Raw genomic sequence first — 115,343 nt, 5'->3', positions numbered from 1 at the left:
GAACGTGCAGAGGAAGTTGCCCAAGATGCATTTATTAAGGCGTTTAAGAATTTAAAGTCGTACAAAGGAGATGCGAAGTTTTCGACATGGTTGTATAAAATAACCTATCGCTGTTGTTTGGATGTGTTAAGTGCTTCGAAAGAGCGCTATCGATCAGAACCGATAGAAGAGTCTGGAGCGCATTCTTTACAGGGTACCGAACAGATATTGACAACCATTGAAAGAAAAGAACGCGCGGCCTTGTTAAATCGTTGTTTGCTATCTTTGCCTGAAGAGGAACGCGCTGTAATTTGGATGTTCTATTACGAAGAATTAAGTTTGAAGGAGATAGTTGCCACAACGGAACTCTCCGAAGCAAATGTGAAAGTTAAATTGCACCGTGCCAGAAAACGCTTATTGGCAATCGTGCAATCGCAAGTTGAACCAGAAGTAATTAATCATTATGGACAGAAAAGAAAACGATAGGGAAATCGACGCTTTTATAGCGAACTATATTCGTGAAATTGAACAGTCTGAGCCTTCTGTTGATTTTACGGCTAATGTCATGAGAGAAATTGAAGAAACGGTAGCACCTGTGCAACCGCTGAGTATTTCAGAACCTCTAATTAGTACTAAAGGATGGTTCGCCTTGTCGGGCTTTGCTGCTGCTATGGTTTTGACATTGATCATGTACTCAAGTCCAGAAATTTCAGAAGTATTCGGAGCCTATGTCGGAAAGTACCTCAATGTTTCTTGGCAAATACCGAGACTATCTCACAAAACCGTATATATTGCCTTTTTTACAGCCCTACTTATTTGGGTTCAGTTTTATTATTTGAAACACTTTTTTACCGATCGTTTAAACCGAGAGTAATACATGTCTCTGTATCAATTATTCCTCAATTAGTGAGGTGACCACTGCAATTTTCTTTCCTGAAGGGCTGCAAGCGAGTCTTGACACCCGGGTATTCGGATTTGTAAACGTATAAAAATTTCGAGCTTGATGACTTTTAGGATCGATTTGAATGATGTTGTTATTCTGACTGCAAAGGAAAAGCCCATTGGGAAGCCAACATCCGTCTTGGCTCGTGCCTAAATCAAAGAGTTTTTTTGACTGAGCATTACTCGGGTCCCAAGCCCATAATTCCCAATTAGTCCCAGCTTGTTTGGTGTAGCTAATGCGATCACTGTTTGGGATTCGCTGAATAAAACGACCACTTTGTTCCGCGATTAGCCGTTTGGTTTTTTTTACAAGATCAAACAAGTATAAGTGGAGTTGGTCATTTTCAATAACGGAAGCCATGAGCATGGTAGGACCTATCCAATAGGGATAGGCAATTACTTCACCTGGAAGTATTGCTTTTGAATCGCCGTTTTTAGGGTTGTAGGCATACAGGCCTTGTTTGCCATCGGTGTCCAATCGAACTGCGGATAACATAGCCGAATTAGGAATGTTTTGAGGAGAGTATTCACTTCCTGAAACTGTATAGCTGAGTCGTTTCTTTTGCTCAGTGTTCAGTTGGTAGCTATAAATTTCTGTCTGATTTTTTAGTGTGCCCGCATAAACTATAAGGCTATCGCTGCAAAAATAAGGCTGATTATCATAGCCTTTGTTGCGACTGATATTATTTGCTTCACTCAAGGGAGTTGCTGAGAGAAGATCACAGGAAAAAACGTAGATTTCGGTATCGTTTTGTGCTGAAGCAATCAGACTTAAAACGCATACTATATAAGTAAATAAATAGCGCATACTTTTTTGTTTGGTTGCTCTAAGATAAAAAAAACCGCTAAACGCGAGGCTTAACGGTTTTATGAGTTTCTTGGATTTAGGCTTTTTTTGAAGCGATCCAACGGTTGATCTTAGCTTCGAGTAAGGCGAGTGGAATACACCCAGTTTCCAGTATCTGATCGTGGAATTCTCGAATATCAAATTGTTCTCCTAAAGCAGCGGTCGCTTTTTTGCGCAGTTCACGAATTTTTAATTGACCAATTTTGTAGGATAAGGCTTGCCCTGGATTTGCCATATAGCGTTCAATTTCAGAAATGATACTCGCTTCTGATTCTGCTTCATTGTCCAAAGAGTATTGAATCGCTTTTTCACGTGACCATCCTTTGGCGTGCATCCCCGTATCAACTACCAATCGAATAGCGCGGTGCATTTCCATACCTAACATACCAAAATACTGGTAAGGGTCCGTGTACAAACCGAGTTCAGTTCCTAAATTCTCGGTATACAAAGCCCATCCTTCACCATAGGCGCTATACCAAAGCGTCTTTCTGAAGTCAGGGAGGTCTTGGTTTTCTTGGGTGAGTGATATTTGGTAATGGTGACCGGGAATAGCTTCGTGTAAAAACAGGGCTTCGTCAGAAAAAACATTGTATTTCGTAGCGTCAGGAATTGGGGTGTAGAAAACTCCTGGGCGGCTACCGTCCAAGGCCCCGGGGTTGTACTCTGCACTTGCAGAAGCCTCCCTAAACTTTTCCGTTTGCTTTACGATAAAAGGAGTTTTGGGTTTGTTTCCAAAAAGCTTTTCTAGCTGCGGTTTCATTTTGAGGTGGATAGCGTTGAAATTAGCAATAATCTCTTCAGGAGTCTTATACGGCATTAAGTCTTTATTACTGCGAACAAAATTAAAGAAGTCCTTTAAACTGCCTTTAAAGCCTACCTCTGTTTTTATTTTTTCCATTGCTGCCAAAATTCTCGCAACTTCACGAAGTCCTAACTCGTGAATTTCTTCGGCAGTCATTTCCGTAGTTGTGTAGTTCTTTATTGCGTGTTGGTAATAAGCTTTTCCGTTAGGAATGCCATCAATACCACTACTAGTTCGCCCAGCAGCTAGGTACTCCGTGTTGAAAAAGTTATAGAGCTCCGTAAAAGAAGGCACCAATTGTCCTTCGATGAAAGCGGTGTAGGCTTTCGTTAGTTGTTCCTTTTCTTCTTGAGTAAAGCTCTCAGGGAAATTGCGGATCGGGCTAAAAAACAAATGTGTGTTTAACAGCTCTTCTGAAGTGGTCGTTTCTGTGGCACTTAGGACCTTAAATTGAGGAATCACCTTTTTTATCAGAGCGGTAGGCAATACGTACCCTTCTTTTATTCCCTGTTTCATACGCTCCTTGGCAGTGCGTAACCAATCGTTGTATTGTTCTAAACGCCTCAACCAGTTTTGGTATTCTTTGACGGTGGTAAATGGTTGTGAGGCACTACCACTGGCGAGCTGCCCCATGTTTAAATTAATCGTCCACATCTGATTAATAGGGAGGTAGAGGTCATTTTTGAAACTCGCTTGCGCAAGCTGCATATCACAGTCCCATAGCAATACCTCCTTGCTCATTTTTTCACTTTCTGTCAGGGTGCTATCAGCAATTTTATGAACCTGATTTTTAAAGCTCGTATAAAAATCACGGAACTTTTTTTGATATGCATCCGTCAAGGTGTTTGGAAATTGGTCATCGTAGCGATGGTCTCCCGCCGCTGTCGCATCCAACGGTTTTAATTGACGTTTTCCCTCACTGTAGTCTTTTAAGAGTTGAGAAAATTTAGGAGGAGTAACTTCAGTAGTTGTTTCCTTTGATGTACTGTTTTTAAAAGCAGAAAACAATAGAGCTGCCGAAACGATACTCAGTAGCGTTTTTTTCATGATGTTATTATTTGATAGCTCAAATATATCAAAAATGCTCAGTTTTACTCCACGGCGCTGGGACTAAAGGCATAGGTTGTTAAGAGTTCATTTTGGTAGCTAATGTGCAGTTCAAAAGAAGTATTTACAGGAGGAGTTACTTCGAAACTAAGGATGTTTTTACGCTTGCTAATGCGTTCGGGATTCAGGGTTTTTGAAACTCCTTGGCTGTCTATGGTTATTTTAAGGTCAGCTGTGTTTAGATGATTTGTAGCGCTGATTTTAAATAAAATTCGTTTACCGGGACGATAGCGATTGTAGAGTTTGTTTGGAGTGATAGGGTGGATGCCTAGTTTAAAGGCAGGGTCGTAAACAAAGGGTAATGCAGTAAAATCGCGAGAGAGTGGCTCAGCTAAAAGAAGCCATTTTTTATGGATAGGATCGTGATTTTGTGCAAATTTTTTGGGGTCCGTTAAAAAGTAGCCCGGATTGTAATCCGCTATGAATTGGTCATTACCTACAAAATATCCGCTTGACCAGGTAGGGTCGCACAAGTACCATTTTCCTGCGAGTTTTACAGCGTTCCAACTGTGGTTTGGTCGGTTGAGCTGTGTACTGTTTGCATCGACACTGCGTGCATAACCGTGAACAATAACACAAGGGATACCGATACTATTCGCCATTTTTTTTAAAAGATAGGCATAGCCTGTGCAGATGGTCTTTTTTTCGCTAACTAACTTTTTGAAGACAATCTTATTGAATTCCCTGTTTTTTTGTTGGAGGAGCACTGGGGTCCGTTGGTATTTCTGACGATAGCTTTGGATCGTTGAGTGAAGCGTTAAATCACTCGCGATATTATGACAAATCCAACGGTAGATAGCGTTAAATTTTGTGACTTCTGAAGGAAGTCCATGGGTGAGTTGATGCACCAAATGCGGAAGGTTGTTGAGTTTTGCCCCATGAGCGCGATCAGCATTCCGATTGGATGCATCAAAGTTTACGGTATCAAAGTCGGTGATCTGACCGTAGCAAACCGAATAAAATAAGATGAATATCAAAGAAATTCGATGCATGAATTACCTGTTTTTTAGCGGTGAGAATTTTTGCTTGACTGCTACTTTCCCTAGTAGCATAACTTCATCGTTTTTGAGTGTAACTTTCAAAAATAGCGTTGAGGTTTTTCCTTTCTTGATAACCACTTGTTTGGTTTTAAGCCCGATAAGGCTAAACTCTAGGATGTCACCTTCATGAAGGGCCTTTGGAAATGTAAAGTTTCCATCAAAATCCGTTTCAGTACCCAGTGTACTGCCCTTTAAAAGTACGGTTACTCCGGGCATTGGGTCATTGTCGAGTACAACAGTACCGTTTACCTGAAGTTCTGATTGTTGTTCAAGTTCATTGATAGTGTTATTAGGGAGTGTTTTTGACTCTTGTGCAGTTCCTTTTAGCGGAAGTAAAGTAGCTCCTAATACCAACCCAACACCAGCGATGAGACTTTGGTATGACCTTGGGGTATCTGTTTGAAATCTCTGTAATTGCGTTTGTTTAAATCGCCCACAGAGTTGATCCGTATTGTTCCGTTCAAAGTAGCTGTCGAGTTCTTCGTTTGTAAAGGCGCTAAAGTCAATAACTTCTTGTGAGCAGGAGGTACAGTAGCCTCCTTGTTTCGTGGGGGTAAATGAGTCGAAATCTTCTCGGCAAGGGTTGCTAATCTCTAGGTGTTTTTTCATCATACTATTGGTGTTTTGATGGTAAAACTATCCAGTTTCTTTTCAGCAAAAAAGTTCTCTTGAGTAAACGGTAGGTTTGATCAAGGCAACGCAGCGCTAGCATGAGGCAAAAAAAAACACCCAGAGGTGTTTTTATGGTATGTTTAAGTATTTGTGTGTTTGTAATGAGATGCGCCATTTAGGATGTTCCATGACATAATCAATGATCAAGGGAGTCATTTTTTCTTTTTTACTCCACTCGGGTTGCAAAAATAGCTGACAGTTATCTCCAACTTGGGCAGCTTGTTCTTCAGCGAACTTAAAATCGTTTTTATTGTGAATGATCATTTTGAGTTCATCTGCTGCTCGGTACGAAGAGGGGGTAGGGAGCTTGGTCTTTTTCGGAGACAGGCAAAACCAATCCCATGAACCTGATAATTCATACGCTCCAGAAGTTTCAATATGAGTTTTTATCCCTTTGTCATTTAAGGAAGTCGTAATGTAATCTAAACTCCACATTAAAGGCTCTCCTCCTGTGATCACTACGGTTTTTCCGTATTTTTCAGCATTGGCAACAATTAAATCGGTGGCCGTGGGTGGGTGCAAATTGGCATCCCAACTCTCTTTGACATCGCACCAGTGACACCCCACATCGCAACCGCCTATTCTAATAAAATAGGCCGCTGTACCGGTATGGGCTCCTTCTCCTTGTATGGTATAAAACTCCTCCATAAGCGGAAGCATTTCACCTTTATCAATCAACTCTTGTATCTCTTTTTTCAACATAAGGCTGCAAAGATAGGTAACATTCAAAATTAATTAATCATTTTTGCTATTTTTACGTGTTTTTTATTATTGAATCTTCTAATTTATGAGTAAGACAGCGGCTTTTTTTAACCACATTACGGAAGGATATGCGTGTAAGGGAGAATATATAACGCTCGGAGCAGGGATGCTCGGTGAGGAAACCATTACCGACGCACTGGTAAATATTCCGTTAAAAACGATGAATCGTCACGGGTTAATTGCAGGGGCTACCGGAACCGGTAAGACCAAAACCCTGCAGGTACTGGCAGAAAATATGTCGGAAAAAGGAATTCCCGTGCTGCTCATGGATGTTAAAGGAGATTTAAGTGGCTTGGCTCAGCCGAGTCCGGGGCATCCAAAAATTGATGAACGTCACGAAAAAATAGGAATTCCCTTTGCTGCGAAGAAATTTCCTGTGGAGGTATTGACCTTGTCCGAACAAGACGGTGTTCGTTTGAGAGCAACGGTAACAGAGTTCGGTCCGGTATTGCTATCTAGAATTTTGGAACTCTCTGAAACGCAGTCGGGAATTGTGGCTATTATTTTTAAGTACTGTGATGACCATCAAATGCCTTTATTGGATCTGAAAGACTTTAAAAAGATGCTTCAGTTCATCACCAATGAAGGGAAAGAAGAAATTACCGCTGAGTACGGACGCATTTCAACGGCAAGTACTGGAGCCATTCTTCGTAAAATTATACAAATAGAACAGCAAGGTGGAGGCGTATTTTTTGGAGAGAAGTCTTTTGAAGTAGACGACTTAACTCGTATTGACGAGCAGGGACGCGGTGTGATTTCGGTATTGCGTTTAACCGATATTCAAGACAAACCTAAATTGTTTTCGACTTTTATGCTGCAATTACTGGCTGAGGTCTACGATACATTTCCGGAACAAGGAGATTCAGGACGACCTGAACTCGTCATTTTTATAGACGAAGCCCACTTGGTATTTGACGAAGCGTCGAAAGCATTGTTGAGCCAAATAGAAAGTATAGTGAAGTTAATTCGTTCTAAGGGAGTGGGATTGTATTTTGTAACTCAAAACCCGAAAGACATTCCAGAAGACGTACTAGCTCAACTGGGAATGAAAATACAGCACGCACTCCGCGCTTTTACGGCGAAGGATCGTAAGGCATTGAAATTGGCAGCTCAAAATTATCCTGATTCTGTTTATTACGATACGGAAAAGGTATTAACCTCCCTAGGTATTGGAGAAGCCGTCGTGTCTATTTTAAATGAAAAAGGTATCCCAACCCCGTTGGTAAGAACACTGTTACGCGCTCCGATGAGTAGGATGGATATTTTAACAAAAAATGAACTTGCTACTTTAATTGAGAATTCTACTTTAGCAAAAAAATATAACGAAGTAGTTGATCGAGAGAGCGCTTACGAATTGCTCAATGAGAAAATTGCGCGTATCGAAAAAGAAAAAACAGCAGAAGAAGCTGAAAGAGAAAGAGCAAAAACAAAACGACGTTCAACAACGCGAAGAACGACGAGTACGCGCATGAACCCGATTGTTAAGGTATTGACAAGTGCGACCTTTATACGCAGCGTTTTTGGAATTTTGAAAAAAGTAATTTAATATATAATTTTTATAAACTAACAACCGTTTTAATCAAAACAGCATACATGATAAAACTATACAAACCTTTAGCAGTAGTATTGATTTCTTTGGCTTTTATCCAATGTAGTGATAATAAATTCTCCATCGCGAAAGGAAAAGTAGGGCCGTTAACCGTAAAAACTCAAATTCAGGAATTGGAGAAAATTTTCTCGAATGATTCTATAGTAAAAGTATTGAGCGAGGGAGCTAAAGGGGACAATCTTTTTCAGGATGATGATCAATATTTGATCTACGAAAAAGGAGGAAATCATTTATTGACGATTACGCCTAAAGAACAACTTGATTCTACCTCTACTATTAAGAGTATTGAGGTTTTTGACAACCGCTACAATACAAAGTCAGGACTGACTATTAAATCAAATTTTCAAGATATCAATATCAATAATAAAATAAGCAAGGTAGAGTCGACCTTTTCATCAGCTACGTTGTTTATTGACGATCTAAATGCTACGATTACGATTGATAACGAAGAATTAGGATTGAAGGATTTTAGCACACAAAAAGTGACCATCGATCAAATTCCTGATTTGGCAAAAATAAAGTCATTAACTGTGTGGTTTAACTAATAAACTAGCATAAGCCCTGAGCGTGCTTTGCGTAACAAAATTATAAAAACAAAAAGTCGAAACTCAGTTTCGACTTTTATTTTAACTATGGATTCTAAAAAATATACCATTCAAAAAACTCCTTTTGTAGTGCCAACTACGGACGGGAAACTCATAGAAGAACATTTCGGAAACGCATCCCACGCAGGTGCTTTGAGCATTGCTCATATGATAGCGCCAGCAGGGTGGAGCGAGCCTTTTCAGACGCCAGAGTTTGACGAATATACCTATATCATTAAAGGGAAAAAGCAATTTACGATTGCTGGTGATGTCGTAGTGTTAGAAGCGGGGCAATCGATAAAGATTGAAAAAGATACCCGTGTGCAATACGCAAACCCTTTTGAGGAGCCCTGTGAGTACCTCGCGATTTGTTTGCCGGCCTTTTCGATGGATTTAGTACATCGAGAGGAAGAAACTGAGTAAAGAATAAGACCAAAAAAAAGCGAGGAAGTACTTCCTCGCTTTTTTTTGGTGTTTTTGGACGCTATATGCTCTAAAACTTAGCTTTCCTGCTGTAAATGACAAAACAAGTACAAACTAATGAACTTGTTGCAGCCAGTTTACATAGTGAAAATGGTTAAAATAATTCCCAATAAAATAGCGGCAAATTTTTTAATATTAAACTTGTGGTTTTCGGTACTTTCAAACAAAATAATGGTTGAAATGTGTAAGAAGATTCCGATGGTAAGCGCACTAACTTCTTCGTGAATTTCATGTAAAAGCTCAATGCGTTCAGAGAGGTAAATTCCCAATGGACTCATTAAAGAAAAGAGGCCCAAAAATAAAATAATCATTTTTTTAGGGTAATCTGCCTTCAGTAAAAATGAGGTCAATACTATGGTAATTGGAATTTTATGGATAAAAATGGCCCAAAGTAAGTTGTGCTGATGATCACTGTGTTCGTGTATTGGTAATCCTTCTGTAAAGGCGTGTAAACACAGACTAACAAATAGTAACCACGGAAACTTATGCTTGTCAGAATCGAGGTGTACATGACCGTGTTCTGCCCCTTTAGAAAAAGATTCTAGCACAGACTGTATTAGTATTCCGATTAAAATGAGGGTTCCTATGGTATTCGGGTTGCTACTTTCGGTATAAACTTCAGGTAGCAAATGCAATACTGTTACCGACAGTAAATAAGCACCACTAAAGGCAAGCAATAATCGAACGATGTGATTATTGGGTTTGCCAAACACGACGATTAGGGCTCCTAATAAAACGGATATGATTAAGATAAATGAACTCATTCGGCTACGATAATTAAACGATCGGAGGTAGTTGGGTCAAAGCTGTCTAAGGCGTAATTTCCAAATATTTTGGTGATGGTTAAACCGGCTTGCTCAAAGTAAAACTTCATTTTTTCGAGATCTAAAAATTTGACGCGCTCTTCGTAGGCATGCTGTTTTCCCTCGGCTTCAAAAGCAATTGTTTTGACGATAAACCCTTCTTTTATACTACGTGTAATACGAAATTGAATTCCGTCGATTTCTTTGACTTCTGAACTAACCAATTCATTTTTTACCTTGACAACATTGAGAAAATCAACGACGAGAACTCCGTTGCTTTTGAGCCCATTTTTAAAGTTTTCAAGTACGCGAATGTCGTCGGTATCATCTTCGAAATAGCCAAAACTGGTAAAGAGGTTAAAAATGGCATCATAGCGGTGTTCTATGGTTTTTCGCATATCCCAAACTTCAAAATGCAAATGGTCATTTTCAAATTGCTTGGCATGTGCAATGCTGTTAGGACTCAAATCACCTCCACTTACCGTATAGCCCAGTGAGTTTAAATATACCGAATGACGCCCTTTTCCACAAGGTACGTCTGCGATATGACTCGTTGGCGCTAATGCTAGGTACGAGGTAATATTACGCATAAAAAACTGCGCATCTTCATCATTGCGATGTTTGTAAAGTATGTGATAATACGGTGTGTTAAACCAAGAGGTAAACCAATTTTCTGTTGTTTCCATAAGTATAGAGTCTGCAAAAATACGTAAATCTTACGGTAAAATTAGATAAAGAATAAAAATTCCTTACTCCATAAATTAACAGTATTTTTGTAGCGTAATTTTCAGATATGGAGAAAGATTTTAAAATGACCGCCATTACGATGGCTGGATTAGAAGGAGTATTGGCCGATGAACTCAGAAACCTAGGAGCGAAAGAGGTGAAAGAAGGAGTTCGCAGTGTCGGTTTCCGTGGAGATAAAGGATTTATGTACAAGGCAAATATCGCCTTGCGCACCGCAATTAGAATATTGAAACCAATTAAAAGGAGTAAAGTTTTTGATGAGGAAGATCTCTACGAAGCCATTCAACGCGTAAAATGGGAGCGTTTTTTAGATGTGGATGGAACTTTTGCAATCGGATCGGTAGTAAATTCTAAGAATTTTACATCAAACTCTCATTATATCAGTTTGAAATCTAAAGATGCCATTGCTGATTATTTTGTACATAAATTTAAAAAACGTCCTAACGTCGATTTAAAATATCCCGATGTGAAAATTCACATTCATATCCACAAAGAGTGGTTGACGATATCCTTAGATTCGTCTGGTGATTCTCTGCATAAACGAGGATATCGTAGCGCGACAAATATCGCACCTATTAACGAGGTGTTAGCTGCGGGATTGTTGATGTTGTCCGGCTATAAGGGAGAGGAGAACTTTATTGATCCGATGTGTGGTTCAGGGACGATATTGATCGAGGCGGCCATGATTGCCAATCAAATCCCAGCGAATATTAACAGAAAACACTTCGGTTTTGAAAATTGGAACGATTATGATGAGGACTTGTATTTTGTTATTCAAGATTCACTGTTAAAGAAAATTCGCAGTTCTCATTTTAAAATCATGGGATTTGACAAAGCACCTTCGGCAGTACGTAAGGCGCAACAAAATATTATCAATGCCAATTTGGAGGAATTTATTGGGGTACACCACGTAAATTTCTTTAATTCTAAAAAAGAGGTTTTCGGTAAAACTACCATTCTATTTAATCCACCGTATGGAGAGCGTTTGAATATTGATGTGAACGAGTTTTACGAAAAAATTGGAACTACATTAAAACACAATTATTCCAATTCTACGGCCTGGTTAATCACCTCGGATATGCAGGCGCTAAAACACGTAGGATTGAGAACGTCCAAACGTATCCCTCTGAAAAATGGAGACCTCGATTGTCGATTTGTGAAGTACGAGTTGTACGAGGGAAGTAAAAAGAAAACGAAGAATGAATTTGATGTATAAAATAAAAAGTCCGATAACACATCGGACTTTTTTTTTAGGGTAAATTTTCTAGGAGCACTTGCGCTATTTGCGCATTGATTTGATGAGGACGTAGCTGCCAATTTTTAGCACCATTCGTCAAAATTATTACGGTGATTTCTTGCTTTAGCCCCTTTCCCCAATAGTGTTTAATCGAAGCGATACCAGCGCCGCCATGTCCGTTGATACGTATGGACTCATCAATGATCTTCGCTTCCCATCCCAGTCCAAAGTTACCGGCATTCCCGTCGTTGAGCAGTACGGGATTCCAAAGGTTGTTTAATGTTGACCTGGCGACGTATTTTTCTGCGAGTAGTTGTTCAAACCAAGAACACAAGTCAGGAAGGTTGATATTGAGCCCAGCACCTGCGTACATTACGGGAGAGTAGTTTAATGGAAACATTTCTAAATGATCCGCTACCGTTTGGTAGCAAGTAACTCGGTCAGGCAAGACTTTTTTAAATCCTCCGTAGACCGCTGATGACAGGCCTGAGGGCTTTAAGTATTGCGAGTTCATAAAATTTTCGAACGATTGTCCGGATAAGCGCTCAATAAGTAACCGAACGAGTAAAAAACCAGTGGCATTGTACTTAGATTTTGTTCTTGGAGGATTGTCAAAGGCTTTTTCTTTTAACGCCTGGAGTACGTACTCGTCAGAGGGTGGAGCCAAGTAGATCTGGTAATCTATTTGGTCAGGAATTCCAGAGGTATGTGAAAGTAACGAGGCGATACGGATTGATTTCCATTTCTCTGGAAGTATTTGATTGCCTTGTAAAACGTTACCGATAGGGGTTTGAATTGATATTTTATGGGTATCGAGTAAATGGATGAGCGCAATGCTGCTAAAGAGTTTGGAAATGGAAGCTACTGGAAACCTATGCGTGATTTTCAAGGGGACAGCCAACGGAATTTGAGCGAGACCGTAGCTTTTTTGATGTACAGTTTTTCCGTTGATCAAAATTGCGTAATTGACGCCAATGATGCCGTTTTTCTCGATGGCAGACTCCAGTGTTTGGTCGCTTAGTTTAAATGCTTGTACCAAGGAGTTTTGTGCCGTAGATGAACAAAAAATCATGGTCATAAGGACCATGATTAGTACTGTGATTCGATGCATATTGTTTGTGGGTTAATAGTCTTTTGATTGGTTGAATTTATCTCCATTGATACGTGCGTATTTGGTATTCATACCAAAACCTACTTTCATATTAGCATCGTCAAAATCTCCTGATATTTTGGTGTACTTGAAATTGAGGTCTTCTTTGAAGTCTGTACTGTTAAACGATACACCATTGTGGAACTCGGCGTACTTAAAGGTGGCTGTTTCTTTAAAAATTGCGCCTTTAAAATTAGCAAACTCCTGGAAATTACTGTATTTAAAAGTAGATGACTCCTCGAAAATAGTATTGTTGAAGTTTACATCTGACTCGAAATCGCTGTATTTAAAGGTCGTGTCAGAGAGAAACTGAGAATTGCTAAAGTTGGCCTCCGAATCGAAGTCTGAATACTTAAACATAGCCTTTCCTTTAAAAGAACAATTACTGAATTCTACTGGATTTCTAAAATTTGCCACAAAAGTATAAGAGCTAGGTTCATGTGGAATATAAGCGAGCACATCGTCTTGGAAAATACAATTCTTAAAGCGGATGGTGCTAGAAATTTGTTTTTCTACAGTATTGGTCTTGTTTTTCTTCCACCAAGATTTCCCGCTTGGAAGTTTTTTAAGTGCTTCTTCCATAAATGTAAAATCAAGCACGCCCTCAATGGTAACATTTTGATAGGTAACGCTCGATCCATCTTTTACTTTTTGAAGTATTTCATCGGCAGTTACCGTATTTTGTGAGAGTACAGTAATGCTGCAAAATGCAACTAAAACTAAGCTAAAAAGTGATTTCATATTCATGAGTGTTATGGTTATTTATACTAAAGACCCTGGAAGTTATTATCTGTGACACTTTCTATAAAAGAAAAACAGCACTCAGAATTCTGAGTGCTGTTTTTATATGAATTGTGTATATTCTTAGTTTACAGTATCGCTTAATCCAGCTCCAGCTTTAAACTTTACAACTTTTTTAGCAGCGATTTGAATTTCTTTTCCAGTTTGTGGATTTCTTCCAGTTCTAGCAGCTCTTTCTGATACAGACCAAGTTCCCCATCCAACTAAAGCAACTTTACCACCATCTTTTAATGTATTAGTAACGTTGTTAGTGAATGATTCTAATGCAGCTTTTGCAGAAGCTTTTGAAATTCCTGCGTCAGCAGCCATAGCATCGATTAAATCTGATTTGTTCATAATTTTAATGGATTTTAAAAATTAATTAATATTTATTGCTAAATAGCTCAACAAATATAGACGGAATGCGGGATTGTGCAACATTTGAGCCAAAAAAAATGAATTTTTGTTAATAAAATACTATCAATTGTTAATAACCTAGCTTGTTTATTTGTTAAAAACCCTAATTCCTTATAAACAAAGGGCTAGAAGGCCATTGCATCGGCTGAAAATTGAAATCCATTGAGTAAACTTTTGGCATCCATTAATTTTTTTCCAGAAAGTTTGAGTTCGTGAATAACTAAAAATCCTTGATTAACAGCGATTTTGATTGACGATTTATCGGTGACAAGCGTACCTACCTCCAGCGAGTGCTCTTGGTATTCCTTGGCCACCTTATACAGTTTAGCACTAATTTCTTCTTCTCCGTTCTTTATAGTTGTCCAGGCAGCCGGGTAGGGATTGAGCCCGCGAATGTGATTGTAAATGGCGTCTAATGATTTTGACCAATCAATTTTACAGTTGTGCGGATATAGTTTGTAAGCCGATTTTTCTTCGCGTTCGGGTTGTTTTTGTGTAGTTACTGGACCTTGAGCAATTAAATCAACCGTTTCTTTTACCAGTCCTGCTCCTAGGTGCATGAGTCGATCGTGCAGTGCACCTACCGTCTCATCTGGGTGGATTTCAGTTTCTTTTTGTAATATAATTTCACCCGTATCAATTTTTTCATCAATAAAGAAGGTGGTAACTCCCGTTCGAGTTTCTCCATTCATAATAGCCCAGTTAATAGGCGCTGCACCGCGATACTCCGGAAGTAATGAAGCGTGTAGGTTAAAGGTACCGTATTCAGGCAATTGCCAAACACTTGCTGGCAACATACGGAAGGCAACGACTATTTGTAGGTTCCCATTCCAAGCCTTGAGCTCGTTTTGGAATTCCTCATTTTTGAGATTCGTAGGTTGTAATAAAGGTAGGTTTTTGCTTACTGCGTACTTTTTTACTGCCGACTGATTCAGCTTTCTTCCGCGTCCAGCTGGTCGGTCAGGTGCCGTGATCACCCCCACTACATTATAGTTGTTTTCTACTAAGTGTTCTAAAATGCAAACTGCAAAGTCTGGAGTACCCATAAAAACGATACGCAAATCTCTCATCATATACTGTAAAATTTAGTGTCGATTAGGCTAATTTGTTCACTAGCCAATAATTTTCGCAAATGTATTAAAATGTCCGCTTCTTCTGCTGATATTAGCTGACAGATTTCACGTGCACTGATTCCGTTGTGCTGCTTGATAATATGTAAAATTTGCGGTCCGAGTGCTGGAGTATTTTTCTTTCGTTGTAAGCAAATATCACAGATGCCACATGCCGTTTCTGGCGATTCATCGAAGTATTCCAAAAGTAATTGAGCTCGGCAGCGCTCTTTGTTTTGTGCATAGCGCAGTACTTCTTGTAATTTCTTTTTCTTTTGTTTGAGAAAGCTCTTAATGTGCTTCGAAATTCTATTAATGCTTAAATCGTCCTCTCGAGGAACTAAAAAATGAAGTCGGGCATGCTGTGAACTCGGTTGGTACTGTATGAGCTCATGGCTGGCTAAACGGGTAAGTCCCTGCTTTACTTGTGTGGAGGTCAGTCCGCTTTTCTTGGCAATAAAAAACTCATCAATCGTCGTTTCTTGCTCAAATACACCGCCGTAAATTCTCAATACTGTTTGAATAAAAGCCTGGTCGTTAGGGTGGTTTCTTGAATAGGCAACGATGCGTTTGCTGGATACTGAGAATTGAAGTGTTGATTTCCTGGCAAAGTAATTGCCAAGTTCTATCAAACCGTTAGAGGCCAATAAAAGAATAGCGCTGTAGGCTTTGGCCTTTGGAAATTTGTATTTGCTACAAAAACCGGCAAAATCAAATTCAACGGGAGTTTCTAAGAGTTCTCCCTTCGCAATGCGAAAGTGTTGATACAATTTTTGGTGTACCAGTTTAATTTCGTCGATGTTTGGCGTTTGGTGTTCGTGAAAATCTCGTAATTGCTGCAAGTCTTTTTCATTGCTGAGCAATACCGCAAAGGCTTTATGACCATCTCTACCAGCACGTCCAGCCTCTTGAATGTAATTTTCAAGGGAAGAGGGGAGGTTTAAATGTACAACCACCCGAACATTGGGTTTGTCGATTCCCATGCCAAAAGCATTGGTCGCAACCATAATCGGATGCGTTTCTTCCATCCAGGCAGTAAAGGCAGTATTTTTTTCTTCGCTGCGCATTCCACCGTGATAATACGTACTCGCAAAGCCTTGCGCGTTTAAAAAACTAGAGATTTCTTTAGTTCTTTGACGCGAACTCACGTACACGATACACGGTTCCTTAATTTTTTTGAAAATCTGTACGAGTTTGTCCAGTTTGTCTTCGGTAGGAAACAGTTGGTAGGCGAGATTTTCTCTGCGAAAAGACTTTTTAAATACAGCGGGTTCTTCTAACTGCAAATAGTGCTCAATATCTTTGAGTACTAGTGGCGTTGCTGTGGCCGTTAAGGCAATGACGGGAGTTTTCGGAAGCAGTTCTCTCAGGATGGCTGTTTGTAAATAGGACGGTCTAAAATCATGTCCCCATTCCGAAATACAATGGGCTTCGTCAATGGCAATGAGATTTACAGGAAGTTGTTTAATTTTTTCCTGGATAAAACGCGATTGTAGGCGCTCTGGTGCCATGTAGAGAAATTTGTAATTTCCAAAGCGGATATTGTCAAAAAATCGGATGAGCTCATCTTGAGTGCTCCCTGCTTCAATAGTGGCAGCTTTGATTCCGCGATTTGTCAGGTTTTGAACCTGATCTTGCATCAGGGCAATCAATGGAGAAATGACTAAGCAAACTCCGGGTAACTGCAGAGCTGGAACTTGAAAACAAAGCGATTTACCTCCACCCGTAGGAAGCAAAGCTAAGGTGTCTTTCCTAGCCAGCACACTATCAATGATAGCTTGTTGGGGGGTACGAAAAGAGGGGTACCCCCAATAGTGTTTTAATATATGTAAACTTTCATTAGACATTTTGAGCTAACGATGCTAAAATAAAATCGCAACGCTCGTCAACAGTCCCGAAAGGAACATCGATAATATCATAGCCTATTTCGCTGTAGGCTTCGTGTAAAAATGACGAAATTTTAACGGCTTGTTCGAAAGTTTCATAACGTTCGTTATCCGATTGGTAAATCTCTTCCCAAGGAGCGAGCATAAATACTTTATCGTATTTACAAGCTTTACTCTTCTGTAAAAAATCTTCTGGGTAGTCGGTTCCCAAGTAGTTCATGTACGCGTGCACATCTGGGACACCACGGTCAAAAAAGATGTATTTATTGTCAGATTTGAGCGAGTTTTGATACTGTAACTCTCTTCCTTCCAGTAGTAATTGACTAAACAATAAGGGTTTCTCTAAGAATAGTTGATCGATACCTTCTTCTTGTGCTTTTAGGGTAACTTCTCTCGAAATTTCCGGCATACACTCATAACCTCTTCGAATAAATTCATTCAAAATCGAAGATTTTCCCGTTCCAGGGCCTCCTATAAGAACTATTTTCTGTTGCATCGTGCAAAAATAACAGATTCAATTTATAAATTTAATAAATAGTGTAATTTTGTGCTCTTAACATTCGCGAGAATTTATAAATTGAAGTTTAAGAATTAATTATGTCAGATAGAAAAGCATTTTATACGAAGTTAAAAGCACAATTAGAAGATACCTCTACATTTCCTACAAAATATTTGTATAAATTTATAGTTCCAACTAATGGAGACCAAGAATCAGAAGTAAAAGCTTTGTTTGATCAAGGAGGTCCTGTAATTGAAACAAAAAAATCGAGAACTGGTAAGTATATCAGTGTCTCTATACATATAACCGTTGCGAGTGCCGATGAAGTGATTGCTTATTACCAAAAGGCAGAGGCTATCGAAGGCATTATATCGTTGTAAAAAATTTATAAATGAAAAAACAAGTTGTATTTATCGCTATTGCGCTCAGTTCAATAGTATCAGGTGTTGCTCAAAGTAACAAGGAGTTATTTAAAATTAATGATAAGCCCGTAAGTGTCGAAGAGTTTAAGCGGGTGTATGAAAAAAATTTAGACCTGGTAGTTGATGAAGATGCAAAGAATATCGATAAGTATCTGGACTTGTATATCAATTATAAGCTCAAGGTCAATCAGGCCTATGCGTTGCAATTGGATACTTTACCCTCGTACAAACGGGAATTGGAAGGGTATAAGCAGCAGTTAATGACGCCGTATTTACAAGATCAAGCTACGGTTGATGCACTCATTAAAGAGGCGTATGAGCGCACGATTAACGAAATTAGAGCCAGTCATATTTTAGTGCGTATGAAAAAAGGGGATACCCTTGCAGCCTACGCGAAAATTATGGAGGCACGCAAAAGAATTGAAGCAGGTGAAGATTTTGTAAAGGTGGCAAAAGAAGTGTCACAAGACCCATCGGTAAAATTCAACGGAGGAGATTTGGGATACTTTTCCGCCTTTAAAATGGTATATGCTTTTGAAGACAATGCCTACAAAACGAAGCTTGGAGCCTTATCACAACCTTTTAAAACTCGTTTTGGATATCACATAGTAAAAGTAACGGGCAAGAGAAAGTCAAAAGGACAATTCGAAGCAGCTCATATTTTGGTTCGAGACCTAGAAGCTGCTGGTAAAGCCAAGATTGATAAAGCAGCAAAGGAATTGGCTGCAGGTGCTGATTTCGCTGCTGTAGCCTTGAAGTATTCAGAAGATACTGGAACTGCTGGGCAAGGAGGGAAGTTGCCTAAGTTCGGAACGGGAAGTATGGTGGAGCCTTTTGAACAGGCTGTGTTAGGTTTAAGCCCTTCGAATCCGATAAGTAAACCCTTTAAAACTAAATACGGTTGGCATATTGTGCAACTGATCAAGGAACACCCCGTAGCGAGTTTTCAAGAAGAAAAGCGCGCTTTGGAGAAAAAGGTAAAACGCTCTGATCGCCTAAACGTATCCTATACGGCCGTGGTGGACCGTTTGAAAAAAGATTACAAGCTTAAGGTGCATAAAGCCGGACTCAAACCTTTTTTAACCAAGTCTATAGGAGAATTGTCACAAGCACCATTAAACGATTGGATCATCGCAATTGAAGGAAAAAAAATAGGACAAGCGAAATTCTTTGATCAAATAAAGTATCGCAAAGGTGTTGATGTGAAAGAGGCATTTGAACAATTTAAAAATAGTGAACTCGTTCGTTATTTTAAGGATGATCTCATTAATAAAGAACCTGATTTTCGAAATACTTTAACCGAATACAAAGAAGGATTGTTGCTTTTTGAATTAATGCAACAGAAAATTTGGAAGAAATCGTCAAACGACACACTCGGACTTCAAAAGTATTTCACGGCCAACAAAGAGAAGTATGCTCAGAAGAAGTTGGACGAGGTGAAGGGAACGGTAATCAGTGATTATCAAAAGCAGCTAGAGGAAGATTGGATCAAAGACTTGCGAGCGAGCAACAGTATCAAAATAAAAGGAAGAGAATTAAAGAAACTTAAAAAAATATACAATCAATAAGGGACATAAACAAGGGGGAAAGTGAAACGAAGTATTTGGACAATATCACTGCTGCTACTAACTGTGCTAGGGGCATGTGATTTAATTACATTAAAGAAACAACGAACACAAGAAGAAAAACCGATCGCTTCTGTATACAATAAACATTTGTACAAAAGGGATATCGCTAATTTAGTACCTAAAAATATATCCAAGCAAGACAGTCTAGTCTTTGTCAAAGGACTCATTAACAATTGGGCAAAAAAACAATTGTTTTTAATCAAGGCTGAGGAAAATATTACAGAGGTCAATAGTTTGGAAATCGAGAAATTGGTCAATGACTACAAGGCCAGTTTATACATCAACGGATACAAAGAAAAGCTGATCAAGCAAAAATTAGATACGGTAGTTAGCGAATCGGAATTACAAACTTACTACCTATCACACAAAGACAATTTTAAGTTAAGTGAAGGCCTGTTGCAATACGATTATCTGTATTTTGATAAGGATCACTTAGAACGTGAAGAGATTGTAAAGTTGTTTAAATCAGACGACGTTGAAGACCGAGAGAGCTTGGAAAAATTTTTGTTGAGCCTAAAGTCATATCGTTTGCACGACAGTACTTGGGTGTCGGTTCGCAGTTTAAAAAGCAAAATTTTACCTTTTGCTAACGAATCCAAAGAAAATCTGTTAAAAATATCAAAATTCATACAGAAAGAAGATAGTTTAGGAGTATATTTGGTCGCTGTAAATAATATTTTACAGAAGAATCAAGTGGCACCGCTGAGTGAGGTGGAAGGTCAGATTCGACAGATTATTTTACACAAGAGGAAATTAGAATTAATAAGAGAGATTGAAAAAACGCTGATAAATGATGCTATTCAAAACAAAAACTTTAAGGAATACTAGTCTTATTTTAACCTTGATGGGGGCTACATTAACAGGGCATGCACAGGCGACGAAAGTCGATGGAGTTGCTGTGGTAGTAGGGAAAAACATAGTATTAGATTCTGACATTGCAAAGTTTAAACAAGAGTTGGAATTGCGTTCGGAAGGTAAGGTTACTATTTCGGACTGCGAGATGTTGGAAGAGTTAATGCAACAAAAATTATTAGCGCATCACGCTGTTGTCGATAGTATTACCGTAAGCCAAGGTGAAATTGATGGACGTGTGAATCGAAGTCTGTCTTTTTTCGAAAATGAATACGGATCTCCTGAAAAGGCCGCAGCGGCATACGGGTTTGCGAATACTCAAGAATTGAGACGAGAATTGGAGCGCGTACAGAAAGAAAATGTACTGATCGAAAAAGAACAGCAAAAAGTAACAGAGAAATTAGACGTGACTCCTGAAGAAGTACGTGTGTATTTTAACGGGTTGCGAGATAAAGACGAGTTACCAGAAATTCCTGCAGAAGTGGAATTGGCTCAGATAGTATTGTATGCTGAAGCAACGAAAGAAGAAAATGACCGCGTTGTAAATAAGCTAAACGATATCAAACAGCAAATTTTAAATGGAGCGAGTTTTGATTTAAAGGCAATTATCCACTCGGAAGATCCATCTTCTGCTCAGAACAAAGGAAATTTAGGAATAATCACTAAAGAAACACCTTTTATCAAAGAGTTTAAGGAAGCCGTTTTTAATTTAGAGGAAGGACAGATGTCTGAACCTATCAAAACTATTTTTGGATACCACCTTATTAAATTGCACAAGATTAGAGGTAAAGGACGTGAAGTGTCGCACATTTTAATGCAACCTGAAATTTCTGATGAAAAATTAAAGAAAACCAAAGAAGAAATTGAAAAAATAGTAGCGGAAGTGAAAGAAGGTAAAATAACCTTCGAAGAGGCTGCTAAAAAATACTCAGAAGACAAAGATACCCGTTTGAATGGAGGATTGTTAATGAACCCATATACCGGAGAACCTACCTTTGAATTAACTCGTATGCCGCCAGATTTATTTGGTCGTATCAGTGAATTGAAAGAAGGACAGCTATCTGACGTATTTTATGACGAAACTCGAGGAGGAGAAAAAATGTACAAAGTGATCTTTATGAAGAAGCGTACCGATACACATAAGGCAGATATCATCGATGATTATGTACGTATGCAAAAGTTCGCTTTGGAAAAAAAGAAAGAGGAAGAGTTGGAAAAATGGACCAAAGACAAAATTGGTGAAACGTACATAAAGATGGCTAATGCTTATAAGAGCTGTACGTTTAAAAAGAACTGGAAGAAAGAAAATAAATAATTATTTATTGCTAAATAAATCCGTTTTTATTGTAGTTTTAGACTGCAAAAAAACGGATTTTTTATTTTAATACATTAGTATATGTCAGATGTTGCAGCAGTCGATGGACTGGTTACGAAATACGCGCAATTACAAAAAGAAATAGGTAAGGTGATTATCGGTCAGCAAGAAGCCGTTAATTTTACGTTGTTATCTGTATTTTGTGGTGGGCATTCCTTGCTTATCGGAGTTCCTGGATTGGCGAAAACCTTATTGGTAAATACCATTTCAAAAGCATTGGGGTTAGATTTTAAACGCATACAGTTTACACCTGACTTGATGCCTTCTGATATTTTAGGAAGTGAAATACTAGACGAAAAGCGTCAGTTTAAGTTTATAAAAGGACCTATTTTTTCAAACATAATTCTGGCTGATGAGATTAATAGAACACCGCCAAAAACGCAAGCAGCCTTGCTCGAAGCAATGCAAGAACGCTCGGTAACAGTGGCTGGAACACATTATCCGTTGGCACTGCCTTTTTATGTTTTGGCAACGCAAAATCCTATTGAGCAAGAAGGAACGTATCCGCTTCCGGAAGCACAGTTAGACCGATTTATGTTTTCTATTAACCTTGGCTATCCTAGTTTTGAAGAGGAAGTAGCCGTGGTGAAAAACACGACTTCCATAGCTAAGCAAGAGGTTAACTCTATATTTTCAGCAAAAGAAATCATGGCTATTCAGCAGCTAATTCGTAAAATACCCGTGGCCGATAACGTGGTAGAATACGCCGTGGGACTTGTTGGTAAAACGCGTCCAAACTCGGAACGAGCTACTGAAATGGTTACGAAATACTTAGATTGGGGAGCTGGGCCTAGAGCCTCTCAAAATCTAATTTTGGCCGCAAAAGCACATGCAGCGGTGAACGGGAAGTACTCTCCAGATATGGAAGACGTACAAGCAGTGGCCATCCCGATTTTATCGCATAGAATTGTAAAAAATTACAAAGCAGAAGCCGAAGGTATTAGCTTAGAAAAAATAATCAAATCTTTATTTTAATATAAAAAAAGCTCAGTTTTACTGAGCTTTTTCATTTTCTAAAATCCCAAACGGATTTTCAATACTGTACATCGGTTCTGTAAACCATTTCGGTCCTGTTTCCGTCATGTATATGTGATCTTCGTGTCGTATACCAAATTCATTCGGGACGCATATCATAGGCTCATTGCTAAAACACATGCCTGCCGCGAGAGGGGTTTGGTCGTTTCTAACGATATAAGGCCATTCGTGAATGTCGAGGCCTATTCCGTGTCCTGTTCGATGGGGGAGTCCTGGGAGCTGGTATTCTGGTCCCAATTGGTGTGCCTCCAAGACGCTTCTGGCAGCTTTGTCAATATTCGAACAGGGAGCCCCGAGCTGAGCGGCATCAAAAGCAGCTTGTTGTGTTTGCTTTTCTATTTGCCAAATGCGCCTTTGTGCTTCATTGGGAGTCCCAAATACGTAGGTTCGTGTAATGTCAGAAATGTAGTCATGGAGTTGACAGCCGGTGTCGATAAGTACGACTTCATTTTCTTCTAGGGTTTTTGGAGATTTTACTCCGTGTGGAAAAGAACTGTCTTTTCCGAACAATACTATGCAAAAATACGAACCGCTTGGAATGCCGTATTTTTTGTGAGCAGCATCGATAAATGCAACGACCTCAGCGGTACTGATACCGATTCTTAAGATTCGAGCCGCCGCTTGTTGGACTGCCAAGGTAATATCCATGGCGCGCTGTATGATAGCCAGTTCATTGTCTGATTTGTACATACGACAGCCTGCGGTCACTGGTTTGGCATCCTTAAAGGTGTATGCCGCTCCTTCGAGTTGCAATCCATTACTGACAAAAAAAGGAGTTGTCTCGTCGAGCAACACAGTACCAGAAACGGAGTTGTGTTGACCTAATAGTTGAATAAATAGCTGGTATGGACTTTCGTGTTCTTCCCAACAGTGAACCGTACCTTCGAGTACCATAAAGTCGAGTAAGGTTCCTTTTTCGAAGGATGGAGCAATGTATTCCAGTTGGCCATCTGCGAATAATAGGGCACCTACCATCCGCTCGCTGGGATGCCAATGCATACCTGTAAAGTAGTATAAGTTGGTACCAGCATGCAAGTACATGGCCGCTGCTCCTGATTGTTTTAGTAAGGCCGTCGCCTTCTTGAGTCGTTCCGCAAATTCCTCTTTTTGAATCGGGGTAATACCCGTTGTCCATGGACTAATTTTGGCAAGCTCTTCCGCTGCCGTTGATCCGCCAATTCCTATCATTTCTATCGTGTTTGTTTTTTGTAGAGTGGGTGTATTTTGATGTCTTTGCCCAGCCAAGATTGTAAAGTAGCATAAATACTGTCTTGTGCTTCTGGGCTAAAATCTTTGATTCTTGTTTTATGGGTTCCTGTCGGCAGTACCATTTTTAAGGCGTTGAGTTGCGCATTGGGAACTGGGGCACAAGCTCCCCATGGGTCTAAGCCCCCGTAAATATAGAGGATGTGATTTCCGCGTTGTTCTACGTAGTCACGAACCTTTTTAATATAGTTTGGATTGTAATTGAGTGCTGCGTTTTTTGGAGCAAACCTGCTGTTTGAACTACTCGTGACTTCAGTTAACAAATCAGCAACAGGAGTGAGGTCAAAACCGTAGTACCCTAATTCTCTCAGATGCTGATAAAAAGAGGGTAAATAACGCTCATAACCAGCATCGCTGTAAAATCCAATACCTACCACTTCGTGTACGAAGTTAACTAAAGTTTCGGTCGTAGCACCTTTTTGGGGTAAGGCAGTGCAATTGCCATTCCATTGCCAAAAGGAGAACGGAAATTCTAGTACAGCATATTCTAAGGCCTCTGCTGGCCTCACTTCCGTGAAGGACAACTTTTCTGTTGTCGCAATTTTATGGAAGCTTAGTAACGCTTGTTTTTTGTCGCGTAAAATAGCTCTTTGAATGTCTCGAATTCGCTGACGACAGCTCGCCTCACCAACGCTGTTAATATGCGTATTGGGGCGTGGATCTTCTACGCCGTTGATTAGAGGGGCGACATAAGGAACGGCAACGTCTACGTCATTAGGGTACTTGCTTTTGTAAATCATCGTAGTTTCTCCTCCTTTGCTAATTCCGGTACTCAGCCATTTGCCACGGTATATCTTTTTTAGTTTTTCTACGATAAAATGATAATCTTCTACAGCGTTGTCATTTGTTAAATAGGTCCAAGGTATTGGGTTTGGACGTGAACTTCCGTACATGCGGTACTCTACGATTACTTGATTTGACTCTAGTAAGGTACTTAACTCCGTTTTTCTCGGATACGATGCATATCCGTCAGTAACCAATACGGTAGGCGCATTCACATCGACATGAGAAAGGTATAGTGTGTGTTTAAAACTTCCGGACTCGGGATGCTTAGGATCTAAAGGGCTATCGTATTGAATTCGGAAGGAGTTTTTAAAATGACCTTTGCTCGGGATGCTGTCAATTTGAGCATTCGGAAATAGGTTTTGAATTTCGTCTTTAATAGTGATTGGTTTGGAGTTGTCGGTGTTTTTCTTGCAAGAAACACCGAAACTGATACATAGCAATAAGAGTAGCGCACGCGACAGTAATTTCATAAATCAGTGAATTTTAGAGTCTAAAAATACAGGCTCTGCTAGAGAACGAATAGGATTAAATTATCCATAGCTAATAGTATATTATTCGTTATCGGGTAGTATTGAATTAGTTTAGGGATTATTGGTTAATTTTATCGTATGAATGAAATAGTTCAAATTCCCGAAGAATTTATAGAAAAAACAACCGACTTTAAGTCCTTGATTCAGTGTTTGAAAGAAGCGTTTAGAAAGAATGTGACAACCGTTCCAATGCGTCATCATCACGATTTTCCAAATCCAGAAGTAGGAGAAGATTCAACATTATTGTTAATGCCAGCATGGAATCCGAGTGAAGATGCTGGGGTGAAAATTGTAACCGTGAGTCCGGCCAATGGTCAATTTGATTTACCAGCTATTCAAGGTACTTATATCTACCTAGATGCAACTACTGGAAGTATTAAAGCCCTATTAGAGGCTAAGAGTTTGACGGCCAAAAGAACCGCCGCAGCTTCTGCGTTAGCCTCGAGTTTTTTGTCGAGAAAAGATGCCGATTCCTTATTGATGTTAGGTACGGGCGCACTGAGTGCTAATTTGATTACGGCGCACTGTGCCGTACGTCCAATTACGAAAGTTTATGTTTGGGGTAGATCATTAGCAAAGGCACAAAAGGTAGTTGACACCCTTTGCTTACCTAAACATATCAGGGTGGAAGCGGTAACAGAATACCGCTCATTAGTTTCAGAAGTGGCCATTATTTCCTGTGCAACCTTATCAAAACTTCCCTTGGTATTTGGTTGTGATTTGGTATCTGGACAGCATATTGATTTGGTAGGGGCCTATAAAAAGGACATGAGAGAAGCGGACGATGAGGCGGTGCAAAAAGCCCGTGTTTTTGTCGATACTTTTCAAGGAGGACTCAAAGAAAGCGGAGATATCGTGCTGCCGTTGTCAACTGGAGTTTTGCAAAGAGAAGAGGTGCTAGCGGATCTTTTTGAACTTTGCGGCAAAGGACATCAGGGACGAGAAACAACTGCGGAAATAACCTTATTTAAATCTGTCGGTCACGCGCTTGAAGACGTGTCGGCAGCAGCTTATTATTATGGAAAGTACACAAATGAAAAATAAAACCTATCAGAGAATTAGGAATGCTAAGTCGACAACCTTTCCCGACAGTTGGCTACAGATAGAAACGATAGATATGCATACTGGCGGGGAGCCATTGCGAGTAATTTTAAATGGATTTCCAGAACTGAAAGGAAATTCGGTATTGGAATACAGAAACTACTGTAAGGAAAACTGGGATCACTTGAGAACGGCTTTGATGTTCGAACCGAGAGGACACGCTGACATGTACGGTTGTATTTTGGTGCCAGCCAATGATGACGAAGGGGATTTCGGAATTTTGTTTTTGCATAACGAAGGCTACTCTACCATGTGTGGGCATGCCATCATTGCCATTTCTACGCTGGCTGTTCAGCAGGAGTGGATTGATGTAAAAGAAGGAGAAAATACCTTAAAAATTGATGCGCCATGCGGGAGAATACTATCGTATGTCGACGTGGAAAAAGGAGAGGTACAAGGAGTGCGATTTCACTGTGTACCGAGTTTTGTTGTGGGGCTTGACAGGCAGGTTACCGTACCTGGCCTAGGTACCGTGCGTTATGATTTAGCTTATGGAGGTGCATTTTATGCCTATGTAGATTTGGCGAAGCACAATTTTAATTTCGATCTAACAGAAGCCTCTTATAGAACTTTGATACAAACAGGGATGGATATTAAACAGGCCGTAATGTCGCAAGACGAGGATGTGGTGCATCCGTTTGAAGGAGATTTAAGTTTCTTATACGGGACAATTTTTATCGACAATACGAAACAAGCATCGGGTGCTGATAGCAGAAATGTATGCATTTTCGCGGAAGGAGAGGTAGATCGTTGTCCTACTGGTTCAGGAGTTTCAGGTCGAATGGCTATTCATCATCAAAGAAAAGAACTTCGTATCGGAGACTCGATGCGCATCGAAAGTATTACTGGATCAGTATTTAAAGGAGCTGTAGTTCGAGAAGAAGATTACGGTCCGTTTACAGCGGTGATTCCAGAGGTTACGGGTACCGCACACATTACGGGGAAACACTGTTTTGTGATAGACCCTGCAGACCCGATGAAAAACGGGTTCATTTTGCGTTAGTGCTTGGGGGCAAAGTACTACGAAAGAAAGGAAAAGGAGGATACCATAAGGCATCCTCCTTTTTTAACTAACAAATTTAAATACCCTCTTACGTTAGTTAATGTTATTGTTGTTGTTGATTTCAGATAGCGGAACAGGTAAGTACGCGTGTTCTGATGCTTTGAAATTAGTTCTTCCTGCGGCTTGCATAGCCTGATCTAGCATGCCCCAACGTCTTAAATCAAAGAAACGAACAGATTCCAAGGTGAGTTCCATAGTTCGTTCGTGAATCAGTTGCTTTTTAACATCTGTTTGCGAACTCACTGTAATAGCAGGCATTAATCCATGAGTAGCTCTCACTTGATTGATGATCGGAATGGCCTGCGCTGTCGCTCCAGTTTCATTTAATGCTTCGGCATACATAAGCAATACGTCAGCATAGCGCATCAAAGTTACATTGAGACCGATGTAAGAATTATTCCATACGTAATTCGGTAGCCATTTTCTGTAGTACACCTTGTTTGCGTTGGTATTTCCATATTGCCAGTTCATTAATTGATCCCAGGTATATCCTTGCATGCGTGGGGTGGCGCTGTCGTTGAAATAGGGATCTCTAAAGTAAATACTTCCATAAAGGCGGTTGTCGTACAATCCGTTCGTGGCAATCATACCTTCAGACTTCATAGTGGTTTCTAGAGCTTTTGTCGCTTCAATACCTCCCCATCCACCAATAGACCAGTCTCCTATAAAAGCGTGTAATCGGGTAGCATTCCAAGAGGTTGCATCTCCAGTTTTGAACTGTAATTCGAAAATTGACTCCGGGTTGTTTTCGTTCTCGCCGTTGAACAGACTTGAATAGTTACTAACGAGGTTGTAAGCTCCAGTAGTACCGTTGATTACAGGTTTAAAGGCGTCGATGGCATTTTGATAATCGCTTGCGTCCGATGCACTAGGATCTCCAGCTTTGTATAGATAGGCTTTACCGAGGTAGGCTTGTGCCGCCCCAATCGTGGCGCGTCCAGCTTCCGTGTTGCCTTTTGTTTTCAACATGCCACTGGCCGTTTTAAAATCATCGATGACAGCCTGCCAAGCTTCTCTTCGTGAAGCCAGTGCTTTGTCGAGCGTTTGGTCAGAAATGATTTCCTTTCTTACAATGATATTCTTGTAAAGGGTAAGGAGTTTAAAATGGTAATAGCCACGTAAAAAAGTAGCCTCTCCTATAATTTGACGTTTGTCAGCATCCGAAATTTGATCGGCAGTCATGGCACCCACTTTGGTGATTACCTGGTTCGCAAAATTGATTCCTTTGTAATTTGTGGTCCACAAAACATTCACAAAGGTATGACCGTTGTTGTAATTAAAATTGAAAATAGACATCCAGTGTGCGTAGTTAGAAGCGTCTGGTCCTGGTAAGGAATAGTCTGAACGAAAGTATTCAACCACGGGTCTTCCTTCTTGCCAACCATTCCAGAAATTACTTCTCGATTCTAATTCTGCATAGGTAGCTGTCAATCCTGCTTGTGCGTCTTCAACGTTCCTCCAATACGATTCAGAGGTTAGCTGATCTGGTGATTGTTGTTCTAAAAACTCGTTGTCATTACAAGCAATCAAACCGAGTCCTAAAACGAGTATACTGATAATTTTTTTCATGATAGTAGATGTTTTGGTTAAAATTGAAGTTGAACACCGAGGATGACAGATTTGTATTGTGGATACAAGGTTCGGTCGATACCTCTCGATAAGATAGATCCCGCAACTTCTGGATCTAAACCACTGTAATTAGTAAACGTAAACAAGTTTTGTCCGGTAACGAAAAAGCGGAGCTTGTGCATGTTGAGCTTTTCAATTACGTTTTTAGGAAGTGTATATCCTAGTTGGATGGTCTTGATTCGCAAATAGCTTCCGTCTTCTAAAAAACGGGTAGAAGCACGGTTATTCCCATTGGGGTCTCCTAAAACGGCTCTTGGTATGTCGGTTTGCGTATTGCTTGGGGTCCAAGCGTTCAACGTACTCGTTTCAAAGTTCCTTCCGGTATCCATTCCTATAGATTGGAAGCGATTTCCGTTGTAGATTTTGTTTCCTCCAACCCCTTGAAAGAAGATGTTGAAATCAATCCCTCTATAGTCAGCAGATAAGTTTAAACTGTATTCGTAGGCAGGTAAAGCACTCCCTTGATAGATAGCATCTTCATTATCGAGTACACCATCACCGTTTTGGTCTATAAAGCGAATATCTCCCGGTTTAGCATTGGGTTGTAGGGTTCCTGCAGGATCGTGTGCGTCAATTTCAGCTTGTGATTGGAAAATGCCGTCTGCTACTGGTAAAAAGTAGGCTCCAGGTTCGTAACCTACCTGAGTTTGGTTAACAAAGTGATCTGCTCCAAACAATAATCCAGCTCCTTTGAGAACTTGGTCAGTTCTTCCGAGCTTTGTAACTTCACTGTTCAGGGTAGTGAAGGTTGCAAAAGACGAAAAGTTTAACTCGCCAAAACTATGGGTATACCCCAATTCAAATTCGATTCCTTTGTTCACAAATTCACCGACGTTAACAACGGGGTTGCGAACCCCACTCGAAGGGGCAACTTCTTTGACAATGAGTAAGTCTTTCGTTCTCGTGTGGTAGTAGTTAATAGATCCCTTCAGTTTATTATTTAACATAGCGTAGTCCAATCCAATATTTGATGAAATACTCGTTTCCCATTTTAAATCTGGATTTTCTAAATCACGTGCAATTCCCCCAGTATAAGCTGTTTGAGGATTTCCAAAAATATATCCTCCGTTGTTCTGGTTAGATCCTTGAGTAATTAAGGCTTGGTAAGAGTAATAACCGAGTGCACTGTCGTTTCCTGCTTGCCCCCAGCTATAGCGCAGTTTTAAGAAATCAAACCACTGTTGATCGCGCATAAATTGTTCTTCGGTAATTTTCCATCCTAAAGCGAATGAAGGGAATACTCCGTATTGGTTGTTTTTTCCAAATTTTGAACTTCCGTCTCTACGAATACTTGCTTGTACCAAGTATTTATCTGCGTAGGCGTAGTTAAGACGTCCAAATTGCGATACGAGGCTATAGGCAGCACGAGTTCCACTTCCTGAAAAAGTCGCTTTGGCATCGCGAAATGCATTCAAGGTGTTGAAATTTTCATCCAACAGCGCTACTGGCTCTTTGTCGTCTAAATCACCATTGCCGTCTAAATCCGTTTCAGAAAGTTTCCAACCTTCTGCTTGGACGTAATTTTCTTGAAATGGTTCACTGATTCGTTGGTATCCCGCAAGTAATTCAACATTGTGCTGGCCAATATCGAACTTGTAGTTGAGGGTGTATTCTTGATTGAGTCTCCTAAAATCGCTGTTGTACTCCGAAATAAAGTGATATTTGTTTTGTTCGTTGTCATCGTTGTCTCTCACTCGAAATGGTTTGTGGTATCGATAGGTGAAATTCGCAAGGTTTGAGATACTGTAATTAGCACCAACTTTTAAGTTCGGTAGAAGCTCGTATTTGAGGCCGACATTTCCTATAAAGTATTTTAATTTCGTATGTCCTTGGCGGAAAAAATCATCACCTACTGGATTTCTGTGATCAGGTAAGTCACCATTTCTATAACCAAATCCCGAAGGTTTACTGGCATCTCTTACAGGGATGAGTGGTGATATTTGAAAAGTTTCACGCAGTGAAAACTGGTAGTTTTCTCTGTAGGTTTCCGCGTAGTTTAAAGCTCCTGTGATCTGAAGCTTGTCAGCGGTGAAGTTGGCGTTGGCAAAAATACCGCGTTTTTGAAATCCAGAACCAATTAACAATCCTGTTTCGTTTGCGTAATTACCTCCTAGAGTGAAATTCAAGTTGTCAGATGCGCCACTGATGCGAGCATTTAACAAGTGCAATTCCCCGTCTCTATGAGTTTCATTGATCCAGTTGGTATTGACGGCCGGAGGATTCGTGATGTAGTTTTTAAGAGTCGCTCCTGCATTTTCGTACATTTGCCTGTGCACGTTTACGTAGCCATTGGCATCGAGTAACTCAAGTTTTTTTCGTTGGGTGTTAAAACTGTACGATTGTTCAATGTCTACGCGGATGCGTCCTTTTTTCCCTTTTTTAGTAGTGATGATCACAACTCCATTGGCAGCGCGCGTTCCGTAGATAGCAGCTGAAGCGGCATCTTTTAAAACTTCGATAGATTCGATATTGTTCGAATCGATAAAATAGGGGTCAGCTTGAACGCCATCGACGATAAATAGTGGGCGGTTGCTACCAAAACTTCCTACCCCTCTAATAAGAATATCAGCAACACCCCCTGGAGTTCCTGATGACGAAGTAACGGTAACTCCAGCTACACGCCCTTGCAGGGCATCGGTGGGGTTGGTCGTTACTACCTTCGTTAATTCTTTGGCTTTGACTTGTCCTACGGCTCCTGTAACATCACTCTTTTTCTGGCTACCATATCCGATAAGGACAACCTCTTCCAATACTTGTGCATCCTCTATAAGTGTTACGTTTAAACTCGCTTGGCCAACATAAGTGATTTCTTTTGGTTTAAAACCAATATATTCAAATAAGAGTATTTGGTTTTCAGTAATTTGAATGGTGAAATTTCCATCCAAATCAGCCTCAGTTCCTTTGGTCGTTCCTTTGATAATTACGGTAGCACCTGGTAGTGGTTCTCCGTCATTTGCGCGAATCGTTCCTTTCAACGTCCGTCCTTGTCCGAATGTGAATTGAGTTAAAAACGCTAAAAAACAGACCAGTAGGGTGGATTTTGCCTTTTTTGCGATTTTTTGATTTGTTCTGTGTTGTTTTTGTTTCATGTCGTTAATCGTGGATTAAATGGTGAATTTTTGTAATACCCCCTTGTAAATGGTGAGTTTTTCTCTTTCTTTTTCAGCTTTTTAATAGTGGACCCCCGGGCTAATATAAATGAACTATAAACAAAAAAGCAACTAGTACCTACCAGTTTGTTTTTTAAAAAGAAATCCTATATTTGTGATATGAGTATCATTGAAGTAAGGAAAGAAATAGGCGTACCTAAGTACAAGCAAATCATTAGTTCTATTGAGAAAGCCATCACTTTTAAACAACTAAAATTGGGAGATAAACTACCTTCCATAAATAGTATTCGAAATAAGTTTGGGTTGTCGAGAGATACGGTTTTGCTCGCCTATAACGATTTAAAGGTTCGCGGAATTATCCAGTCGATTCCAGGGAAAGGATATTACGTAAACAGTGAGAGTGTCCACATCACTCAAAAGGTGTTTCTGTTATTTGATGAATTGAATGCCTTTAAGGAAGATTTATACAATGCCTTTTTGGAGAGTCTCGGTGAAAATATAGAGGTGGATATATATTTCCATCATTTCAATTATGAGGTGTTTAAGAAATTGATTTACGACAATATAGGAAAGTATAATTTTTATGTGATCATGCCAGCGAAGTTGCGCGGTATTGCGCACGTATTGGAGAAAATTCCTGGAGATAAGGTTTTTTTACTTGACCAAGTGAGTGAAGAGTTGAAAAATTACCCAGCGGTATTTCAGCCATTTGAGAAAGATATGTTTCAAGGGCTCATGGCTGGGTTGGAATTGATTAAGAAGTACGATCGCCTCGTTTTTTTGTTTGAGGATGATAAACAGCCTGATGGATTTTTGAGAGGCTTTGAAAAATTCTGCAGTATGAATCGGGTGTCGGGTATAGAGGTAGCGGATATTGAAGATTTCGATTTAAGTCAAGGGGATGCCATTATTATTCCGGACGATCGAAACCTCATCCGAATCATTAAAAAGATCAAAGAACGAAAAATGAAAATAGGAAGAGACGTCGGGATTATTTGTTATAACGATACCTTGCTTAAGGAGATTGTAGAAGATGGAATAACGACAATTTCAACTGATTTTAGAGAAATGGGGCGTCAGTTAGCCAAAATGTTATTAACCGGTTCACGAGAACAGATAGAGAATCCGAACAGCTTAATTATTAGAAATTCATTATAATACGAACACTTTGGACAAAACCACAAAAATGAAGGATGAAGTAGTGTTTTCTTTCGAGAATGCTACTGCGCGAGTTTCCGTTGTAAAGGGGGGCGCTTTAACATCTTTGCACCTCGCAGGACGCGAGGTGATAGGAGATTTTTCTGAGGAAATTCCCTACGAGTTATCCTATGCATCTGCGGTATTGTTTCCGTTTGCCAACAGGATTGTCGATGGGAGGTATACCTTTGACAATCGAGAACTGTATTTGAAGAAAAATTCGGTAAACCAATCCGATGCTATACACGGATTGTTGTACGATAAGACCTTTTACGTGGAGTCATTAGTGACGGGCACAGCAAACACTCGTTTGGTGCTGCGTTATGAGCAGCACACTAAATTATCGGGGTTTCCATTCGTGTTTGAGGTACGTTTAACATATACCTTGTTTTCAGATCGTTTAGCACTAGCCGTAGAAGTAGTGAATACCGATGAGGTGAGCTTCCCGTTTTCTATCGGATGGCACCCTTATTTTACTTCTGACAACAGGGCGTTGAGTATTTTGGAAATTGATGCCGACAAAGAAGTAGTACACGATGATAATATGGTTCCTATAGCCATAGCGGAGAACAGCTTGCCAAAGCGTATTTTAATAAGTGAGCAGCGCTTTGATCATTGTTTTGTGATGAATGCGCCAGAAGTTAAGTATACAACACCATCGCATACTTTAGAAGTATCATCGTCATATCCTAATTCCTATTTTCAGGTATACACTCCAGAAAAGAGTAATAACATCGCCATAGAGCCAGTGACGGCCCCAGCAAATAGTTTTAATAATCATATTGGATTGCAAACCTTAGCCCCCGATGAAGTGTTTCATATCCAGTGGCAAATTCGTGTAAAAGATGAATAAAATTGTAGTGTATAGTGCACTCTTCCTAATATTAGGAATGGGGTGTGCACCGAAACCAACCGAAGAACGCTCGCAAAAAACACCGACATTGGAAAATGTGTTGGATTATCGGGTTACTCCCAAGGATAAATTTGATAAATCTGGATTGATGTTTTCAGATCAGGGAGCATGGTTTGCAAGTAGCTTTCACAAAGAGGCCGGCGAATCTTTTGGTTTTTCAGGCCCGTTTTTAATGACCCAAGAAAATGGCGTTTGGTTGGCAACATCCTTTGTGAGTTTTTCATTTCCTAACACAGAAACAGTACAAGGGCCGTATAACATACGTCAAAAATCGTATGCGAGCCACTTGGAACAAGATTTTTTGCTGGCCTCAGGTATTCGAGCAAGTTTAAAACTCCTATATGCCAATTCGGGAAGTTCTCTCATTTGTTTGACTTTAGAGAACACTTCTGAGAAGGATTTTTCGGAAGAGTTGGTAGTAGGGAATAGTCCAATAGTAGCAGCCGGAATCCATTTGGAAACAGCGGATAATGAACTCCATGTGTTTTCGAAACATTCAAAAGCAGTAGGGAAACTTCGCTTTCCTTCAGCGTTTGAGCTGTCAGCTGACAGTACGAGTTACAAGGCAGTTGTCTCAGTAAATTTACCCGTTGGGCAGCGATTGCAATACGTGATTGCGCAGCAGTTTGAGTTTGGGAATAGCCCTGAGTTACCCCTTGACTTAAGTCCTTTGAATTTTAACAGACTTCTCACCGAAAGAGTGGAAGAAAAGGCGGCGATTCAACGTACATTGGTCAACAACCTCCGCACTGAATTTACCGATACTATTTATCAATCTTTGGTACAAAAAGCAGTACTCACCTTGCAAAATAATTGGCGTGTTCCTGCCGGAGAAATAAAACATGAAGGCCTGTTTCCAAGTTATCATTACAAATGGTTTCACGGTTTTTGGGCTTGGGATTCGTGGAAGCACGCGGTTGGATTGGCCTATTACGATACCCGATTGGCCAAAGAACAAATAGCGTTGATGTTCGATTTTCAGGAAGAAAATGGATTTATTCCAGATTGTTTATTCCGTGATACCACTATAGAAAAACACAATTATCGCGATACCAAGCCTCCACTGGCAGCTTGGGCCGTGTACGAAGTCTACAAACGGGATGGAGATAAGAGCTTTTTGGAACAAATGTATCCTAAATTGTTGAAGTACCATCAATGGTGGTATGCGGATAGAGACCACGATGCTGATGGACTTTGTGAATACGGATCAACAGATGGAAGTTTGGTCGCGGCAAAATGGGAAAGCGGTATGGACAATGCCATACGATTTGATGGGACAGAAATGTTGAGAAATTCGGAAAAGGCCTATTCGATGAATCAGGAATCAGTGGATTTAAACGCTTTTTTATACGCGGAGAAAATGTACTTACTTGAACTGGCAGAAGCCTTAGGAAAAGAGTCAGAGGTTTCTAGGTTGTTTGCCGAAGCACAAGTATTAAAAAATCAAATTAGAACTCAATTTTTCGATGCAGAGGAAGGCTGGTTTTACGATACGACACTCGATGGAAAGAAGTTTATCAAAGGAGAAGGAAGTGAAGGCTGGTTACCGCTTTGGGCAAAGGTTGCAACGGAGGATCAAGCGGCAAAGGTCAAGTTGAAAATGTTGAATCCAGATAAATTTTATACGCGTGTGCCGTTTCAAACCATGAGCGCTGATCACAAAAAATTCAACCCCTTAAAGGGATATTGGAGAGGACCCAATTGGTTAGATCAAGCTTTTTTTGCCATACGCGGATTGCGCAATTACGGTTTTGAACAAGAAGCCGATGCCGCGCTCGTTAAACTGTTAAACGGGGCAAACGGAATGCTGGAAAAAGGTCCTTCTATCAGAGAAAACTACCACCCGATTACCGGAGCGGGATTAAATGCAAAGAACTTTAGTTGGAGTGCAGCACACGTACTCATGATGCTACAAAAAGAAGAATAATGGATTACGCAGCAATTAAAATAACCACGGCGCAAGCAGAGGAAATCTTGGCGTCAAATTACGGAATTACAGGAATTGCAAAAGAGCTTCCTGGAGAATTGGACTTCAATTTTAGAATTGATGTATCGGGTAGCCCCTCCTACATAGTAAAAGTATCTCGCCCAGATGCAGATGTGGCGTATATCGAGTACCAACAAGCCTTACTTCGACATGTTGGAACACAGCTAGAAACGAGCCCGAGAATTTTGAGAGATAAAAAAGGGAATTCCCTGGTTCGTATTAAGGATGAACAGGGCGAAGAACGACTCGTTCGAGTTTTGACCTGGGTTGCAGGGAGAATGTGGAGTGAGGTAAATCCTGTTAGTAATGGTTTGTTGGGAAGCCTTGGAACCGAGGCAGCGCGGGTAATGATGGCATTGAAAGGATTTGATCATCCACAGGCCCATCGCGCTTTTGAATGGGATGTCGCCCAAGGCTTGTGGACGCAAGAACATTTGGAGCTGTTTAGCCAAGAAGATTGGGAAGTAATCGCCTATTTTCAAGGAGGATTTCAAAGCAATTGGGAGCACTATAACAAGTTGCCAAAATCGGTAGTCCACAACGATGCTAATGATAATAACGTGGTCGTTGAAGCGCGTATTCCGAGTGAAAAGGTAACGGCCATTATCGATTTTGGAGATGCTATATATACGCAGGTAATCAACGACGTTGCTATTGCAATTGCCTATGCAGTTATGGGCTTTGAGAATCCGTTACAGGCGTCGGCTCCCATAGTAAAGGCCTATCACGATGAGTATGGTTTTTCAGAAGAGGAGTTGAAGCATTTGTATTGGGCTGTGGCTATGCGCTTGGTAATTTCGGTGACTAAATCGGCAATGAACAAATTGAAAGAGCCTGACAATACGTACCTGTTAATCTCGGAAAAGCCCGCGTGGGAAGTACTGCGAAAATGGAAAGCGTTTGCTCCGGAGTTTGCAGAGTATTTCTTTAGAGCTACCTGTGAATACCCGGCCCATCCGAATGCGAATGAGTTTCGAGCTTGGGCAAAAACACAAACTATTAGTATCAGGGAACTCTTTCCTTCGCTTACTAGTGATAGTGTTTTTGAACTAGATTTAAGTGTTGAGAGCTTGTGGTTAGGAAATTATACTGAAAGTGATGATTTGAGTTTATTCGATTTTAAGTTGGCACAATTGCAAAAGGAGATGCCTCAAAAAGTATTGGCAGGAGGATATTTGGAGGCGAGAAATTTATACACTTCAACAGCCTTTGACAGAATCGGTAATGAAGGAAGAGAATCGAGAAGTATCCATCTAGGCGTCGACTTTTGGCTTCCTGCAGAGACTCCGGTTCACACATTGTTCGATGCAGAAGTAGTTACGGTAGCTGATAATAATAGTTTCAAGGAATACGGAGGTCTCGTTATTTTAAAACACCGCGTTGATTCGTGGGAGTTCTATACCTTGTACGGACATTTATCGCGCTCTAGTTTGACCCGTATTGCAGTAGGACAGCAATTGGCAAAAGGAGATCTTATTGGTTGGCTTGGGAACTCTGATGAAAACGGATCTTGGTCTCCACACTTGCACTTTCAGGTACTGCTGAGCACACTCGGGTATGTCGATGATTTCCCCGGAGTTGCCTTTTATTCCGAACTTCCAGTATGGAGCTCAATTTGCCCAGACCCGAATTTACTATTTAAAAATCCAGGATTAGCACCTCCTGTTAGGGCAACGAATACAGACTTGTTAACCTATCGAAAAAATCACTTAGGAAAAGGCCTGAGCCTACAGTATAAGGTGCCTATTAAAATGGTGCGAGGACAAGGAGTTTATTTGATAGATCAATTTGCAAATAAATATATAGATACGGTAAATAATGTAGCCCATGTCGGGCACGAACACCCTAACGTAGTGAAGGCAGGGCAGGAGCAAATGGCTGTTTTAAATACAAACTCAAGGTATTTGCATCCGAATATTAATGAATTGGCTAAAGAACTCCTCGCTACCTTACCTCCTGAACTCAATGTACTGCATTTTGTCAATTCAGGGTCAGAGGCGAACGAACTCGCCATCAGAATGGTGAAAACGCATACAGGGCAACGAGATATTATTGCTTCAGAAGTAGGATATCACGGAAATGCCAATACTTGTATCGATATTTCTTCGTACAAGTTTGATGGGAAAGGGGGAGCAGGAGCCCCTGAACATACGCATATCATTCCTTTGCCAGATACGTTTAGAGGGGTGTATACCGGGGCGGATGCCGCCGAAAAGTACGCGGAAGAAGTAGCCAATCAAGTAAAAAATATAGCAGCCAAAGGACGCGGTGTCGGTGCCTTTATTATTGAACCAATTATTTCGTGCGGAGGACAAATAGAATTGCCAGAAGGTTTTTTAGGCCAAGCATATCAACATGTCAGAAAAGCGGGTGGTTTGTGTATTTCCGATGAGGTTCAAACCGGTTGTGGACGTATGGGAACTACTTATTGGGGCTTTCAGTTACACGGGGTGACTCCTGATATTGTGACCATAGGAAAGCCATTAGGAAATGGACATCCCTTAGCCGCCGTTGCCTGTACTCAAGAAGTCGCAGAAAGTTTTGCCAATGGCATGGAGTACTTTAATACCTTCGGAGGAAACCCTGTATCCTGTGCCATAGGAACTGCTGTATTAAAAGCAGTACGAACTGAAGGTTTAAAAGATAACGCTGCTGAAGTAGGTGGGTATTTGAAAAGAGCTCTGACAGCGTTAAGCTCAGAGTTTCCAATTATCGGAGAGGTTAGAGGACAAGGTCTCTTTTTAGGAATCGAGCTGGTCAATAAACAAAAGCATCCTTTGGCAGAAGAAGCCGCCTATCTAGCCAATCGCATGAAAGAGCACAAAATTTTAATGAGTACGGATGGACCAGATTACAATGTGCTTAAAATTAAACCTCCGTTAGTGTTTTCACAATCCAATGCGGATGAGTTATTGTATTATTTGAGAAAAATATTGCGAGAAGATGTTATGAATCGCTAAAAAACAGCATAGCTTATGAAAATTACAAACATTGTTTTAGCTGCTGCTTGCGGGCTTCTTTTTTCAAGGTGTCAATCACCGATGCCGGAAGTCCCTGAGCAACGCAATCATTTTAATCATGAAATTTTTGAAGAACACAAACTTCCGCCAAGAGCGAGTTTTTTTGCTTTTGAAGCGCAAAACCTAGACAAAAAAGAACAGTCTGAGCGGTTTATGAGTTTGAATGGCAATTGGAAGTTTCATTGGGTAAAGAGTCCCAAAAAACGACCAAAAAATTTTCATAATGTCGCCTTTGATGACAGTGATTGGAAAACCATACCGGTTCCCAGCAATTGGGAGGTTGAAGGATATGGGCATCCTATTTATCTCGACGAGCGATTTCCATTTACCACAAAGTGGCCGGAAGCACCAAAGGAATACAATCCAGTAGGGACCTACAGAAAAACCATCGACCTGAAAGAAGACTTTAGACAGGGGCGTGTAATACTTCATTTTGCAGGAGCCAAGTCGGCGATGTACGTCTATGTAAACGGACAATACGCGGGGTATTCCCAAGGATCTAAAACTCCCGCTGAGTTTGATATTACTGACTTAGTCCAAACAGGAAAAAACACCTTGGCCTTACAACTGTTTCGCTGGTCTGATGCCAGCTATCTCGAAAGTCAAGATATGTTGAGAATGAGTGGTATTGAGCGCGAAGTGTATTTGTATACGAGACCCAAAGTATTTGTAGAGGATGTCGGACTTACCTCGAGTTTGACGAATTCGTATGTGGATGGGGTTTTTAACGCAAGGGTAACTTTAAAAAACACGACCGCTGAACCCGTAAATAGAAACCTGACACTTACTCTAAAAGATGGGAATACTACGCTGTTTGAACACGGGGTTCAAGTTACCATTCCCGGAAATGCAGAGAAAAGTATTTCTGTTGATGACTTGGTTAACAAGGTACAACCGTGGTCAGCAGAGATTCCGAAATTATACGAGCTGGAGATTAAAAATGAAGCCTTAAAATCAGACAGCAAAACACCCGAGTATTTGAGGTTTACCGTAGGTTTTAAAAGTGTAGAGATCAAAAATAGTCAACTACTAATTAACGGAAAAGCAGTTTATTTTAGAGGGGTTGATAGGCATGAGACAGACCCGTATACAGGGCATGTAGTTTCTCGTGCATCTATGGAACGAGATATTACCTTGATGAAAAGAAACAATATCAATGCAGTGCGTTCATCGCATTATCCGAATGATCCGTATTGGTTGTCGCTCTGTGATCGCTACGGATTATACGTAATCGATGAGGCAAATATAGAAAGTCATCCCTTAGCCATAGATAAAACCACGCAAATAGGAAATGAATTGTCGTGGTTACCAGCTCATTTGATGCGCACGCAACGCATGTACTTCCGAGATCGAAATCATCCGAGTATTTATGCTTGGTCACTGGGAAATGAGGCAGGTGAAGGAGCAATTTTTAAAAAGACCTACAGCTGGTTAAAAGAACAAGACCATCATCGCATAGTTCAATACGAACCGGCAGGACATGAAGCGTACACGGATGTCTATTGTCCTATGTATCCGAAACCGGAAACGCTCGAAGAGCATGGGAAATCGGGAGCAAAGAAGCCAGCGATCATGATTGAGTATGCCCACGCCATGGGGAATTCCGTTGGGAATTTACAAGATTATTGGACAATCATTGAGCGATATCCAAACTTGCAAGGTGGTTATATTTGGGACTGGGTAGATCAAAGTTTAGAATACAAGGATGACCGTGGAAATCCCTATTTGGCCTATGGACACGATTATCATCCGGATTTACCAACGGACGGGAATTTTTTAAACAATGGATTGGTTGACCCGTATCGCAATCCGCATCCGCACCTCTCAGAAGTTAAAAAAGTATACCAACCAGTTCAATTTAAGTACAAAGGAAAAGGAAAATTAGAAATTGAGAATAAGCATTTCTTTAAAGCGTTGCATCGAGTAAAATTGAATTATAAAGTTCTTAAAAATGGAGAAGTTATGCTCTCTGAAGAATTTGAAATGCCTGAACTAGCACCACAGCAATCGACAGTGGTGTTGTTGAAATCGATACCACAGTCCTTTGATAATGGAGAATACCTACTCAGGGTAGGAATGCATCAAACGCAAGCCACTGCACTAATTCCAGAGAATCACGAATGGGCTTGGGAGGAATTTTTGATTCACAAAGGGAAGAAGGTTGTTCAGCCTAAACTCACTGATGGAGAAACATTGAAACTTGACCATAAGGCAACAATCTATACGATGCATAACGAGGCGGTTACACTCAGTATCGACGATACAACTGGTGAAATTGAGGACTGGTCTTTTCAAGGAGTACAAATTACTGCTGCGGCCATCAAACCTAATTTCTGGAGACCTCCAACTGATAATGATTTAGGGAATGGTATGGATAAATGGGCAAGGATATGGCAAGAAGCCAGTTATCAATATACAGCACTACTGAAAGGAACTCCCAGCATAACAAAATCGGGGGTAGAATTTCAGGTACAATACCGCATACCGAGCTCTTCAGCTCAATTAGTGGGGGTGTTTACCCTTAACAATTCAGGTGCACTGACTGTTCGATGGGATTATTCACCCTTAAAAGCTAAGCTTCCTGCTATCCCTAGGTTGGGGATGTATTTGACTCTTTCCGACAAGTTCAAGAAACTAGCTTGGTACGGTAAAGGACCTGATGAATCGTATTGGGATAGAAAGTTAGGACAGAAAACAGGAACCTATGAAATGACTATAGTCGATGATTTTCATCGCTATGCACGACCGCAAGAAACAGGAAATAAAACGAATGTTCGTTGGGCTGCTGTAAAGTCGGATGAATTAACCATACTTGTTTCAAAAAACGAAGGGTACTTTAATACGAGTGCATGGCCGTTTTTGATGAAGGCATTGGATTTTAGCACAGAAGAAGCTGCGAGCTCGGCATCTGGCTTGGTACCTGTTACAAAAAAGCACGGAGCAGATATTCGCATTGACAATTGCGTGCAATGGAATATTGATTACGGACAAATGGGAGTAGGAGGTGATACTTCTTGGGGACGACGTGTTCATCCCGAATATACCCTGCCAGCGAATCGTAAGTACCGCTATACATTTACAATTGAACCTAAAAAACATTAAACTATGCAGTTCATAACTTTTATTGCGTTTACCGCACTTGTGGCTCTTGTTTCTTATATAAAAAGCAAGGGAACTAACGAAAAAACCTCCGACGGATACTTCTTAGGAGGAAGAAGTTTAACAGCTTGGGTGATTGCAGGTTCTCTGCTCTTGACCAATCTATCAACAGAACAGATCGTTGGTCTTAACGGAGCGGCATTTAAAGAAGGGATTCTCGTGATGGCCTGGGAGACTTTGGCAGCCATAGCAATGGTGGTAACGGCTATAGTGTTATTGCCGAGGTATTTAAAGCAAGGAATAACTACCGTGCCTCAATTTTTAGCATCTCGTTATGATAAAACCACCAAAACATTGGCATCAGCCTTGTTTTTATCAGGATACATGATTGTATTGCTCCCCATAGTGCTCTACACTGGGGCGCTGGCATTAAATTCGATGTTCGATGTGCCGGGAATTTTGGGGGTATCTAAAACTGTAGGACTCTGGATAACGGTATGGGCAATAGGAATCATTGGTAGTATTTACGCCATTTTTGGCGGATTACGTGCCGTGGCAATTTCTGATACAATTAACGCTATTGGGTTGCTTGTCGGAGGCTTGCTGATTCCGGTTTTTGGTCTATTACTCATAGGAAACAACAGTATTATTACCGGAATGGAAGTATTGTTAACAGAGGTTCCTGAAAAATTTAACAGTATCGGTGACCACAAAGCATCGGTCCCTTTTTCAACGATTTTTACTGGAATGATGCTGGTGCAGCTTTTTTATTGGGGTACCAACCAGGCCATCATCCAGCGAGCGCTCGGAGCTAAGAATTTGAAGGAAGGACAAAAGGGATTGATGTATGCCGCAGCGATTAAAATTATAGGTCCCTTAATTGTGGTGCTTCCTGGTATCATAGCGTTTTACCTATTTGGTGATTCCTTGACCAATGGAGATGAGGCGTACCCGGAGTTGGTAAAAAAAGTACTTCCTCCGGGGTGGGTAGGGTTTTTCGCCGCTACCTTATTCGGAGCTATATTATCGTCCTTTAATTCTGCTTTGAATTCTTCAGTGACCTTGTTTGGCGTAGATATTTACAAATCTCATATCCGCAAGGATGCCAGTGAAGCACAAATGGTAAAAGCCGGGAAGAAGTTTGGGGTAGTGTTGGCAATTGTTGCCATGTGTGTTGCACCGTTGCTGTTGTATGCAGGTTCAATTTTTTCCTATTTGCAGGAAGCAAACGGAATTTACTCAATTCCCATACTAACAGTGATAGTGGTGGGGTATTTTACGAAAAGAGTTCCTGCAATCGCTGCCAAAATAGGGATCGTTTCAGGGTCTTTATTGTACATTTTAAGTCAATTTATTCTTAAACCTTATGTAGTAGGAGAGGATAATTACCCTCATTTTTTACACGTAATGGCTATACTTTTTGTTTTGAATGCACTGATAATGCTGTTGATAGGAAAGTGGTATCCTAGGAAGGAAGCCTTCGAATTAAAGGATGTTAAAAAGGTAGATTCCAAACCTTGGAACATGGCCTATACCTTTGGAGCAGTAATTTGTGTAATCGTAGTGTGTATCTATATCTATTTCTCATAGTTATGAATGAAACCTTAAAAAATATTGTAAAGCAACAATTTAAACAGCGTTTTAAATCGAGTCCTATGCTCGTATTTTCGCCGGGCAGAATTAATTTACTGGGAGAACATACAGATTACAATCAAGGTTTTGTATTTCCTGCTGCTATTGATAAAGGTATTGTAATGGCTTTGGGGAAAACCGACGAAGCGACTAGCGCTTTGGTGGCATTGGACAAGAATGAAACCTATCGCTTTTCGGTTGACCAGGTAGAACCTAGTGAATTAGGAGGTTGGGAAAACTACTTGTTGGGCGTAGTTGCTGAAGTTCAAAAACAACGTCGAATTAACAGTAATTTTAAAGTGGTGTTTGCAGGGACCATACCTTTTGGAGCTGGATTATCATCGTCAGCGGCATTAGAAAATGCTTTGGCACTAGGGCTTAATCTCTTATTCGACTTAGGGATCCCTAAACGAGAACTCATTCGAATTTCACAAAGAGCCGAGCATAATTTTGTAGGTGTAAAATGTGGAATCATGGATCAATATGCTTCGATGTTCGGAAAGAGAAATCAGGCCATGTTATTGGATTGTAAATCCTTGCAAGCGCAGTATTTTTCATTGAATTTACCAACCTACACTTTTGTACTCTTGAATACGCATGTGAAACACAGCTTGGGTGATAGTGCTTACAATCAACGAAGAGAGGCCTGTGAGTCGGTAGCGGCTGCATTGGGAACCGCTTCGCTGCGCGATGTATCACTTGATATGTTGGAAAGGGTGCAAGGAGAATTACCGTCGAATTTTGTGCAAAAAGCCGAATATGTGGTTGAAGAAAATGCTCGGACAGCACAAGCGGCTCAAGCCTTATTGGCCAAAGACTACGAAGGCTTTGGTCAACTCATGTTTGCCACCCACAAAGGACTGTCTGAAAAGTACGAAGTGAGTTGTGACGAATTGGATTTTCTCGTTGAGGAGGCGGAGAAATTTAATGGTGTACTCGGAGCTCGAATGATGGGGGCTGGTTTTGGAGGTTGTACGCTTAACCTAGTACATAAGGAAGTAAAGGAAGATTTTATCGTTGCATTGTCTCAAGCGTATCAAAAACGTTTTCAGGTAGCACTTTCAGCTTACACCGTGCAACTCTGTGAAGGGACTCGCTTACTCGATAATAAATAAATTGCAAAATTAGAATATGTTGTTACCAGAAAAATCACACAAAAGGCGAAACATCCTTACGGATGAATGGGTGTTAGTTTCACCACATCGCGCCAAACGACCATGGCAAGGGCAAAAAGAAACTCCGGCGATCCCCGAAGCTACTTATTACGATCCTAGTTGTTATTTATGTGCCGGAAATAAGCGAGCAAATGGGACAAAAAACCCATTGTATAAGGGAACTTATGTTTTTACGAACGATTTTGCTGCATTGAATATGGATTGTGAAACCGAAGGAGTTCGGGAAGGATTGTTTCAAACTCAAGTAGAAAAAGGGATCTGTAGAGTTGTTTGTTTTAGTGAAGATCATTCAAAAACATTGGCAACGATGCAAGTAGCGGAAATTTCAGCAGTGGTCGCTTTATGGCAAACTGAATACGAAACTTTAGGAGCGCATTCCGATATTAATTACATCCAAATTTTTGAGAATAAAGGAGCCGTTATGGGCTGTAGTAACCCACACCCTCATGGTCAAATATGGGCACAATCAAGTTTGCCAAATGAGGTGGTTAAAAAAGAAAAAACTCAAAAAGACTATTATGGAGCTCGGAAGGAAAGCTTATTGCAAGCCTATTTAGAAAGTGAAATGACCCTGCAAGAACGCATCTTATACGAGAATGATTTTTGTGTTGTTTTAATACCCTTCTGGGCAGTATGGCCTTACGAAACGATGATTGTACCGAAAAAACAGCAGGAAGCGATTACAGAAATGTCTGAGGAAGACCGCTGGTATTTTGCAGAGGCAATTCAGGTAATTACCAAGGCCTACGATCGTTTGTTTAACTGTTCATTTCCTTATTCTAGTGGTATACATCAAGCACCTACTAATGGAGAAACTCATGATTACTGGCATTGGCATATGAGTTTTTACCCTCCATTATTACGCAGTGCTACTGTGAAAAAATTTATGGTAGGCTATGAAATGTTTGGGATGCCACAACGCGATATCACAGCCGAAATGGCCGCCGAGAAGTTAAGATCGTGTATTAAAGTTGAAAAGGAATCCTGTAGTAAGTAGCGTAGCTACTATTTTATTAGTATTTTAGAGTGTCAGAAACGCAATTGTCATATATGATGAAAAGAATTATTGGAGTAGTGCTCCTCAGCATTTTTTTGCTTGGTTGCCAAACGACAGAAACCCCTGTCGTAGATTATGAAAAGGATAAAAGTGAAATTTTAGCCGTGATGAAAGCTCAAGAAAAAGCTTGGTCTAATCATGATTTAGAAGGCTTTATGCAAGGGTATTGGAAAAGTGATTCCTTGAAGTTTTTTGGTAGTAATGGAGTGACTACCGGTTGGGAAAAAACCTTGAGTAATTATAAAAAAGGATATCCGACTAAGGAGTATTCCGGAACTTTGAAATTTACCATCCACGATGTTTCTGAAATAACCCCAGGAGCCTATTCGGTAATGGGGGAATATCATTTGACGAGAACCATGGGAGCTGCCAACGGAGTTTTTATGATTATCTTCAAAAAAATTGACGGACAATGGAGAATAATAGCAGATACTTCATGTTAGAAGTCTGTTTTGAATAAGTAACAAAAATTAAGAGATCTGCTGATCTCTTTTTTTATTCTATGAACATACAAGAAGTTTATCAAAAAGCCATCGCTTTTGCGGGAACACAACATAAAAATCAACTCGTACCCGGCAGCTCATCCAACTACGTAGTGCATTTGTCAAATGTAGCTATGGAAGTGTTAGTAGCCCATAAAGCCAATCCAGATTTTAACCTAGTTTATGCGGTTCAAGTAGCCCTGCTGCACGATGTGTTAGAAGATACGGATACCAGTTATGAATGCTTGCAAAAGACTTTTGGAAATGCTGTAGCTTCTGGCGTACTGGCATTGACGAAAAATGAAGAGCTAATTTCGAAACCCCTACAAATGCGTGATAGTTTGCAGAGAATCCGCCAGCAACGCAAAGAGGTAAGCATCGTAAAATTGGCCGATAGAATTACCAACCTTCAAGAACCGCCACCTCATTGGACGGAAGAGAAAAAGCAAAATTATTTGCATGAAGCAAAAGAGATAGCTACGACGCTGGGAGAAGCAAATGAATATTTACATCAGAGGATTTTAGAAAGAATGGAAGTTTATCAAGGTTTTATAGGATGATTTTGGTCTGATTTTTGAAATCGTTAACTAAAAAACGATGAGAAAATTTGTACAAATTTGTTTAACTTTTTGTGTGGCTCAATCTCTTTTTAGCCAGGAAGTAGCACAGTGTAAGGCGCCCCAATGTGCTGCGGGTTCTAACGTTATTATAAAAGCAGCTACAGAAAAGAATGGTGATATTCAGGTAACTCTAGTGAATTGTACTAGCGATACGCTCGTAGTTTTTGGCGGATATTCTGGGAAAATACGTTTTAACAAAGAGATTCAGGACAATAACGGTAGTTGGAAACCCTATGATCAAGAAAGTAAGTATGCTTATTGGTGTGGAACTGGTTTGCGTTCTTTGACCATCCCTAGCAATTACTGTACGCGAGAAAGTTATGAGCAATCCAGATTTAAAGGCAGTTTTAAAACTAAAATTAGATTCTCATTTGTACTTGATCAGAAGGTCGTTTATTCAAATCCCCAAACGGCAATGGTGAATAAAAAACTACTATTAACACCAGAAGACCGCAGTATAAATGCTTTAAAGAAGGATTTAAAGACCCCCGAACGGCTCACAAAACAACAGAAAGACAACTACGTGAATCAAGTTGTGCTACATAGGTTTAGCAAAGGAGACCATCGTCAGGCCTATGAAGATTTAAAAAACTATAAAAGCTTGCTAGCACCCGGTGAATTTCGAGCATTGGAGTTAGCCTTATTGAGTAAGTACGTTGGAGCAGCAAAGAACCTAAGCAGATTAGAAAGGGCTTTGTTGGCGAGTAAAATTATTGCTGTTTGCGAAAGGTTGATCGAGGTAAATTACCCAAGAAAGAAACGCGTTCAACAGTATCGAAAATTCTATACCCAACATCTGTTAACGGCTGAAGAATTTCAAAGAATGAACCCGACGTCTGCTCTTTACCAGTTAGTTGTTTTAAAAGAGTCGAGGTTGACCAATACAGAAGTTGTGCTTCGATTTAAAGCCAAATAAAAAATGCCCTAGGCTAGTGAGCTAGGGCATTTTTTTATAAACTTTTACATTTTTGTCGTAACCAACTGGTCTCTTCCTCATTTAAATGGGGCGTGAGTTGAGTCAACACGTGTTCGTGGTACTTGTTTAACCAGTTAATTTCTGCAGTGGTAAGTGCAGTGGTATCTATTAATTGAGTATCGATATAACAAAGCGTCAATGCCTCGAAACCTAAGAAGGTGCCAAAACTTGTTTGATTGACTTCTTTTGAGACTACGATGTTTTCTGTACGAATTCCAAATTCATTGGCAACGTAGCATCCAGGTTCTATAGTGGTCAATTGCTTTGCTAAGTGTGGAGTGGTACCTCTTGCAGTCGTAGCTCCTGTCGCAAAACCTTGAGCAGGTTCGTGTACCATCCCAAAACTTCCGATTCCGTGTCCGGTTCCATGTGGATAGTTCATTCCTTGCTTCCACAAGTGAACTCGGGCAAAAGCATCGAGTTGTGCTCCAGTTGTTCCCAGCGGAAATTCTATTTGCTCGAGCTCTATATATCCTTTTAATACACCTGTGTAGGCGGTGATGATTTTTTCAGTTGGAGTACCTCCTAACCAGATAGTTCTGGTGATATCTGTAGTTCCGTCTTGGTATTGACCTCCACTATCGACGAGTAAAATACCTTCATTACTAACAATTGCCGATCCTTCTGAAGGAGCGGTATAATGAATGATGGCACCGTTACCTTTATATCCAACGATGGCGGCAAAAGACTCTCCGGTATAGTATTCTTGTTGCTGTCTGAAGCTGTTGAGTTTTCGACCGATTTCGTATTCCGATAGGGTTTGTTTTTTCAACGTTTTTTCTAACCATATGAAAAATTTGGTCAAGGCAACTCCGTCTTTGATCATACAGTTTTTAGCACCTTGAATTTCAACCTCATTTTTGATGGCTTTCAATTCTTTTACCAATGAGTTTTCAAAAGCGAAACGTCCTTGGATAGCTTCAAAACAAGCGTAGTTCAGGCTCGCAGCATCGGTAAGTACCGTTGTATTCGCGTCCAAACTTGGCAGATAAGTAGCGATAGCATCGTAATTCTGTACTTCGATTCCCAACTTTTGAAAAGCCTTTAAAGCTCCTTGGTTAAAACGATCTGTGTTGCAGAATAGTACAGTCGTTGTTACGCCTACCAGTGCGTAAGCCGTTACTAGGGGTGTAAAATCGACATCCCTTGATCGTATGTTAAAGAGCCAAGCAATCTCGTCTAAAGAAGAAAATAGGTAGTAGTCTGCATTTTTTTCTTTGAGAACTTCCTGTACTTTCTGTAGTTTAGAAGCAGTGGTTTCACCACTGAACTCTAAAGGATGAATGTCTACGGCAAAGTTTGGCAACGCAGGTCGGTCTGTCCAAAGTGTTTTTGCAAAGTGTGGACAATTTGTGATTTGTTGATTCTTTTGAGCAGTAAAGCTTTGTAGGTAAGTGATCTGCGCCTTAGAAAACTGACGGTAATCCAAACCTATACTGCTGTTCGCAGCCAGCAATTCAGTTAGCCAAGCTACGTGTTCAGGTGCGTGCGGAATGGATTGCTTAAAGAGCGTAACAGGTGTGTCTTTACACTCATCTTCAAACTGAAGAAAATAACGAGAATCTGTCCACAGCGCGGCGATTTCTTGCGTTACGACTAAGGTACCTGCTGATCCTGTAAATCCAGAAAAATAGGTGCGTAACTTCCAATGGTCTGCCACGTACTCCGATTGATGCGGGTCAGTAGAGGGTATAATAAAGGCATCTAATTGATTAGATGCCATGTATTGTCTAAGTGCTTGTAAACGTTGTGCAATCATACTAAAAGTGATTATGAGAACATTTTCGCAACTTTTTCAGCCTTTCTGCTTTCACTGTAATCGTAGAAGCCTTCTCCTGACTTTACTCCTAACTTTCCTGCCATCACCATATTTACTAATAGTGGACAAGGTGCGTATTTTGGATTTTTAAATCCGTCGTACATAACATTTAAGATAGATAAGCAAACGTCCAATCCAATAAAATCGGCTAATTGTAAAGGTCCCATTGGGTGTGCCATACCTAATTTCATCACTGTATCGATCTCGGCAACACCTGCAACACCGTTGTAAAGTGTTTCGATAGATTCATTGATCATAGGCATTAATATTCTATTTGCCACGAATCCTGGATAGTCATTTACTTCAACAGGAACTTTATTGATTTTTTTGGTAAGGTCTACAATTACTTCCATCACTTCATCAGTAGTGTTGTACCCGCGAATAATTTCAACCAATTTCATAATTGGCACTGGGTTCATGAAGTGCATACCAATAACCTTTTCAGGACGAGAAGTCGCCGCTGCTATTTGCGTAATAGAAATTGATGAGGTGTTGGTAGCCAATATAGTATCAGGTCCGCACGCAGCATCTAAATCTTTGAATATTTTTAATTTTAAGTCTACATTCTCGGTAGCAGCTTCCACGATCAAACCGACGTTTTGAACACCTTCTTGAACAGAGGTAAAGGTAGTGATGTTTGCTAGTGTCGTGTTTTTATCAGTCTCAGTGATTTTTTCTTTGGCAACCATTCTGTCTAAATTCTTAGTAATGGTAGCAAGACCTCTGTCTAAAGCAGCTTGTGAGATGTCTATTAATTGTACTTGATATCCGAATTGTGCAAAAGTATGGGCAATACCATTCCCCATAGTTCCAGCTCCGATAACAGCGATATTTTTCATAAATGTAGTATTTAGTGTGTTTATTTTTTGTGTATGTTTTACTTTTTGAAACAATCAATTATTTGATGTGCAACGCGCAGTGCTTCCGTTCCTTGACGCAGTGAAACGATAGGGGTCGTATTGTTGTGAATAGCGTCTGCAAAAGATTCTAACTCGTCCAAAATTGCATTGTTGGCAGTCACTTTCGGATTTTCGAAATAGATTTGTTTTTTAACACCTTCGGCATTTTGTAAAATCATGGCAAATTCACCAGGTTTTTCAGGAGCGTCTTTCATTTTTACCACCTCTGATTTCTTTTCTAAAAAGTCGACAGAGATATAGGCGTCTTTCTGGAAAAATCGAGACTTACGCATGTTCTTCATAGAAATACGACTTGCGGTAAGATTGGCAACACAGCCGTTTTCAAATTCGATTCGGGCATTGGCAATATCCGGAGTCTCCGAAATAACTGAAACCCCGCTAGCATTTACGGATTTAACCTTTGATGGTACTACCGATAGAATGATATCGATATCGTGGATCATCAAGTCTAATACTACAGGAACGTCTGTACCTCTCGGGTTAAATTCTGCCAAACGATGTGTTTCGATGAACATCGGAGAGTCGATAAGGTCTTTAACTGCTGTAAAAGCAGGGTTAAAACGCTCCACATGTCCTACTTGTCCACGAACGTGGTATTGGCTAGCCAAAGTTCTGATTGCTTCAGCTTCTTGCAAGGTATTCGTTATCGGTTTTTCGATAAATATATGCTTCCCTTTTTTGATAGCTTCTTGAGCACAGTCAAAATGAGAAAGAGTAGGAGTAACGATATCAACAACATCAACGGCATCGATCAAAGATGCTACGGAATCAAATAAGGTATAGCCAAATTCGTCGGCAACTTTTTGAGCGTTTTCTGTAAACGGGTCGTAAAATCCAACCAATTCGTATTTCTCCGATTGTTGTAATAAACGCAGGTGTATTTTTCCGAGGTGACCTGCTCCTAAAACTCCAGCTTTTAACATATAGTAAATTGTTTTAGTTACCGAGAAGTACCGTGGGGTTCGAAAGGCTACGCCGCAGTGTCCCGGTAGTGAAAGTGTTATTAATGCGCTATAGATTTTTAAAAATCAACGCTAACAAAGATACACTTTTAAAGATATTTATTCCTATTTTTGAGCCACTGAAATTAGGCAATTTAGTGAGAGATACAACCAAACATCAAGGGCTTAGAAATCAATTGGCCAACGTATTGGAAGCGAAGGGGATTACAGATGATCGCGTACTCGCTGCAGTGCGTAAAATTCCCAGACATTTATTTATCGATAGTAGTTTTGAAGAGCACGCTTATCAAGACAAGGCATTTCCTATAGCAGCAGATCAAACCATTTCTCATCCGTATACCGTGGCTTTTCAAAGTCAAGTGTTGGAAATTAGTCCGGGTGAAAAGGTCTTGGAAATAGGTACGGGATCAGGGTATCAAACAGCGGTGTTATTGGAGTTGCAAGCAGAGGTGTTTACTATTGAACGTCAGCATGAGTTGTTTAGAAGAACCAAGCTCTTTTTACCTAAAATTGGATATCGCCCTAAGCGATTTGTTTTTGGTGATGGTTACAAAGGACTTCCAGAAGAAGCTCCTTTTGACAAGGTAATCGTTACGGCAGGTGCTCCTTATGTACCCAAAGCTTTGCTAGCGCAGGTTAAAGTAGGAGGGAAATTATTGATTCCTGTAGGCGAGGGAGCGCAAATAATGACCTTGTTCATCCGAAAAAGCCCTAAAGAGTTTGAAAAATACGAACTGGGCGATTTTAAGTTCGTCCCCATGTTAAAGAAGAAAAATTAGTAGAATGTTGCGATTAGAACAAAGCCATAAGCCCTTTGTAGTGCTTATGACTTTGTAAGCTCGGTTTTTATTCCAGCTTAGGAATTGTTCTGAGCAGCTGCAGCGTCACCATTTTGGGCTGTCTCTAAAGTCATCGGTTCAGAGATATCAAACCAAAAGTGAAATTGCTTGTCTTTGTATTCTCTAGCGAGGTGTACATTCGGGCTGTTATTGGATATACGCCAGGTGTTGTTCTTTTCTTTCAACATGATCGTTCCTATCGTATCGAAATTTCCCGTTGTCGTGTCCAATATGCTAAATTTAAGACCAAATTCACTGGTGCTAAAAGCGCAACTTCCCGAAGCTTTCGCTTCGATATAATTATCAGCACTGGAATTGTAGGGCAACAAATCGTCCCAATTTCCTGTGGCGTTCATACAGTGATGCGCTGTTACTGAAACGCGCATGAGTTGTCCTTGTTTGGTTTTGTTGGTGATGTGGATAAAAGCTCCTTTTCCCATGATAGTTAGAATTTAAGGTTAGTACTCGTGTTTTTTGAGAGAACAGCTCTCTTATTACCTCTAAATTCGCATTTTTTTGAGAATAAAAATATGTCGCCTTATATCATCTGTTAGAAAAGTTGAAGGAATAAAAAAATCCGCTCAAAAGCGGATTTATTGAATTTGAATTGAGTAAACAACTATTCAGCTACTGTTGTTTCAGCAACAATAACTTCTTGTTGTTGTGACTGTTGTTTCGTTTGTTTGGTTTGTTGTGCTAAACCACAAGGGCTTGTACTTCCACAAGAAGAAAAACCTAATAAACTAACTGTACAAATTGCAATAAATACTACTTTTTTCATTATTTAATAATTTAAAGGAATCAAATATACATATTTCTGATTAATTTATCAGAATCTTCTTTCGAATCTATAACGTTGAGTGCAATCATTTTATTTTGCACGCTTGAAATTAATTCTTCTGTCATCGGGGTTCCGTCGTTCCATTCAGTAATCGATAGCCATTCTTGAATGTCGTTCAATTGCTGTTCGTAGCGAACGGAAAGCGTTTGGTCAATTTGGGGAATCGATTTAAAATCTCGAGTACAAGCGTTGATGATATTCAACACTTTTTGTACTTCTTCAAAGTTCGATTCGAGCACTTCATCTCTAACGGCCACCACAAAACAAGGCCATGGAGTAGGGCAATCACCAAGTCGTCTAAAAGTACCGTTATCTACGAGGGGTTTGGTGGTAAAGTGTTCCCACATAAAATAATCTGCGCTGCCGTCGGTTAGGGCAGCAATACCTCCTTGTAAATCGCCGACTACCTTAAATTTGAGCTCGTCAAGGTTCCAACCTCTGTTATGAGCATTTACTATAGCCATCAAATGCGATCCGGAACCGTACCTGCTAATCGCAATAGTCGCCTTCTCCAGATCGTCGATGTGCTGAAACTTTGATTTAGCACCGACGTGAATCCCCCAAATAAGTGGGCTTTTGACAAAGGTTTGCGTTATTTTTGACGGGTTACCGTTGATGATATCTTTGATGATTCCTTCGGTAAGGACAATGGCGATATCGATCTCACCAGAGCGCAAAGCTTTGCACATAGCACCAGTTCCGCCGGGAAAATCTTTCCAGCGGAGATTGATGTTTTCTTTGGTGTATGATTTGTTTTTTAAAGTAATGTACCAAGGATAGTTAAAGTGCTCTGGTACACCACCAACTTTTAAGTTCAGCATCTATTCTGCTAATTTATCAAGTGTATAACGAATTAAATCTTCTACTGTCTGACCTGGATTTTCACTAAAGGTTCCGTTGGCTCTATTTGCAATGATAGCATTCATCGAGGCCGCGCGGTGACCTAGTAGTTTCGCTAGTCCGTAAATGGCAGAAGTCTCCATCTCTAAATTGGTAATTCGGTGTGCTCCGTGAGCAAAGCTGTCAATTTTAGCATTGAGGTCAGCGTCTTGCAATTCGAGGCGTAATACACGTCCTTGTGGTCCGTAAAATCCACCGGCAGTAGCTGTGATTCCTTGAACTACTTTTTCAGATGACAATTGTGCTCCTAAACTCGCATCGTTCGAAATGACGATAGGACGAGACTTGTGAGGATGCCATTGCGTATGTGCTATAAAGGCCTCTTCCAAATCTGGGTTCGCAATACTGTCAATTTGATACGAGTGCATCATCCCGTTTAAATCGAGCGCGTGAGAACTCAATAAAAATGAATCGACAGGAATGTCAGCTTGTAGCGATCCGGAAGTTCCAATTCTCGTAATTGATAACTGCGTATGTGTTTCTTTAACAGTTCTCGTAGTTAGGTCAATGTTGACTAAAGCGTCAAGTTCGTTAAGTACGATGTCAATATTATCAGGACCGATACCTGTTGAAATAACGGTTAGTCGTTTTCCTTTATAGGTACCAGTGGTAGTTTTGAATTCTCTTTTTTGAGTAGTGAATTCTATATGGTCAAAATGTTTAGTTACTTTGTCAACTCTATATTGATCTCCAACAAAGATAATATCGTTAGAAATGTGTTCTGGTCTTAAGTTAAGGTGATAAATACTTCCGTCGGCATTTAAAATGAGTTCAGAGTGTTTAATATTCATTTACGATGTAATTTTGAGAAGCTTGTTTGTATCTGTTAAGTACAAGTAGCTGTATTTTTTCGAACCGCCAAGATACGAAAAATCAGAACGTATTTGTGCATAGTAGTTTAATTGGTTTTCCAAAACGGCTTTTCCTTTTTCACTCAGTGTTACCGGATTGAATTTATCAAAGAGTCCTTTTAGCTGGGTGAGTTTGTTAAAGTATTGACTATCACCGAATCCGTAGTTGCCTTGATTTCGTAAAATGCCACCGACGAATTGGTGTTCTGAAGTGAAATTTTCTTGGGTAGCCAGTTGAAGAATTTGATTTTCTAGTTTATTCAAACCATTTTTAATAGACGGAAAGCGCTGTAAATGGGCAATGATTGCCTCGTGAAGATAGGTAAAGGCAGAGTTCTTATTCAGTTGAAGTGCCGTTTCTAGACGCAGCGGACTATCGGAGCAGTACAATTGCCACATATAATCTGCAAATTCAATATCGTCTTGACTGAGTGTTTTTCGATTGTCATAATGGTTTTGTAGCTCTTCATCGCTCAATTCTGCCAGTCCAAAAAGACCTTCACGAGTCGTCAATGAACCACTACATACCAAAGAAATCTGCCTGTTTTTTCGGTAGCGTTTTAACCAACTGATAACGGCCAGCATGTTAATCTGACAAAACAGATCGTATTCAAACCACAGTACAATTTCATCTTGTTCTTTTTGATTACACAATTTCCGGTATTCTTTTACCGTTAAATCTATAAACGTTTGTTTGGGCGTTTTGTAAGCTTGACTAAAAAAGTCATAGCGCGTTTTCCAAAAGCTTTCACTTCCGACGTCCATGATGGTTTTTCCTTCGCAGAGCATTTCTCTCCAAGTGACAATGGTGCCTGAGAAGTTGAGTTTTTTTAGGAGATTTGTGGTGCAGTCACCATTAGTGATGTGTAATTTTAAAGATGCCATATTTCTGGGGATTAGTAATAGTTCTTAACAGTTACAGTATAAACGAGCAATTCTGGTAAAAAGTACTAGTGTGCTCATTTTTAACATTTTGTAATATTAAGAGAAAAAAATATAAAAACAAAAATGCCGAGAAAATTTTCTCGGCATTTTTGTTTTATCCGCCCACGCGCTTTACGCGAAAGCCTTTATCTTTTAGGAGTTCCATGATGTTGTCTCGGTAATCTCCTTGAATGATAATCTGATCGTCTTTAAAACTACCACCAACACCCAAATGTGTTTTGATTTCCTTAGCTAGCTTTTTGAAATCGCTTGTAGCTCCTGTATAACCAGCTAAAATCGTTACGGGTTTTCCTTTGCGTTTTTCGTATTTACACAGTATAGGATCGTCCTGCATCCAGATGTCTGGCTTGGTTTCTTCCGGTTGCTCTTCAAATTGATGTTCCGGAAAAAGGTTTTTTAATTGATCTTGTAAATCCATCTTACTTGATTAATCCCAGTTCGCGTAAACGCTCGTTTAAGAATTCTCCAGCGGTGATGTCTTCGAATTGTTTTGGGTTATTCTCGTCCACACAATTGTCTAATACATCTAACTTCATTTCTGAAATTGGGTGCATAAAGAAAGGAATAGAGTACCTTGAAGTTCCCCATAATTCTTTCGGAGGATTTACCACGCGGTGAATAGTTGACTTTAATTTATTGTTACTGTGACGTGATAGCATGTCACCAACATTAATCATTAATTCATCAGGCTGAGCGATAGCGTCAATCCACTCTCCTTCGTGGTTTTGAACTTGTAATCCTTTTCCGTGAGCTCCCATTAACAAGGTAATTAAGTTGATATCACCGTGAGCCGCTGCACGAACTGCACCTTTAGGCTCTTCCTGAATTGGAGGGTAGTGGATAGGACGTAAAATACTATTTCCATTTTTGATATATGCATCGAAGTAAGTCTCTTCTAAGCCCAAGTGCAATGCGAGTGAACGCAATACGTATTGCGCAGTCTTTTCTAACATTCTATAAGCCTGCTTTCCTACTTCATTGAATTTAGGTAATTCATTAACAGAAACGTTTTTTGGATATTCCGCCTCTAATGCTGGATCGTCTTCAACGTATTGTCCAAAATGCCAAAACTCTTTTAAATCACCTTCTTTCTTTCCTTTTGCAGATTCCTTTCCAAATGAAACATAACCTCTCTGTCCTCCAATTCCAGGAATTTCGTACTTCTGCTTCACATCTAAAGGCAGTTCAAAGAAGTTTTTGATCTCTTCGTATAAATCGTCAACTAATTTGTCGTCAAGGAAGTGACCTTTCAAAGCGACAAATCCGATATTTTCATAAGCATTCCCTATCTCGTTGATGAACTTTTGTTTACGAGCTTCATCTCCAGATAAAAAGTCTTGTAAATTTACACTTGGAATTTTATTCATTGTTAATAAGTTTTATTTTTTACGCTGTAAAGGTAGTGAAATCAAGCGTATGAAGGAAAATTACTTATTAACAATTGGGATCATATACGAGAGCGTATAGAAGAATCCAAAACCAGTATTCGTTTCAAATACACGGTTAAATCCTGGTGCATACAAGGTTTTAAAGTTGCTCTGGTCATCTACGCTCAACATAATTTTATACGAAAATCCACCGCTCACGTACAAGTTCTTTAAGGTTTCTACTTTGATACCTAGCTGAAATTCAGTCCAGTGTGCCATAAGTCCTGATTCTGCTCTGGGTGTGGTAACTGGTATACTTGGAAAGTAAATAGGGGTATTGGTTGAGCCTGTTGTTACGTTAGGGGTGTAGCTGTCTAAACTGTGTTCAAAGAGCGCCAAACCATAACGAAATCCTACAAAAATTTCATTGGTCATGTCGAGCCAATTCTTGTAGGCATTGTAATTTACTCCGACTCTCATAAAACTTCCCTTCGAACTCGAGGTCAGAAAATCTTCAAAAGAAGTCTCTTTTTCATACCCCATTTCAGCAGCTACATACCAGCTTTTGCTAATGCGATAATCTCCCACGATTTCCAAACCGCTGTAACTTTTATCGACAAAAGACAAGGTGGGTTTGCTCAGGTCAACTCCAAGTCGAATTCCATAGGCTGTTTTGTATTGCGTGCTGTCTTTTGGAGTGCTGTTTTGCTCTTTTTTTTGAGCAAAACTCGACGAAATAATACTCAAAAAGACGGTGATACTAATGATATATTTTAACATGAGCTCGTGATTGATTGTCGATGGTGTTTACATCGGTTGGTGTAAGTGATTGAATCCAAGTACCCGAAGGGGCAGTTACCGTAACATTGTTAAAAATATAGCGGTAACCGCAGGAACGAGAAACGTATTCCTCCTGGGCTTTGTAGTTGATGGTGAGGGTGCTGATTTGATTGTTGGCAACCTTTCCGTCTACCTCGTTGATTTTTAAAGTGTATACCGTGGTCGTCGCTGCACTGTTTAAGGGAATGGCTATAGAGTCCAAACTCTGGTTAATGACCAGACTGTCTGTTTTTCCTTGAGCAATAATCGATAAACGCGAAACGTTTTTGGTTTTTGTTTGGTCACTATTGTCATAAAATCGAAGTACTAGGTTAGGAGTTACCGGAGAAGACGTACAAAAATCATCTTTCTCACAACTGGTGAGTCCGAGCAGTGCTAGAATGCCGAGGTAGAATATTTTTTTCATGTAGAACTTACTTTTCGAATAGTACAACTGTTTCTATGTGTGCCGTGTGTGGAAACTGATCTACTAAACTTATTTTTTTGATTTGATATCCTGCCGCCATGAGCTCTTCTGTATCACGAGCCTGGGTTGCAGGGTTACAAGATACATAAACCATGCGGTCAGCATTTAAATTTATGATTTTTTTAAGTGTTTTTGGAGCGATACCAGCTCGGGCAGGATCTAAGATAATCGTGCGGATTTTGTTGCGGTATTTCGGGTGCTCCTGTAAAAATTTTCCTACGTCGGCAGCAAAAAATTCAACGCCAGTTATATTGTTACGCTTCGCATTTTTGCGAGCATCTTTAATGGCTGCAGCCACAATATCTACACCGATAATTTGGGTGTTTGTAGCGCGTGAAGCAATAATCTGACCGATGGTTCCTGTACCGCAAAACAAATCCATGACAACGGTATTGTCAATTGCTTCTTTATTTTCTAAAGCGTAGTCTACAACTTTACTGTACAGTTTTTCTGCAGATTTTGGGTTGGTTTGAAAAAAGCTTTTCATGCTGATTTCAAAATTTAAATCGAGTAATTGCTCTACAATTTTTTCTTTACCGTAAATCAATTCGATGCTTCCGCTAGTAGCAATCGTACGATCACCTATTTCATCATTGATAGTATGGAGAAAACCAGCAACGCGATCTCCAAATAAAGAAACCAAATACTGAGCAAAAGCATCCAAGTCAAATTGTTTTAATCCGTTAGAGGTAGTTACCAGGTTAAACAAAAGTTGATTGGTTTTGTATGATTTTCGCACCACAAAATAGCGGAAAAAACCTTCTTTTCTCGGAGCGTGCCAAGGTGCTAATGTCGTGTTTTCACAATAGTTCCTGATCTTGTGTAGGTTTGCTTCTAGCGCTTCGTCAAAAAGACCGCTGTCGGTGTTTAAGTTTTCACCCATCCACCAAGTACCACGTCTCTTAAAGCCTAACGTGAATTCATCGACGTCTGATTTTTTCTCGGCATCGTACCCAATAGCAGAGAAGCTGTATTCCATTTTATTTCTGTAGTGGAACGTGCTCGGTGAGCTTACGAACTCGTCGAAATAGTCTTCGATGTCACTAACCTTTCCAATTTTTCGAAACAAATCCATGGTACTTTGGTATTTGTACTCGTGTTGTTTTTCTATTGGGAGTTTGATGTAGGGAGCTCCTGGGATTTCTTGATAAGGCATGTCTACTTCTTGATCAGAAGGTGTAAGTACCTCTAAAAGTTTGCATTCAGCATACTTCTTTTTTGATTTATCTACACGGGCTTTTACAAATTGTCCTGGCAATGTGTTCGGAACAAACACGACGAATTCTCCGTGCTCGTTTTTAATGCGTCCAATTCCCTTTCCACCGAAGGCGTAGTCTTCGATGAGAATTTCAATAGTTTCTCCTCGCTTCACAAATTTGTTGCGTTCTCTTCTTGGCATCTCTCGTTTAATTTATCGAATGCAAAATTAGAAAAGAAATTTTGTATGGATGCGTACCAAGTCTGATTTTAATTTTTTTCTAAGAAATTAGTGAACCTTTCTGTAGTTTTAACGTTCTGTGTGTAGAAAATACCATGAAAAATAAGCAAAACATATCAGAGGAAGCACTGATTCGAAAGTTTCAAAAAGGAGATTCAAAGGCTCTAGTGCCCTTGGTAAAGCGGTATCATAAACTATGGTGTGCATTGGCCTATGAAATTTTAAAGGATGCCGATTTGGCTAAAGACGTGGCTCAGGAAGCTTGGAAAGTGATAATAGCCAGTTTGCCCACGATAAGTGCAACAGTGAAATTCAAGGCTTGGGGGGCACGGATTGTGAAAAATAAGAGTATCGATGAGTTGAGGCGACAACTCCGACTGAGGGCTAGGCAGCAAGCCCTGTTGAGGACTGGTTTCAACTGGGAAGTAAACGAAGCGGAACGCATTGGGAAGGAAGAGCGATATCGGGCTGTACTTAAAGTATACAAAACACTTTCGGAAGAACACCGGCAGGTTCTTCGTTTGTTTTATGTCGACAAGTATTCATTGAAAACGATGGCTAGCCTGCTGGGAATATCAGAAGGGACCGTGAAATCTAGATTGTTTCACGCGAGAGAAAAGATTAAAAAAAACGTAAAAGTTACATAATATGAAAACAACAGAAGAAATAGATGCGTTAATCAAGGAAACCTTGACGCAAGAAGAAGCTAAATTTTATCAAGAATTGGAAGAGCAATCGATATGGCAAATGGTTTGGGGGCTGTTTGATGGTAAAAACAGATGGATTATGTTTGCCATGAATATCATGACCCTGGTGTTTTTTGGTTTATTTGTCTATTGCGTTTGGAAGTTTTTTCAGGCCGAAGAGTTAAAAGAACTACTCAAATGGGTTGGGGGAGCGGTGATTTTTATGTTGGGTGTCAGTATGTTAAAGGTTTTTGCGTGGTTGCAAATGGATAAAAATGCTATTTTAAGAGAAATCAAGCGATTAGAGTTACAAATACTGTCATTATCTTCAAAATTGTCCGACTAAGATTTTAAGAAACAACGAATATTTAGTAATTTGCGGGCTCTAGGGATGATTTCTCTCCCACGCTGCTTTTTCGAGTTCTTCGAAAGAATAAAGGTATAGTAGGAATGGTTATTTTATGAATTTTAAAAAAAATTAAAGAAATGGCTGTTTTAGAACAATTAACTTCACAGCAAGCAATCGATTTAGAAAACAAGTACGGAGCTCATAACTACCACCCATTACCAGTGGTATTGAGTAAAGGAGAAGGAGTGTTTGTTTGGGATGTTGAAGGAAAAAAGTATTACGATTTTTTATCTGCATACTCAGCTGTAAACCAAGGGCATTGTCATCCTAAAATTGTTGGAGCAATGGTGAATCAAGCACAGACCTTAACATTGACGTCAAGAGCGTTTTACAACGATATGTTAGGGCGCTATGAGCAATTTGCTACCGAATATTTTGGATTTGACAAATTATTACCGATGAATACTGGTGCTGAAGCAGTAGAGACGGCGTTAAAGATTTGTAGAAAATGGGCTTATGAAGTAAAGGGAATCGCCGAAAACGAAGCAGAAATTATCGTTTGTGAAAACAATTTCCACGGAAGAACAACAACGATCATCTCTTTTTCAAATGACCCTGTTGCAAGAAAGAACTTCGGGCCGTTTACCAATGGATTTATCAAGGTAGAGTACGATAACTTACAGGCTTTAGAAGAGGCGTTAGCATCGAGCAAAAACGTAGCTGGATTCATGGCTGAGCCAATTCAAGGAGAAGCTGGGGTTTACGTACCGTCAGAAGGGTATTTAGCAGCGGCAAAAGCGTTGTGTGAAAAGTACAATGTATTGTTTATTGCGGATGAGGTGCAAACTGGAATTGCGAGAACAGGAAAGTTATTAGCAGTACAACACGAGGAAGTGCAACCTGATATTTTAATCTTAGGAAAAGCATTGAGTGGAGGTGCATACCCTGTATCAGCAGTATTAGCTAATGATGACATCATGGGCGTTATTCGTCCTGGAAACCACGGTTCAACTTTTGGAGGAAACCCAATCGCAGCAGCAGTAGCGATGGCAGCTTTAGAGGTTGTAAAAGAAGAGAAGTTAGCAGATAATGCAGAGCGTTTAGGTAAAATTTTCCGCGAAGAGTTAGGGAATTTCGCTGAAGAGAATGAATTAGTTACTTTGGTACGCGGGAAAGGATTGTTAAATGCTGTTGTCATCAATGATACAGAAGATAGCGATACTGCTTGGAACATCTGTATGAAGTTACGTGACAACGGTTTGTTGGCAAAACCAACACACGGTAATATTATTCGTTTTGCTCCGCCATTAGTAATGAATGAAGAGCAGTTAAGAGATTGTATCGATATTATTAAGAGAACAATTTCAGAATATAAAAAATAAGCTGAGTAACAGTTATAGTGTAAAAGCAGTACCTTTAAAAGGTGCTGCTTTTTTAGTTGGTCAGTTCGTATACGTTGAGGTGTTTTCTGAGTAGGCCTGAAGGAGTGTTTTGATTGGCGTCAAAAACACGAGTATCTCCAAATAAGATAAAGCTGTCTTTGGCACGAGAAACAGCGACATTTAGCATGTTGGGCTTGTTGTCTCTGTCAAAGAACATCGTGCCTTCATCTTCATTGCTGTACACGGAGCTAAACAAAATAATACTGCGTTCTGCCCCTTGTAAGGCGTGTACAGTACCCAATTTGATATTGTTGATGTTGTAACCGGCTTCAGTGAGTGCTTTAGCGAGTTCTCCCTTTTGGCTGGCGAAAGGGGTAATGATTCCTAAAACTTCTTCAATTGCTGCTACTCCGTAGGCTTTTTGAATCACTTCTTTGTTTTGTTGTAGCCATAAAACGATGGCTTTTACCTCTTCAAGGTTACAGCGGCTATTGTATTTTCGTTCACTGATTCCGTTAACGTGATATGCAATCATGGATGGAAAGGCTTGGTCGTCACGCGCTGTCCCTTTCATGGGTTTTAGGATGCCTCCATAGGCCAATTCGTTACAAAAACCGATGATTTCATCATTACACCTTCGGTGCTCTAGTAGTATTAAACCGTTTTCAAGCTTGTCGTCCAGAGGAGTTGCGTATTCGCAGGCATTTTGTGTCATTTTCATGATACTACCGTTGGAAGCTAAAAAGCCGAGTCTGCTTAATTCGTCAAAGGTGTGTTCGTCTTCGAGTAGGTCTACGGTACTCAGATTTCCCAAGTCAATGCGTGGGGGGATGGCCCAAATAGGTTCAATTTGTTTTAAATCACCCACTACAAAAGCTTGTTGTGCGAGTGAAAATAAAGGAATACTAACTTCTGGAGTAACCTGTCCTGCTTCATCGATGATTAGCAAATCGATGAAATTGTACAGCGGTAAATAGTCAAACAGGGGTTTGCCTTCTTCACTTTCACCTCGAAACTGGCTGTAAACAAAATGTGATGGCGCTGTATAAAAGGTAGCGACAAAACAAGGGGTGAGCATGGCGCGACGCTTCCATTTGGTGGTCACCGCCTTTTCTCCTGTTCCGCGTTCTGAGCTTCCGTCTAGAGCGTCCATGGTTTCTAGTATCCACCGTGCCTCCCAGTAATGGGTCGCCAATAAAAAAGCAGTATGACGGAGTTTTAAGTCAATTTCATCGTAGAAAAAGCGCGGAGCAAAATCACGCTCCTGTATTTTTTCGTATTCGTACTCCCACATAAGTGTTTCCGAGGAAAAAGGATGCCCTTCAATTTCGTGTTCGCTTTTCCAGTTTTTTAATTTGTGGTCGGCTTGTTGTAGGAGGTTTATATTGGCCAGCTGTTGTTTGATATATGAAAAGCAGGCATCTGCATCAGCCAAAGTTTCTTCGTTGATGCGGAATTTGGTAGTTGCCGTTGGCTTCCCTGAGTTGGAACAAAAATAGCTAGCAACGCGCTCCAGAAAATCAGGTGATTTTTTGGCCGCTTTTAATTCGTTTAAGCTGGTTCTTATATTGTGTAAGGTTCGTATGTCGATAGGAGCATTTGGCAACTGGTCTTCTGGGTGATACAGAAGGTTGTTTAGCGTTTTTAATCCCGTCAAAAAATCATTGGAATATTTGACGCTGTCAATGAGTTGGTCTTCTATCGCAATAATTTCCTCCTGTAGATGCACACAGGCATCTTCTAAAGATGTTTCGTCGATGTCGAAATAACTGTTGTACCGTTCCAGAAAGTACTGCTCAGCTTCGTAGAGGTAGTTGTGATTTTCTAGTTCGCAAAGGGTTCCTTCGTGCTTGAATAAGTTCCCTTTTAAGTAATTGATGTCTTTAAGGGCTTTGTCTCCTTTTGATCCTGAGGGTAGGTAGGTAGCATAGCCGTTAAAGTCCGGTATCCAGCGTTTTGATAGCGCTTCTAAAGTGCTTACCGAATTAATAAAACTGTCGATGATGTTCGTCACTGCTTGGTTGTTGTTAGAGCAAGCGAGTATGACAGGAGCATCTTCTCCTCGAATGGCTGCTTTGACTACTTCTGTAGCAACCAAACTTTGTAATAAGGTAGTTTTTCCAGTACCTGGAGGACCGTTAACGGCCATAATAGGACTCTCTTCACCAGTGAGATAAGACAGTAGCGTTTTGCGCTGACTAATTGATAGCGGAAACTCATTAGACATTTGCCCTAAGTGAAGGTGATTGTAGTATAAGAAACCTTCGTCCGTCACCGGATCTTTTCGGAGTCGGTCTTCTGGAGTGATAAGTTTTGATAACAGTGGTAATTCAGGTGCGGCATCCAGCAAATTATCATAGAGGAATAAGATGCTTTTGGCTGTTGATATTTTTGAACTTACAGCGAAATAGGTCAGTTTGTAGCGGGTAAAATACTTTGCTGTTTTGTAGTGGTATACGGAGCTGTAACAAATGGTTTGGAACACCTCGTTTACATAGCTCCAATAACTGTCCCATCCAACTGTTTCATCTTCGTACTCTGGCTCTGGAGTTTCTATGAGTTGTGCTTCAGAAACTGCGTCAATACTCGAAAAGATAAAGTCGTTTTTAACATCGGCGATGGGCGCTAGGTAATTGCGAACAATGAGAGGAAACAAGTCTTTTGGAGCCGACAATTGTCCTTTCCTGTCAATGCGAGCTTTGATCCAAAATGGGTGGATGATACGTTGTTTAAACTTGGTGTTTTCCGAATCGTGTTCTAGATAAAAGGGAGCAATAAGTATTTCCGTATCGGTAATTTCATACCAGTGTGTACTGTCTTTTTTAGTAACCCCTCGAAGTCTATTGATGCGCCTTTCTTCGTTGTCTACCAATTCTGTAGCGTGTTTTTCGCTCAGTTGTGGTGCGCTGAGGTCAGAAGAGTTTTGTCGGTACAAATGTTTGATTCTCGCGATATCTACCGCGAGGTTTTCGCTGTCAAAAAGACTGTTTTTATAGTATAACAGCCAGTTTTTTTCGTCGTTCATATGGTGCTTGCTATTCCCTAATACATTTCAAATTCTTTCGATTTGAAGGCCTGCGAAAATAGGATTTTTTATGCCGAATGCACAAGGGATGTTAACAAATGAACTGTTCTTTTGATAACTTATTGAAGGGGAGTCGGGTACTCCTAAAAAAAAACACCTTGTGATTCACAAGGTGTTTTTTTTAGCTCGCTTGTTCAAAGAACTCACGGAGCTGTTCTGGATCGTCAAATACACCTGTTCCAAACATAATAATCACGGCAATGATGTAAATGAGGCTCAGTACGTTGAGGACTATTCCTATAATTGAAAGTATAAACCCCGTGTGAAGGCTGTTGTAGTTGGTATAGATACCAGGACTTTCATTGTACAGTTTTTTGTCTTTATTGTAGAGAATAATCCCGACAATACTCATAATTACTCCCGGGAGTCCATAACAACAGCAACTTAGGATAGAGAATATTCCTAGGATGAGCACTGCTGTGGCATTGGGGAGTTTTTTTTCTTCGAATTCGTGCATGAGATATGAATTTATTATTTAGTCATTTTTACAATGTAGGCAATCGCTACAAAGAGTCCATTGATTACAGCTAAAATGAGTAAGAGTCTAGCTGATTTCTTTTTCCGGATCCACAAATGAACCACAGCCGCCAATAAAAAGAGCAAGGTGGTATACACTGGTGGAAATGTGGTAAACGCCTTTTGAAATTCGCCTTTTGAAACGAGTACCGTAGCGCGTTGCATTCCACAACCAGGGCATTCAACGCCCAATAATTTTTTATTGAGGCAGGGGAGCATGTACTCTTCAGCTTTGCCTTGCATACGAACTATTTAAAGAGGTCCATTCCAGGGATGTTTGGCATGCCGCTTTTGGCTGCGATGGCAAGCTCCTGTTCATTGATGGCGCTAGCTCTTGAAAGCGCTTTGTTCAGTGTTAAAATGAGGTAGTCTTCTAACTCTTCTTTGTCTTCCAGTAAACTGTCGTCTATGCGGATGGCTTTGATTTCGCGATTCGCAGTTACGGTTACCTTTACAGCACCGTCTGCACCAGCTTCGTCAATAAGCACCGTATCTAGTCTCTTTTTAGTCTCTTCTACTTTTTCTTGGGCTTCTTTTAACTTACCCATCATTCCTGAGATATCTCCGAACATTTATTTTAATTTTAACGAATTTAAAGGTACAAAAGTAGTATTTTCACTGAAATCTTAACCATACTTTAAAAAAATGAAAAAAATAATGCTGCCTACTATGGCTTTTAGTCTTATTTTTGCAGCCTGCAAAAATGAGAGAATGAAAATAGATACCAAAGCCCCTGTTGCTGAAAAACAAGCAACTGTATTAGAGAAACACGGAGATAAAAGAATAGATAATTATTTTTGGATGCGCTTGTCGGACGAGCAAAAAAATGCCGAGAATAAAGACGAACAAACGCAAAAAGTATACGATTACCTGAATGCTGAAAATGCCTATTACGAGGAGCAAACAGCAGCGACCAAAGATTTCCAAAAAGATCTTTTTGAGGAAATGAAAGGACGAATCAAAGAAGATGATGAGTCGGTACCGTACTACAAAAATAATTACTATTACATTACTCGTTATGAGGTAGGAGGACAATACCCTATTTACAGTCGTAAAAAGGGAAGTTTAGAAGCTGCAGAAGAAGTAATGTTCGATGTGAACAAAGAGGCGGAAGGACATGAGTATTTTCAGTTAGGGGGTCTTAATGTGTCTAAGGATAATGCTTTGGTGGCATTTGCTGTAGACACGGTAAGTAGAAGACAATACACCATACAGGTAAAAAACCTAACGACAGGTGAGGTATACGCAGACAAGATAGAAAATACTACAGGAGGATCTGTTTGGGCCAACGATAATAAAACCTTGTTTTATGCCAAAAAGGACCCAGTAACCTTGAGAAGTTCTCAGATTTTTAAGCATGTTTTAGGAACGCCAGCTTCCGAAGATCAATTAGTTTTTGAGGAAAAAGACGATACTTTTGGCGTGTTTGTAACCAAAACTAAATCTCAAAAGTATATTGTTGTAGGTTCGTATTCAACGGTGTCTTCCGAGTATCAGGTATTACCAGCGGATAACCCGAATGCAGCGTTACATGTAATTCAGCCTAGAGAGCGAGATTTAGAGTACGATATTGCGCACTACGGAGATCATTTTTATATCAAGACAAATAAAGATGGAGCAGTCAATTTTAAGTTGATGAAAACTCCAGAAGACAAGACTACTAAAGAGAATTGGGTAGATGTAATTCCACATCGAGAAGATACCTTTTTTGAAGATTTTTCGATCTTTAAAGATTATTTAGTACTCGAAGAGCGTACGGAAGGTTTGAATAAAATCCGTATCAAGCGTTGGGATGGAAAAGCCGATTATTATTTGCCATTCGATGAGGAAACCTACTCAGCAGGAGTGTATTCAAATCCTGAATTCGATACAGACGTGATTCGTTATTCGTACAATTCGATGACAACACCGAGCTCTGTAATCGATTTTAATATGACGGATAAAACCAAAGAGGTTAAAAAAGAGCAGGAAGTTTTAGGAGGTAAATTTGACAAGGCAAATTACGTAAGTAAGCGTTTGTGGGTGCCTGCAAGAGACGGTAAAAAAATTGCACTTTCTATAGTACACCACAAAGATACCAAGTTGACCAAAGACACTCCAGTATTACAGTACGCCTATGGGTCGTATGGATATACCATATCTGACGGATTTTCAACGACGCGTTTGAGTTTGTTGGATCGAGGATTTGTTTATGCACTAGCACATATTCGAGGAAGCCAATACTTGGGAAGAGAATGGTATGAAGACGGAAAGATGTTGAACAAGAAAAATACTTTTACAGATTTTATAGATTGCTCTAAGTATTTAATTGATCAAGGCTATACTTCTCCAGCTCATTTGTATGCAATGGGAGGTTCAGCAGGAGGATTGTTGATGGGAGCAGTAATTAATATGAATCCAGAACTTTACAATGGAGTGATTGCAGCGGTACCATTTGTTGATGTGATTTCAACCATGCTCGACGATAGCATTCCCTTGACTACAGGAGAATACGATGAATGGGGGAATCCTAACGATAAGGAATATTACGAATATATTAAATCGTATTCGCCATATGATCAAATTGAGAAAAAAGCGTATCCTAATATGTTGGTGACAACAGGGTTGCACGACAGTCAAGTGCAGTATTGGGAGCCTGCAAAATGGGTAGCTAAATTAAGAGAATACAAAACGGATGACAATATGTTGTTTTTGCATACAAATATGGATGCAGGACATGGTGGGGCTTCAGGTCGCTTTGAAGCACTGAAAGAAACAGCAGAAGAATACGCGTTCTTTTTGATGTTAGAAGGTCAGTTAGAAAAATAGTTATATTTTTGCCCACGAAATTAAGTAGGGCGTCATTACGAGTATAAGTTTGATAAAGCGCACTACTCGTAATGACGCCTTTTATATTTATTAAGAATGAGACATCCCGGTATTACCCAATCCGTATTAGAACTTGTAGGAGAAACCCCTTTAGTACAACTTCATAAAATTACAGAAAACTTACCCGGTACCTACTACGCAAAAGTAGAAGCTTTTAATCCAGGGCATTCGGCCAAAGACCGTATTGCACTGCATATTATTGAAACTGCGGAGAAGAAAGGTATTGTAAAGAAAGGGGATATTATTGTTGAGACAACATCGGGAAATACAGGTTTTTCATTGGCTATGATAAGTATAGTAAAAGGGTATCGATGTATTTTGGCTGTGAGTGATAAGTCGTCACAAGATAAAATTGATATGCTAAGAGCTATGGGAGCAGAGGTTCACGTATGCCCTGCTAATGTAAGAGCTGATGATCCGAGATCGTATTATGAAGTGGCGAAGCGTTTACACCGTGAAAATCCAGGGTCTATTTATATCAATCAGTATTTTAATGAACTCAATATAGAAGCGCATTACAAAAGTACTGGACCTGAAATTTGGGAGCAAACCGGAGGTCGTGTGACCCATGTAGTAGCTGCTAGTGGAACCGGGGGGACGATTTCGGGAACAGCGAGATTTTTAAAAGAAAAAAATCCAGCAATAAAAATATTAGGTATCGATGCCATGGGGTCGGTGATTAAGAAGTATCACGAGACTGGTGAGTTTGATGCCGATGAAATTAGTCCTTATAAAATAGAAGGCTTGGGGAAAAACTTAATTCCTACTTCAACGGATTTTGACGTGGTTGACGTCTATGAAAAAGTTGCGGATAAAGAGTCAGCATTAATGGCGAGAGCATTGGTAAAGTCAGAAGGTATTTTCGCAGGCTATACTTCTGGAGCCGCTATTCAGGGAACTTTACAATACGCTGCTAAAGGTTACTTTGATGAAAACAGTGTTGTTGTGGTCATCTTTCCAGACCACGGATCGCGATATATGAATAAGATTTATTCTGATAATTGGATGAAAGAACAAGGTTTTTTGTAGGAAATGACGCAAGATTCCTTTGTAAACATAGCCTCTATTCCTGAAGTATATATTGCAGAAGGCGCTGATGTACCGGAATTGATGGTGTACGATTTGCACATGCAGTCTGCAATTGTAAAAGATAAGGTACAGCTCAGTAGGCATATGTTTAGTTTTTTGCAAAGAGGAACCAAACAGGTACACCTGTCTACTAAATCTTTTCAGGTCGATGCAAGTCAATCGCTTATGCTTAAACAAGGACACTGCTTATGGTCAGAAACCTTAGATGCTGAGGCTACCTACTATTGCAAGCTTTTGTTTTTTTCAGATGTTGCACTGCGACGCGTATTACAAGAATACGGTGGCGTCTCTGCTACTATTAGTGCGAGGAGTTCGTTTATCATTGAAAATGATGCCTATATCGACGCCTTTGTCGTTTCTTTAGGGCAGGTCCCAGCGTTAAAGCGCTTTCAAGAAAGGTTTCTGTCGCTTAAGTTTGAAGAATTACTATTGTATTTATTAGAGAAGTACGGTACTCCTTTTGAAGCGTATTTAGCAGGTTTGCTGAGCAGCGTTCAAAATCAAGATGTAGCGGCTGTGGTACAAGCCAATACGTACAGTTCGCTTTCCGTAGAGGAGTTGGCCTTTTTGTCTAACAGAAGTTTATCGACGTTCAAAAGGCAGTTTAAGCAACTCTACAAAGAGTCACCGGGAAAGTGGTTGCGAAATAAACGATTGGATCACGCAAAATTTTTACTGCATTCCGGACAAGAACCCCTAGCAGAGGTCTATTGGAAGTTTGGGTATACCAGCTTATCAAATTTCAGCAGTGCATTTAAAACTAAATTTGGGGTGAGCCCGTCCAAAATAGCTCGATCTTAAGAGGGTGACCCGTATTCATAAGTATCTGCCCTAAATAGCTAAAAAATTACGAGACAACTCCTGTAATTTTGTACCAGAAATAAAAAGATATACTTATGAATATTACATTAGAACAAGCGGAAAAAATGCTCGTTGCAGCACGTGAAAAATCTACGGAATTAGGAGTGAAAATGAACATAGCTATTGTCGACGCAGGAGCTAATTTAGTTGCTTTTGCTAAGATGGATGACGCTTGGTTAGGGTCGATTGATATTGCACAAAAAAAGGCGAAAACTGCACGTTACTTCGATATGCCTACAGGAGCTATTGGAGAACTATCACAACCAGGAGGAGCCTTGTTTAATATCGAACATTCGAACGGAGGATTGATTACTTTCCCAGGAGGTTTACCTATTAAAGATAACGACGGAACTGTTATCGGGGCCATCGGAGTTAGCGGTAGCACCGTTGAAAACGATCATGCTGTAGCTGAATTTGCGCTAACGGCAATTTAATTATAAAAAAAAGCTGCATTCGCAGCTTTTTTTATTGATTCACCAAATCGGATTGATTTCTAAATACCAGTTGCTCGTCAAAAGCATCGAGTAAGATTATGCTATCGGTGGTGACTTTCCCAGATAGGATTTCTTTTGATAACTGATTGAGGACTTCTTTTTGAATAACTCGTTTTACAGGACGTGCGCCAAATTCCGGTTGATACCCTTTGTGGGCGAGGTATCGAATGGCTTCGTCTGTAGCGTCGATGGTTATTTGCTGTGCTGCTACCATTTTTTTGACCTGCTCCAACTGAAGCGCAACAATTTTTTCGATGTTCGCTTGTGTGAGCGGGGTAAAGGTAATAATGTCGTCAATTCTGTTTAAAAATTCAGGACGAACCTGTTGTTTTAATAAACTCAATATTTCAGACTTTGCGAGTTCCATTGCCGTGTCAATCTCTCCTTTCATCGTATCGAATTTTTCTTGGATGATATGGCTCCCCATATTGGAAGTCATGATGATAATGGTGTTTTTAAAATCCGCGACACGACCTTTGTTATCGGTAAGCCTCCCTTCATCGAGTACTTGTAATAGGGTATTAAAAGTATCTGGATGGGCCTTCTCAATCTCATCTAGTAAAACTACCGAATACGGTTTTCTTCTTACAGCTTCTGTAAGCTGTCCACCCTCGTCATAACCTACATATCCCGGAGGAGCTCCCACGAGTCGACTCACGGAATGACGCTCTTGGTATTCGCTCATGTCAATACGCGTCATGGCGTTTTCATCATCAAATAAATAGGATGCTAAGGCCTTCGCGAGCTCTGTTTTACCAACACCGGTAGTTCCTAAGAATAAAAAGGAACCTATAGGTTTATTCGGGTTTTGAAGCCCGGCTCTCGAGCGACGAACAGCATCGGAAACAGCTTCAATGGCTTCTTCCTGACCAACGACGCGTTTGTGTAGTTCGTTTTCTAAAGCCAGTAGTTTTTCGCGTTCTGATTGCAGCATTTTCGTCACGGGGATTCCGGTCCATTTCGCTACTACCTCCGCAATATCATCGTAATTGACTTCTTCCTTGATGAGTGCGTTTTCACTTTGTTCTGCTAACAGCGCTTGTTGAGTTTCCAAGGCCTCTTGAGCAGCTTTAATTTTACCGTATCTCAATTCAGCAACGGTTCCGTAATCGCCATTGCGCTCTGCCTTTTCGGCTTCAATTTTAAATTGTTCTATCTCGGTTTTTAATTGCTGTACTTTGTCAACAACACTTTTTTCAGATTGCCATTTTGCATTGATCTCGTTCCTGTCTTCCTTTAAATTGGCTAAGTCAGCATTGAGGCTTTTGAGTTTCTGGTCGTCATTTTCGCGTTTTATCGCTTCAATTTCAATTTCTAACTGCATGATTTTGCGGTCAAGCACGTCCAGTTCTTCGGGTTTCGAGTTTATTTCCATACGGAGTTTTGACGCGGCTTCATCCATGAGGTCGATGGCTTTATCCGGTAAAAATCTGTTGGTGATATAGCGTTGTGATAAGGCTACGGCACCTATGATGGCTTCGTCTTTTATGCGCACCTTGTGGTGTGTTTCGTATTTGTCTTTGATACCTCGAAGTATAGAAATAGCACTTTCCGTATCAGGCTCATCGACCAATACCTTCTGAAAACGACGTTCTAAGGCTTTGTCTTTCTCAAAGTACTTTTGATACTCATCTAAGGTGGTCGCTCCAATGGCACGGAGTTCACCACGGGCAAGGGCAGGTTTCAATATATTCGCGGCATCCATGGCTCCTTGTCCTCCTCCAGCACCGACGAGTGTGTGAATTTCATCGATGAATAATACGATATCTCCATTGGCTCCAGTAACTTCTTTCACAACAGATTTTAGGCGTTCTTCAAATTCTCCCTTAAACTTTGCACCGGCTATTAGTGCTCCCATGTCTAAAGAGAAAATTTGCTTGTCTTTCAAGTTTTCCGGAACGTCACCTCGAATGATTCGATGGGCCAAGCCTTCTGCAATAGCTGTTTTTCCAGTTCCCGGTTCTCCTACTAAAATGGGGTTGTTTTTAGTTCTTCTCGACAGTATTTGCAAGAGTCTTCGAATCTCTTCATCACGTCCGATGACAGGATCTAGTTTTCCGTCCTGCGCAAGCTGATTGAGGTTCTTCGCGTATTTATTAAGCGAGTTGTAGGTGTCTTCTGCACTTTGTGAAGTAACGCGATCTCCTTTGCGCAGTTCTTCAATAGCGGCTTTTAATGATTTTTCAGCCAATCCTTGATCTTTAAGTACTTGAGCTATTTGGCTTTTCGACTTAAAGATAGCTAAAATCAGGTGTTCGATGGAAACGTATTCATCGTTCATTTTTTTTGCGATCAAGGAAGCTTCGTTTAGCGTTTTTCCGGCTTCTCTCGATAACATAATATCGGCACCGCTTACTTTAGGTATGCTTTCGAGTTGCTTGTCTAGGATGTTTTGAAGTAAGTCGAGATTGATTTGGTGTTTCTTTAAAAGAAAGGGCAACACATTTTCATCAACTAAAAAGAGTGCTTTAAATATATGTTCGTTCTCAATTTGGCTGTGACCCAAACCTTGTGCAAGCTGTTGGGCTTGCTGTAAGGTTTCTTGAGATTTTATGGTAAAGTTATTAAAATTCATAATCGTTGTTTTTTTGCTTATAAACTGTCAAATTCAATACCATTTCAAATAGCATTGTTTTTAGTGTCAAAATGACGCTTTTAGCGGTGTTTTTACTGTCTTTTTGTCTGTTTTGTGTGTTTTTTAATGACTTTTTTGCAAATTTGGTTTCGAATTTCAGTTGTTCAACGCGAATGAGCAGTTCGAGTAGGAGGGATGCTTTACTAGCTTCCAAATGAAAGGTAAGCGTATATTTAACGACTGAGCATTAAATTTTAAACATGGGACTACTTAATAAGTTATTTGGAAAATCGACAGAAAGCAAGGGAGAAGAGGTACAGAGTTATATAAATTGGATTCCTTTGACTAATTTAGAGCAGTTAAAACAAATTCAGCAGCAGTCAAAAAAAGAGCCTATTGCCATCTTTAAGCATTCCACGCGTTGTGGTATTAGTAGTATGGTTATCCAGCGCTTTGTAAAGAGTTTTGACGAAGACTTAAAGGACTTCAAAGTGTATTATCTCGATTTGCTGAGCTATCGCAATATTTCTGATGAAGTCGGGTACACCTTTCAAGTTTTGCATCAATCACCACAGTTGTTGGTTATTAAAAACGGTACCGTTGTGGCGCATGCCTCTCATTACGAAATTGCTAACATCCATTTAAAAAACTTTTAAAAAAGAACGCAAAAAACAAGGAATTTCCTTTAATTCGTCGTATTTTTGCACACTTCAAAATAGCACAAAATTGAGTAAAGAAACGACGACGACCCAACAAAAAAAAGGTAAAAATTTATATGATTACCAAAAGGAAGCGTTACACAAAATTTTTAAGAGTTTTGAAAATGCCCCTAATAATTATCACTTGTTATACCAGTTGCCAACTGGTGGAGGAAAGACTGTAATTTTCTCGGAAATAACAAGGCAGTACCTCAAGCATTATCAGAAAAAAGTTTTGATAATGACACACCGTATTGAGCTGTGTAAGCAAACGGCGAAGATGCTGAGTGAGTTTGGTGTAGAGAATAAAATTGTAGACAGTAAGGCTTCGTTAGATGATCAAGGAGATTTTGATTGTTTTGTAGCCATGGTAGAAACCTTAAATAATCGATTAAACGACGATATGTTGGATATTTCTGACGTAGGTTTAGTGATTATTGATGAGGCCCACTACAACTCGTTTACAAAGCTCTTCAAATTCTTTAGCAATTCGTTTATTTTGGGGGTAACTGCAACGCCATTGAGTTCGAACATCAAGTTACCTATGAAGAACAACTACGATGAGCTAATCGTAGGAGAGAGTATTGCGGCCTTGATAGAAAACGAATACTTGGCAAAAGCGAGAGTATTTTCATACAATGTAGGATTAACGTCCTTAGAAGTAGGTGCCAACGGTGATTATACCGTGAAGTCATCGGAAGATCTGTATACGAATTCTGACATGCTTTCTAAGTTATTGCAGGCGTATGAAGAGCGTGCTAAGGGAACGAAAACGTTGATTTTTAACAATGGTATTAATACTTCGTTACACGTTTTTGATACGTTTAAGAGAGCGGGATATCCGATTGCGCACTTAGACAATACCAATACTAAAAAAGAGCGTGACCTCATTCTTAAATGGTTCCACGAAACTCCAAATGCCATCATTACTTCAGTAAGTATTTTGACTACCGGTTTTGATGAGCCTTCTGTGAGTTCTATTATTCTGAACAGAGCTACTAAATCGTTAACCTTATACTATCAGATGATCGGACGTGGATCGCGTATCTTACCAGGAAAGTCTGATTTTAACGTGATCGACTTAGGGAATAATTTCCATCGTTTCGGACCTTGGGGTGCCGATTTGGATTGGCAAAAAATGTTTAGAGCGCCTAATTTCTATTTGGATAATTTATTGACCGATGAAGAAATTGAAAGCGAGTTTAAATACGAGTTACCTGCTGAGATTAAAAAGGAATTTGCCAATTCAGAAGATTTGTACTTCGATGTAAAAAAAGTGTATGTACAAACCATTCAGGCTGGGCAATCTTCTAAAAAGGTACTTGAGAAATCTATTGAGCACCATGCAAAGTTGTGTGTAGAAAACAGTGAAGATGTTTTCGATGCCTTGATTTTAGCAAAGAAACTCGGAGGAGATATCGATGACCGTATTTACAGGTATTCAAAGTGTATTTGTAAGAGCACACACAATTTTATCGATTGGTTACAAGATGACTATCGCAAGAAATTAAATACGTATTTACGTTCGAATTTTGATGAGGTGTACGAACAAATTCACGGACATCCACCACCAGAGGAAGAGTAAAAAATATAGACAACTAAAAAAAGCTGCACAGTATCTACTGTGCAGCTTTTTTTAGTTGTTGACTCGCTCGAAGTTTTCTTAGTCTTCGATAGCAGGTAATATTTTTCCTGTACACTCACCAAATCCAATGCGAACCTTGTCATTTTGAGCGTAACCGCGCATAATAACAGTATCGTTATCATTGATGAATTTACGTGTACTTCCATCTTTCATAGTAAGTGGATTTTGACCTCTCCAAGTAAGTTCTAACATTGAACCAAAACTGTCTTTAGTAGGTCCAGAGATAGTACCACTTCCCATCATGTCTCCAGAGTTTACAGGACATCCGTTTACGGTGTGGTGGGTTAATTGTTGTACCATAGTCCAGTACATGTACTTAAAGTTAGAATTACAAACCACTGTTTCTTCAACACCTTCTGGCTGAATAGCCATTTGCAAGTTGATATCGTAACTGTCTTTATTTCCTTCTTTGCGTAAGTACGGTAAAGGTTCGTGTACTTGTTTTGGATTGTCTACTCTAAATGGCTCAAGAGCGTCTAAGGTAACGATCCAAGGAGATATTGTAGAGGCGAAATTCTTTCCTAAAAACGGTCCTAATGGCACGTACTCCCAAGCTTGAATATCACGGGCAGACCAGTCGTTAAATAATACTAATCCAAAGATGTAGTCTTCAGCTTCTTCGATAGGAATGCGGTCTCCTAAATCGTTGGCTACCGTTGTGATAAATGCCATCTCTAATTCGAAGTCCAAAAGTTTAGAAGGCCCAAAACCAGGAGTAGTGCTCCCTTCTGCAGGTCTTGATTGTCCAATAGGACGACGGATAGGGGTTCCTGAAGGAACGATTGAAGAGCTTCTACCGTGGTATCCGATAGGGATGTGAAGCCAGTTCGGTAACAAGGCATTTTCAGGGTCTCTAAATAAAGATCCTACATTGGTAGCGTGCTCCTTGCTCGCGTAAAAATCGGTGTAATCACCTACGCTAACAGGTAATTGCATTTCAATTTCGTCCATGCGGAAAATGATCTTGTCTTTATGGCTTGCATTGTCGCGTAATTTTCCGTTTTTAACGTCAAAAATATCGGCGATTCTATTGCGAACCAAACGCCAAGTTTTACGTCCGTCAGCGATGAAATCATTTAAAGTATCTTGTAAAAATATATCGTCTGTTAAAGGGATTCCCTCAAAGTACCCTAATTGGTGTAACGCCCCCAAGTCAATGGCATAATCTCCGATTCGCGTTCCAATGGTAATGATGTCATCCTTGGTTAAGAACACACCAAAAGGAATGTTTTGAATAGGGAAATCAGAGTTTTCCGAGACGGTTAACCAGGATTTTCTATTTGGATTATTGGCAGTTATTTCCATGTAATTGTATTGTTTTATTTTTTATCAAACCTACATATTTTTTTCAAGTTAGACTAGTCCCTAATTTAAAAAAAAGAAAAATAATCTCAGATTTGATTAATATAGTATTAATAGGTGTTGCGTCGATGAAAATACTGGAATTAAGCAACAAAAATCCTGATAAAATCATTACATTTGGCAACAATTTTTAACAAAACACAACAATGCAAAAAGATCACCAGATATTTGACCTGATAGCTGAGGAAAAAAAGAGACAGCTAAACGGTTTAGAGTTGATTGCTTCTGAGAACTTTGTAAGTGAACAAGTAATGGAAGCACAAGGGTCTGTATTAACGAACAAATACGCTGAAGGATATCCTGGAAAAAGGTATTACGGAGGCTGTGAAGTAGTTGATATTGTAGAGCAAATAGCTATCGATAGAGCGAAGGAATTATTTGGAGCGGCGTACGTAAATGTGCAGCCTCACTCTGGAAGTCAGGCGAATACGGCGGTTTTTGCTGCTTGTTTAAAGCCAGGTGATACGATTTTAGGGTTTGACCTTTCTCATGGAGGACATTTAACCCATGGATCACCAGTTAATTTTTCAGGGAAATTGTACAATCCTGTATTTTACGGCGTGAAAAAAGAGACGGGATTAATCGATTACGATCATCTCGAAGCTCAGGCGAAAGAACACCAACCTAAGTTGATCATTGCTGGAGCTTCTGCGTATTCTCGTGATATTGATTTCGCTCGATTTAGAGAAATTGCAGATAGCGTTGGAGCTATTTTGATGGCCGATATTTCGCACCCAGCGGGATTGATAGCTAAGGGAATTTTATCAGATCCGTTACCTCATTGTCATATTGTTACAACTACAACCCACAAAACTTTGAGAGGTCCAAGAGGAGGAATGATTATGATGGGACAAGATTTCGACAATCCATTCGGTTTAACTTTAAAGAGCGGTAAGCCTAAGAAGATGTCGACTTTGTTAAACTCTGCGGTGTTCCCTGGAAATCAAGGAGGACCTTTAGAGCACGTAATCGCAGCCAAAGCTGTTGCGTTTGGAGAGGCTTTGACCGATGAGTTTTTAGAGTACCAAATTCAAGTTCGTGAAAATGCACGTGCGATGGCAGCTGCATTTGTAGCCAAAGGATATCACATCATTTCAAATGGTACGGACAATCACATGATGTTGATCGATTTGAGAAATAAAGGAATTACTGGAAAGGATGCTGAATTAGCCTTAGGTAAAGCTGAAATTACGGTAAATAAAAACATGGTTCCGTTTGATACGCAATCACCATTTATCACATCAGGAATTCGCGTAGGGACTGCTGCAGTTACTACGAGAGGACTTGTTGAAGAGGATATGCAAAGTATCGTTGATTTGATTGACGAGGCCATTAACAATGCTGATAATGACGAAGCTTTAGAAGCCGTAGGAGAGAAAGTATACGATTTAATGCATCACAGAAGACTTTTTGTAATGTAAGAAGTATACCGTAAAATATAGTTAAAAAAGGTTTGAACACGTCTGTGTTCAAACCTTTTTTTATGCTAGGGCATATTTAGGGTAAAGTTACTTCCAAGATTTTGAAAACGCTTTATTTTTAAAGAGCTCACCGAGACCACTGAACTGACTTAGGCGCAGTACTTCATCAGCATCCATACCGAGTGCACTCATGATTTTTTCCGTAGTCCAACCGTTGGCATACAAGGTTTGAACAGCATAACTCATTTCGGTTATTTGATGTTTACCGCGGGCTCTATTGTGTCGAATACTAGCTACGATTTGTTCACTTAAATCGATATCTAATTGAACGACGGGGACACATTTCTGTAATCGTTCCAAAAGTGTTTTATTCTTCTTAATCAATTGAAATCGGTGGTAGCCATCGATGAGTTGAAAGTAACCATCTGTATTTTTAGTGACCACTAAGGGAGCTGTCAATCCGTGTTGTAGCATGGACTGTAGTAAGAGTTTTTTTTCTACCGAAGCCATTTTGTTGGGGTTGTAATTGTTGGCCTTTATTTGCTGATAGGGAACCCATAAGACAGCAGCAATGGGTTCTGTATTCAGCGGTGTACAGAAATTTTTAATTTGCGCCTCCAAGCGGCAGCGCTCGAGGTTGGATATAGAGGTTAGTTCGTGAACCGTTTTGAGTAGCTGGATAACTTTATTTTGATTCAGGTTTTTTGTAGAGTTTTTCATAGGTTGTTTTCGTTTGGTTAAAACCGAGACTGGTGCACCACCAATCATTTTTAATAAGACATTTACAGATGCGTCTCCAGGATGGAATTTTTCCGGTGTTTTCTAACTGTAGATTAGCTTGATCTGGAATCAATTGGATTGGAAACCCTCGAGTACTCCACCATTGCAAGAATATGGTAATTTTTTGGTGGTAGTGTTTTTTTGAGATCTCAGGCATCGAATGCAGTAGTATACTACAGTATTTTTTCCATGTAGTATTTGGAGGAAGCTGCACTTTTCTGCGGCCCAATAAGGCCGTTTTACTGTACATGGCGCCAAAATTTGCTCCTGCAACTCTGAGCAGTAGCTTATTCCATGTTTCAGGTTCTATTAATTGATAAAATTTTAGGCCTAAACGCTGACTGTCACCGTAGGGCTGACACACACGCATGAGGTGTAAGGAAAGTCCACAGCGATACAGTGCATCGTACAAAGCGTTGTAAGGAATGTCAAACTTTCCGGTATATTTCCATATGTCTTCTGTAGTCCAATCGTAAATGGGGTAGGAGAAAATTAAGTAATCACTACTTCGACTGAGCCAGTTTTTTCCTTTCCATCCGGGGCGTTTTACGGAGATGAATCGGTGAAGGCTTTCATTGGCTCGAATCCCTAATAAGCAAGAACAGGATTTCTTGCCGGCGAACCACTGTCCCCATTTGTAAACAAAATCTTCGAACTCCATACCAAATTTGAAAAAAGGATAGTGATCTACCGAGCTAATCACCGCTTTATGTTTTGGCATTGGTCGGACCCAGTTATTTTTCTCCTCAGGATCCCAGCATCGCCAGTGCGGTTGGAAAACACTGACTGAATTGCGCAAGTTTAAGGGCAGGCAAACCCAATGTAATCGTATAGCCGGATCGTTGAGGGCAACCGCTTCAATGTGCTGAATAGTACATTGGTACTGAGCTTCCAAGTCAATAAAGAGTACATCTAAGGGAACTCTGCCTAGTTTTTTAGCAATTCTGATGGCTATATCAAGCATGACAGTACTGTCTTTTCCACCGCTGAAAGCGAGGTAAACCTTGGGGAACTTTTTGAAAACTTCGTGAATTCGAAGTTTTGCTTGTTGGTAGACGTTTGAATTAGAGTATTCTTTTGGCATGAAAAACTGCTGTTTGAGTGAGGGGGCACTAAGTGTAATTTCGGCTACTAATGACCCCGTATTACTTATAAAAGTATAGGAAAAGAACAGCTACAAAGTGGTGGATGTAATAAATGGGAAGTTTTGTGATATTTGCATAAAAAAAGCCCGATAGATATCGGGCTTGGTAGCTGTGGTATTTTTAGCTTATTCTTCTTCGTTTGCACGTTGAATGATCTTTTCAGGCAGTGCCTTTTTTGCTTTGGCTCCCATCTTCTTTAGTTTTTCAACACTGGTAATGAGGTTACCACGACCTTCAACGAGTTTGTTCATGGCCGCACTGTAGTCTGTTTTAGTGGCATCTATTTTTTTACCGATATTGATCAGGTCTTTTAAGAGTCCTTCAAATTTGTCGTAAAGAGCACCTGCTTGACGCGCAATTTCAAGAGCATTTCGCTGTTGTTTTTCGTTGTTCCACATCGTATCGATGGTTCGCAAAGTAGCGAGCAAGGTAGTTGGAGTAACGATAACGATATTTCGCTCAAAAGCTTTGTTGTAGAGTGTGTTGTCTTGGTTTAAGGCAACGGCAAAAGCCGGTTCAATAGGAACGAATAACAGGACAAAATCGGGTGAGGTGATTTTGTAAATGTCTTCGTATTTCTTTTCAGAAAGTTGCTCGACGTGACGCTTTAAGGAATTCAGATGTTCTTTTACAAAGCGTTCTTTATCTTGATCGTTATCGCTGTTTACGTATTGTTCATAGGCCGTTAGTGAAACTTTTGAATCCACGACCATTTTTTTATTATCAGGAAGGTGGATTACGACGTCGGGAAGAATTCGCTTGCCTTCGTCATTGGTGAACGATTGCTGAACAAAATATTCGCGATCTTTTTCCAGTCCAGATTTTTCAAGTACGCGTTCTAATACCAATTCTCCCCAGTTTCCTTGGGTTTTGCTATCTCCTTTTAACGCTTTCGTGAGGTTTAGCGTCTCTTTACTCATTTGAGCATTCAGTTCTTTTAAGCCTAGCAATTGCTCTTTGAGGGCAGAGTGCATTGAAATACTCTCTTTTTGACTGTCTTCGACCTTTTTTTCAAAGGTCTGAATTTTATCCTGTAGCGGATTCAGTATGTTTTTAAGGTTTTCTTTGTTTTGTTCTGTAAACTTGGTCGATTTTTCATCGAGTATCTTATTTGCCAAATTCTCGAATTCCTTACTAAACTTTTCTTGAAGTTGGTTTACCTCTTCTTTATTCTCATTGAGCTTTATTTGTAAATTTTTGAGCTCTTCCGTTTTTTGAGCTAGAGTAATAGCTCCAAACTCTTTTTCTCTCCTCAAAGCTTGATTTTCTTTGTTAAAGGCTTCGAGGCGTTGGCTAAACTCCTTTTTCTGTTCTTGGAAGCTGCGCTCTTTTTCTTGATTGATCAATAACTCTTTATCGAGTTGCGCTTGTAAATTTCGCAGTTGATTGTCAAGATCATCAGTCGCTTTTTTTAAGGATAGTTTTCCAGAGAGTTGCCCTATAATATATCCTAATACAAGAGCAGTAATCGCAGTGATAAGTACGATAATTGTGGTGTTCATTAAAAATAGTTAATTTAGTAGTTACGCAAATATAGGGCAAGTTATGCTAAAAATATTTGTTATTATTACTGAAAACCGTATCATTGAAGTTTATTTGTAAGAAATGATTTCTAAGTTTATTTATACCAAAATTTTAGGGTGGAAGCTCGTTGGAGAATTTCCAAAGGATTTAAAGAAGTATGTTGTAATTGGTGCCCCTCACACCAGTTGGAAGGATTTTCCTATTGCGATTTTGGGTCGTAATACTTGGGGTGTGAAGATCAATTTTATCGGGAAGAAGGCCTTGTTTAAACCGCCATTCGGTTTTATTTTTCGTTGGTTAGGTGGTTCTCCTGTCGATCGAACCAAAAGTTCGAATAAAGTAGATGCCATCGTCGATGTGTTTAATAAAAATGAGGAATTTCGTCTGGCATTATCGCCCGAAGGAACACGTCAAAAAGTAGATAAGTGGAAAACAGGATTTTACTATATCGCCAAAGGAGCAGGTGTTCCTATAATCATGTTTACCTTGGATTTTGGTCGCAAACAAATGGCTGTATCAGAGCCGTTTTACCCGACCGATGATATGGAGGCTGATTTTAAAGTATTTCACGATTTTTACAAGGATGTAAAAGGCGCCAAGCCCGAATTGTTTTAGTAGCAGCGGAGATCACTTTCCGGATCTATAGCACACGAGTCGGTTGTAACTACAGTCGCATATACAAGTTTGCTAATACCTTTTTGTTCTCTATTTTAATGCCGTTACCAGTAGGTGAGAGGCAACTTTTTGTGCTTGCTACTCAGGTAGCAACTTGGGTGTGTCAACTAGTTAAAAGTGTTTGTAGTTAGTTTGATGGAGCTCGTGGAGGGTACTTGAAGGTGGTAAGCTATGAGGGTATTGGAATAGTATCGGGTACTATTTAGAAGTAGTAGGGAGGCTATTGCTGTTTTACGAGGAAAATACAAGCAAAGAAAAACCTCAGAGAAGGGGAATCAAAGCTCTGAGGTTGTGTATATATTTCAGAAAATATATAATGAAAACAATTAAATTCTAAAATCTGTAGTTCACCGAAAGGTTAAACATAGATCCCAATTGACTAAAGTGGTACCCATCATAGGTCATTTGTGAATAACGTTGGTTAAACGTAATCAAGTTTGACTGGGTTTTTACCTGAGCAGGATCGTTTAAGATGGCTTGTCCAGCAGCATTTTCTGCTTTAAAGCTCCATTCTGGTAATACGTTTAGTATGTTATTGGCATTGAACGAAACTGTCCAATTTTTATCTACGTTGTAGTTAACTCCTAAATCTGTTACGATTTTTGGAGTGAATTCGGTTCTTAGGTTGCTGTCTAACCCTTGTTGCTTAAAGGTAGTTTTACCAAAATAGGTGTTGTTTAATGAGAAACCGAATTTACCGATATCATAAGTTGCACCTAAAATCCATTTTGTTCTTGGTCGAGAGGTAAAAAACAACGCTTCTTGAGTTGCGTTCACTACAGATTGACCAGCATCAGCAACGATTTTTGGGTTTTTAACCGCACCGTCACGTTCATTGGTAATGGTGTAGTTACCAGATAAGTTTAGCCCAACTTTTCCTGGCCCAATTTCCCAGTTTTTATAGCTAAATACAAAATCTAAACCAGCTGTTTTGGTATCAATTGCATTTACAAAGAAACTTAAATCACTTAAGTTGTTGGCATTTAAAATTTGATCTAGAGCCGTTCCGCCTCCAGAGGTTCTTCCAATTTCGGTACTCAACACAATACGATCGTCTACAGCAATGTGGTAGTAATCAATTGTAAAAGAGAAGTTTTTAAAGGGCTTACCACCAATACCTACCGTAAAGTTTGTCGATTCTTCGGCCTTTAACTTAGGGATTCCGAGTAAACGTGCCTGTGGAGATACGTTGTTTACAAAACCACCGCGTTGGATTCCTGAACCAGGAACAAAGCTAAACTGCGTTTTTTGGGTGTATATTTGATGTAACGTAGGGGCTCTGAATCCTGTTGATACAGATCCTCTTAAGGTATATTTATCATCTGCAAATTTGTAACGCGAACTCGCTTTCCAAACAAAAGTACTACCAAAATCAGAATAGTTTTCAGCACGTACCGTTCCGTTGATTAGGAAATCTTTGTTGATATCCCAGGCTACGTCAAAGTATCCACCGAGGTTGTAACGATTAAATTTACCTGAATTTTCTGGTCGGTTACCAGCAAATGAGTCTGCACCGTTTCCTTCGTAAGAAGCTAGGGCTCCTTCAATAATTTCAAAATTTTCTGTTCTAAACTCACTACCAAAAGCAATAGATACGTGGTCTGAAAGTACTTTAGAGATATCGATGTTTCCTACAATATGACTAAATGATGTTCCTCCTGGGTCAAAGCTAATAGGGCTGTTTTCACGGTATTTGTTCCCCTGACTCGACAACTCACCTGGATCTACGACTCCGTTGTTGTTGGCATCAGTCCAAGTAGCTGTCGTGGGGATGCTTGAGGGATTATGTGAATTGTTTACCGAGTAGGTTTGCATGTTACCACCAAAAGTGGCACTTACATCTACATTCCATCCGTTTAATTTAGATTTAAAGCCTAACGTGGCATTGTAATCGTTGAGGTCACCTTCAAAAGTTGGAACATACCCGTCGTAGCCTCCTGGGTTACTAGGATGGCTTCCTGGGAATAAGTTCGCTAAATAAGGATAGTCTTGAATATCTCTCCAATACGGAGTACGATAGTTGGCAAAACTGTTTACCTTTTTGTAAACGTAGGCAGCGTTAAAATACAGTTCACTTTCTTTTTTGAAATCTAAAGCACCGTTAACTAAGAATTTAGCAGCGGTTGTTTCTGGCGATCCATTGATGTTTCCGGCATCTGGACGTCGGCTTAGAAAAGATCTGATGTCGGCTAAAGTTTCTCCTGGACGAGTTCCACCAAAGTCAGCAAATTCTCCTTCTGCATCAACAGTACCTGGTCTGTTTGCTAAAGCCGTCTTAGAAAAGTCAACTGTGTAGTTGATAAATCCTTTGTCATCACCAATTTGTGTACCGTTATTGACACTTACTCCTAACATTTCTCCATCACCTTCACCCGTGATTCCCGAGCGAAAAGTAGCAGATCCGTTCTTGTAGTCGTCCTTTAAAATGATATTCATTACCCCGGCAATGGCGTCAGATCCGTATTGAGCAGAGGCTCCATCACGTAGAATTTGAATGGTTTTAATAGCGTCTGTTGGGATTCCTGATATGTCAGCTCCTGTTTCACCGCGACCTGGAGAGGTTTGCGTGTAGAGCAGCGCACTTAGGTTTTTTCTCTTTCCGTTAATGAGAATTAAGGTTCTACTAGGTCCCATATTTCTGATTTCATAAGGGTCTAATAAGGAAGTAGCATCATTAACAGGTGTGTTTACCGTGTTGAACGATGGAATTTTATATTGCAGAGCCTTGTCAAAAGTAGTCTGACCAGTGGCCTGTAACTCTTTCACTCCTACAATATCAACTGGTAAGGGGCTAGAGGTATTACTTCTGGCAGGAGTTCTCGATCCAGTAACGACAACTTCGTCTAGCTGAAGTCCTTCTTTTAAGGTGATGTTAAAGATCTTTTTGCCATCGACAGCAATTTCTTGAGTCTCAAAACCAGAAAAGCTAATCACTAGGATAGCGCCTTCTTTAACGGTTAAGCTAAATTTACCATCAAAGTCTGAGTTGGTTCCGTTTTGTGTCCCTTTTTCCAAGATGTTTGCTCCTGGGAGTACTTCGTTATTCGCATCTTTTACAGTTCCGGTAATCTTCATTTGAGACCAACCAAAACTACAAAAGCACAAGGCTAGAAGTAGGGTGAAAATTTGTTTCATAAATAAAGTTTTAGTTAATAATTTTGGAAGAAAATTGTTTGATTTGTATTATATTAACAATTGCCTTACGTTTTTATTAAGGTTTAAAACTTTTTTTTATACCCTGTTTTTTTTAAAAAAGTTAAAAGTTTATTAAAAATTTACTGTAGTAAAACGATCCGTTACTCCCCATTTGTACAGCATCCCAACGTCCACCACTGTCTGTGTTTTCGCCTTGTTCCGTGGGGTAGGTGTTGAATAAATTTGTGGTTCCTAATTGCAATTGATAACGGTCAGAAAATTTTAGAGTTCCGTGCAGATCCAACGTGAATTTAGGCTTGTAAGCGTCCAGTGAAGCACGGTAACGCATCAATGGAGAGAAGTTAAAATTGTCTAAGGGTTTGTTGATTTGCCAATCGATGAGTTTTACACTACTGTAATTGGTAATATTTGCACTGATGGTATATTTTGGAGTATCCCAAGTACCATTTAAAATTAATTTGTAATTGGGGGCAGAGGCTTTTAAGAAATAACGTTCTCTGATACCAAAAAAGGTTTCAGAGTCTAGTCCTTTGGTATTAATTTGGGTAATCTCCATCTTGTTTAAGTTTCCTAAAAAGCTCATGTTAAGTGTGTTTTTGTCGAAACTTTTATGCCAATTGAGTCGAAAATCCAATCCGTAACTAGCCGTATTTACCCCGTTGGCAAAAAATTGTACGTTTTGCACATTAGGTGTGATCGCCGTAGCGTCAAAATTACCACTGAGTATAATTCTGTCTTTGATGAATATATAGTATGAATCCAGTGAAAGTTGAAGCGTGTTGTCAAATTTATGTTGTATACCAAGACTGTAATTGACAGCCTTTTCTTCCTTCAATCGCTTTATGCCAAAAAATTGGGTGAGGGGATTGTTATTAGCGATGAGTACTGACTCTACAGGTTTGTTGTCTATGTAGTTTGTGAATTGTAAGTTGTAGTAAATTTGTGCTAAGGATGGCGCCCTGAATCCGGTACTAAAAGAAGCTCGTAATGTGGTACAAGGGTTAATTTTTAGTCTGGTCGCGAGTTTAGTATTCACCGTACTACCAAAATCACTATAGTGCTCAAAACGCAATGCGGTGGCGAGCAACCAGTTAGAGGTAAAGTCAAATTCACTATCGATGTAAAGTCCAAAACTAGTTCGGCTTCTGGCTACTTCATTGTTTGGGGAGTACCCTGGAAAGCCTTGCGAACCTCCAGGTCTAATGATACCGTTATGCGTAGGTATCAAAGAGCTTGGCGTTTGATTGGTTATTGGATTTCCATTGGTGTCATAACTCAAATACGAAGCCGGTTCTCCTGCAAAAATTTCGTAATGCTCAATTCTGTTTTCAATACCTAAAGCGAGGTTAAAGCCGTTGAACAACGATGAAAAGTTTCGATTGAGATCGATATTCGTTGTGTTTTGACTTAAGCTATGACCCCCGGCGTCAAATTCTTTAGGAGAGTTTTGAAGCAGTGTAGCATTGAGCGTTTCTTTGATATAATAATGAAAGTAGTTCTTACCATAAGTATTGCTGAAGTCTACATTCCAAGATTTATAACTTCCTTTTAACCCAGCGGTTAGTGATTGATCTGTAATATTAGAGGTAATCAGAGGGTTAAAACCATTTGGGTATATAGCTTCTACATTTCGTTCACTTGATGCGCGTCTTGTAAAAGCATAAGCTTGCGTGTTTTTAAAGTGATATCCAGCATTGGCATAGAATTTCATCTGTTCCGAAACTTTAGCTTCTGCATTGACAAAGACGTTACTGTTCATCATGCGGGCATCTCCGTAGTTGTTCCTGACAGAGGTTCCTTGTCGAAAGGTATGGTCTCTAGAAGTAAATTCAGCCGATACGCTTACAAAGCCATCTGTACTCAATGGCGTTCCGTAGTGCATCCCGGTTTTATAGGTCAATCCATCTACTCCTTGTCGTTGGGGATTTGAGTTGTTTCCGGCGTTGTTAAATCCAAAAAATGTTTCAATCTGATTGTCTGCAGCACGGTCTTTTAGGACGACATTGATAACACCTGCAATCGCATCGGAACCGTATTGAGCCGAAGCTCCGTCTTTGAGAACTTCTATGCGTTTGATAGCCATGGCTGGTATGGCGTTTAAATCGGTTCCGGAATTACCTCTACCTCGTGTTCCGTACAAGTTAATCAACGAGGCTTGATGTCTGCGTTTTCCGTTAATCAGTACAAGAGTTTGGTCGGGGCCAAGACCGCGATAGGTGGCCGGAACTATATGGTCAGCACCGTCCGATCCTGATTGTTTGGTCGCGTTAAACGAAGGGATTTCGTTTTGAAGAAATTGGTTGATGTTGATAAACTCACTCTTGGCTTTTACCGTTGCAATATCGATGACGTCCGTTGCTACCGGAGAGTCTACTGTACGTCGTTTATTATTTCTCGACCCCACAATTAGTACTTCGTTTAGTTGAATTCCAGAGGTCATCATGACTTGGACAAAACGATCATTAGGAGCTATGGTAACTGGCTCAAAACCGATGTGCGTAAACTGAATGGGATTGTTTTTTTGTAAATGCAATACAAAACTACCATCGGGTAAGCTAATGGTTCCGTTTTGCGTGTTTTTTTCAATGATATTTACCTTTCTGATGGGCTGGTAAAATTCGTCCAATACAATTCCGCGCATCTTTATAGGATTGTGAGGAGTATGGTCGATGCCGCGATTGATTTTTTTTGTTAGGATGCCTGTGGTAATCCCTACTTTTTTAGGGGTGTAAATAACGTAATAGTTGTTTCCGAGGTAATCAACGGAAAATGGGGTAACTTTTTTGAGTAAGTCGACCGATTTGTTTAAGTCGAGTTTTCGGAAAGGGCGGATATCAATTTGGACACCTTTTACGCTAAGTGGATTGTAGGTAAAATACACTCGGTGCTTTTCACTGATAATATCGAGTGCGTCTATGAGTTTTACCAACTGCTGTTGTTGAGCATACGACTGGAATAAGCAGCAAGTGCAGGTAATGAAAACGAGAAGAATACGTAGACCTACGAACTGCTTTATCATTAAATTGGGATTAGTGTTTAGTTCTTATAAACCACTAATTTACCATTTTCTTTTTTAATGTTGATGTTTGCAGATTTTTTTATCGCATTTAAGCAAATTGTTAAATTTGATGTAGGCACAGCACCCGTGATACGAATGTCTTTACTAGTAGGAACCTTAAAATCAAAATTTACTCCGTAGGTGTCCGATATTTTCTCTAAAGCTTGGTGTAAGGTAAGGTTATTAAACAACAGCGTTCCTTGCGTCCACGACAGGTGTTGCTCTTTACTTACAATGTGCTTATCAATGAGAATTTTCTTTTCATCTGAAGAGTATTCGATATAGTCCCCTGGAAACATTTTTTTTGAATTTCCATTATTGAGTGTCAACCAAATATTTCCCTCGTCTAAATAGACTTTCGTTTTTTCTCTGCGTGTATTGACATTAAATTCTGTTCCGTAAACTTCGACGGTAAGGTCTTTGGTGTTGACGAAAAACTTAGCTTCTTTACTAGGGAGTTTGTTCACCTTAAAAAAAGCTTCTCCTTTCATCCATATATTTCGAACGTCGTTTTTGTGATAGGTGATTTCAGAATTTGAATTCAAAGCGACTTCAGTCCCGTCGGGTAATTTGATGTTTAGGGTTTCACCAAAAGCCGTTTCATGAGTAACGAGTGCATTGTTAAGCCCGGTATAGGTTAGTACTCCAAACGATATTGCTAGCAGTATAGAAGCGGCAACTGCGAACTTCATAATACTTGGATTTTGGAAAATCCCCTTTTTCTTCTTGGCTTCTTTCTTTTGAACAGTCTTTAGCTTTGCTTCGAGCTTAGTCCATTCAACTTGTAATTTTTCTTCGCCAACGGTATCTTTTTTAAAATTGATACCGAGTAATATGTCTCTGGCTTCGTAGGCGATATCTCTCTTTAAAGGATTGTTTTTGAGCCAAAAATCCCAAAATGAAACATCCGACAATTGACTGTTAAATGCCCAATTCTTAAAAGAATCGTCATTTAAAAAATCATGAATACTATTATAGGTTTTTTTGGTCATCAAAACTTTGTAAGCTAAGGTATTTACAGATATAAGAAAAATATATTGCAAATATACTCTTTTTTCTTACGCAAATTTATGAATTTAATAATTGTAAAATAGCCATTTCTTCACGTAAGTTTTTTATCGCCTTGTGGAGCGTGTTAATGACACTTTGATAATTGATGTCCATCGTTTCAGCAATTTCCTTGGCTTTGAGGTCACAGTGAAACTTTAGATAGATAACTTCACGTTGTCTTTTGGGTAGTTGGTTAATGAGTTTGGCTAGGTTTTTATCCCTAAAAGTAGTTGATTCTTGGTAGGTTATGAACTCTTCTGGTGTAAAATTGATGTCAACCATATCTTTGTCCAAGTTACGGACAATAGCGTATTTTTGGTTGCGGTTTATTTTTTTGATGATAAAACGTCTAAAGGAAGAAAATAAATAAGGTGCAATGGTGTTAAGGTCACTCAAGTTTTCTTTGTGCTCATAGATGTACACAAAAAAATCCTGTAAGGCATCTTCCGTTAAATCTTGGTCTTTAGAAATTTTTAAACCGTAGTTGTGTAAACTTGGATAAAACTTCTCAAAAAGCACTGAAAAGGCCGAAATGTCGCCCTCTTTAAGTGATTTCCATAGTATTTCATCCGATAAGTTCCTCATTGTACATCAGTTATTCTAGGCTAAAAGTAGTAAAAAAATAATTAATTCATAATAATTTGTTAAAATTAGTGTGATTTTCTCGTTGTAATCGGCGTTTAAAGTCCTATAAATAATACTATATTTGCAATCGCAAAAAAAGATCAATACTTAGAAAATAATGAAAGCAGGAATTGTAGGATTACCTAATGTTGGAAAATCAACATTGTTTAATTGTTTATCGAATGCAAAGGCACAGAGTGCGAATTTTCCATTTTGTACTATTGAACCGAATTTAGGAGTGGTAAACGTACCAGATCCGAGAATTGAGAAGTTAGAGGAGTTGGTAAATCCTGAAAAAGTAGTACCTGCTACTGTTGAAATCGTAGATATCGCAGGATTGGTGCGAGGAGCGAGTAAAGGAGAAGGATTAGGAAACCAGTTCTTAGCTAATATTCGTGAAACTGATGCTATTTTGCACGTACTTCGTTGTTTTGAAAATGACAATATTGTGCATGTTGATGGTTCTGTTGACCCTATCCGTGATAAGGAAACCATTGATATTGAGTTGCAACTTAAAGATCTGGAGGCCGTGGAAAAGCGTTTGGATAAAGTGAAGAGAGCGGCAAAGACAGGAAATAAAGAGGCTCAAAAAGAGTTGGAAGTTTTAGAAACCATCCAAAAAGCCTTGTTAGAAGGAAAGTCTGTACGTACTTTAGAATTCACTGAAAAGGAAGAAGAGTTGGTAAGTTCAATGCAGTTCATTACAGCAAAGCCTGTATTGTACGTGTGTAATGTAGACGAAGCCTCAGCTAAAGACGGAAATGAATACGTAGCTAAAGTGCGTGAAGCAGTGAAAGATGAAGATGCTGAAATTATTGTATTAGCTGTAGCTACTGAAGCAGACATCGCAGAATTAGAAGATTACGAAGAGCGCCAGATGTTCCTTGGAGATATAGGATTAGAGGAGCCAGGAGTGTCTCGATTAATTCGTTCGGCTTATTCGTTGTTAAATTTACAAACCTATTTTACTGCAGGTGTAAAAGAAGTTCGTGCTTGGACTGTTTTGGTAGGAGCAACAGCACCTCAGGCAGCAGGAGTAATTCATACGGATTTCGAAAAAGGATTTATTAGAGCAGAAGTTATCGCTTATGATGATTACGTTTCTTTTGGATCGGAAGCAAAAGTAAAAGAAGCTGGAAAGATGCGCGTAGAAGGTAAGGAATACATCGTTAAAGATGGTGATGTAATGCACTTCCGATTTAATGTTTAAGAAGTAGAAAAAAAACGATCATACTCAAAACTCTATCGAAGCTTTTCGATAGAGTTTTTTTGTACCTTTAAGCCAAATTATAAAGGAGTCTATGCAATTTAATTCAACGAGTTTTCAGTTTTTAAAAGAGTTAAGAGAAAATAATAATCGAGAGTGGTTTGCCGATCAAAAACCAGCGTATACAGAAGCGTTGGCAGCAGCAAAAGATTTTTTCAATACTGTAAAGCTGGGACTTGAACAGCACGATGAAATTGAAAAGCAGAAACTGTTTAGAATTTATAGAGATGTGCGTTTTAGTAAAGATAAAACGCCTTACAAAACACATTTTGCAGGTTCGTTTTCGAGATTGGGTGCCGCCCTTCGAGGAGGCTATTACTTACATGTAAGTCCTGGAGAAACCATGTTGGCTGGTGGATTTTGGGAACCTAACAAGGACGATTTATTACGCATACGTAAAGAACTGGAAATTGATGCGGAAGAGTTGCGTACCATTTTGGCAAGCAGTTCTTTTGTGCAACATTTCGGGGGTGTTTTAGAAGGTAATGAGCTGAAAACGGCTCCTAAAGGATTTGATAAAACCCATCCAGATATCGATTTAATTCGAAAAAAAGGCTTTGTTGCGGTTCGTCGCTTTAGTGATCAAGAAGTGCTTTCGGCAACGTTTTCTGATGAAGTAGCCGCTTCGTTTGTGGCGCTACGTCCGTTTTTTGACTATATGAGTGATGTACTGACCACCAATTTAAATGGAGAGTCGCTTTTGTAAAACCGTTTAAAAGTGCAGGTGCATTTTTATTTCTCTTTTTAGATAGGCATAGGTAATTCCCGTAGCTAAAATATCGGCGATGGGAAAAGAAATCCATACTCCCATAACACCGTAATATTTAGGTAATAAATACACCAGCGGAATTAAGAATACGCCCTGTTTTAACAAGGTGAGTACTAGGGCCGGAAAAGCCTTTCCTACTGCCTGAAAATAGGCTGCTCCAATGAGCTGCGTGGTGATGACAGGCGTAGCCAAAAAGGCGATAATAAGCGCCTCTGGTGTGGCTTTTAACAGGTTTTGATCATCGGTAAATACGCTTACTAGCTGGTTCGGAAACAACATAATCCCTATAAATATGATACTGGCTATGACGGTACCAAATCGTATGGAAGTATTTATCGTTTCCTTCACTCTTTGAGCATCCTGCGCTCCGTAGTTGTAACCGGCGATAGGAAGAAACCCTTGAGTTACCCCTAATACAGGAAATAAAGCGAACATCATAACCCTGTTAATAATACCGTAAACAGCAATGGCCGTTTCTCCACCATAGCGAAAAAGGCTGTAGTTTAAGATGATTATTAAAAGGCTAATCGTCCCTTGTCGGATAACGGTAATGCCACCCAAAGCCACGATTTGGCGAACGAGGTGCTTTCGCAATAACAAATCTCGGAAGGTGATGCGTAATTCGTTGTGTTTAGAGATAAAGAAAAAGATGACAAACCCGCCGCTAACACCGTAAGAAATAGCAGTGGCTAAACCGGCTCCCATCATTCCTAAAGGGTATATTTTAATAAATAGAATATCTAATATTATGTTTGATATTGCCGGTAATATCAGTGTATACATAGCGAAGTTGGGTTTCCCCATAGCGCGTATCAACGGGTTACCCATCATGGCAAAAGCCAGTAGCGGAACGCCCCATATAATGGTGTGGAAATAGTCGGTTGCAGGAGCGCTAATAGCACCTTTAGCTCCGAATATTTGCAAGAGCGGGAAACAAAAGAACGTACCGAGGAATACAAAGGAAAATGAAAGGAGGAGTGTTAAGCTAATTTGATTGCCAAAGACAGTCGTTGCCACTGCGCGGTCTCCTTTTCCTAAAGCTCTTGAAATGACCGAGCTACCACCGATTCCAATTCCCATACCGATGGAGGAAATGAAAAAAGCAATGGGTAGTACCACCGTAATGGCGGCAATGGCCATGACGCCTATCCACTGTCCGACAAAAATGGTGTCGACAATCATATTTAAAGACATGACCAATATTCCAACGGACGCCGGAATGGCCTGTTTTAGTAAGAGTTTACTGATGTTTTCTGTTCCGAATTTCTGTGTCAAGTCAAGGGGGGATTTTTGCTAATCGAAGCAATATCTCAATTTTTTGAAGATTGACACAAATATTAAGTTACTTTTAAGTAATAATTAACATCAATGAATTAAGTTTGCCCCATGAATTATTTTGAGCATAAAGTACAGGTGAAACCTGAGCATATCGACGTATATAATCACGTAAACAACGTGGTGTATGTGCAGTGGATTCAGGATATTGCCGATGCGCATTGGAATCTCTTAACCGAAGGGAAAGGAGCATTGGATTATGCCTGGTTTGTGGTGAAACACGAAATAAATTACAAGCAACAAGCTGTTGTCCACGATGATTTACTAGTAAAAACATGGATTGGCGAAACTGGAGGTGTAAAATCAGTTCGTCATGTAGAAATTTACAGGGATTCTGTTTTGTTAGTAAGTTCGCAAACTACTTTTTGCCTCATTGATTTAGCCACTAAAAAACCTCGCAGAGTTACAGCGGATGTATTGGCATTATTGGTACCTTCAAAAAACAGTTAGAACATGAGTAAATTTAAGGAGTTAGGAGTCGCAGCCTCATATGTAAAAGGCTTAACTGAATTAGGGATTCAAGAGCCCACAGAAATCCAAGAAGCAATTATTCCGTATTTGTTAAATAATGCTGCCGATTTGGTGGGGCTAGCACAAACGGGGACGGGGAAAACAGCCGCCTTTGGACTGCCATTGCTCAATCGTATTGATACGGATAAAAAAGAGATACAAGCGCTAATTTTGACTCCAACACGCGAGTTGGCACAGCAGGTAAAACACCAGTTATTTAAATATACCAAGTACGTGCCTGAACGCATTTTTATGGAAGCTGTTTTTGGTGGAGAGAAAATAGCAAAACAAATCGCGAATTTGCAACGTACCACGCATGTGGTTGTCGCGACACCAGGAAGGTTAATCGATCTTATAGAGCAAGGAGCAATAAATTTAAAGCAGCTCGATGTACTCGTTTTGGACGAAGCAGATGAGATGTTGAGTATGGGCTTCAAAGAAGACCTACAACGCATTCTGCGCTATACGCCGAAAACTAAGCACACCTGGCTTTTCTCAGCGACGATGCCCGAAGCTGTTTCGGGAATTATAAAAAAGTACCTACAACCAGAGGCTAAGCAGGTGCGAATTAGCAAACCTTTGGAGGTAAATAAAAATATCAGTCATCTTTATATTACTACGCCATCGGCAAAGAAGACGGCAGTCTTGACGCGTTATTTGCAAAAGCATCAAAAACAACGCGGTATCGTTTATGCCAGGACCAAGGCGGGAGCGCAGCGCATAGCTACAGCCTTAAAAGAGCGAGGCCTTTCAGTGGAAGCTCTAGAAGGTGGTATGCAGCAACGAGAACGCGATAAGGTGATGCGTATGTTTAAAAAAGGCAGTATTCAAACCTTGATTTCTACTGATGTTTCGTCGAGAGGAATCGATGTAAGTAAGTTAGATTTTGTATTTCATTATCAATTGCCAGAACAAGATACCGTGTATACACACCGAAGTGGTCGTACGGCTCGAGCAGGATCAAAAGGGGTTTCTATAGTGTTGGCGACGAATAAAGACCGAGGAGTACTCGACAGGTTGTCAAGAACTTTACAAATAACGTTTAAAGAGTTTAGCTTTTAAAATGGATATCATTTATAGTATCGATATTATCGGAACTTTTGCTTTTGCTATCAGTGGCGCACTGGTTGCCATGAAAAAAGAGTTTGATGTATTTGGTGTTATCATAATAGCCTTTGTAACGGCTGTTGGTGGTGGGATGATGCGAGACGTGCTCATCAATGCACATCCGATTAATTGGATTGGGGATATTAACTACATTTGGACAATTTTAACCGCGGTGGTCTTTACCTTCCTTTTCCGAAGCAAAATCGCCCCGCTGCGTCGAACGATGTTTTTGTTTGATACTATCGGAATTAGTGTGTTTACCTTATTGGGACTTCAAAAAGGGTTGAATTACGATTTGCACCCTTTTGTAGCATTAGTAATGGGAATGGTTTCTGCTGTATTTGGAGGCGTTATCAGAGATGTGCTCACGCGAAAAGTTCCGTTGATTTTTAAAAAAGAAATCTACGCCTCGGCCTGTTTATCAGGGGGCGTAGTGTATTTGTTATTAGGCTATGCTGAGGTACATGAAGACCTTCAGTTTATAACTTCTGCTTTGGTTATTATTTTAATTAGGACAGTTGCTGTAGTCAAAGAATACGAGTTGCCTAAAATAACCAAAGATCTCTTTACGAAAGCTTCTTAGTTTAGCGCAGCCAAGATTTTTGAATACTTGTTTTCGAAAAATAGTACAGCAATAAACCGATGGCAACAACCGTGAGCGGCATGATGGCTGCCACGGGGCCGAATATTTCTAAACTATTACTCACAAAGAGGTTGTAGTACATTTGAACTACGATGCCTACCATGGAAAGTAGAAATAGTTGCTGAGCAAATCTTTTGCGCAGCACCAAACTCACACAGCCCAAGAAACCAGCAAACACAGCAATCGCAAATGCTGCCATGGCCCAAGTAGGGGTAGCTTCGATCAGTTTGAGCTGTTCAGCGGTATACATGGAAGTAAAGGTGGCTGTTTTATATACTTGCTGTATGTAGGCATTGACCCCCATAGCATTCCAGAACAGTGATACAATTGCAATTACCCAAAAGTACAACGGGGGTTTTGTTTCAGTTTTTGTCATGATTACGATTGGTTTAGTTACTTAAATTTACGTTGATTGTACGGTAATTCAAAAAATATTTTGAGCTATTGAAAATCTCCTAGTGTAGAAAAAAGTGTTTTCAATTGTCTTTTTGATGTTGTTGGTCGATTTTATTTTTAATGATTCTACTTAATTGCCAATTTGAATGGAAACTAAATATCAATTTTATGAAACCCTTCAATTTTATCCTAAAGGCAATACTTATCGCATTTTTGTCTACATCCTACGTAGGTTTTACCCAAGTAAATACGGGAGGAACGGCAACTACAGCCAACCACAATAAACAAGTTATTGGTTATATCACCAATTGGGATGCTTGGAAAACCGCTAAGGCTGGAGTTCCAGCTCAAGGAGCACTAACGCATCTCAATATCGATTATAGCAAGTACACTATTCTGAATTATTCATTCTTTGGAGTCGCTAAAGACGGCTCGTTACACAGCGGAGATCATCGGAATAAAAGTATTCACCAACAAGGCAGTGTACAAGAACCCAAAGATATTTTTTTCACAGACATATATTCGAGTTGGGACCTTCATATCTTGTTTGGAGAAATAGATCCCATCCAGTACATCAATGAAGCTGCCAAGAAAAGAGCGGAAGCTCAGGGGTTCAAGGTGGCTTTGAACGGAACTACCTGGGAGCAGCCAACTTGGGGGTTAAGCGGTAACTTACCCGTTCCATTGCACAAGGAAAATGGAGCTCCTGGATTGTTGGCGCTGGCCAAACAAAAAGGTGTCAAGGTAATGGCCTCAATAGGAGGATGGAGTATGTGTAAGCACTTTCCTGAAATGGCAGCGGATCCAGTAAAGCGCGCCAAGTTTATTGACGATTGTAAAAAATTAATCGCTACCGGTTTTGATGGAATCGATTTGGACTGGGAGTACCCAGGCCCGTATGCGGGGATGAACTTTACGGGAACTCAGGCCGATTTTGCTAATTTTGAACTCCTAGTCAAAGAACTGCGTCAGGCCATTGGCCCTACTAAATTGATCACAGCAGCTATGTCGGCTGACCCGAGAAAGTTAAATGACTTTAATTGGGGAGCACTTGCAAAAGACATGGATTATTTCAATATGATGACTTACGATATGAACGGAGGATGGTCAAATAAGGCTGGTCATAATGCACCAGTGTATGCCTATGACAACGCCGAAGTTTCGTTTTTTAATTGGAAATCAACCTTAGATAAGTTAAAAGAAAAAGGAGTGCCTACCGCTAAAATTTGTTTCGGTGCCCCTTTTTACGGTAGAGGAGTAATTACTAAAGGAAATGCCGATTTGAATGCACCAACGGTAAAAAGAGCAGAGACCGTGCAACCTGATGGTCCTATAACTACCTGTGCCGATTATACCAATTGGCCGAAGAATGTATATGACGGAACTCCAAATTACTTTTTTATTAAACAAAAAGCCCTACAAGCCAATAGCGGTTGGACTCGAAAGTGGGATGCACAGGCAAAAGTACCTTACTTGGTTAAGGGAAATTATTTTTTGAGTTATGATGACGAAGAGTCTATTGCGATTAAAGCACAGTTTATTAATGAAGAAAAGCTAGGAGGAACTATCGTTTGGACAGTGTATGGTGACTTGGAATTAGGAGGGTCAGTAACCTCTTTCGGTACAAAATTAAAACGTTGGTCACAGGTAAAGTCCCCTTTAGTAAATAAGATGAATGAGGTATTTGCACAAGGTGGTGGTACGGTAAATCAAGCCCCTAAAGTGCAAATTACGAGTCCTGCGACTACCAGTACGCATCCAGTCGGACAAAATATTGCAGTGACGGTAGCGGCGTCGGACGTCGATGGGACTGTTACTGCTGTAGAGCTGTTTAATAATGGTACTTCAATAGGGATGAAAACGAGTAGTCCTTATAGTTTCGATATCAGTAACCTGGCTGTTGGGACCTATACGCTAACGGCAAAGGCCACAGACGATAAAAATGCAGTAACTACCTCGGAGGAAGTTATTGTAATCGTTAAGGACACCGGAGCAAATGCTCCGCCGGTGGTCACAATTACCAATCCTAAATCGGATGCATCGTTAACTAAAAACGTGGCTGTGCTATTGACTGCGGAGGCTACGGATAGTGATGGTACTATACAAAAAGTAAGTTTCTGGGCCAATGATACACAGCTGGGAGAGGTGACGCAAAGTCCTTTTCAATGGAGCTGGACACCAGTTGCTGTAGGGGAAACAACGCTAAAAGCCATCGCTACGGATGATAAGGGTTCAACGGGAACCTCTGGATTGCTGAAGGTGACAGTTGTCGAAACTTCAGGGCCTTGTAGCGGGGTGGCTAATTGGGATGCATCAACAGCTTACCAAAAAGGGAATACAGTAAAAAAAGATAACCAATTGTACAAAGCAAAATGGTGGACACAAAATGAAAACCCAACAACCAATAGTGGTACATTTCAAGTTTGGGAAAAACTCGGGAGTTGTGGCGGATCAAATCCAGATAATCAGGCACCTCAGATAGCAATTACGAGTCCGGCTAACAATGCGACCATACAACAGGGGACAACGGTGACAGTGAACTGTGACGCCAGTGATAGCGATGGACAAGTGGTAAAGGTGGTGCTTTTTAATGGTGCGACAAAACTGGGAGAGAAGACAAAGGCACCTTATACCTTTGAAATTAAAAATATTGCAGCCGGATCGTACTCCCTAACAGCAGAGGCTGAAGATAATAAAGGAGCGAAAAAGAGATCTTCGGAGGTCTCGTTCACGGTTCCCGGAGGTGGTTCAAGCAGCTGTAACGGACTCCCGAATTACAGCGCAGGAACAGCGTATAGTAAAGATCAAGAAGTAGCTAATGAAGGCAATAGCTATAAATGTAAGATTGCGGGTTGGTGTTCTTCGAATGCAGCTTGGGCTTATGCACCTGGTAAAGGGGCACATTGGCAAGATGCATGGGAGAAATTGGGTGCTTGTAGCGGAGGTAATGAACCTCCTACTGTGACGATTACAGCCCCTAAAAATGGCGCTACTTATGATGGAGGAAGTACGATAGATATCACTATCAGTGCCGCGGATGATGAATCTGTAGCAAAGGTAGTTCTGTATCAAGGTACTAAAGAATTAGCTGTATTGACAAGTGCTCCTTATACCTATAGTTTAACAAATGCTGACGAAGCTAGTTATGTTTTTAAAGCGGTAGCGACGGATAATAAAGGAAGCGAAACGACGTCGGCAGAAGTTTTTGTCAGAAAGAAATCAACGGGGGGAACTCCACAGATACCAGGGAAAATTCTGGTAGGCTATTGGCATAATTTCAATAATAACTCAACCATTCCAAAACTGCGAGAGGTCTCAGACGCTTGGGATGTTATTTGTGTGGCTTTTGCGGAGCCTAAAGCAGGAAGTACAGCAGACATGCAATTTAACCCCTTTGAAATTTACCAGGGAAATACACAGGAATTTATCAATGATGTGGCTCTTTTAAAATCAAAGGGAAAAAAGGTCTTGATTTCAATAGGAGGGGCAAATGCTAAAGTAGAACTTAGGACAACTGAAGAGAAGGAAGTTTTTGTGAACTCTATGAAAACGATTATTCAGACCTATGGTTTCGACGGTATGGACATCGATTTAGAAGGAAGTTCACTGTCACTTGCAGGAGGAGATAGTGATTTTAGAAATCCGACTACCCCGAAAATAAAAAACCTTATTCAGGCTACACGGGAATTAAAAGCAGCGGTAGGCGCCTCTAATTTCGTATTGAGTATGGCTCCTGAAACTGCCTATGTACAAGGTGCCTATGGTACTTATGCTGGAGTGTACGGTGCGTACTTACCCGTAATTCACGCGTTACGTAATGATATGGACTACATTCACGTGCAACATTATAATACTGGTTCTATGTTTGGTGCAGATGGGAAAATTTATCAACCTGCAACAGCAGATTTTCATGTGGCTATGGCAGAAATGTTGATTACTGGGTTCAAGGTTGCTCAAACAGGATTGACCTTTCCTGGATTGCGAGCCGATCAGGTGGCCATAGGTTTGCCGTCGAGTAGCAAGGCTGCTGGTAGTGGTTATACTTCAGAGGCAGTAGTGCAGCAAGCATTGGATTATTTGATAAAAGGAAAGACCTATGCAGGGCGTACCTATACAACAAAAGCTGCGTATCCTAACTTCAGAGGCTTGATGACTTGGTCAATTAACTGGGACGTCGCCGCAGGTAGTGGTTTTTCAACGAGTCATCGCGCGTATTTAGACGGACTGCAACAGTCGAGCAAAAGCACAGCTAACGATCATAAAGCTACGCTGAATCTTGAACTGTATCCGAATCCGGTAAGTGATGTGCTACAAATAAAAGGTATACAGGGAAGTGGAGCATTGCGTATCCTTATTGCGGATATAAATGGAAGAAAGGTGATGGAGTTAGCATACAGCGAAGTGACTCCGAAACAAATATCGATAGCGCATTTAAATGGAGGTGTGTACACCGTTGTCGTAAAAACGTCGACTGACGTGCAAACGAAAAAGTTCATTAAATTGGAAAACTAGCAATTAGGAGTTTTCATTGTAGTAATCCTGCACGTTTTTATAACGTGTGGGATTTTTAGTTAAAGTAAGTGAAGAAAGTAAGGAATGCTCTTAAAAAACTGTTAAAGGGCTATCAGCGCTGTAACTAAAGAAGAACCCAGTCGTCTTTTAATTGATTACTAAGCACAACAATTGGTGATTAGTTAGTTTTTAATAGTTGATTGAAGAAAGGCTCAAGATGTATCTTGAGCCTTTTTCAGTTTTATAGAATAACTATTTTTTTTGTCGTACTTGCTTGTTGATTTGAAAGCGTTAAAAGGTATATTCCTTTTGCTAAATTATCAAGAGTTAGGGTTTCTTGACCAAAAGCAGGAGTAACGGAAAGCACTTTCTTACCGAGTACCGAATACAAAGTAATATTGGAAACGGTAACTGATGCAGGAATTTTTACAAAGATTTTTTTAATTGCTGAAGGATTAGGATACACTTCAACACTACTTAATTTGTGATCTTTAGTACTGGCAGTAGCCCATCTGTTTTCTGCAACCGGACCTCCCCAAATTTGAGTAGCTAGGTTTGGGTTGTCAATAAAAGGGTTGCGATTTCCTTGTGCATAGGTGTTTGATGAATTTCCGTGGTACGTATTTCTGGCATCTTCGATATTAGAAACTGGATCTTCGGCATTCCACTTAAGTAACAAATCGATCATATTACTGTCAACGGTATTGGCTGTACCAATAGCTACGTTTTTGGGTAAACACTGATTTCCGTAACGCAAATACATATACATCATCATACGGGCTACATCGCCTTTCCATTCATCACCAGGGTACCAACCTCCGGTAACATTTCCTGAATTACCACTACCTGTTGCGAATTTTTTATTACCGCGCTGGCTGTTATAACTCACATCAGAAGGGCGTAAATGATGCGCATCTGCACCAGGTCCTGACGATCCTAAGTTAGGAGTCCCTAAACTTTTAGGATACACGTGCTCTCTATTCCAATCACCCGAATTTCCTCCGTTGTCATTGACACCGCGCGTTCTGGCAGTCGTTCCAGAACTGCTGTATCCGTAAACCAACAGTACTTGTGATGAATTACTCGGATTTAAATCGGTGGCTTTACACGCTTCCCATACACCGGGAGTATAACTGAGGTTTCTCGTATGTGTACTTGCAATTTTGGTTGCAAGCGCATCTTTCAGTGCAATTCCTGATTTTGTCAGGTCTACGTCATTGTAGTAACTCTGCTGTGCATTGAGTGACCAGCACAAAGCGGTTACACTTAAAAAAAGTAATTTTTTTATCATCTAATTGCTTTTAAGGGTTATTTCTTAGCTAACAAAGCCATGTAAAACCCGTCAAATCCAGATTGATGAGCTAGCACTTTGTTATCCGAGACAAAGGTAAAATCTTTTCCGGCTTCAGAGGCCAAAAAAGTGTTAACTTGTTCTTGATTTTCAGAAGGTAACACAGAGCAAGTAGCGTACACTAACTTTCCTCCAGGTTTTACCATCTTTGAATATTTTTGGAGTACCTCTTGTTGTACTTCTTTAATTTTAGTCAAAAATTCGGGCTGAAGCTTCCATTTGCTATCAGGATTTCTGCGAATTACACCCAAACCTGAACAAGGAGCATCAATCAATACTCTGTCTGCTTTATCGTGTAGTTTTTTGATCACTTTAGTCGAGTCAATGACGCGGGTGTCGATATTGTGAACACCATTTCTTCTCGCTCTAACTTTCAGCTTTTTTAATTTACTTTCATAGATATCCATGGCAATAATCTGCCCTTTGTTTTCCATCAATGATGCTAAGTGTAAGGTTTTACCCCCAGCACCAGCGCAAGTGTCGATTACTTTCATACCTGGAGCTACCTGAAGGTACTCAGCAACCAATTGCGAAGAGGCATCCTGTACTTCAAAAAGCCCATTTTTAAACGCTTGAGTTTTGAATACATTAGCGCGTTCCACTAATTTTAAGGCTACGTTGTATCCTTTTATAAATTCAGTATCAATTTCTTCTTTGGCAAGTGATTTACGCAAAGCCTCCTTACTTGTTCTTAGGGTGTTGGTACGCAAAATAACCTCTGCTTGCTTGTTCAATGCAGCGATTTCTTTGGTCCAAACTTCTTCTCCTAATTCTTCCAAACCAATCTCGTCAATCCAATCCGGAATGGCTTCTCTAAACTTTCTGATTTTTGATAACTCGTCAAAACGACCTTTGATTCTTCTCGATGGTGTAGGTTCAATCTGGTTCCAATCTGGTAGTTGAATCCCCTTTAATACACACCAAACGGCAAACATTCGCCATAAATCTGGACGTGAAAAAGGTGCTTTTACATTGGCGATTTCTGAATATAAGCGCTTCCAACGAACTATTTCATAGATGGTTTCGGCTACAAATTTACGGTCTCGAGCCCCCCAACGTTTATCTCTCTTTAAAGCTTTCTCAACTGCTTTATCTGCATATACTTCTTCATTAAAAATATCGCGTAAGCTATCTATAACCGCGAAAACTAAATTTCTATGTAATCTCATCTGACGAATTTAAGATTGCAAAGATAGTTGATTTTGGTGGTTTTTTGTATTTTCGTTTCAAGTAAAAATACGAGTTTCTCAGAATAGTTTTTTTAGGTAATTAACTTGTTTTGAATTGGTTCTGAGTCCTGAGCTTTTTTGGGATTTTAAAAAAGTCTAACCGAATAGGTAGATTTTTGATGTTTGACCAGCTTGTAAGGTTTAATTTAAAGTAAATAATACGCTTTCCCAACTACCGAGTATTTGAGTAGTAGCAGCCAAAAGTAGATCGTTTTTGTCGGTATGAATTTGAATAGTCCCGTTACTTATATAAAAGGAGTGAGTGTCGCTCGCGCCGAGTTGTTGTATGCTGAATTAGGCATTCGTACGTGCCGTGATTTGCTGCACTTATTTCCCTTTCGCTACATAGATAAAACTCAGTTTTATACTATTAGTCAACTTCAACCCAACTCGTCTGAAGTACAAATAGTAGGGAAAATATCAGGGATCAAAACCGTAAAACAGAAGCGAGGAAGTCGCTTAGTAGCTACTTTTACCGATGCTACGGGAAGTATAGAACTGGTGTGGTTTAAAGGAGCTAAGTGGATAAAAGATTCGTTGAAGCCCAATACTCCTTATGTGGTGTATGGAAAGTTAAATTGGTATAACAATTCCGCAAGTATGCCACATCCTGAAATGGAAACCGTTCAGGCCTATAAAAGTAAGTTGCAAACCGCAATGCAGCCAGTATATCCTTCTACGGAGAAATTGGCAAACAAAGGAATCAGCCATAAGGTCATGCGCGGAATGATGCAACACCTCTTTCAGCAGTTTTTTAATGGGATTGAAGAATCGTTGCCGACCTACCTGCTAGCGGAACAACAACTGATAGGGAAAAGAGAAGCATTGCTGAACATACATTTCCCGAAGAACCAAGAGCTGCTCGCTCAGGCGCAACACCGTTTGAAGTTTGAAGAGCTCTTCTATATTCAATTGCAGCTTCTGCAAAAGAAATTGATTCGCAAAGCAAAGATAAAAGGATACGTGTTCGGTCAGGTCGGGACGGTGTTTTCAGATTTTTATGAAAATCATTTGCCGTTTAATTTGACCAACGCTCAAAAGAGGGTGTTAAAAGAGATTCGAAAAGATGTTGGAACTGGAGCTCATATGAATCGCTTATTACAAGGGGACGTGGGATCCGGAAAAACTATTGTCGCCTTGCTGACGATGTTGTTGGCCATTGACAATGGTTATCAAGCGACCATTATGGCACCGACAGAAATCTTGGCAACCCAACACTACAACGGTATGGTAGCCTTGTTAGAACATACAGATATAGAGGTCGCTTTGTTAACGGGGTCAACGAAAACAAAAAGACGCCGTGAAATACACAGTGCCCTAGAAGATGGCAGTTTGAAAATACTTATCGGTACCCATGCTATTTTAGAGGACAAGGTGGTTTTTAAAAATCTAGGAATCGCTATTATCGATGAGCAGCATCGTTTTGGAGTGGCGCAACGTTCAAAACTGTGGAAAAAGGGAGCTGAAGTTATCGATGGGAATCCAGTACCTCCCCATATCTTGGTAATGACGGCAACACCGATTCCGAGAACTTTGGCCATGTCTGTATACGGAGATTTAGATGTTTCTGTAATTGATGAACTTCCTCCGGGGAGAAAGGATATCAAAACCGTGCATCGTTATGACAGTCATCGATTGGGGGTATTTAAATTTTTAAAAGACGAAATAGCCAAAGGTAGGCAAGTATATGTCGTGTATCCGCTCATTCAAGAGTCCGAAGCGATGGATTATAAAGATTTGATGGACGGTTACGAAAGTATCTCTCGAGAGTTTCCATCACCTAAGTATCAGATTAGCATCGTTCACGGTCAGATGAAACCAGCGGATAAAGACTATGAAATGGAACGCTTTGCGAAAGGAGATACTCAAATAATGGTGGCAACCACCGTGATAGAGGTAGGGGTGAATGTACCGAATGCTTCCGTAATGGTAATTGAAAGTGCAGAGCGATTTGGATTGAGCCAGCTGCATCAGCTAAGAGGACGAGTAGGACGTGGAGCCGAGCAGAGTTATTGTATTTTATTGTCGAGTTACAAGCTGTCGAGTGATGGAAAAACAAGGCTACAAACAATGGTGGATACTACCGATGGTTTTAAAATTGCGGAAGTAGATTTAAAATTAAGAGGGCCTGGAAATATTATGGGAACGCAGCAAAGTGGCGTACTCAATTTGAAAATTGCAGATGTAGTTAAAGATTCTCCTATTTTGCATTTGGCACGTCAAGCAGCGATTTCAGTATTGAATGAGGACCCTGGTTTACAAAACCCGCTCAACGAAAGTTTGCTAAAAACCTTTACTCAGTTTCAGAAGAAGTCTGGAATTTGGAGTAATATCAGTTAGATGAACGTTTAAAGATTTTATAGGCTTTGTTGTTTATGACGAGTATATAACATCCGGTTGGTAGGTATGAGAAATCGATACTGTGCTCGTGTATTTGAATCCGATGCGTGAGGTCTTGACCTTGCATGTTGAATAACAAGGTTCCGCGAGGAATTTTAATTCGAGCGTCGAAAAAAAGGCTTTTTTCTACAGGGTTAGGGAAAAAAGGAGTCGTGTTCTGAACATCAACGGCAGCTAAGGTCGAAAAGTATTCAACCGCACCGATATCTGGAGCGTTATCACTTCGCAATTTGTTGTAATAATCTACTTTCGGTGCTTCCACGGTACTTGCCGCATTGATTGCTGGTGAATTTTTTTGTAATTCAAAATTTCCCGTGCTAGGATTGGTAAAAAGTGGATCAGCCATGATACTTTCTTCTTGCAACGCAACAATAGAGGCGTCTTCATCAATGGTGCCTGTATTTCCTTGTAAATCTGAACCAAAAATTAAATTGTTCTTCACAACCAATTTATGGTTACTAGTAAGATTGGATGCAAGGGCAGATTTACTCAAATTTTTGTCAATAATAACAATATTGTTAATCAGCTTAATGTCGCGCCCACCAACTGCACTTATGCCAATATTACCACCGTTAGGGCTGGAGCTTAGGTTTTCGGTAATAGACTTGGTATACGAGTTGAAATATGCGGTGTTGTTCACGATATCTATGCGATTCCCGTCATTACTGTGAATACCACTGAATCCATTAAAGTAAGCAATATTATTTGCGACTAGTATCCGCCCGTGTTCCCAGTTAATTTTGATGTCTCCATTGGCTTGGTAGGTAGTTTCATTTCGCTGTAATGATATTCCTTTTCCTTCATCGATATGTGGGGTAATTATGCGTTTGCTGGGAGCCCATGAATACTGTTCGTTATAGTTGTGATGAACGGTATTACGAAGTATTTTAATGCGATAATCACTGTCAGTTCTGCTACTTACGGTTTTGGTAACTACCAAACCATGAGTGCCTGAATACGATCGTTTTGAGCAATGTGAAATTTCGTTGTTTTCAATGTGGATGTCTTCACATTCTGCCACCCGAAGGCCACCGCCTGGCATGTGTGAAATAGTGTTTCCGATGAGGGTAATGTGATGTGCTTGGCTCAGGTATAAGCCACGAGTATCAATATAGGATGGACGAACGATGGTAAGAGAGCTGATATCCGAGTAGATTTCTCCATCGACCACTTGATTAGGGGTACAGTTTTGAATACACTCTTCGTTTCGAAACTTCAATTCGTTTAGTTTTGGGTGTTTAACATCTCCTACTTTATCAGCATCTAGGTAAACAAATTGAAGTTTATTGGCTGTCGCTAAAGGAATGGAGGTGACTTCACCACGAATAGTCAACCCTTCAATTTGTAGATAGGAGGCGTTGGATATGCGTAGGATATTGGCCCCATCACCGTGTAGTATCGCATTCTTATCAAAAGATCGGATGTGTATTTTCTGCGTGGGAGTACCGTGGAGATTGTTGATCTTTATGGTATTTTCAGCATGCCAGAGTTGGGAGTCAGTAGAACTTTGGTACTGATAATTTGTAGCGTAACTCTTATTTTTATAGGAACCCATAATAAAAAGCGTATCACCAGGAGAAAGCTGTTGAAGAGCTTTGGCTACTGATTGGTAGGGCATGGATGGAGTTGTTCCGCTGTTAGTATCACTACCGTTGTTCTGATGTACAAAATAAGATTGTTGGCTGAGACTTGGTATGCATATAAGGAAAATACCCATACTAAGCCCCATTTTTAAAGAGGTTTTCATCATAGTAAAACTTTGTATTAAAGTAGTTATCACAAGTGAACACTTGCAACTATATGATGAAGGGTGCCTTCGAAAATACAAAAACAAAAGTTCTAATCCTAAGATTATGAGTTGTTTGTGTTTTTTTAGGGCCTCTTTACGTATTTAGAACTTAAAGTTCAGCTTCCGTAAACTCGAAATTATTAGCGATGAGGTGGTTGATAAACTCTTCAGAATGGTTCTGCTCTTCATTTTTGGAGCTATGTCCAAAACTTATGGCGTATTTATTAGTGGTAAGTTGAATGATTTGAGTAAAAATAGGGAGGTTAAAATCACCTTGTAGTGATTTAAAAGTACCAAATTGAAATTCATCAATTACTATTTTTTTGAACACGGTAGTCAGTTTTTGGTTTTCGTAAAGGTATAAAAATATTTTGATTCCTAACAAATACTTAACGTTCTGTTGATGTTAAATTTAAACATAAAGTAGTAAAATATTACCATCAATTAAAGGTAAGTTCTTGTCATTTAGTTTATTGCTAGTTTCGTGTTTTTTCGTAAAATTTTTAACAGCGAACGGTGCAATAGTGCACTTTTAACGTGGCTTTGAAAACCTTCAGATGAAGACATTTGGTATCCGTAGCGTTATCGATCATACGGTGCAGTGCGTCTGCCAGTTTTTCATCTGCTTGAATACAGGTTGGATTTTTTTCTGGACAGGTAAAAGAAATATCATCACGACTGGATTTTGCAGTGGATATAAATTCACTTTTGGCAATATTTCTGATTCGTAATAAACCTTTATTCGGGTGTTTACTCAAGGTAAAAGACAAATAACTTTGGGGAGTGTTATCTAGGAGTTCTTTACTTTCCACGAGTATTTGTCGGCATACTTTTTGGACGGCTTTCGGATTGCTCATATCCAATTTGATGCTGATGGTTTTTTCATTCGTAAATCCAAAATCTACGTCCGAAAAATCAAGCATGGATAAGTCCAATGGATCCTTGGTTTCTGTAGAATTAGAACAAGCTAAGCTCATTGCCAGAAGTAGTAGTACATAAAGTTTTCGCATAGTAGGGGTAATAGCGTTAATCTCGATTGTTTACTAATGATTGCACCAATAGTGTTCTGCAAATCAGTAGGGTATACAAATTTATGTTTTGTTTTAGAAAATTCAATACGGGATACTCCTTAACTTTTACTAAGTGGTTTCCCTGAAGTCTCTAGGTAGTACCCCTGAGTCACAGACACCTGCAATTTAAGGAAAAATCTCTGATTCAATTTCTCAAACATGTTAAGAAAGAGCTGAATTGTAACATTGATAAGCTGGGCTGTATAAATGGCTTGATAATCGCTAAAATTGGTAAAAAAAAGAGGAGCATTTAAGCTCCTCTGGTTGAATTATCGTTCTAGTAAGTATTGTGTTTCAGGGTCTTGCTCCTTAAGAGCGTATTTTAGGTAGTCCTGAATACTGAGTTTGAGGTCAGGAACTATTCCGTGTGTCGATTTGGGAGTCTCAGCTTTGCCAAAAAATAACTCGGTTTTAGGAATGCGTACGATGATTTTAGTTTTGGGTAGTTTGTAATGGACAAAGTAGCCAGCAAAAGTATTGTATTCATTCCCTCCGGTCTCTTGTCCGATGATTTTTCCTCGTTGGTGTTCTTTAAAGAGTTTCGCAAAGTATACTGCGGCAGAAAAAGTTTTACCCGATACCAATAGGTTGACAGATCCTGAAAACGTGTCTTTGTCTGGAGGAAAGGTTTCAAGTACTCCTTCTTTTAAACGCTCGTTTCCTACATACGTTCCGTCTTCGTCTTTGTTAAAGCGCTGATACAGGAAGTTTTCAAAGCCCTTAATGTCGTCGTAACTCAATGGATTACCATAGTCATTTACCATATTTTCTTTGGTAAGTGTTATCGCTGCCGTGCGGTAATTGAAAATATTTTGGAATTTTTTATTGCTGATAAAAGAATACAAAAGTGCAGCAATACTTGGATTTCCACCTCCGTTGTTTCTCAAATCAATGGCGATTTCTTTATAGGCTTCTTTGTTTACGCGTTTGAAAAAGTCACTGAATTTTTCATAGGCCTGACTTTCTGATAAATCAAAAGTATTAACAGTAAGTACCGCTAATTTTTTTTCAGGATAATAATGGGGGTGTATGGGTTGTTCAAGTTCTAATTTGTTTATAGGGAGTATGCTTAGTTTAGAGTTTCTGTAATACGTATAGTAATCAACTGCAGGTGTTTTAAAGCGTTTTTGTTTTTTAGTATCGCGAGTAATATAATCAATGCTAAAAGACTTTACGCGATTGTCAAATATGTTGGCGAAGTACAATGGAAAGGCTTGAGTCAGTTTTTCTTCGGTAAGCGTTGTATTGTAAAAATCGCCGTGCACATGTTCGTTAATATTGGTGAGTAAGTCTTTGATTTTACGGTTGTTTATCGCTGTAATTTCGGTTCCGTAGGGTAGTGTAGCCCCCTTGATATTGATAAACATTCTTCCGTCTTTAACAAATACTGGATACGGGAAAAATTGAGAATGTTCAATGGCATTAAAGGTGAATTCCTCCGGAAGTTCATATGACAAGTGTCCATCTCCAATGCGTGTCAAGCAACGAATAAAATGCACGTAATCTGTTGTTTTTTTGAGCTGCTTCAAGGCGTCTTTTTGCTTTTTTTCTTGTGCGGATTTCGATACTACTTTATACGGTGCTGGATGTTCTTGTGAGATGAGTTTATTTAAAAAAGTCAAATCGGATTGATAGTCTTCATAGGTCAGTTTTGTGACATCTAGTTGCTGTGCTTGCAGTCCGAGAACTGAGCTTACAAGTAAAAATAATGTAATTTTTCTCATTGCTAATGTAATTTAGATTAGGTATAGAAATGCCCAAGAGTTGTACCAAAAAGAGGGGGTAACTGTTAATGTTTTTAAAGGCTTTGTTAAATGCAGTCAGGAACTTGACATCATCTGTTAAAACTTGCTAAAATTGAAGTAAGGAGCAGTTGAAATACTAACGAGATTCTCTTTTACTATATTTGTAAGTATACGGAAATAGACTATTAAAAAGAGCGAAACTATTTATTATGATTCACAAACACCAGCATTTTGACTTATTGGGAAAAGTTGTTTTTGAACGCGTGGAGTTTACTCCTCCAATCAGAATTGTTGAAGCGCTGAATAGTGAGGCTTGTTTGTTATATACGGTAAAAGGGAAAGCGACCCTGTACCGTTCTGATAAAAAGTATTCCTTAGAAACCGATGACGGATTGATGATCAAATGCGGTCATTATTTCAATCATTGGCATAAAAATGCAGATGTAAGTAAAAATGAAGCGGTAGCCGTTCATTTGTACCCCGATTTAATTCGGCACGTTTACGGAGGGGAGCTCCCTGATTTTATGAATTCGGACTCCAATGAGCAAGCAATTGCCGTCGCTCCTTTGTTTAAAAACAGCTTCGTAAAAGCGTATATTGACAGTTTATTGCCATATTTTGATTCGCCTAGCTTAATAGATGAAGAATTTATGGTGCTTAAAGTAAGAGAGTTGCTGTCCATGTTGTACAAAATGGATAGTAATAATATCAGAAGTTTATTGCATGATATGTTTAATCCGTTGGCATATGATTTTAAGAAGATTGTAAAAGCACACATCTACGAGGATTTGAGTATAGAAGAGCTGGCGCACATATGTAATTTGTCTTTATCGAGTTTTAAACGAAAGTTCAAAGAAGTGTTTTCTAATTCACCTGCTGCTTATATTAAAAGTAGGCGCTTGGAAAAGGCAGCCCGACTTTTAAGAGTGGACGAAAAAAGAATAGCAGATATCGCTTTTGATTGTGGTTTTTCAAGTGTTGATGTGTTTTCTAGATCTTTTAAAAAGGAGTATGGCATGACTCCAACCGCTTATAAAAGCCATGGGCTAAATTGACGTAATTACGGACTTATTTGACGGTTCTACTGGATGGATACAGACTAATTTTGTTTGAGAATTTTAATCTAAATCTTATGCAATTAAAGTCAGAAAAACCATTCGTTTTGAGAATGGTATTTATAGTAAATGCCTTAATGGCCGTGCTCCCTTTCATTTTTTATGGAGTTGTAAAAACTAAAGAAATTACGGTACCGGGAATACCACCTGCTTGGATGCTTTATACAGGGCTGGCTTATAGTGTTTCTTTTATTTTTTTAGTGACTGCTTTTTTAAACAAAAAACTGCAGCACAGTCGCTTTCTGTTTTTGTTAAATATAATAATTGCGCTGCCGGCTAAGGCCTATATCGGAATTGTAGTGGCCTTGATATCCTTGTGGATGGCTTTTAGAAATCAGAAATTTTTGAATTATTTTAGACAGTAAGAGATGAGACAGAAGGGTAAAAGAGCTTTTGTCACAGGAGCGAATGGCGCCTTGGCTAAGCAAACAATAATTCAATTATTACAGAAAGGAGTAACAGAGGTGGTGATGGCCGTTCGCAGTGAACTCAAGGGAGAAAAGGCTCGTAGAGAAATTTTAGCAGCCACCCAGTTACAGGATGAAGGAGTATTAACGCTCCTCAGTGGGGTGGATATGTTGAATCCGAGTAAAATGGAAACAGCCCTACACAGATTGCGAAACGAACGTCCTTTTGATATGATTTTTTTGGCAGCAGGTTTTGCTGTGTTTGATTCAGATTATCAAGGAGTGAACTATCGGTCTAAACGTTTTGAGAAAACTGTGTTCCAAAATATTATAGGAGGTCATTTTGTGTATCGTACGTTGGATACTTTAGGTTTAGTTTCTAAAGGGGCACGAATCGTTTTTGCCGGTGGAGAAGGTGCGAGAGGGATTTTCGGAATGATTCGCAAACCTCAATTTGATACGGTCCGAAGTTTTCAGAATTATCTGTGTTTGGAAAGTAATGCTTTACCGAACTACGATCCGATGAACGCACTTGGGGTGTCTAAGTTTGTTGGAGCATTATGGATTCGATACATGTCAAAAAAGGAAAACAAAGAGCGCAGCTTTATTTGGTTTTCCCCCGGAATGACAGCAGGCTCAGTGAGTATTGCGCAATTACCACCTTTAAAAAGAAGTGTATTCCGATTGCTGTTTACCATCATGAAGTACCTTGGGGTTGCGCAGTCACCACAACGTGGAGGAGAGAAGTTTGCACAGTGTTTATTGGGAATTGTGGGTGTAAACGGAGCTATTTTGGGAGCTCCTAAAGGTAAGGTACTCGGTAGGTTTACCAATCAAATTCCTTTGAACACTCAAATAGAGGATACTGGTTTACAACAGGCTTTAATGGAACTACTCGATGGAGCTGTTGCAAAAAGAGAATCAAAGTAAAAAAACTCAGTGCTTAGAAGAAGTACACCTCCTTTGAAATAGACTCGGGGGTCATTAAAAGGAGGTGTCTGTTTAGGGGATAAGAGATAAAACTAAAAGGGTTGAGAATTTAGTTATTTTAGAATAATTTGATAGTTTTAATTTGATTTGTGCTGCAATAGTACTACAATGCCTGGAGTTGATTTTACGGGAAACCGTAAATAGGTGAATTTTATGATTTGGGACCTCGATTTTTACATTTTTTTAAGAGTTTAAAGGAAGGTGGCAAAACTGGGTAAGTCTTCGTTTGCATTAAAAAGAAAGTGATAGTTTAAGGCCAAATTGGAAGTGCATTTTCTAGGTGTTTTTACCTTGTTTTCTGACCTGTCAAGAAAAGAAAGAAAGAAGTCTATTCCCCAATAACCTCTTTCTTTCTGTGAATCGATTAAAGCTGTTAAAAGTTTAATTGATCCTTCCCCTTATTTTACTATTATAGAAAGTTAGTTGAAGTATTCTTTCTGTAATAATAGTGTATAAAGGTATGATTTTTAATGAGTAAGTTTCTTTGTTTTAAAAAAATAAACAAATAGTTTAGAAATGTTTATTTTTAAACTTCGAGATTGTAAATAGCAGTATTTTGACGTATTTTTGAGTTAAAAAGTACTTGTGAATATAGAAAATACGCATGAAAGGTGTATGCCTACTTCCCTAGAGAAAGCCTTGGGCGTTTTCAACTCCTTGGCGACGTTGAACGATTTATTATGGCCGAACGAACGTTGGCCTCGTATGAGTTTTAAACCGGTTAAAAAAGTTGCTGCCAAGGGAGGGCATGGTCCCATTCGTTATACGATAGTGTCGTATAATCCGGAAGGAGAAATCGTGTTTGAGTTTAGAAAGCCGAAAGGATTTATCGGAACGCATAGTTTTGTAGTTCGCGAACTGGATGACAATAGGGTATTGTTTAGGCATCGTATACGTATGAAAGTTAATTTTAAAGGAGGTGTTTTGTGGTTTCTGGTTATTCGACCTTTACACGATGCATTGCTCGAGGATGCTTTTGATAAAGCAGAAAATTACTTGACAGGCACTCAGAAACGATCTACGTGGAGTGTATGGGTACGACTCATGAGAAGGTTACTCGCTGCCAA

The 115,343-nt window shown here is 39.8% G+C and carries 98 protein-coding genes (2 of these 98 running past the window's edge); 47 read left to right on the top strand and 51 right to left on the bottom strand.

What is annotated here, in order from left to right; translation table 11 throughout:
* Positions 1-465, top strand: the 3' portion of a protein-coding gene (locus ACKTS5_RS13285; protein WP_408044366.1) for an RNA polymerase sigma factor. The gene continues 129 nt to the left of window position 1, outside the view; only the last 465 of its 594 coding nucleotides appear in the window; the start codon falls outside the window, past its left edge; the stop codon is at positions 463-465.
* Positions 443-853, top strand: coding sequence for a hypothetical protein (locus tag ACKTS5_RS13280; protein ID WP_408044365.1), 411 nt, complete (start codon positions 443-445; stop codon positions 851-853). The genes ACKTS5_RS13285 and ACKTS5_RS13280 overlap by 23 nt, the downstream gene beginning before the upstream one ends.
* Before the next feature lie 18 nt (positions 854-871).
* Here the strand turns inward: ACKTS5_RS13280 and ACKTS5_RS13275 are convergent, their stop codons facing one another.
* The 5 genes from ACKTS5_RS13275 to ACKTS5_RS13255 all read right to left on the bottom strand — a co-directional run bounded on the left by ACKTS5_RS13275 (position 872) and on the right by ACKTS5_RS13255 (position 6,091).
* Complete coding sequence (locus tag ACKTS5_RS13275; RefSeq protein WP_408044364.1) at positions 872-1,729, bottom strand: TolB-like translocation protein; 858 nt, start codon at positions 1,727-1,729, stop codon at positions 872-874.
* A gap of 76 nt (positions 1,730-1,805) precedes the next feature.
* Positions 1,806-3,617, bottom strand: coding sequence for a DUF885 domain-containing protein (locus ACKTS5_RS13270; RefSeq protein WP_408044363.1), 1,812 nt, complete (start codon positions 3,615-3,617; stop codon positions 1,806-1,808).
* 44 nt (positions 3,618-3,661) lie between these two features.
* Entirely contained in the window at positions 3,662-4,669 is a 1,008-nt protein-coding gene (locus ACKTS5_RS13265; RefSeq protein ID WP_408044362.1) for a transglutaminase domain-containing protein, read from the bottom strand.
* Between the two features lie 3 nt (positions 4,670-4,672).
* A complete protein-coding gene (locus ACKTS5_RS13260) occupies positions 4,673-5,329 on the bottom strand; it encodes a carboxypeptidase-like regulatory domain-containing protein (protein ID WP_408044361.1) in 657 nt (218 codons plus the stop codon).
* A 129-nt stretch (positions 5,330-5,458) separates the two neighbouring features.
* On the bottom strand, positions 5,459-6,091 hold the full coding sequence (locus tag ACKTS5_RS13255; protein WP_408044360.1) for a 7-carboxy-7-deazaguanine synthase QueE: 633 nt from the start codon (positions 6,089-6,091) through the stop codon (positions 5,459-5,461).
* Positions 6,092-6,176: 85 nt separating this feature from the next.
* Between ACKTS5_RS13255 and ACKTS5_RS13250 the strand changes: the two genes are divergently transcribed.
* The 3 genes from ACKTS5_RS13250 to ACKTS5_RS13240 all read left to right on the top strand — a co-directional run bounded on the left by ACKTS5_RS13250 (position 6,177) and on the right by ACKTS5_RS13240 (position 8,767).
* Complete coding sequence (locus tag ACKTS5_RS13250) at positions 6,177-7,697, top strand: helicase HerA-like domain-containing protein (protein WP_408044359.1); 1,521 nt, start codon at positions 6,177-6,179, stop codon at positions 7,695-7,697.
* Between the two features lie 47 nt (positions 7,698-7,744).
* Complete coding sequence (locus ACKTS5_RS13245) at positions 7,745-8,305, top strand: hypothetical protein (protein WP_408044358.1); 561 nt, start codon at positions 7,745-7,747, stop codon at positions 8,303-8,305.
* Positions 8,306-8,392: 87 nt separating this feature from the next.
* Complete coding sequence (locus ACKTS5_RS13240; RefSeq protein ID WP_408044357.1) at positions 8,393-8,767, top strand: cupin domain-containing protein; 375 nt, start codon at positions 8,393-8,395, stop codon at positions 8,765-8,767.
* A 137-nt stretch (positions 8,768-8,904) separates the two neighbouring features.
* On the opposite strand, the gene ACKTS5_RS13235 is transcribed toward ACKTS5_RS13240, so the two are convergent.
* On the bottom strand, positions 8,905-9,591 hold the full coding sequence (locus tag ACKTS5_RS13235; protein WP_408044356.1) for a ZIP family metal transporter: 687 nt from the start codon (positions 9,589-9,591) through the stop codon (positions 8,905-8,907).
* Positions 9,588-10,316 carry a class I SAM-dependent methyltransferase gene (locus tag ACKTS5_RS13230; RefSeq protein ID WP_408044355.1) on the bottom strand — a complete coding sequence of 243 codons (729 nt, stop codon included), beginning with the start codon at positions 10,314-10,316 and terminating at the stop codon, positions 9,588-9,590. The genes ACKTS5_RS13235 and ACKTS5_RS13230 overlap by 4 nt, the downstream gene beginning before the upstream one ends.
* Positions 10,317-10,423: 107 nt before the next feature.
* On the opposite strand from ACKTS5_RS13230, the gene ACKTS5_RS13225 reads away from it, so the two are divergent.
* Positions 10,424-11,593 carry a THUMP domain-containing class I SAM-dependent RNA methyltransferase gene (locus tag ACKTS5_RS13225; protein ID WP_408044354.1) on the top strand — a complete coding sequence of 390 codons (1,170 nt, stop codon included), beginning with the start codon at positions 10,424-10,426 and terminating at the stop codon, positions 11,591-11,593.
* A gap of 34 nt (positions 11,594-11,627) precedes the next feature.
* Here ACKTS5_RS13225 and ACKTS5_RS13220 read toward each other — a convergent pair whose 3' ends face one another.
* From ACKTS5_RS13220 to ACKTS5_RS13195, 6 genes are all read right to left on the bottom strand, one after another.
* Positions 11,628-12,725, bottom strand: coding sequence for a serine hydrolase domain-containing protein (locus ACKTS5_RS13220; RefSeq protein ID WP_408044353.1), 1,098 nt, complete (start codon positions 12,723-12,725; stop codon positions 11,628-11,630).
* 12 nt (positions 12,726-12,737) lie between these two features.
* Complete coding sequence (locus ACKTS5_RS13215; RefSeq protein ID WP_408044352.1) at positions 12,738-13,511, bottom strand: pentapeptide repeat-containing protein; 774 nt, start codon at positions 13,509-13,511, stop codon at positions 12,738-12,740.
* A gap of 117 nt (positions 13,512-13,628) precedes the next feature.
* Positions 13,629-13,901, bottom strand: coding sequence for an HU family DNA-binding protein (locus tag ACKTS5_RS13210; RefSeq protein ID WP_408044351.1), 273 nt, complete (start codon positions 13,899-13,901; stop codon positions 13,629-13,631).
* 185 nt (positions 13,902-14,086) lie between these two features.
* The gene (gene fmt / locus ACKTS5_RS13205; RefSeq protein WP_408044639.1) at positions 14,087-15,031 is read right to left on the bottom strand and encodes a methionyl-tRNA formyltransferase; all 945 of its coding nucleotides are present in this window, start codon (positions 15,029-15,031) and stop codon (positions 14,087-14,089) included.
* Positions 15,031-16,917: a RecQ family ATP-dependent DNA helicase gene (locus ACKTS5_RS13200; protein WP_408044350.1), complete on the bottom strand. Its 1,887-nt coding sequence runs from the start codon at positions 16,915-16,917 to the stop codon at positions 15,031-15,033. The genes fmt and ACKTS5_RS13200 overlap by 1 nt, the downstream gene beginning before the upstream one ends.
* Entirely contained in the window at positions 16,910-17,452 is a 543-nt protein-coding gene (locus ACKTS5_RS13195) for an AAA family ATPase (RefSeq protein WP_408044349.1), read from the bottom strand. Before ACKTS5_RS13195 ends, ACKTS5_RS13200 begins: the two co-directional genes overlap by 8 nt.
* A gap of 101 nt (positions 17,453-17,553) precedes the next feature.
* On the opposite strand from ACKTS5_RS13195, the gene ACKTS5_RS13190 reads away from it, so the two are divergent.
* From ACKTS5_RS13190 to ACKTS5_RS13170, 5 genes are all read left to right on the top strand, one after another.
* Positions 17,554-17,835: a DUF493 domain-containing protein gene (locus tag ACKTS5_RS13190; RefSeq protein WP_408044348.1), complete on the top strand. Its 282-nt coding sequence runs from the start codon at positions 17,554-17,556 to the stop codon at positions 17,833-17,835.
* Between the two features lie 11 nt (positions 17,836-17,846).
* Complete coding sequence (locus tag ACKTS5_RS13185) at positions 17,847-19,445, top strand: peptidylprolyl isomerase (RefSeq protein ID WP_408044347.1); 1,599 nt, start codon at positions 17,847-17,849, stop codon at positions 19,443-19,445.
* A gap of 21 nt (positions 19,446-19,466) precedes the next feature.
* Positions 19,467-20,333, top strand: a complete 867-nt coding sequence (locus ACKTS5_RS13180; RefSeq protein ID WP_408044346.1) for a peptidylprolyl isomerase — start codon at positions 19,467-19,469, stop codon at positions 20,331-20,333.
* Positions 20,334-20,349: 16 nt separating this feature from the next.
* The gene (locus ACKTS5_RS13175; protein ID WP_408044345.1) at positions 20,350-21,672 is read left to right on the top strand and encodes a peptidylprolyl isomerase; all 1,323 of its coding nucleotides are present in this window, start codon (positions 20,350-20,352) and stop codon (positions 21,670-21,672) included.
* Positions 21,673-21,753: 81 nt separating this feature from the next.
* A complete protein-coding gene (locus tag ACKTS5_RS13170) occupies positions 21,754-22,707 on the top strand; it encodes an AAA family ATPase (RefSeq protein ID WP_408044344.1) in 954 nt (317 codons plus the stop codon).
* An 18-nt stretch (positions 22,708-22,725) separates the two neighbouring features.
* Here ACKTS5_RS13170 and ACKTS5_RS13165 read toward each other — a convergent pair whose 3' ends face one another.
* Both ACKTS5_RS13165 and ACKTS5_RS13160 read right to left on the bottom strand, forming a co-directional pair.
* Positions 22,726-23,955: a M24 family metallopeptidase gene (locus ACKTS5_RS13165; protein WP_408044343.1), complete on the bottom strand. Its 1,230-nt coding sequence runs from the start codon at positions 23,953-23,955 to the stop codon at positions 22,726-22,728.
* A 2-nt stretch (positions 23,956-23,957) separates the two neighbouring features.
* Positions 23,958-25,289 carry a hypothetical protein gene (locus ACKTS5_RS13160; protein WP_408044342.1) on the bottom strand — a complete coding sequence of 444 codons (1,332 nt, stop codon included), beginning with the start codon at positions 25,287-25,289 and terminating at the stop codon, positions 23,958-23,960.
* Between the two features lie 138 nt (positions 25,290-25,427).
* Between ACKTS5_RS13160 and lhpI the strand changes: the two genes are divergently transcribed.
* Together lhpI and ACKTS5_RS13150 are read left to right on the top strand one after the other, a co-directional pair.
* Positions 25,428-26,393, top strand: a complete 966-nt coding sequence (lhpI, locus tag ACKTS5_RS13155) for a bifunctional Delta(1)-pyrroline-2-carboxylate/Delta(1)-piperideine-2-carboxylate reductase (RefSeq protein ID WP_408044341.1) — start codon at positions 25,428-25,430, stop codon at positions 26,391-26,393.
* Positions 26,383-27,453, top strand: coding sequence for a proline racemase family protein (locus tag ACKTS5_RS13150; protein ID WP_408044340.1), 1,071 nt, complete (start codon positions 26,383-26,385; stop codon positions 27,451-27,453). Before lhpI ends, ACKTS5_RS13150 begins: the two co-directional genes overlap by 11 nt.
* A gap of 93 nt (positions 27,454-27,546) precedes the next feature.
* Here ACKTS5_RS13150 and ACKTS5_RS13145 read toward each other — a convergent pair whose 3' ends face one another.
* On the bottom strand, positions 27,547-29,082 hold the full coding sequence (locus ACKTS5_RS13145; RefSeq protein ID WP_408044339.1) for a RagB/SusD family nutrient uptake outer membrane protein: 1,536 nt from the start codon (positions 29,080-29,082) through the stop codon (positions 27,547-27,549).
* A gap of 17 nt (positions 29,083-29,099) precedes the next feature.
* Complete coding sequence (locus ACKTS5_RS13140; protein WP_408044338.1) at positions 29,100-32,231, bottom strand: SusC/RagA family TonB-linked outer membrane protein; 3,132 nt, start codon at positions 32,229-32,231, stop codon at positions 29,100-29,102.
* A 180-nt stretch (positions 32,232-32,411) separates the two neighbouring features.
* On the opposite strand from ACKTS5_RS13140, the gene ACKTS5_RS13135 reads away from it, so the two are divergent.
* From ACKTS5_RS13135 to ACKTS5_RS13085, 11 genes are read left to right on the top strand one after another with little or no spacing between them, the layout of a single operon-like run.
* Positions 32,412-33,410 carry a substrate-binding domain-containing protein gene (locus tag ACKTS5_RS13135; protein ID WP_408044337.1) on the top strand — a complete coding sequence of 333 codons (999 nt, stop codon included), beginning with the start codon at positions 32,412-32,414 and terminating at the stop codon, positions 33,408-33,410.
* 28 nt (positions 33,411-33,438) lie between these two features.
* The gene (locus tag ACKTS5_RS13130; protein ID WP_408044336.1) at positions 33,439-34,302 is read left to right on the top strand and encodes an aldose 1-epimerase; all 864 of its coding nucleotides are present in this window, start codon (positions 33,439-33,441) and stop codon (positions 34,300-34,302) included.
* Positions 34,295-36,289 carry an MGH1-like glycoside hydrolase domain-containing protein gene (locus ACKTS5_RS13125; protein WP_408044335.1) on the top strand — a complete coding sequence of 665 codons (1,995 nt, stop codon included), beginning with the start codon at positions 34,295-34,297 and terminating at the stop codon, positions 36,287-36,289. Before ACKTS5_RS13130 ends, ACKTS5_RS13125 begins: the two co-directional genes overlap by 8 nt.
* On the top strand, positions 36,289-39,309 hold the full coding sequence (locus ACKTS5_RS13120) for an aminotransferase class III-fold pyridoxal phosphate-dependent enzyme (protein WP_408044334.1): 3,021 nt from the start codon (positions 36,289-36,291) through the stop codon (positions 39,307-39,309). Before ACKTS5_RS13125 ends, ACKTS5_RS13120 begins: the two co-directional genes overlap by 1 nt.
* 15 nt (positions 39,310-39,324) lie before the next feature.
* Entirely contained in the window at positions 39,325-42,471 is a 3,147-nt protein-coding gene (locus tag ACKTS5_RS13115) for a glycoside hydrolase family 2 TIM barrel-domain containing protein (RefSeq protein ID WP_408044333.1), read from the top strand.
* Positions 42,472-42,474: 3 nt separating this feature from the next.
* Positions 42,475-44,058 (top strand): solute:sodium symporter family transporter, encoded by a 1,584-nt coding sequence (locus ACKTS5_RS13110; protein ID WP_408044332.1) that lies wholly within the window; start codon positions 42,475-42,477, stop codon positions 44,056-44,058.
* A 2-nt stretch (positions 44,059-44,060) separates the two neighbouring features.
* The gene (galK, locus tag ACKTS5_RS13105; RefSeq protein WP_408044331.1) at positions 44,061-45,215 is read left to right on the top strand and encodes a galactokinase; all 1,155 of its coding nucleotides are present in this window, start codon (positions 44,061-44,063) and stop codon (positions 45,213-45,215) included.
* A gap of 16 nt (positions 45,216-45,231) precedes the next feature.
* The gene (locus tag ACKTS5_RS13100; RefSeq protein ID WP_408044330.1) at positions 45,232-46,272 is read left to right on the top strand and encodes a UDP-glucose--hexose-1-phosphate uridylyltransferase; all 1,041 of its coding nucleotides are present in this window, start codon (positions 45,232-45,234) and stop codon (positions 46,270-46,272) included.
* A gap of 53 nt (positions 46,273-46,325) precedes the next feature.
* Positions 46,326-46,775 carry a YybH family protein gene (locus tag ACKTS5_RS13095; RefSeq protein WP_408044329.1) on the top strand — a complete coding sequence of 150 codons (450 nt, stop codon included), beginning with the start codon at positions 46,326-46,328 and terminating at the stop codon, positions 46,773-46,775.
* A 59-nt stretch (positions 46,776-46,834) separates the two neighbouring features.
* Positions 46,835-47,374: an HD domain-containing protein gene (locus ACKTS5_RS13090; RefSeq protein WP_408044328.1), complete on the top strand. Its 540-nt coding sequence runs from the start codon at positions 46,835-46,837 to the stop codon at positions 47,372-47,374.
* Between the two features lie 37 nt (positions 47,375-47,411).
* The gene (locus tag ACKTS5_RS13085; RefSeq protein ID WP_408044327.1) at positions 47,412-48,350 is read left to right on the top strand and encodes a hypothetical protein; all 939 of its coding nucleotides are present in this window, start codon (positions 47,412-47,414) and stop codon (positions 48,348-48,350) included.
* Positions 48,351-48,384: 34 nt separating this feature from the next.
* On the opposite strand, the gene ACKTS5_RS13080 is transcribed toward ACKTS5_RS13085, so the two are convergent.
* From ACKTS5_RS13080 to ACKTS5_RS13070, 3 genes are read right to left on the bottom strand one after another with little or no spacing between them, the layout of a single operon-like run.
* The gene (locus ACKTS5_RS13080; protein WP_408044326.1) at positions 48,385-50,169 is read right to left on the bottom strand and encodes an aminopeptidase P family protein; all 1,785 of its coding nucleotides are present in this window, start codon (positions 50,167-50,169) and stop codon (positions 48,385-48,387) included.
* 11 nt (positions 50,170-50,180) lie between these two features.
* Positions 50,181-51,068, bottom strand: a complete 888-nt coding sequence (locus ACKTS5_RS13075) for a 3-hydroxybutyryl-CoA dehydrogenase (protein WP_408044325.1) — start codon at positions 51,066-51,068, stop codon at positions 50,181-50,183.
* Between the two features lie 38 nt (positions 51,069-51,106).
* Entirely contained in the window at positions 51,107-52,072 is a 966-nt protein-coding gene (locus ACKTS5_RS13070) for a Gfo/Idh/MocA family protein (protein ID WP_408044324.1), read from the bottom strand.
* A 176-nt stretch (positions 52,073-52,248) separates the two neighbouring features.
* Between ACKTS5_RS13070 and ACKTS5_RS13065 the strand changes: the two genes are divergently transcribed.
* Positions 52,249-52,890 carry a protein-L-isoaspartate(D-aspartate) O-methyltransferase gene (locus ACKTS5_RS13065; RefSeq protein ID WP_408044638.1) on the top strand — a complete coding sequence of 214 codons (642 nt, stop codon included), beginning with the start codon at positions 52,249-52,251 and terminating at the stop codon, positions 52,888-52,890.
* Between the two features lie 77 nt (positions 52,891-52,967).
* On the opposite strand, the gene ACKTS5_RS13060 is transcribed toward ACKTS5_RS13065, so the two are convergent.
* The 10 genes from ACKTS5_RS13060 to rlmD form a co-directional block, all read right to left on the bottom strand.
* Complete coding sequence (locus ACKTS5_RS13060; RefSeq protein ID WP_408044323.1) at positions 52,968-53,390, bottom strand: hypothetical protein; 423 nt, start codon at positions 53,388-53,390, stop codon at positions 52,968-52,970.
* A 179-nt stretch (positions 53,391-53,569) separates the two neighbouring features.
* Complete coding sequence (locus ACKTS5_RS13055; RefSeq protein ID WP_408044322.1) at positions 53,570-53,731, bottom strand: hypothetical protein; 162 nt, start codon at positions 53,729-53,731, stop codon at positions 53,570-53,572.
* Between the two features lie 20 nt (positions 53,732-53,751).
* Positions 53,752-54,612 (bottom strand): substrate-binding domain-containing protein, encoded by an 861-nt coding sequence (locus ACKTS5_RS13050; protein ID WP_408044321.1) that lies wholly within the window; start codon positions 54,610-54,612, stop codon positions 53,752-53,754.
* Positions 54,613-55,482 (bottom strand): nucleoside phosphorylase, encoded by an 870-nt coding sequence (locus tag ACKTS5_RS13045; RefSeq protein WP_408044320.1) that lies wholly within the window; start codon positions 55,480-55,482, stop codon positions 54,613-54,615. It lies immediately after the preceding gene.
* The gene (locus ACKTS5_RS13040) at positions 55,483-56,427 is read right to left on the bottom strand and encodes a DUF1835 domain-containing protein (RefSeq protein WP_408044319.1); all 945 of its coding nucleotides are present in this window, start codon (positions 56,425-56,427) and stop codon (positions 55,483-55,485) included. It lies immediately after the preceding gene.
* A 154-nt stretch (positions 56,428-56,581) separates the two neighbouring features.
* Complete coding sequence (locus ACKTS5_RS13035) at positions 56,582-56,905, bottom strand: translation initiation factor (protein ID WP_408044318.1); 324 nt, start codon at positions 56,903-56,905, stop codon at positions 56,582-56,584.
* Between the two features lies 1 nt (position 56,906).
* Entirely contained in the window at positions 56,907-57,854 is a 948-nt protein-coding gene (locus ACKTS5_RS13030) for an isopenicillin N synthase family dioxygenase (RefSeq protein ID WP_408044317.1), read from the bottom strand.
* Between the two features lie 60 nt (positions 57,855-57,914).
* The gene (locus ACKTS5_RS13025) at positions 57,915-58,634 is read right to left on the bottom strand and encodes a DUF6048 family protein (protein WP_408044316.1); all 720 of its coding nucleotides are present in this window, start codon (positions 58,632-58,634) and stop codon (positions 57,915-57,917) included.
* The gene (locus tag ACKTS5_RS13020; protein WP_408044315.1) at positions 58,615-59,100 is read right to left on the bottom strand and encodes a DUF6452 family protein; all 486 of its coding nucleotides are present in this window, start codon (positions 59,098-59,100) and stop codon (positions 58,615-58,617) included. The genes ACKTS5_RS13025 and ACKTS5_RS13020 overlap by 20 nt, the downstream gene beginning before the upstream one ends.
* Before the next feature lie 7 nt (positions 59,101-59,107).
* Positions 59,108-60,559, bottom strand: coding sequence for a 23S rRNA (uracil(1939)-C(5))-methyltransferase RlmD (gene rlmD, locus ACKTS5_RS13015; protein ID WP_408044314.1), 1,452 nt, complete (start codon positions 60,557-60,559; stop codon positions 59,108-59,110).
* A gap of 134 nt (positions 60,560-60,693) precedes the next feature.
* On the opposite strand from rlmD, the gene ACKTS5_RS13010 reads away from it, so the two are divergent.
* The 3 genes from ACKTS5_RS13010 (at position 60,694) to rocD (ending at position 63,015) form a co-directional block, all read left to right on the top strand.
* Positions 60,694-61,245: an RNA polymerase sigma factor gene (locus ACKTS5_RS13010; RefSeq protein ID WP_408044313.1), complete on the top strand. Its 552-nt coding sequence runs from the start codon at positions 60,694-60,696 to the stop codon at positions 61,243-61,245.
* Between the two features lies 1 nt (position 61,246).
* Positions 61,247-61,630, top strand: coding sequence for a DUF6768 family protein (locus tag ACKTS5_RS13005; protein WP_408044312.1), 384 nt, complete (start codon positions 61,247-61,249; stop codon positions 61,628-61,630).
* Between the two features lie 140 nt (positions 61,631-61,770).
* Complete coding sequence (rocD, locus tag ACKTS5_RS13000) at positions 61,771-63,015, top strand: ornithine--oxo-acid transaminase (RefSeq protein ID WP_408044311.1); 1,245 nt, start codon at positions 61,771-61,773, stop codon at positions 63,013-63,015.
* Between the two features lie 52 nt (positions 63,016-63,067).
* On the opposite strand, the gene ACKTS5_RS12995 is transcribed toward rocD, so the two are convergent.
* From ACKTS5_RS12995 to ACKTS5_RS12980, 4 genes are all read right to left on the bottom strand, one after another.
* Positions 63,068-66,040 carry a DEAD/DEAH box helicase gene (locus ACKTS5_RS12995; protein WP_408044310.1) on the bottom strand — a complete coding sequence of 991 codons (2,973 nt, stop codon included), beginning with the start codon at positions 66,038-66,040 and terminating at the stop codon, positions 63,068-63,070.
* Between the two features lie 181 nt (positions 66,041-66,221).
* The gene (locus ACKTS5_RS12990) at positions 66,222-66,557 is read right to left on the bottom strand and encodes a CCC motif membrane protein (protein ID WP_408044309.1); all 336 of its coding nucleotides are present in this window, start codon (positions 66,555-66,557) and stop codon (positions 66,222-66,224) included.
* Positions 66,558-66,571: 14 nt separating this feature from the next.
* Complete coding sequence (locus tag ACKTS5_RS12985) at positions 66,572-66,859, bottom strand: DUF2752 domain-containing protein (protein WP_408044308.1); 288 nt, start codon at positions 66,857-66,859, stop codon at positions 66,572-66,574.
* A 5-nt stretch (positions 66,860-66,864) separates the two neighbouring features.
* A complete protein-coding gene (locus tag ACKTS5_RS12980) occupies positions 66,865-67,188 on the bottom strand; it encodes a YbaB/EbfC family nucleoid-associated protein (RefSeq protein ID WP_408044307.1) in 324 nt (107 codons plus the stop codon).
* A gap of 139 nt (positions 67,189-67,327) precedes the next feature.
* On the opposite strand from ACKTS5_RS12980, the gene ACKTS5_RS12975 reads away from it, so the two are divergent.
* The 4 genes from ACKTS5_RS12975 to ACKTS5_RS12960 all read left to right on the top strand — a co-directional run bounded on the left by ACKTS5_RS12975 (position 67,328) and on the right by ACKTS5_RS12960 (position 71,868).
* A complete protein-coding gene (locus ACKTS5_RS12975; RefSeq protein WP_408044306.1) occupies positions 67,328-69,424 on the top strand; it encodes a S9 family peptidase in 2,097 nt (698 codons plus the stop codon).
* 96 nt (positions 69,425-69,520) lie between these two features.
* Positions 69,521-70,513, top strand: coding sequence for a PLP-dependent cysteine synthase family protein (locus ACKTS5_RS12970; RefSeq protein WP_408044305.1), 993 nt, complete (start codon positions 69,521-69,523; stop codon positions 70,511-70,513).
* A 3-nt stretch (positions 70,514-70,516) separates the two neighbouring features.
* A complete protein-coding gene (locus ACKTS5_RS12965; RefSeq protein WP_408044304.1) occupies positions 70,517-71,374 on the top strand; it encodes a helix-turn-helix domain-containing protein in 858 nt (285 codons plus the stop codon).
* Positions 71,375-71,469: 95 nt separating this feature from the next.
* Positions 71,470-71,868 carry a GlcG/HbpS family heme-binding protein gene (locus tag ACKTS5_RS12960; RefSeq protein ID WP_408044303.1) on the top strand — a complete coding sequence of 133 codons (399 nt, stop codon included), beginning with the start codon at positions 71,470-71,472 and terminating at the stop codon, positions 71,866-71,868.
* Between the two features lie 31 nt (positions 71,869-71,899).
* Here ACKTS5_RS12960 and clpB read toward each other — a convergent pair whose 3' ends face one another.
* Positions 71,900-74,503, bottom strand: a complete 2,604-nt coding sequence (gene clpB / locus ACKTS5_RS12955) for an ATP-dependent chaperone ClpB (protein ID WP_408044302.1) — start codon at positions 74,501-74,503, stop codon at positions 71,900-71,902.
* Between the two features lie 260 nt (positions 74,504-74,763).
* On the opposite strand from clpB, the gene ytxJ reads away from it, so the two are divergent.
* Both ytxJ and ACKTS5_RS12945 read left to right on the top strand, forming a co-directional pair.
* Positions 74,764-75,159, top strand: a complete 396-nt coding sequence (ytxJ, locus tag ACKTS5_RS12950; RefSeq protein ID WP_408044301.1) for a bacillithiol system redox-active protein YtxJ — start codon at positions 74,764-74,766, stop codon at positions 75,157-75,159.
* 70 nt (positions 75,160-75,229) lie between these two features.
* The gene (locus ACKTS5_RS12945; RefSeq protein ID WP_408044300.1) at positions 75,230-76,786 is read left to right on the top strand and encodes a DEAD/DEAH box helicase; all 1,557 of its coding nucleotides are present in this window, start codon (positions 75,230-75,232) and stop codon (positions 76,784-76,786) included.
* A 78-nt stretch (positions 76,787-76,864) separates the two neighbouring features.
* Here ACKTS5_RS12945 and fahA read toward each other — a convergent pair whose 3' ends face one another.
* Positions 76,865-78,151 carry a fumarylacetoacetase gene (gene fahA / locus ACKTS5_RS12940; protein ID WP_408044299.1) on the bottom strand — a complete coding sequence of 429 codons (1,287 nt, stop codon included), beginning with the start codon at positions 78,149-78,151 and terminating at the stop codon, positions 76,865-76,867.
* Between the two features lie 203 nt (positions 78,152-78,354).
* Between fahA and glyA the strand changes: the two genes are divergently transcribed.
* The gene (gene glyA, locus ACKTS5_RS12935) at positions 78,355-79,629 is read left to right on the top strand and encodes a serine hydroxymethyltransferase (RefSeq protein WP_408044298.1); all 1,275 of its coding nucleotides are present in this window, start codon (positions 78,355-78,357) and stop codon (positions 79,627-79,629) included.
* An 87-nt stretch (positions 79,630-79,716) separates the two neighbouring features.
* Here the strand turns inward: glyA and ACKTS5_RS12930 are convergent, their stop codons facing one another.
* The 3 genes from ACKTS5_RS12930 to rmuC form a co-directional block, all read right to left on the bottom strand.
* Positions 79,717-80,349, bottom strand: coding sequence for a ParB N-terminal domain-containing protein (locus ACKTS5_RS12930; protein ID WP_408044297.1), 633 nt, complete (start codon positions 80,347-80,349; stop codon positions 79,717-79,719).
* On the bottom strand, positions 80,315-81,493 hold the full coding sequence (locus ACKTS5_RS12925; protein WP_408044296.1) for a DUF3440 domain-containing protein: 1,179 nt from the start codon (positions 81,491-81,493) through the stop codon (positions 80,315-80,317). Before ACKTS5_RS12925 ends, ACKTS5_RS12930 begins: the two co-directional genes overlap by 35 nt.
* Before the next feature lie 186 nt (positions 81,494-81,679).
* Entirely contained in the window at positions 81,680-83,056 is a 1,377-nt protein-coding gene (gene rmuC / locus ACKTS5_RS12920; protein ID WP_408044295.1) for a DNA recombination protein RmuC, read from the bottom strand.
* A 103-nt stretch (positions 83,057-83,159) separates the two neighbouring features.
* Here rmuC and ACKTS5_RS12915 point away from each other — a divergent pair, with 103 nt between their 5' ends.
* Positions 83,160-83,693, top strand: a complete 534-nt coding sequence (locus ACKTS5_RS12915; RefSeq protein WP_408044294.1) for a 1-acyl-sn-glycerol-3-phosphate acyltransferase — start codon at positions 83,160-83,162, stop codon at positions 83,691-83,693.
* A 393-nt stretch (positions 83,694-84,086) separates the two neighbouring features.
* Here the strand turns inward: ACKTS5_RS12915 and ACKTS5_RS12910 are convergent, their stop codons facing one another.
* The 4 genes from ACKTS5_RS12910 to ACKTS5_RS12895 all read right to left on the bottom strand — a co-directional run bounded on the left by ACKTS5_RS12910 (position 84,087) and on the right by ACKTS5_RS12895 (position 91,602).
* The gene (locus ACKTS5_RS12910; RefSeq protein ID WP_408044293.1) at positions 84,087-86,888 is read right to left on the bottom strand and encodes a TonB-dependent receptor; all 2,802 of its coding nucleotides are present in this window, start codon (positions 86,886-86,888) and stop codon (positions 84,087-84,089) included.
* 121 nt (positions 86,889-87,009) lie between these two features.
* Positions 87,010-89,928 (bottom strand): TonB-dependent receptor, encoded by a 2,919-nt coding sequence (locus ACKTS5_RS12905; RefSeq protein WP_408044292.1) that lies wholly within the window; start codon positions 89,926-89,928, stop codon positions 87,010-87,012.
* Positions 89,929-89,945: 17 nt separating this feature from the next.
* Positions 89,946-90,959 (bottom strand): FecR family protein, encoded by a 1,014-nt coding sequence (locus tag ACKTS5_RS12900; protein WP_408044291.1) that lies wholly within the window; start codon positions 90,957-90,959, stop codon positions 89,946-89,948.
* A gap of 76 nt (positions 90,960-91,035) precedes the next feature.
* Complete coding sequence (locus ACKTS5_RS12895; RefSeq protein WP_408044290.1) at positions 91,036-91,602, bottom strand: RNA polymerase sigma factor; 567 nt, start codon at positions 91,600-91,602, stop codon at positions 91,036-91,038.
* Positions 91,603-91,759: 157 nt separating this feature from the next.
* Between ACKTS5_RS12895 and ychF the strand changes: the two genes are divergently transcribed.
* Positions 91,760-92,851 carry a redox-regulated ATPase YchF gene (gene ychF, locus ACKTS5_RS12890; protein ID WP_408044289.1) on the top strand — a complete coding sequence of 364 codons (1,092 nt, stop codon included), beginning with the start codon at positions 91,760-91,762 and terminating at the stop codon, positions 92,849-92,851.
* Between the two features lie 91 nt (positions 92,852-92,942).
* The gene (locus ACKTS5_RS12885; protein WP_408044288.1) at positions 92,943-93,614 is read left to right on the top strand and encodes a DUF2461 domain-containing protein; all 672 of its coding nucleotides are present in this window, start codon (positions 92,943-92,945) and stop codon (positions 93,612-93,614) included.
* Between the two features lie 6 nt (positions 93,615-93,620).
* On the opposite strand, the gene ACKTS5_RS12880 is transcribed toward ACKTS5_RS12885, so the two are convergent.
* Complete coding sequence (locus tag ACKTS5_RS12880; RefSeq protein WP_408044287.1) at positions 93,621-94,952, bottom strand: MATE family efflux transporter; 1,332 nt, start codon at positions 94,950-94,952, stop codon at positions 93,621-93,623.
* A 111-nt stretch (positions 94,953-95,063) separates the two neighbouring features.
* Between ACKTS5_RS12880 and ACKTS5_RS12875 the strand changes: the two genes are divergently transcribed.
* Genes ACKTS5_RS12875 through ACKTS5_RS12865 form a run of 3 tightly spaced genes read left to right on the top strand, consistent with a single transcriptional unit; the run spans position 95,064 to position 97,212 of the window.
* Positions 95,064-95,462, top strand: coding sequence for an acyl-CoA thioesterase (locus ACKTS5_RS12875; protein ID WP_408044286.1), 399 nt, complete (start codon positions 95,064-95,066; stop codon positions 95,460-95,462).
* Positions 95,463-95,465: 3 nt separating this feature from the next.
* Entirely contained in the window at positions 95,466-96,584 is a 1,119-nt protein-coding gene (locus ACKTS5_RS12870) for a DEAD/DEAH box helicase (protein ID WP_408044285.1), read from the top strand.
* Position 96,585: 1 nt separating this feature from the next.
* On the top strand, positions 96,586-97,212 hold the full coding sequence (locus ACKTS5_RS12865) for a trimeric intracellular cation channel family protein (protein ID WP_408044284.1): 627 nt from the start codon (positions 96,586-96,588) through the stop codon (positions 97,210-97,212).
* A 1-nt stretch (position 97,213) separates the two neighbouring features.
* Here the strand turns inward: ACKTS5_RS12865 and ACKTS5_RS12860 are convergent, their stop codons facing one another.
* Complete coding sequence (locus ACKTS5_RS12860; protein WP_408044283.1) at positions 97,214-97,648, bottom strand: hypothetical protein; 435 nt, start codon at positions 97,646-97,648, stop codon at positions 97,214-97,216.
* A 188-nt stretch (positions 97,649-97,836) separates the two neighbouring features.
* On the opposite strand from ACKTS5_RS12860, the gene ACKTS5_RS12855 reads away from it, so the two are divergent.
* Positions 97,837-102,180: a glycosyl hydrolase family 18 protein gene (locus ACKTS5_RS12855; protein ID WP_408044282.1), complete on the top strand. Its 4,344-nt coding sequence runs from the start codon at positions 97,837-97,839 to the stop codon at positions 102,178-102,180.
* A gap of 241 nt (positions 102,181-102,421) precedes the next feature.
* Here the strand turns inward: ACKTS5_RS12855 and ACKTS5_RS12850 are convergent, their stop codons facing one another.
* Complete coding sequence (locus ACKTS5_RS12850) at positions 102,422-103,471, bottom strand: endonuclease (RefSeq protein WP_408044281.1); 1,050 nt, start codon at positions 103,469-103,471, stop codon at positions 102,422-102,424.
* A gap of 17 nt (positions 103,472-103,488) precedes the next feature.
* Complete coding sequence (locus tag ACKTS5_RS12845) at positions 103,489-104,700, bottom strand: RsmB/NOP family class I SAM-dependent RNA methyltransferase (RefSeq protein WP_408044280.1); 1,212 nt, start codon at positions 104,698-104,700, stop codon at positions 103,489-103,491.
* 282 nt (positions 104,701-104,982) lie between these two features.
* On the opposite strand from ACKTS5_RS12845, the gene recG reads away from it, so the two are divergent.
* Positions 104,983-107,100 carry an ATP-dependent DNA helicase RecG gene (gene recG / locus ACKTS5_RS12840; RefSeq protein ID WP_408044279.1) on the top strand — a complete coding sequence of 706 codons (2,118 nt, stop codon included), beginning with the start codon at positions 104,983-104,985 and terminating at the stop codon, positions 107,098-107,100.
* Here the strand turns inward: recG and ACKTS5_RS12835 are convergent.
* The 4 genes from ACKTS5_RS12835 to ACKTS5_RS12820 form a co-directional block, all read right to left on the bottom strand.
* Positions 107,093-108,910, bottom strand: a complete 1,818-nt coding sequence (locus ACKTS5_RS12835; protein WP_408044278.1) for a right-handed parallel beta-helix repeat-containing protein — start codon at positions 108,908-108,910, stop codon at positions 107,093-107,095. The two genes, recG and ACKTS5_RS12835, sit on opposite strands and share 8 nt — an antisense overlap.
* A 148-nt stretch (positions 108,911-109,058) precedes the next feature.
* Complete coding sequence (locus ACKTS5_RS12830) at positions 109,059-109,280, bottom strand: hypothetical protein (RefSeq protein WP_408044277.1); 222 nt, start codon at positions 109,278-109,280, stop codon at positions 109,059-109,061.
* A 172-nt stretch (positions 109,281-109,452) separates the two neighbouring features.
* Complete coding sequence (locus ACKTS5_RS12825; RefSeq protein ID WP_408044276.1) at positions 109,453-109,959, bottom strand: hypothetical protein; 507 nt, start codon at positions 109,957-109,959, stop codon at positions 109,453-109,455.
* A 329-nt stretch (positions 109,960-110,288) separates the two neighbouring features.
* Positions 110,289-111,743: a S41 family peptidase gene (locus ACKTS5_RS12820; RefSeq protein ID WP_408044275.1), complete on the bottom strand. Its 1,455-nt coding sequence runs from the start codon at positions 111,741-111,743 to the stop codon at positions 110,289-110,291.
* A gap of 230 nt (positions 111,744-111,973) precedes the next feature.
* Here ACKTS5_RS12820 and ACKTS5_RS12815 point away from each other — a divergent pair, with 230 nt between their 5' ends.
* The 4 genes from ACKTS5_RS12815 to ACKTS5_RS12800 form a co-directional block, all read left to right on the top strand.
* Positions 111,974-112,819, top strand: a complete 846-nt coding sequence (locus ACKTS5_RS12815; protein WP_408044274.1) for a helix-turn-helix domain-containing protein — start codon at positions 111,974-111,976, stop codon at positions 112,817-112,819.
* A gap of 77 nt (positions 112,820-112,896) precedes the next feature.
* Complete coding sequence (locus tag ACKTS5_RS12810) at positions 112,897-113,244, top strand: hypothetical protein (RefSeq protein ID WP_408044273.1); 348 nt, start codon at positions 112,897-112,899, stop codon at positions 113,242-113,244.
* Positions 113,245-113,247: 3 nt separating this feature from the next.
* Complete coding sequence (locus ACKTS5_RS12805; protein WP_408044272.1) at positions 113,248-114,216, top strand: KR domain-containing protein; 969 nt, start codon at positions 113,248-113,250, stop codon at positions 114,214-114,216.
* A 645-nt stretch (positions 114,217-114,861) separates the two neighbouring features.
* On the top strand, positions 114,862-115,343 hold the 5' portion of the coding sequence (locus tag ACKTS5_RS12800; protein WP_408044271.1) for an SRPBCC family protein. 4 nt of this gene lie beyond the right edge of the window; 482 of the gene's 486 nt are visible here — the first part of the coding sequence; it begins with the start codon at positions 114,862-114,864; its stop codon lies off the right edge, out of view.

It is taken from the genome of Tenacibaculum litopenaei, assembly GCF_964514025.1.
Lineage (GTDB): Bacteria > Bacteroidota > Bacteroidia > Flavobacteriales > Flavobacteriaceae > Polaribacter > Polaribacter litopenaei.
This window is presented reverse-complemented; position numbering and strand designations above follow the sequence as displayed.

Coding starts and splice junctions, on each gene's coding strand:
- ACKTS5_RS13280 (WP_408044365.1), top strand. CDS start 443: ATGGACAGAAAAGAAAACGATAGGGAAATCGACGCTTTTATAGCGAAC.
- ACKTS5_RS13275 (WP_408044364.1), bottom strand. CDS start 1,729: ATGCGCTATTTATTTACTTATATAGTATGCGTTTTAAGTCTGATTGCT.
- ACKTS5_RS13270 (WP_408044363.1), bottom strand. CDS start 3,617: ATGAAAAAAACGCTACTGAGTATCGTTTCGGCAGCTCTATTGTTTTCT.
- ACKTS5_RS13265 (WP_408044362.1), bottom strand. CDS start 4,669: ATGCATCGAATTTCTTTGATATTCATCTTATTTTATTCGGTTTGCTAC.
- ACKTS5_RS13260 (WP_408044361.1), bottom strand. CDS start 5,329: ATGATGAAAAAACACCTAGAGATTAGCAACCCTTGCCGAGAAGATTTC.
- ACKTS5_RS13255 (WP_408044360.1), bottom strand. CDS start 6,091: ATGTTGAAAAAAGAGATACAAGAGTTGATTGATAAAGGTGAAATGCTT.
- ACKTS5_RS13250 (WP_408044359.1), top strand. CDS start 6,177: ATGAGTAAGACAGCGGCTTTTTTTAACCACATTACGGAAGGATATGCG.
- ACKTS5_RS13245 (WP_408044358.1), top strand. CDS start 7,745: ATGATAAAACTATACAAACCTTTAGCAGTAGTATTGATTTCTTTGGCT.
- ACKTS5_RS13240 (WP_408044357.1), top strand. CDS start 8,393: ATGGATTCTAAAAAATATACCATTCAAAAAACTCCTTTTGTAGTGCCA.
- ACKTS5_RS13235 (WP_408044356.1), bottom strand. CDS start 9,591: ATGAGTTCATTTATCTTAATCATATCCGTTTTATTAGGAGCCCTAATC.
- ACKTS5_RS13230 (WP_408044355.1), bottom strand. CDS start 10,316: ATGGAAACAACAGAAAATTGGTTTACCTCTTGGTTTAACACACCGTAT.
- ACKTS5_RS13225 (WP_408044354.1), top strand. CDS start 10,424: ATGGAGAAAGATTTTAAAATGACCGCCATTACGATGGCTGGATTAGAA.
- ACKTS5_RS13220 (WP_408044353.1), bottom strand. CDS start 12,725: ATGCATCGAATCACAGTACTAATCATGGTCCTTATGACCATGATTTTT.
- ACKTS5_RS13215 (WP_408044352.1), bottom strand. CDS start 13,511: ATGAATATGAAATCACTTTTTAGCTTAGTTTTAGTTGCATTTTGCAGC.
- ACKTS5_RS13210 (WP_408044351.1), bottom strand. CDS start 13,901: ATGAACAAATCAGATTTAATCGATGCTATGGCTGCTGACGCAGGAATT.
- fmt (WP_408044639.1), bottom strand. CDS start 15,031: ATGAGAGATTTGCGTATCGTTTTTATGGGTACTCCAGACTTTGCAGTT.
- ACKTS5_RS13200 (WP_408044350.1), bottom strand. CDS start 16,917: ATGTCTAATGAAAGTTTACATATATTAAAACACTATTGGGGGTACCCC.
- ACKTS5_RS13195 (WP_408044349.1), bottom strand. CDS start 17,452: ATGCAACAGAAAATAGTTCTTATAGGAGGCCCTGGAACGGGAAAATCT.
- ACKTS5_RS13190 (WP_408044348.1), top strand. CDS start 17,554: ATGTCAGATAGAAAAGCATTTTATACGAAGTTAAAAGCACAATTAGAA.
- ACKTS5_RS13185 (WP_408044347.1), top strand. CDS start 17,847: ATGAAAAAACAAGTTGTATTTATCGCTATTGCGCTCAGTTCAATAGTA.
- ACKTS5_RS13175 (WP_408044345.1), top strand. CDS start 20,350: ATGGGGGCTACATTAACAGGGCATGCACAGGCGACGAAAGTCGATGGA.
- ACKTS5_RS13170 (WP_408044344.1), top strand. CDS start 21,754: ATGTCAGATGTTGCAGCAGTCGATGGACTGGTTACGAAATACGCGCAA.
- ACKTS5_RS13165 (WP_408044343.1), bottom strand. CDS start 23,955: ATGATAGGAATTGGCGGATCAACGGCAGCGGAAGAGCTTGCCAAAATT.
- ACKTS5_RS13160 (WP_408044342.1), bottom strand. CDS start 25,289: ATGAAATTACTGTCGCGTGCGCTACTCTTATTGCTATGTATCAGTTTC.
- lhpI (WP_408044341.1), top strand. CDS start 25,428: ATGAATGAAATAGTTCAAATTCCCGAAGAATTTATAGAAAAAACAACC.
- ACKTS5_RS13150 (WP_408044340.1), top strand. CDS start 26,383: ATGAAAAATAAAACCTATCAGAGAATTAGGAATGCTAAGTCGACAACC.
- ACKTS5_RS13145 (WP_408044339.1), bottom strand. CDS start 29,082: ATGAAAAAAATTATCAGTATACTCGTTTTAGGACTCGGTTTGATTGCT.
- ACKTS5_RS13140 (WP_408044338.1), bottom strand. CDS start 32,231: ATGAAACAAAAACAACACAGAACAAATCAAAAAATCGCAAAAAAGGCA.
- ACKTS5_RS13135 (WP_408044337.1), top strand. CDS start 32,412: ATGAGTATCATTGAAGTAAGGAAAGAAATAGGCGTACCTAAGTACAAG.
- ACKTS5_RS13130 (WP_408044336.1), top strand. CDS start 33,439: ATGAAGGATGAAGTAGTGTTTTCTTTCGAGAATGCTACTGCGCGAGTT.
- ACKTS5_RS13125 (WP_408044335.1), top strand. CDS start 34,295: ATGAATAAAATTGTAGTGTATAGTGCACTCTTCCTAATATTAGGAATG.
- ACKTS5_RS13120 (WP_408044334.1), top strand. CDS start 36,289: ATGGATTACGCAGCAATTAAAATAACCACGGCGCAAGCAGAGGAAATC.
- ACKTS5_RS13115 (WP_408044333.1), top strand. CDS start 39,325: ATGAAAATTACAAACATTGTTTTAGCTGCTGCTTGCGGGCTTCTTTTT.
- ACKTS5_RS13110 (WP_408044332.1), top strand. CDS start 42,475: ATGCAGTTCATAACTTTTATTGCGTTTACCGCACTTGTGGCTCTTGTT.
- galK (WP_408044331.1), top strand. CDS start 44,061: ATGAATGAAACCTTAAAAAATATTGTAAAGCAACAATTTAAACAGCGT.
- ACKTS5_RS13100 (WP_408044330.1), top strand. CDS start 45,232: ATGTTGTTACCAGAAAAATCACACAAAAGGCGAAACATCCTTACGGAT.
- ACKTS5_RS13095 (WP_408044329.1), top strand. CDS start 46,326: ATGATGAAAAGAATTATTGGAGTAGTGCTCCTCAGCATTTTTTTGCTT.
- ACKTS5_RS13090 (WP_408044328.1), top strand. CDS start 46,835: ATGAACATACAAGAAGTTTATCAAAAAGCCATCGCTTTTGCGGGAACA.
- ACKTS5_RS13085 (WP_408044327.1), top strand. CDS start 47,412: ATGAGAAAATTTGTACAAATTTGTTTAACTTTTTGTGTGGCTCAATCT.
- ACKTS5_RS13080 (WP_408044326.1), bottom strand. CDS start 50,169: ATGATTGCACAACGTTTACAAGCACTTAGACAATACATGGCATCTAAT.
- ACKTS5_RS13075 (WP_408044325.1), bottom strand. CDS start 51,068: ATGAAAAATATCGCTGTTATCGGAGCTGGAACTATGGGGAATGGTATT.
- ACKTS5_RS13070 (WP_408044324.1), bottom strand. CDS start 52,072: ATGTTAAAAGCTGGAGTTTTAGGAGCAGGTCACCTCGGAAAAATACAC.
- ACKTS5_RS13060 (WP_408044323.1), bottom strand. CDS start 53,390: ATGGGAAAAGGAGCTTTTATCCACATCACCAACAAAACCAAACAAGGA.
- ACKTS5_RS13055 (WP_408044322.1), bottom strand. CDS start 53,731: ATGAAAAAAGTAGTATTTATTGCAATTTGTACAGTTAGTTTATTAGGT.
- ACKTS5_RS13050 (WP_408044321.1), bottom strand. CDS start 54,612: ATGCTGAACTTAAAAGTTGGTGGTGTACCAGAGCACTTTAACTATCCT.
- ACKTS5_RS13045 (WP_408044320.1), bottom strand. CDS start 55,482: ATGAATATTAAACACTCTGAACTCATTTTAAATGCCGACGGAAGTATT.
- ACKTS5_RS13040 (WP_408044319.1), bottom strand. CDS start 56,427: ATGGCATCTTTAAAATTACACATCACTAATGGTGACTGCACCACAAAT.
- ACKTS5_RS13035 (WP_408044318.1), bottom strand. CDS start 56,905: ATGGATTTACAAGATCAATTAAAAAACCTTTTTCCGGAACATCAATTT.
- ACKTS5_RS13030 (WP_408044317.1), bottom strand. CDS start 57,854: ATGAATAAAATTCCAAGTGTAAATTTACAAGACTTTTTATCTGGAGAT.
- ACKTS5_RS13025 (WP_408044316.1), bottom strand. CDS start 58,634: ATGTTAAAATATATCATTAGTATCACCGTCTTTTTGAGTATTATTTCG.
- ACKTS5_RS13020 (WP_408044315.1), bottom strand. CDS start 59,100: ATGAAAAAAATATTCTACCTCGGCATTCTAGCACTGCTCGGACTCACC.
- rlmD (WP_408044314.1), bottom strand. CDS start 60,559: ATGCCAAGAAGAGAACGCAACAAATTTGTGAAGCGAGGAGAAACTATT.
- ACKTS5_RS13010 (WP_408044313.1), top strand. CDS start 60,694: ATGAAAAATAAGCAAAACATATCAGAGGAAGCACTGATTCGAAAGTTT.
- ACKTS5_RS13005 (WP_408044312.1), top strand. CDS start 61,247: ATGAAAACAACAGAAGAAATAGATGCGTTAATCAAGGAAACCTTGACG.
- rocD (WP_408044311.1), top strand. CDS start 61,771: ATGGCTGTTTTAGAACAATTAACTTCACAGCAAGCAATCGATTTAGAA.
- ACKTS5_RS12995 (WP_408044310.1), bottom strand. CDS start 66,040: ATGAACGACGAAAAAAACTGGCTGTTATACTATAAAAACAGTCTTTTT.
- ACKTS5_RS12990 (WP_408044309.1), bottom strand. CDS start 66,557: ATGCACGAATTCGAAGAAAAAAAACTCCCCAATGCCACAGCAGTGCTC.
- ACKTS5_RS12985 (WP_408044308.1), bottom strand. CDS start 66,859: ATGCAAGGCAAAGCTGAAGAGTACATGCTCCCCTGCCTCAATAAAAAA.
- ACKTS5_RS12980 (WP_408044307.1), bottom strand. CDS start 67,188: ATGTTCGGAGATATCTCAGGAATGATGGGTAAGTTAAAAGAAGCCCAA.
- ACKTS5_RS12975 (WP_408044306.1), top strand. CDS start 67,328: ATGAAAATAGATACCAAAGCCCCTGTTGCTGAAAAACAAGCAACTGTA.
- ACKTS5_RS12970 (WP_408044305.1), top strand. CDS start 69,521: ATGAGACATCCCGGTATTACCCAATCCGTATTAGAACTTGTAGGAGAA.
- ACKTS5_RS12965 (WP_408044304.1), top strand. CDS start 70,517: ATGACGCAAGATTCCTTTGTAAACATAGCCTCTATTCCTGAAGTATAT.
- ACKTS5_RS12960 (WP_408044303.1), top strand. CDS start 71,470: ATGAATATTACATTAGAACAAGCGGAAAAAATGCTCGTTGCAGCACGT.
- clpB (WP_408044302.1), bottom strand. CDS start 74,503: ATGAATTTTAATAACTTTACCATAAAATCTCAAGAAACCTTACAGCAA.
- ytxJ (WP_408044301.1), top strand. CDS start 74,764: ATGGGACTACTTAATAAGTTATTTGGAAAATCGACAGAAAGCAAGGGA.
- fahA (WP_408044299.1), bottom strand. CDS start 78,151: ATGGAAATAACTGCCAATAATCCAAATAGAAAATCCTGGTTAACCGTC.
- glyA (WP_408044298.1), top strand. CDS start 78,355: ATGCAAAAAGATCACCAGATATTTGACCTGATAGCTGAGGAAAAAAAG.
- ACKTS5_RS12930 (WP_408044297.1), bottom strand. CDS start 80,349: ATGAAAAACTCTACAAAAAACCTGAATCAAAATAAAGTTATCCAGCTA.
- ACKTS5_RS12925 (WP_408044296.1), bottom strand. CDS start 81,493: ATGCCAAAAGAATACTCTAATTCAAACGTCTACCAACAAGCAAAACTT.
- rmuC (WP_408044295.1), bottom strand. CDS start 83,056: ATGAACACCACAATTATCGTACTTATCACTGCGATTACTGCTCTTGTA.
- ACKTS5_RS12915 (WP_408044294.1), top strand. CDS start 83,160: ATGATTTCTAAGTTTATTTATACCAAAATTTTAGGGTGGAAGCTCGTT.
- ACKTS5_RS12910 (WP_408044293.1), bottom strand. CDS start 86,888: ATGAAACAAATTTTCACCCTACTTCTAGCCTTGTGCTTTTGTAGTTTT.
- ACKTS5_RS12905 (WP_408044292.1), bottom strand. CDS start 89,928: ATGATAAAGCAGTTCGTAGGTCTACGTATTCTTCTCGTTTTCATTACC.
- ACKTS5_RS12900 (WP_408044291.1), bottom strand. CDS start 90,959: ATGACCAAAAAAACCTATAATAGTATTCATGATTTTTTAAATGACGAT.
- ACKTS5_RS12895 (WP_408044290.1), bottom strand. CDS start 91,602: ATGAGGAACTTATCGGATGAAATACTATGGAAATCACTTAAAGAGGGC.
- ychF (WP_408044289.1), top strand. CDS start 91,760: ATGAAAGCAGGAATTGTAGGATTACCTAATGTTGGAAAATCAACATTG.
- ACKTS5_RS12885 (WP_408044288.1), top strand. CDS start 92,943: ATGCAATTTAATTCAACGAGTTTTCAGTTTTTAAAAGAGTTAAGAGAA.
- ACKTS5_RS12875 (WP_408044286.1), top strand. CDS start 95,064: ATGAATTATTTTGAGCATAAAGTACAGGTGAAACCTGAGCATATCGAC.
- ACKTS5_RS12870 (WP_408044285.1), top strand. CDS start 95,466: ATGAGTAAATTTAAGGAGTTAGGAGTCGCAGCCTCATATGTAAAAGGC.
- ACKTS5_RS12865 (WP_408044284.1), top strand. CDS start 96,586: ATGGATATCATTTATAGTATCGATATTATCGGAACTTTTGCTTTTGCT.
- ACKTS5_RS12860 (WP_408044283.1), bottom strand. CDS start 97,648: ATGACAAAAACTGAAACAAAACCCCCGTTGTACTTTTGGGTAATTGCA.
- ACKTS5_RS12855 (WP_408044282.1), top strand. CDS start 97,837: ATGAAACCCTTCAATTTTATCCTAAAGGCAATACTTATCGCATTTTTG.
- ACKTS5_RS12850 (WP_408044281.1), bottom strand. CDS start 103,471: ATGATAAAAAAATTACTTTTTTTAAGTGTAACCGCTTTGTGCTGGTCA.
- ACKTS5_RS12845 (WP_408044280.1), bottom strand. CDS start 104,700: ATGAGATTACATAGAAATTTAGTTTTCGCGGTTATAGATAGCTTACGC.
- recG (WP_408044279.1), top strand. CDS start 104,983: ATGAATTTGAATAGTCCCGTTACTTATATAAAAGGAGTGAGTGTCGCT.
- ACKTS5_RS12835 (WP_408044278.1), bottom strand. CDS start 108,910: ATGATGAAAACCTCTTTAAAAATGGGGCTTAGTATGGGTATTTTCCTT.
- ACKTS5_RS12825 (WP_408044276.1), bottom strand. CDS start 109,959: ATGCGAAAACTTTATGTACTACTACTTCTGGCAATGAGCTTAGCTTGT.
- ACKTS5_RS12820 (WP_408044275.1), bottom strand. CDS start 111,743: ATGAGAAAAATTACATTATTTTTACTTGTAAGCTCAGTTCTCGGACTG.
- ACKTS5_RS12815 (WP_408044274.1), top strand. CDS start 111,974: ATGATTCACAAACACCAGCATTTTGACTTATTGGGAAAAGTTGTTTTT.
- ACKTS5_RS12810 (WP_408044273.1), top strand. CDS start 112,897: ATGCAATTAAAGTCAGAAAAACCATTCGTTTTGAGAATGGTATTTATA.
- ACKTS5_RS12805 (WP_408044272.1), top strand. CDS start 113,248: ATGAGACAGAAGGGTAAAAGAGCTTTTGTCACAGGAGCGAATGGCGCC.